General features: G+C 60.8%; 86 protein-coding genes, 1 tRNA gene and 1 other RNA gene (2 of these 88 running past the window's edge). 29 read left to right on the top strand and 59 right to left on the bottom strand.

Annotated elements, in window-relative coordinates; translation table 11 throughout:
- Positions 1 to 3,030, bottom strand: the 5' portion of a protein-coding gene (gene dnaE, locus ACNOHI_RS02920; RefSeq protein ID WP_420473126.1) for a DNA polymerase III subunit alpha. Its footprint begins 423 nt before the window's first position; only the first 3,030 of its 3,453 coding nucleotides appear in the window; it begins with the start codon at positions 3,028 to 3,030; its stop codon lies off the left edge, out of view.
- A 178-nt stretch (positions 3,031 to 3,208) separates the two neighbouring features.
- Between dnaE and ACNOHI_RS02915 the strand changes: the two genes are divergently transcribed.
- A complete protein-coding gene (locus tag ACNOHI_RS02915; RefSeq protein ID WP_420473125.1) occupies positions 3,209 to 4,096 on the top strand; it encodes a sulfurtransferase in 888 nt (295 codons plus the stop codon).
- 97 nt (positions 4,097 to 4,193) lie between these two features.
- Positions 4,194 to 5,546 (top strand): glycosyltransferase family 4 protein, encoded by a 1,353-nt coding sequence (locus ACNOHI_RS02910; protein ID WP_420473124.1) that lies wholly within the window; start codon positions 4,194 to 4,196, stop codon positions 5,544 to 5,546.
- A 77-nt stretch (positions 5,547 to 5,623) separates the two neighbouring features.
- Here ACNOHI_RS02910 and ACNOHI_RS02905 read toward each other — a convergent pair whose 3' ends face one another.
- From ACNOHI_RS02905 to ACNOHI_RS02890, 4 genes are all read right to left on the bottom strand, one after another.
- A complete protein-coding gene (locus ACNOHI_RS02905) occupies positions 5,624 to 7,054 on the bottom strand; it encodes a TolC family outer membrane protein (protein ID WP_420473123.1) in 1,431 nt (476 codons plus the stop codon).
- Positions 7,055 to 7,056: 2 nt separating this feature from the next.
- A complete protein-coding gene (locus tag ACNOHI_RS02900) occupies positions 7,057 to 8,424 on the bottom strand; it encodes an HlyD family type I secretion periplasmic adaptor subunit (protein ID WP_420473122.1) in 1,368 nt (455 codons plus the stop codon).
- 2 nt (positions 8,425 to 8,426) lie between these two features.
- Positions 8,427 to 10,250: a type I secretion system permease/ATPase gene (locus tag ACNOHI_RS02895; protein WP_420473121.1), complete on the bottom strand. Its 1,824-nt coding sequence runs from the start codon at positions 10,248 to 10,250 to the stop codon at positions 8,427 to 8,429.
- Between the two features lie 535 nt (positions 10,251 to 10,785).
- Positions 10,786 to 12,327: a DUF4214 domain-containing protein gene (locus ACNOHI_RS02890; protein WP_420473120.1), complete on the bottom strand. Its 1,542-nt coding sequence runs from the start codon at positions 12,325 to 12,327 to the stop codon at positions 10,786 to 10,788.
- Positions 12,328 to 12,782: 455 nt separating this feature from the next.
- On the opposite strand from ACNOHI_RS02890, the gene ACNOHI_RS02885 reads away from it, so the two are divergent.
- The 3 genes from ACNOHI_RS02885 (at position 12,783) to ACNOHI_RS02875 (ending at position 17,456) form a co-directional block, all read left to right on the top strand.
- Entirely contained in the window at positions 12,783 to 14,177 is a 1,395-nt protein-coding gene (locus ACNOHI_RS02885) for a DUF4214 domain-containing protein (protein ID WP_420473119.1), read from the top strand.
- A 503-nt stretch (positions 14,178 to 14,680) separates the two neighbouring features.
- Positions 14,681 to 15,649: a DUF4214 domain-containing protein gene (locus tag ACNOHI_RS02880; protein WP_420473118.1), complete on the top strand. Its 969-nt coding sequence runs from the start codon at positions 14,681 to 14,683 to the stop codon at positions 15,647 to 15,649.
- A 184-nt stretch (positions 15,650 to 15,833) separates the two neighbouring features.
- The gene (locus ACNOHI_RS02875; protein ID WP_420473117.1) at positions 15,834 to 17,456 is read left to right on the top strand and encodes a DUF4214 domain-containing protein; all 1,623 of its coding nucleotides are present in this window, start codon (positions 15,834 to 15,836) and stop codon (positions 17,454 to 17,456) included.
- A 6-nt stretch (positions 17,457 to 17,462) separates the two neighbouring features.
- Here ACNOHI_RS02875 and ACNOHI_RS02870 read toward each other — a convergent pair whose 3' ends face one another.
- The gene (locus tag ACNOHI_RS02870) at positions 17,463 to 19,049 is read right to left on the bottom strand and encodes a glycosyltransferase (RefSeq protein WP_420473116.1); all 1,587 of its coding nucleotides are present in this window, start codon (positions 19,047 to 19,049) and stop codon (positions 17,463 to 17,465) included.
- Positions 19,050 to 19,325: 276 nt separating this feature from the next.
- On the opposite strand from ACNOHI_RS02870, the gene ACNOHI_RS02865 reads away from it, so the two are divergent.
- The 4 genes from ACNOHI_RS02865 (at position 19,326) to ACNOHI_RS02850 (ending at position 24,854) form a co-directional block, all read left to right on the top strand.
- On the top strand, positions 19,326 to 20,054 hold the full coding sequence (locus ACNOHI_RS02865; RefSeq protein ID WP_420473115.1) for a DUF3304 domain-containing protein: 729 nt from the start codon (positions 19,326 to 19,328) through the stop codon (positions 20,052 to 20,054).
- Complete coding sequence (locus tag ACNOHI_RS02860) at positions 20,051 to 22,168, top strand: T6SS phospholipase effector Tle1-like catalytic domain-containing protein (protein WP_420473114.1); 2,118 nt, start codon at positions 20,051 to 20,053, stop codon at positions 22,166 to 22,168. Before ACNOHI_RS02865 ends, ACNOHI_RS02860 begins: the two co-directional genes overlap by 4 nt.
- 342 nt (positions 22,169 to 22,510) lie before the next feature.
- A complete protein-coding gene (locus ACNOHI_RS02855) occupies positions 22,511 to 23,428 on the top strand; it encodes a DUF4214 domain-containing protein (RefSeq protein WP_420473113.1) in 918 nt (305 codons plus the stop codon).
- 97 nt (positions 23,429 to 23,525) lie between these two features.
- On the top strand, positions 23,526 to 24,854 hold the full coding sequence (locus ACNOHI_RS02850) for a DUF4214 domain-containing protein (protein WP_420473112.1): 1,329 nt from the start codon (positions 23,526 to 23,528) through the stop codon (positions 24,852 to 24,854).
- A gap of 236 nt (positions 24,855 to 25,090) precedes the next feature.
- Here the strand turns inward: ACNOHI_RS02850 and ACNOHI_RS02845 are convergent, their stop codons facing one another.
- The 4 genes from ACNOHI_RS02845 to ACNOHI_RS02830 form a co-directional block, all read right to left on the bottom strand.
- Complete coding sequence (locus ACNOHI_RS02845) at positions 25,091 to 25,900, bottom strand: peptidylprolyl isomerase (RefSeq protein WP_420473111.1); 810 nt, start codon at positions 25,898 to 25,900, stop codon at positions 25,091 to 25,093.
- A 269-nt stretch (positions 25,901 to 26,169) separates the two neighbouring features.
- Entirely contained in the window at positions 26,170 to 27,939 is a 1,770-nt protein-coding gene (locus ACNOHI_RS02840) for a tetratricopeptide repeat protein (protein ID WP_420473110.1), read from the bottom strand.
- Between the two features lie 45 nt (positions 27,940 to 27,984).
- Positions 27,985 to 30,591 (bottom strand): DUF4214 domain-containing protein, encoded by a 2,607-nt coding sequence (locus tag ACNOHI_RS02835; RefSeq protein ID WP_420473109.1) that lies wholly within the window; start codon positions 30,589 to 30,591, stop codon positions 27,985 to 27,987.
- 385 nt (positions 30,592 to 30,976) lie between these two features.
- Entirely contained in the window at positions 30,977 to 32,257 is a 1,281-nt protein-coding gene (locus tag ACNOHI_RS02830) for a FecR family protein (RefSeq protein ID WP_420473108.1), read from the bottom strand.
- 572 nt (positions 32,258 to 32,829) lie between these two features.
- Here ACNOHI_RS02830 and ACNOHI_RS02825 point away from each other — a divergent pair.
- From ACNOHI_RS02825 to gluQRS, 8 genes are all read left to right on the top strand, one after another.
- Positions 32,830 to 34,686, top strand: a complete 1,857-nt coding sequence (locus ACNOHI_RS02825; protein ID WP_420473107.1) for a CHASE2 domain-containing protein — start codon at positions 32,830 to 32,832, stop codon at positions 34,684 to 34,686.
- The gene (locus ACNOHI_RS02820) at positions 34,686 to 35,924 is read left to right on the top strand and encodes a tetratricopeptide repeat protein (RefSeq protein WP_420473245.1); all 1,239 of its coding nucleotides are present in this window, start codon (positions 34,686 to 34,688) and stop codon (positions 35,922 to 35,924) included. Before ACNOHI_RS02825 ends, ACNOHI_RS02820 begins: the two co-directional genes overlap by 1 nt.
- Before the next feature lie 104 nt (positions 35,925 to 36,028).
- On the top strand, positions 36,029 to 36,355 hold the full coding sequence (locus ACNOHI_RS02815; RefSeq protein WP_420473106.1) for a VanZ family protein: 327 nt from the start codon (positions 36,029 to 36,031) through the stop codon (positions 36,353 to 36,355).
- A gap of 91 nt (positions 36,356 to 36,446) precedes the next feature.
- Positions 36,447 to 37,256, top strand: coding sequence for a Crp/Fnr family transcriptional regulator (locus ACNOHI_RS02810; protein WP_420473105.1), 810 nt, complete (start codon positions 36,447 to 36,449; stop codon positions 37,254 to 37,256).
- 227 nt (positions 37,257 to 37,483) lie between these two features.
- Complete coding sequence (locus ACNOHI_RS02805) at positions 37,484 to 38,704, top strand: ABC transporter ATP-binding protein (RefSeq protein ID WP_420473104.1); 1,221 nt, start codon at positions 37,484 to 37,486, stop codon at positions 38,702 to 38,704.
- Positions 38,701 to 39,990 (top strand): class I SAM-dependent methyltransferase, encoded by a 1,290-nt coding sequence (locus ACNOHI_RS02800; protein ID WP_420473103.1) that lies wholly within the window; start codon positions 38,701 to 38,703, stop codon positions 39,988 to 39,990. Before ACNOHI_RS02805 ends, ACNOHI_RS02800 begins: the two co-directional genes overlap by 4 nt.
- Positions 39,991 to 39,994: 4 nt before the next feature.
- A complete protein-coding gene (locus ACNOHI_RS02795) occupies positions 39,995 to 43,729 on the top strand; it encodes a glycosyltransferase (RefSeq protein ID WP_420473102.1) in 3,735 nt (1,244 codons plus the stop codon).
- Positions 43,730 to 43,740: 11 nt separating this feature from the next.
- Complete coding sequence (gluQRS, locus tag ACNOHI_RS02790) at positions 43,741 to 44,613, top strand: tRNA glutamyl-Q(34) synthetase GluQRS (RefSeq protein ID WP_420473101.1); 873 nt, start codon at positions 43,741 to 43,743, stop codon at positions 44,611 to 44,613.
- A 12-nt stretch (positions 44,614 to 44,625) separates the two neighbouring features.
- Here gluQRS and ACNOHI_RS02785 read toward each other — a convergent pair whose 3' ends face one another.
- Positions 44,626 to 46,056 carry a DEAD/DEAH box helicase gene (locus ACNOHI_RS02785; RefSeq protein ID WP_420473100.1) on the bottom strand — a complete coding sequence of 477 codons (1,431 nt, stop codon included), beginning with the start codon at positions 46,054 to 46,056 and terminating at the stop codon, positions 44,626 to 44,628.
- A gap of 326 nt (positions 46,057 to 46,382) precedes the next feature.
- Here ACNOHI_RS02785 and ACNOHI_RS02780 point away from each other — a divergent pair, with 326 nt between their 5' ends.
- From ACNOHI_RS02780 to ACNOHI_RS02755, 6 genes are all read left to right on the top strand, one after another.
- Positions 46,383 to 47,492, top strand: a complete 1,110-nt coding sequence (locus ACNOHI_RS02780; protein ID WP_420473099.1) for a DegT/DnrJ/EryC1/StrS family aminotransferase — start codon at positions 46,383 to 46,385, stop codon at positions 47,490 to 47,492.
- Between the two features lie 94 nt (positions 47,493 to 47,586).
- The gene (locus ACNOHI_RS02775; protein ID WP_420473098.1) at positions 47,587 to 48,369 is read left to right on the top strand and encodes an ABC transporter permease; all 783 of its coding nucleotides are present in this window, start codon (positions 47,587 to 47,589) and stop codon (positions 48,367 to 48,369) included.
- Positions 48,366 to 49,121, top strand: coding sequence for an ABC transporter ATP-binding protein (locus ACNOHI_RS02770; RefSeq protein ID WP_420473097.1), 756 nt, complete (start codon positions 48,366 to 48,368; stop codon positions 49,119 to 49,121). Before ACNOHI_RS02775 ends, ACNOHI_RS02770 begins: the two co-directional genes overlap by 4 nt.
- The gene (locus ACNOHI_RS02765; protein WP_420473096.1) at positions 49,118 to 51,409 is read left to right on the top strand and encodes a glycosyltransferase; all 2,292 of its coding nucleotides are present in this window, start codon (positions 49,118 to 49,120) and stop codon (positions 51,407 to 51,409) included. The genes ACNOHI_RS02770 and ACNOHI_RS02765 overlap by 4 nt, the downstream gene beginning before the upstream one ends.
- Positions 51,400 to 53,091, top strand: a complete 1,692-nt coding sequence (locus tag ACNOHI_RS02760; protein WP_420473095.1) for a glycosyltransferase — start codon at positions 51,400 to 51,402, stop codon at positions 53,089 to 53,091. The genes ACNOHI_RS02765 and ACNOHI_RS02760 overlap by 10 nt, the downstream gene beginning before the upstream one ends.
- Entirely contained in the window at positions 53,039 to 53,662 is a 624-nt protein-coding gene (locus ACNOHI_RS02755; protein ID WP_420473094.1) for a NeuD/PglB/VioB family sugar acetyltransferase, read from the top strand. Before ACNOHI_RS02760 ends, ACNOHI_RS02755 begins: the two co-directional genes overlap by 53 nt.
- Before the next feature lie 72 nt (positions 53,663 to 53,734).
- Here ACNOHI_RS02755 and ACNOHI_RS02750 read toward each other — a convergent pair whose 3' ends face one another.
- The 3 genes from ACNOHI_RS02750 to rpoD form a co-directional block, all read right to left on the bottom strand.
- Positions 53,735 to 55,123, bottom strand: a complete 1,389-nt coding sequence (locus tag ACNOHI_RS02750; protein ID WP_420473093.1) for a DUF4214 domain-containing protein — start codon at positions 55,121 to 55,123, stop codon at positions 53,735 to 53,737.
- Between the two features lie 241 nt (positions 55,124 to 55,364).
- Positions 55,365 to 55,443: transfer RNA gene (locus ACNOHI_RS02745), tRNA-Ile, on the bottom strand.
- Between the two features lie 92 nt (positions 55,444 to 55,535).
- Complete coding sequence (gene rpoD / locus ACNOHI_RS02740) at positions 55,536 to 57,758, bottom strand: RNA polymerase sigma factor RpoD (RefSeq protein ID WP_420473092.1); 2,223 nt, start codon at positions 57,756 to 57,758, stop codon at positions 55,536 to 55,538.
- Here rpoD and ACNOHI_RS02735 point away from each other — a divergent pair.
- The gene (locus ACNOHI_RS02735; protein ID WP_420473091.1) at positions 57,748 to 58,044 is read left to right on the top strand and encodes a hypothetical protein; all 297 of its coding nucleotides are present in this window, start codon (positions 57,748 to 57,750) and stop codon (positions 58,042 to 58,044) included. The two genes, rpoD and ACNOHI_RS02735, sit on opposite strands and share 11 nt — an antisense overlap.
- Before the next feature lie 346 nt (positions 58,045 to 58,390).
- Here the strand turns inward: ACNOHI_RS02735 and dnaG are convergent, their stop codons facing one another.
- From dnaG to ACNOHI_RS02685, 10 genes are all read right to left on the bottom strand, one after another.
- Positions 58,391 to 60,172, bottom strand: coding sequence for a DNA primase (gene dnaG, locus ACNOHI_RS02730; protein WP_420473090.1), 1,782 nt, complete (start codon positions 60,170 to 60,172; stop codon positions 58,391 to 58,393).
- Between the two features lie 125 nt (positions 60,173 to 60,297).
- Entirely contained in the window at positions 60,298 to 60,747 is a 450-nt protein-coding gene (locus tag ACNOHI_RS02725; protein WP_420473089.1) for a GatB/YqeY domain-containing protein, read from the bottom strand.
- A gap of 144 nt (positions 60,748 to 60,891) precedes the next feature.
- Entirely contained in the window at positions 60,892 to 61,104 is a 213-nt protein-coding gene (gene rpsU, locus ACNOHI_RS02720) for a 30S ribosomal protein S21 (RefSeq protein WP_088706764.1), read from the bottom strand.
- A gap of 107 nt (positions 61,105 to 61,211) precedes the next feature.
- Positions 61,212 to 62,408, bottom strand: coding sequence for an NAD(P)/FAD-dependent oxidoreductase (locus ACNOHI_RS02715; RefSeq protein ID WP_420473088.1), 1,197 nt, complete (start codon positions 62,406 to 62,408; stop codon positions 61,212 to 61,214).
- 49 nt (positions 62,409 to 62,457) lie between these two features.
- A complete protein-coding gene (locus ACNOHI_RS02710) occupies positions 62,458 to 63,612 on the bottom strand; it encodes a YbdK family carboxylate-amine ligase (protein WP_420473087.1) in 1,155 nt (384 codons plus the stop codon).
- A gap of 16 nt (positions 63,613 to 63,628) precedes the next feature.
- Positions 63,629 to 64,834, bottom strand: a complete 1,206-nt coding sequence (locus tag ACNOHI_RS02705; RefSeq protein ID WP_420473086.1) for a cation:proton antiporter — start codon at positions 64,832 to 64,834, stop codon at positions 63,629 to 63,631.
- Between the two features lie 347 nt (positions 64,835 to 65,181).
- A complete protein-coding gene (cobA, locus tag ACNOHI_RS02700; RefSeq protein WP_420473085.1) occupies positions 65,182 to 65,949 on the bottom strand; it encodes a uroporphyrinogen-III C-methyltransferase in 768 nt (255 codons plus the stop codon).
- Complete coding sequence (ybiB, locus tag ACNOHI_RS02695) at positions 65,933 to 66,925, bottom strand: DNA-binding protein YbiB (protein WP_420473084.1); 993 nt, start codon at positions 66,923 to 66,925, stop codon at positions 65,933 to 65,935. Before ybiB ends, cobA begins: the two co-directional genes overlap by 17 nt.
- Before the next feature lie 113 nt (positions 66,926 to 67,038).
- The gene (gene secA, locus ACNOHI_RS02690; RefSeq protein WP_420473083.1) at positions 67,039 to 69,804 is read right to left on the bottom strand and encodes a preprotein translocase subunit SecA; all 2,766 of its coding nucleotides are present in this window, start codon (positions 69,802 to 69,804) and stop codon (positions 67,039 to 67,041) included.
- Positions 69,805 to 70,056: 252 nt separating this feature from the next.
- The gene (locus ACNOHI_RS02685) at positions 70,057 to 71,007 is read right to left on the bottom strand and encodes a M23 family metallopeptidase (protein ID WP_420473082.1); all 951 of its coding nucleotides are present in this window, start codon (positions 71,005 to 71,007) and stop codon (positions 70,057 to 70,059) included.
- Positions 71,008 to 71,058: 51 nt separating this feature from the next.
- Here ACNOHI_RS02685 and ACNOHI_RS02680 point away from each other — a divergent pair, with 51 nt between their 5' ends.
- Entirely contained in the window at positions 71,059 to 71,574 is a 516-nt protein-coding gene (locus ACNOHI_RS02680) for a DciA family protein (protein ID WP_420473081.1), read from the top strand.
- Here ACNOHI_RS02680 and lpxC read toward each other — a convergent pair.
- The 9 genes from lpxC to glpD all read right to left on the bottom strand — a co-directional run bounded on the left by lpxC (position 71,571) and on the right by glpD (position 81,750).
- Positions 71,571 to 72,506, bottom strand: a complete 936-nt coding sequence (gene lpxC / locus ACNOHI_RS02675; protein WP_420473080.1) for a UDP-3-O-acyl-N-acetylglucosamine deacetylase — start codon at positions 72,504 to 72,506, stop codon at positions 71,571 to 71,573. The genes ACNOHI_RS02680 and lpxC overlap by 4 nt on opposite strands.
- 104 nt (positions 72,507 to 72,610) lie before the next feature.
- Entirely contained in the window at positions 72,611 to 74,101 is a 1,491-nt protein-coding gene (gene glpK, locus ACNOHI_RS02670; RefSeq protein ID WP_420473079.1) for a glycerol kinase GlpK, read from the bottom strand.
- Positions 74,102 to 74,200: 99 nt separating this feature from the next.
- The gene (locus ACNOHI_RS02665) at positions 74,201 to 75,928 is read right to left on the bottom strand and encodes an ABC transporter substrate-binding protein (RefSeq protein WP_420473078.1); all 1,728 of its coding nucleotides are present in this window, start codon (positions 75,926 to 75,928) and stop codon (positions 74,201 to 74,203) included.
- An 80-nt stretch (positions 75,929 to 76,008) separates the two neighbouring features.
- Positions 76,009 to 76,293 carry a DUF2160 domain-containing protein gene (locus ACNOHI_RS02660; protein ID WP_420473077.1) on the bottom strand — a complete coding sequence of 95 codons (285 nt, stop codon included), beginning with the start codon at positions 76,291 to 76,293 and terminating at the stop codon, positions 76,009 to 76,011.
- Between the two features lies 1 nt (position 76,294).
- Positions 76,295 to 77,098, bottom strand: coding sequence for a carbohydrate ABC transporter permease (locus tag ACNOHI_RS02655; RefSeq protein WP_420473244.1), 804 nt, complete (start codon positions 77,096 to 77,098; stop codon positions 76,295 to 76,297).
- Positions 77,098 to 77,967, bottom strand: coding sequence for a carbohydrate ABC transporter permease (locus tag ACNOHI_RS02650; RefSeq protein ID WP_420473076.1), 870 nt, complete (start codon positions 77,965 to 77,967; stop codon positions 77,098 to 77,100). Before ACNOHI_RS02650 ends, ACNOHI_RS02655 begins: the two co-directional genes overlap by 1 nt.
- Before the next feature lies 1 nt (position 77,968).
- Positions 77,969 to 79,054 carry an ABC transporter ATP-binding protein gene (locus ACNOHI_RS02645; RefSeq protein ID WP_420473075.1) on the bottom strand — a complete coding sequence of 362 codons (1,086 nt, stop codon included), beginning with the start codon at positions 79,052 to 79,054 and terminating at the stop codon, positions 77,969 to 77,971.
- A gap of 2 nt (positions 79,055 to 79,056) precedes the next feature.
- Positions 79,057 to 80,157 carry an ABC transporter ATP-binding protein gene (locus ACNOHI_RS02640; RefSeq protein ID WP_420473074.1) on the bottom strand — a complete coding sequence of 367 codons (1,101 nt, stop codon included), beginning with the start codon at positions 80,155 to 80,157 and terminating at the stop codon, positions 79,057 to 79,059.
- A 42-nt stretch (positions 80,158 to 80,199) separates the two neighbouring features.
- On the bottom strand, positions 80,200 to 81,750 hold the full coding sequence (gene glpD / locus ACNOHI_RS02635; RefSeq protein WP_420473073.1) for a glycerol-3-phosphate dehydrogenase: 1,551 nt from the start codon (positions 81,748 to 81,750) through the stop codon (positions 80,200 to 80,202).
- Positions 81,751 to 81,908: 158 nt separating this feature from the next.
- Here glpD and ACNOHI_RS02630 point away from each other — a divergent pair, with 158 nt between their 5' ends.
- Entirely contained in the window at positions 81,909 to 82,670 is a 762-nt protein-coding gene (locus ACNOHI_RS02630) for a DeoR/GlpR family DNA-binding transcription regulator (protein ID WP_420473072.1), read from the top strand.
- A 45-nt stretch (positions 82,671 to 82,715) separates the two neighbouring features.
- Here ACNOHI_RS02630 and ACNOHI_RS02625 read toward each other — a convergent pair whose 3' ends face one another.
- The 22 genes from ACNOHI_RS02625 to rnpB all read right to left on the bottom strand — a co-directional run bounded on the left by ACNOHI_RS02625 (position 82,716) and on the right by rnpB (position 106,314).
- Entirely contained in the window at positions 82,716 to 83,222 is a 507-nt protein-coding gene (locus tag ACNOHI_RS02625; protein ID WP_420473071.1) for a peroxiredoxin, read from the bottom strand.
- Between the two features lie 148 nt (positions 83,223 to 83,370).
- Positions 83,371 to 84,555 carry a cell division protein FtsZ gene (gene ftsZ, locus ACNOHI_RS02620; protein ID WP_420473070.1) on the bottom strand — a complete coding sequence of 395 codons (1,185 nt, stop codon included), beginning with the start codon at positions 84,553 to 84,555 and terminating at the stop codon, positions 83,371 to 83,373.
- A 114-nt stretch (positions 84,556 to 84,669) separates the two neighbouring features.
- Positions 84,670 to 85,902, bottom strand: a complete 1,233-nt coding sequence (gene ftsA, locus ACNOHI_RS02615) for a cell division protein FtsA (RefSeq protein WP_420473069.1) — start codon at positions 85,900 to 85,902, stop codon at positions 84,670 to 84,672.
- Positions 85,903 to 85,912: 10 nt separating this feature from the next.
- Positions 85,913 to 86,680 carry a cell division protein FtsQ/DivIB gene (locus tag ACNOHI_RS02610; RefSeq protein ID WP_420473068.1) on the bottom strand — a complete coding sequence of 256 codons (768 nt, stop codon included), beginning with the start codon at positions 86,678 to 86,680 and terminating at the stop codon, positions 85,913 to 85,915.
- A 17-nt stretch (positions 86,681 to 86,697) separates the two neighbouring features.
- Complete coding sequence (locus ACNOHI_RS02605) at positions 86,698 to 87,684, bottom strand: D-alanine--D-alanine ligase (RefSeq protein ID WP_420473067.1); 987 nt, start codon at positions 87,682 to 87,684, stop codon at positions 86,698 to 86,700.
- Between the two features lie 13 nt (positions 87,685 to 87,697).
- Positions 87,698 to 89,083: a UDP-N-acetylmuramate--L-alanine ligase gene (gene murC, locus ACNOHI_RS02600; protein ID WP_420473066.1), complete on the bottom strand. Its 1,386-nt coding sequence runs from the start codon at positions 89,081 to 89,083 to the stop codon at positions 87,698 to 87,700.
- A 1-nt stretch (position 89,084) separates the two neighbouring features.
- Positions 89,085 to 90,155, bottom strand: coding sequence for an undecaprenyldiphospho-muramoylpentapeptide beta-N-acetylglucosaminyltransferase (gene murG, locus ACNOHI_RS02595; RefSeq protein ID WP_420473065.1), 1,071 nt, complete (start codon positions 90,153 to 90,155; stop codon positions 89,085 to 89,087).
- Positions 90,152 to 91,360: a putative lipid II flippase FtsW gene (ftsW, locus tag ACNOHI_RS02590; protein ID WP_420473064.1), complete on the bottom strand. Its 1,209-nt coding sequence runs from the start codon at positions 91,358 to 91,360 to the stop codon at positions 90,152 to 90,154. Before ftsW ends, murG begins: the two co-directional genes overlap by 4 nt.
- Positions 91,357 to 92,859, bottom strand: a complete 1,503-nt coding sequence (gene murD / locus ACNOHI_RS02585; RefSeq protein ID WP_420473243.1) for a UDP-N-acetylmuramoyl-L-alanine--D-glutamate ligase — start codon at positions 92,857 to 92,859, stop codon at positions 91,357 to 91,359. The genes ftsW and murD overlap by 4 nt, the downstream gene beginning before the upstream one ends.
- Positions 92,860 to 93,079: 220 nt before the next feature.
- A complete protein-coding gene (gene mraY / locus ACNOHI_RS02580) occupies positions 93,080 to 94,249 on the bottom strand; it encodes a phospho-N-acetylmuramoyl-pentapeptide-transferase (protein ID WP_420473063.1) in 1,170 nt (389 codons plus the stop codon).
- A gap of 1 nt (position 94,250) precedes the next feature.
- Positions 94,251 to 95,624 carry a UDP-N-acetylmuramoyl-tripeptide--D-alanyl-D-alanine ligase gene (locus ACNOHI_RS02575; RefSeq protein WP_420473062.1) on the bottom strand — a complete coding sequence of 458 codons (1,374 nt, stop codon included), beginning with the start codon at positions 95,622 to 95,624 and terminating at the stop codon, positions 94,251 to 94,253.
- Positions 95,624 to 97,156 carry a UDP-N-acetylmuramoyl-L-alanyl-D-glutamate--2,6-diaminopimelate ligase gene (locus ACNOHI_RS02570; protein WP_420473061.1) on the bottom strand — a complete coding sequence of 511 codons (1,533 nt, stop codon included), beginning with the start codon at positions 97,154 to 97,156 and terminating at the stop codon, positions 95,624 to 95,626. The genes ACNOHI_RS02575 and ACNOHI_RS02570 overlap by 1 nt, the downstream gene beginning before the upstream one ends.
- On the bottom strand, positions 97,156 to 98,913 hold the full coding sequence (locus ACNOHI_RS02565; protein ID WP_420473060.1) for a peptidoglycan D,D-transpeptidase FtsI family protein: 1,758 nt from the start codon (positions 98,911 to 98,913) through the stop codon (positions 97,156 to 97,158). The genes ACNOHI_RS02570 and ACNOHI_RS02565 overlap by 1 nt, the downstream gene beginning before the upstream one ends.
- Positions 98,913 to 99,185, bottom strand: a complete 273-nt coding sequence (ftsL, locus tag ACNOHI_RS02560) for a cell division protein FtsL (protein WP_420473059.1) — start codon at positions 99,183 to 99,185, stop codon at positions 98,913 to 98,915. Before ftsL ends, ACNOHI_RS02565 begins: the two co-directional genes overlap by 1 nt.
- Positions 99,182 to 100,144, bottom strand: a complete 963-nt coding sequence (rsmH, locus tag ACNOHI_RS02555; protein ID WP_420473058.1) for a 16S rRNA (cytosine(1402)-N(4))-methyltransferase RsmH — start codon at positions 100,142 to 100,144, stop codon at positions 99,182 to 99,184. Before rsmH ends, ftsL begins: the two co-directional genes overlap by 4 nt.
- Before the next feature lie 9 nt (positions 100,145 to 100,153).
- Complete coding sequence (gene mraZ, locus ACNOHI_RS02550; RefSeq protein ID WP_420473057.1) at positions 100,154 to 100,582, bottom strand: division/cell wall cluster transcriptional repressor MraZ; 429 nt, start codon at positions 100,580 to 100,582, stop codon at positions 100,154 to 100,156.
- Between the two features lie 452 nt (positions 100,583 to 101,034).
- A complete protein-coding gene (frdD, locus tag ACNOHI_RS02545; protein ID WP_420473056.1) occupies positions 101,035 to 101,394 on the bottom strand; it encodes a fumarate reductase subunit FrdD in 360 nt (119 codons plus the stop codon).
- Entirely contained in the window at positions 101,391 to 101,804 is a 414-nt protein-coding gene (locus ACNOHI_RS02540; RefSeq protein WP_420473055.1) for a fumarate reductase subunit C, read from the bottom strand. The genes frdD and ACNOHI_RS02540 overlap by 4 nt, the downstream gene beginning before the upstream one ends.
- Positions 101,801 to 102,547, bottom strand: a complete 747-nt coding sequence (locus ACNOHI_RS02535; RefSeq protein ID WP_420473054.1) for a succinate dehydrogenase/fumarate reductase iron-sulfur subunit — start codon at positions 102,545 to 102,547, stop codon at positions 101,801 to 101,803. Before ACNOHI_RS02535 ends, ACNOHI_RS02540 begins: the two co-directional genes overlap by 4 nt.
- Positions 102,540 to 104,324 (bottom strand): fumarate reductase (quinol) flavoprotein subunit, encoded by a 1,785-nt coding sequence (gene frdA, locus ACNOHI_RS02530; RefSeq protein WP_420473053.1) that lies wholly within the window; start codon positions 104,322 to 104,324, stop codon positions 102,540 to 102,542. The genes ACNOHI_RS02535 and frdA overlap by 8 nt, the downstream gene beginning before the upstream one ends.
- A 120-nt stretch (positions 104,325 to 104,444) precedes the next feature.
- A complete protein-coding gene (locus ACNOHI_RS02525; RefSeq protein WP_420473052.1) occupies positions 104,445 to 105,686 on the bottom strand; it encodes a PHA-depolymerase-like protein in 1,242 nt (413 codons plus the stop codon).
- A 296-nt stretch (positions 105,687 to 105,982) separates the two neighbouring features.
- An RNA gene (gene rnpB, locus ACNOHI_RS02520) (RNase P RNA component class A) lies at positions 105,983 to 106,314 on the bottom strand.
- Positions 106,315 to 106,382: 68 nt separating this feature from the next.
- Between rnpB and ACNOHI_RS02515 the strand changes: the two genes are divergently transcribed.
- From ACNOHI_RS02515 to ACNOHI_RS02505, 3 genes are all read left to right on the top strand, one after another.
- Positions 106,383 to 108,086 (top strand): thiamine pyrophosphate-binding protein, encoded by a 1,704-nt coding sequence (locus tag ACNOHI_RS02515; RefSeq protein WP_420473051.1) that lies wholly within the window; start codon positions 106,383 to 106,385, stop codon positions 108,084 to 108,086.
- Positions 108,087 to 108,222: 136 nt separating this feature from the next.
- On the top strand, positions 108,223 to 108,756 hold the full coding sequence (locus ACNOHI_RS02510; protein WP_420473050.1) for a hypothetical protein: 534 nt from the start codon (positions 108,223 to 108,225) through the stop codon (positions 108,754 to 108,756).
- Positions 108,757 to 108,893: 137 nt separating this feature from the next.
- Complete coding sequence (locus tag ACNOHI_RS02505) at positions 108,894 to 109,337, top strand: CBS domain-containing protein (protein WP_420473049.1); 444 nt, start codon at positions 108,894 to 108,896, stop codon at positions 109,335 to 109,337.
- A gap of 53 nt (positions 109,338 to 109,390) precedes the next feature.
- Here the strand turns inward: ACNOHI_RS02505 and ACNOHI_RS02500 are convergent, their stop codons facing one another.
- The 4 genes from ACNOHI_RS02500 to ACNOHI_RS02485 all read right to left on the bottom strand — a co-directional run.
- Positions 109,391 to 110,158: an enoyl-CoA hydratase gene (locus ACNOHI_RS02500; RefSeq protein WP_420473048.1), complete on the bottom strand. Its 768-nt coding sequence runs from the start codon at positions 110,156 to 110,158 to the stop codon at positions 109,391 to 109,393.
- A 139-nt stretch (positions 110,159 to 110,297) separates the two neighbouring features.
- Positions 110,298 to 111,494: an acetyl-CoA C-acyltransferase gene (locus tag ACNOHI_RS02495; protein WP_420473047.1), complete on the bottom strand. Its 1,197-nt coding sequence runs from the start codon at positions 111,492 to 111,494 to the stop codon at positions 110,298 to 110,300.
- A 20-nt stretch (positions 111,495 to 111,514) separates the two neighbouring features.
- Positions 111,515 to 113,902, bottom strand: a complete 2,388-nt coding sequence (locus ACNOHI_RS02490; RefSeq protein ID WP_420473046.1) for a 3-hydroxyacyl-CoA dehydrogenase/enoyl-CoA hydratase family protein — start codon at positions 113,900 to 113,902, stop codon at positions 111,515 to 111,517.
- A gap of 83 nt (positions 113,903 to 113,985) precedes the next feature.
- A protein-coding gene (locus ACNOHI_RS02485) for an acyl-CoA dehydrogenase C-terminal domain-containing protein (protein ID WP_420473045.1) crosses the window boundary here: on the bottom strand, positions 113,986 to 115,343 show its 3' portion. 433 nt of this gene lie beyond the right edge of the window; the window shows 1,358 of its 1,791 coding nt (coding positions 434-1,791); its start codon lies off the right edge, out of view — the gene reads right to left on this strand; it ends in the stop codon at positions 113,986 to 113,988.

The following is a 115,343-nucleotide window of genomic DNA, read 5'->3' as shown; positions in this document are numbered from 1 at the left end:
GGCGATCACCATCTTGCCGCGCTGGGTCATCTGCACGCGCACTGCACTGATGATCCCCGCCAGCAGGCGCGGATCGCGCGAGGGCTCGAGGTTGAGCAGCTTGGTCTTGATGAACTTGCGCACTTCGCCTTCATACGAGTTGAACAGATGGCCCGACAGGTAGAAGCCGAGCGCGAGCTTCTCTTCGGTGAGGCGCTGCTTGTCGCTCCACGCCGGCGCCTTCACGTATTCCGGCGGCGGTTCCATGTCGCTGTCGTCGCCGCCGAACAGGCTGACCTGGTTGGCCGACGCATGCGCCTGCTCCGCGCACTCCATCGCAAAGTTGACGGACGCGATCAGGATGCCGCGGTCGGTTCCGAAGCAATCCATCGCACCTGCACGGATCAGCGCTTCGATCGTGCGGCGGTTGATCTGCTTCTTGTCCACGCGCTTGACGAAATCGAACAGGTCGGTGAACGGCCCGCCCGATTCGCGCGCGGCAATGATGGCCTCGATCGCGTTCTGCCCCGACCCCTTCACCGCGCCAAGCCCGTAGCGGATCTGCGTCGACTTCTTGCCCGCCTCGCCGACCGGCACGAAGCGGTACTGCGACAGGTTGATGTCCGGCGGCAGCATCTTCAGCTTGCAGATGTCGATCGCGTCCTCGACGAGGATCTTGATCTTGTCCGTATCGTCCATGGCCAGCGACATGTTGGCTGCCATGAACGCGGCGGGATGATGGGCCTTCAGGTAAGCGGTGTGATACGACAGCAGCGCATAGGCAGCCGCGTGCGACTTGTTGAAGCCGTAGCCCGCGAACTTTTCCATCAAGTCGAAGATCTCGTCGGCCTTCTCCTGGGACAGGCCGTTCTTCGCCGCGCCCTCGCGGAAGATCAAGCGGTGCTCCGCCATCTCTTCGGCCTTCTTCTTACCCATCGCGCGGCGCAGCAAGTCCGCGCCGCCGAGCGAGTAGCCGCCGATGACCTGCGCCATCTGCATCACCTGCTCCTGATACACCATGATGCCGTAGGTTTCGGAGAGGATGCCCTCGGTACGCGGGTCGGGGTAGTCGAATTTCTCGCCGTGCTTCCGTTTGCAGAAGTCGGGAATCAGGTCCATCGGTCCCGGACGGTAGAGCGCCACCAGCGCAATGATGTCCTCGAAACGGTCGGGACGCGCGTCCTTCAGCATGCCCTGCATACCGCGGCTTTCCAGCTGGAACACGGCGACCGTCTTGGCCTTGGTCAGCAGTTCGTACGACGGCTTGTCCGTGAGCGGCAGCTTGGCCAGGTCGAAGTCCTTCATCGCCGGGTCGAGCATCTTGATGTAATTCACCGCGCGATCAAGAATCGTCAGCGTAGTCAATCCAAGAAAGTCGAACTTCACCAGGCCGACGGCTTCCACGTCGTCCTTGTCGTACTGCGACACGACGCCGGCATCGCCGCCCTGCGTGTACAGCGGACAGAAATCGGTCAGCTTGCCGGGCGCAATCAGCACGCCGCCGGCGTGCATGCCGATGTTTCGGGTAATGCCTTCGACCTGCTGCGCGAGGTCGAGCAGCTGCTTGACCTCTTCTTCATTCTCGAGACGTTCCTTGAGCAGCGGCTCTTCCTCGATCGCCTCGGCAATCGACACCTGCTTGCCCGGCTTGAACGGGATCAGCTTGGAAACGCCATCGCAGAAGGTGTAGCTCATGTCGAGCACGCGGCCCACGTCGCGCACGGCGCCCTTCGCCGCCATCGTGCCGAAGGTCGCGATCTGCGACACCGCCTCGCGGCCGTAACGATCCTTGACGTACTGGATCACGCGGTCGCGGTTTTCCTGGCAGAAGTCAATATCGAAGTCAGGCATCGAGACGCGTTCCGGATTCAGGAAGCGCTCGAACAGCAGGTTGTATTCCAGCGGATCGAGATCGGTAATCTTCAGCGCGTACGCCACCAGCGAACCCGCACCGGAGCCGCGGCCCGGGCCGACCGGCACGCCGTTGTTCTTGCCCCACTGGATAAAGTCCGCCACGATCAGGAAGTAGCCCGGGAAGCCCATCTTGATAATGGTGTCGGTCTCGAACTTCAGGCGTTCCTCGTAGCGCTGCCGCACCTTCTCGCGTTTTTCCTCGTTGGGGAACAGTTGCAGCAGGCGCTCTTCCAGGCCGTTCTTCGCTTCCTGCACCAGGAAGTCGTCGAGCGACATGCCATCCGGTGTCGGGAACAGCGGCAGCTTCGGTTTGCCAAGTTCAAGTTGCAGGTTGCAACGCTTGGCGATCTCGACCGAGTTCTGCAGCGCGGCCGGCATGTCGGCGAACACCTCTGCCATCTCCGCCTGCGTGCGGAAGCGCTGGCTTTCGTTGAAGCGTTTCACGCGGCGCGGATTGGCAAGGATCTCGCCTTCCGCGATACAGGTGCGCGCCTCGTGCGCGATGAATTCCTCTTGCGTCTGGAACTGGATCGGGTGTGTCGCCACCACCGGCAGTTTCAGCTTTGCCGCCAGCGCCACCGCCTGCCGCACATGGTTTTCCATGTTGGGTTGCCCGTAACGCTGCACCTCGATATAGAAATGGTTCGGGAAGATCGCCGCCCACTTTTCCGCGCACTTCTGCGCCAGCGCGGGATTGCCGCTGTCGATCGCGATACCGACATCGCCCGAATGTGCGCCGGACAGCGCGATCAGTTCGCTCGCCGCGCCATTCTCCAGCCACTCGGTGCGCAACTCGGCGCGGCCGCGATGCACGTTCGTCAACCATGCCTTGGTCAGCAGTTCGCAGATCTGCAGGTAACCGTTGCGGTTCTTGCAGAGCAACAACAGGCGCGAAGGCTTGTCGCGGTCATCATCGTTGGTGATCCAGACATCGCAGCCGGCGATGGCCTTGATGCCCTTGCCGCGCGCGGCCTTGTAGAACTTGACCATGCCGAACAGGTTGGCGAGGTCGGTGATCGCCATCGCCGCCTGCCCGTCCTTGGCGGCGGCTTTGACAATGTCATCGACGCGCACGAGGCCGTCGACGATGGAGTATTCGGTATGGAGGCGGAGGTGGGTGAATTGCGGTGCAGTCATCGCGCTATTTTACCGTCCCGGGCCGCTTCCGGCCGGCAAGCAAAAAGCAATTTTCCAACGTCTCGCGAATGCGACGGCATGTCGGAATCCGTCTGACACGATCGCGTATATAATGGCGGCAAATCAATGACTTAGCGTCGGCGACACTTCCCACCGATTCCAGAACAGCACATTCCCTATGCAGTCCAGCAACACCTACGTCAACATCGCTGCCTACAAATTCATCAGCTTCAACGACACCGTCGAGAAGCGTCCGGAATTCCGCGCGCTGTGCGAAGAACTCGGCCTGAAAGGCACGATCCTTTTGAGTCCGGAAGGCATCAACCTTTTCCTCGCCGGCCTGCGCGAACCGATCGACCGCTTCCTGGCCTGGCTGCGCTCCGATGCGCGCTTTGCCGACATCGAAGTCAAGGAGAGCTACTACGACCGCCAGCCCTTTACCAAGATGCTGGTCAAGCTCAAGCGCGAGATCATCACGATGAAGAATCCCCTGATCAAGCCGGAGGAAGGCCGCGCGCCCGGCGTCGATCCGAAAACGCTCAAGCGCTGGCTCGACCAGGGGCACGATGACAACGGCAAGCCGGTCGTGATGATGGATACCCGCAACGCATTTGAAGTGGATGTCGGCACCTTCGACAACACCATCGACTACCGCATCGAGAAATTCAGCGAATTCCCGGAAGTCGTGGCAAGGCACAAGGACGAACTGGCCGGCAAGACGGTGGTGACGTTCTGCACCGGCGGCATCCGCTGCGAAAAGGCGGCCATCCACATGCAGAACGTGGGTTACGACAGCGTGTACCAACTCGACGGCGGGATCCTGAAGTATTTCGAGGAAGTGGGCGGCGCGCACTACACGGGCGACTGTTTCGTGTTCGACTACCGGACGGCGCTGAATCCGCAGCTGGAAGCGACGGATACGGTGCAATGTTTTGCGTGCCGGGCGGTGGTGACGCCGCGGGAGCAGTTGTCGCAATACTACGTTCCCGGAAAATCCTGCCCTCATTGCAAAAAGACAATAAGGGAAACGGAAAGTGCGGCACCCGCCGCGAATGCATCCGCCTGATCGCAGCCGGCTCTTGCGATTCATGCCATACCCGTTAATATAGGCGTCCCTTCAAACCTCGTCGCGCCACTTTGCCGCGACCTCCCCGATTGTTGCGATGAAGTACTACGTTGAATGCACGCATACCTACCACACGAAACTCAATTCCGGCATTCAGCGTGTCGTCAGGAACATCGTCCGCTCGTCCGCCAACACCGGTCTCGCTGAGAGCGTTGTTCCGGTCGTGTTCGAAGGCGGCGACTTCTTCGCCATCGACAAGGAAATCCCCTATCCCGAGGCAGTGCATGCGCCTTCCCCGACACTCGGCAATGCCGTGCGCTCGGGAAAGGAACTGGCCAAGCGCGTATTCCGCGGCACGCGGGCGGTGGTAGCGCGCCTGATTCCGTATCGTCCTTTTGTCGTATTCCTGTACGCGCCGCGCACGCAATGGGGTTTGACGCGTATCCTGACCATCCCGCTACGCATGGTGAAGCGCTCATCCGCGCCCCCGCCGCAACCCGATCCCATCAAGACCGAGAAGGGAGACGTGCTGGTGCTCCTGGATTCGTCCTGGCACCTGGACCTCTGGAAAGCGGTCGACAAGCATCGCAAGAACGGCGTGCGCGTTGCCGTCGTGATCTATGACCTGATTCCCCATTCGTATCCGCAGTTCTGCGTGGCCGCGCTCGTTGACTCGTTCAACAAGTGGGTGCAGCAGGCCGTGCAGCGCATCGACGCGGTCGTCGCGATTTCGGAAACGGTTGCCGACGAGTTCCGTCATGAGTTACCGAAGATCGCCGGACAAAAATACCCGGCCCCGGCGGTATCGTACTTCTGGCTTGGAAGTGAACTAGACGGTGAGCGGGCCGGCACCAAGCCGATCAAGCCCGAGATCCAGCGCATCGGCGCATCCGCCGTCCCGACGTATGTCTACGTCAGCACCATCGAGCCGCGCAAGAACCATCGCTACGCACTGAAAGCCTTCGACGAGCTCTGGAAGCGCGGCGTCAAGGCGAACTTTGTGATCGTCGGAAGGATCGGCTGGAAGGTGCAGGACTTCGTCGACGAGGTTCGCGGCCACGCGCAGTTCGGCAAGCAGCTCTTCATGTTCAACAATGTCGAGGACAACGAACTTGCCTACCTGTACGACAACGTGCGCGGGCTGATCTTCACGTCGGTGACGGAAGGCTTCGGCCTGCCCATTGTGGAAGGCTTGCAGCGCGGTCTTCCGGTATTCGCAAGCGACATTCCCGTGTTCCGCGAAATCGGACAGCAGGGCGTGACCTTCGTGGACCTCGACCATCCGGTCGCATTGGCCGACGCCCTCGATGCCCATTGTGCGCAAGGCGCGCCGCGCCTGCCGGCGCCAGTCGAATGGCTGACGTGGCAGGAGAGCACCGAGCAATTGTTCAGCCGCATTGATGCCTGCCTCGCCGAACGCGAGACGACAGGCGCAAGTGCCGCGGCGTAGCGACATAAAAAAGGGCCGCGAATGCGGCCCTTTTCATTTCAACCCAGCCGGATGACCCCGCACTGGTGCCACGCCTGCTACCGGGCAGCAGGCACTGCCGGCACATACGCGGACGACATCACCCGCGACGGCAGGATCGTTGGCGACATGGCCCTCGACGTCCCGCCTTTCACAAAGTAAGCCGCCACCTTCTGCACGTCGTCGCCGCTCAGCGTGCCGGCGGCGCTGCGCAGTCGCAGGAAGCTCAGCAGGTAGTTGTACCGTGCCTGCGCGAGGTCGCGCCGGGCCGTGTAGTACTGCTGTTTCGCATTCAACAGATCGAGGTTGATGCGCACGCCGCCCTTGATGCTCTGCTCGGTCGCGGTCACCAGCAAGGTCGCCGACTTGACCGACTTCTCGAGTGCCTCGATCTTCGCTGCACTGCTGAGGACAAGGCTGTACTGCTTGCGCAATTCAACCAGCGTCTGGTTCGTCTTCGCATCCAGGTCCGACTTCGCCTTTTCGTGATTGGAGATCGCCTGCGTCGTCGTCGCGTCCACATAACCGCCTGAATAGAGCGGAATGTTGACCTGGACGCCGACCGCGCGCACGGTGGACTCCTGGTTGAAGGTGTTCAGCGTTTCGCCCTTGTTCTTGCTCAGGCTGGCAACCATGTCGACACGCGGAGCGTGGCCCGCGCGATTGCGGCGCACCTCGTAGCGCGTGGCTTCGATGGCGTGGCGCTGTGCAGCGATCTCCGGATTGTTCTCAAGCGCGAGCGCCTTCCATTCCTCGATGGATTCCGGCTGCATCGGCTGCACGCGGAAATCGTCGCCCAGGGCATCGAGATCCTTGATCTCCATGCCTACGATCGCGGCGAGCGCATTGCGCGCGGTGTTCACGCTGTCACGCGCCTCGATCACTTGCGCTTCCGCCACATCGAACTTGGCCTGCGTTTCCAGCATGTCGGTGCGCGTGCCCTCGCCCTTCTGGAACATCCGCTCGTTGACGCGCATCTGCTCTGCGAACGCGTCACGCTGCGCGCTGACCAGCATCAACTGGTCTTCCGCATACTGCGCGTCAGCATAGGCAGAAACGAGACGGATGACGAGTTCCTGCCGCCGTCCGGCGAACAAGGCATCGCTATAGTCGGTCTGCGCAATGCCTTGCTGGTAGCGTGCCAGGCCTTCCAGGTTGAGCAGGGGCTGGCGCAACTGCACCGCGGCGCCTTCGCTGGTGTACTGCGGATGCGTCGTCGTTTGCTGGCCAAGCACCGGCTGCGTTATGTCCGCGCGGTTCTTCGTGTTCGAATAACTCGCCGTCAAGCTTGGCAGGAGTGTCGAACGTCCGATGATCCTGTTCTGCTGGCCGGCCTCGTTTTCATGCACGGCAGAGCGGAAGGTCGGATCGTTTTGCAAAGCCGCCTCATACGCTTCGAGCAGGCCGAGCGCAAATACATTGCTCGCTTGCAGGGACATGACGCCCGCGATCACGCCGGCGAGGAATCGCCTCTGGGGAAATCGCGCCACGGTCACTCCTCGCTCAGGGAAGTCTTTGCACGGTCGAACACCGGCTTGAACAGGTAGCTCATCATCGTGCGTTCACCGGTCTTCACGAACAGTTCCACCGGCATGCCGGGGCGGACGTTCAGGTCCTTGATGATCTTCATTCCTTCCGGTGCGACTTTTGCCTTCATCTTGTAGTAAGGCATGCCGCTGCGCTCGTCGACGATACGGTCTGCAGAAATCTGCGTGACCAGCCCCGGCACGTGCGGCGTCTTGTTCTGGTTGAACGCCGAGAAGATCAGCTCAACCTTCAGGTCCGGATGCACCTTGTCGATCAGGTTGACCGGCAACTGGCCTTCGACGATCAGCGGGTCATCACTCGGGACGATGTCCATCAGCTTATGGCCGGCGCCGATCACGGCGCCCTTGGTGAAGACGTTCAGGCCAACGACGATGCCGTCAACAGGTGCTTTCACCAGGATGTTGGAGAGTTCGAAGTCCTGCGCGGTCAGGCGGCTCGCGAGCGCTTCCGCTTCCCGCTGTGCGTCTGCAAGTTGGGTGCGCACTTCCTTCTGGTATTCCTGCTGCCGCTGCACGCGGCGCAGGCTCAGTTCCGCGATCTGGCGCTGGGCGCGGCCGATATTGCCGATATCTTCCGAAATCGCACCATTGACCTGGGCATAGGTGCGCTCCAGATCCAGGAGACGGTTGCGGGCGACATATCCTTCCTTGGCGAGATCGCGCATGCCTTCAAGCTGCTCCTTCAGGAACTGCAGCTGCACTTTCTTGCTTTCGCGGGACTCTTCCAGTCCACGCACCTGCGAGCGCAAGCCGGCAATGCTTTCTTCAAGGGCGCCGAGTTCGTTCTGAATCGCCAATTGGCGCGAAGTGAACAACTGCGACTGCAGTGCGATCACGTTCGCGACGCGCGGGTCGCTCTTTGCTTTTTCCAGTTCTTCCGGAAAGGTAATCGTCTTCACGCCATCACGCTCCGCGGTCAGGCGCGCTTCAGCAGCGCGCACCGTGAAGTACTGGGCGCGGGTCATTTCAGCCTGGGCGCGCGTCTGCACTTCATTCATGCGAACGAGCGGCTGGCCGGCCTTGACCGTTGCGCCTTCCTTGACCAGGATCTCGTCCACCGTGCCGCCAGTCTGGTGCTGGACAGCCTTGCGGTTGGAGTCGACCACAACGGTGCCGGAAACCGGCACGCCCTGATCGAGCGGCGCGAACGACGCCCACAACATGAAGCCGCCGAAGCCCAGCAGCACGATCAGCCAGCCGAGTCGAGAGTGTTTCGAATCGTCGGTCTCGACCTTCACTTCTTCAAGGTGCGCCGGCGCAGAACGCACGACCACGTCGGCAACGTCTGCCTTCTGATTGAAAAGCTTTTTCATGTTCATTCCTGTTCCGTAACCGCGCTGCTATCGGAGGATGCGGCGATCCGCGCCTGTTCTTCCGCTTCGGCGGCCTGCTTGGCCAGTTGGGCCTGCTGTGCCGCCTGTTGTGCTTGCTGTGCCTGCTGCTGCGCCTGCTGGTTGGCTTGCGCGATCGCGTTCAAGACTTCATTCGTCGGACCGAACATCTGCGCCATGCCGTCGCGCAGGAGGAGCAGCTTGTTCGTGATACCGATGACGCTCATGCGGTGGGTGATCAGCACGATGGTCTTGCCACGGCGGCGCAGGTCGGCGATGGCATTCACAAGTGCCTGTTCGCCAACATCATCGAGGTTGGAATTGGGCTCATCCAGCACGATCAGGGACGGATCCCCGTACATGGCGCGCGCCAGGCCGAGGCGCTGCTTCTGGCCGCCGGAGAGGCCGGCGCCACCGTCGCCGAGGCGCGTGTCGTAGCCTTGGGGCAGATGCAGGATCATTTCATGGACACCGGCACGCTTGGCAGCGGTGATGACCTGTTCCGGATCCACCTCGCCGAAGCGGGCGATGTTTTCGTTCACTGTACCGCCGAACAGCTCAACGTCCTGCGGCAGGTAGCCGATGTGCGGGCCGAGCTGGTCCTTGTTCCAGTGATAGATATCCGCGCCGTCGAGGCGGACCTTGCCGACAGCAGCGGGCCAGATACCGACGAGCAGGCGCGCCAGCGTCGACTTGCCGGAGCCACTGGGACCGATCAGGCCAAGGGCGTCGCCCGGTTGAATGCCAAAGCTCAATCCCTTGATCACGGCGACTTGCGAACCGGGCGGCGCAGCGGTGACGCCTTCCACGCTCACGACACCCTGGGGTTTCGGCAGTTCCATGCCGGCCTGGCGCGCAGGATTGGCGGCGAGCAGGTCGGTGAGGCGCTTGTAGGCGCTGCGCGTGCTGCTCCACTGCTTCCATACGCCGATCAGCATTTCCACCGGGCTCAGTGCACGGCCCATCAGGATGGAGGCGGCGATCATCATGCCGGGGGTCATCTTGCCTTCAATGACCAGCAGCGCGCCAAAACCGAGCACCAGGGACTGGATCGACATGCGGACGAACTTGGTGACGGCCTGGACGATGCCAGCCTTTTCGCTCGCTTCCGCCTGCAGGTTGAGGAACTTGCCCTGCAGTTGCAGCCAGCGATGCATCAGGTTGGGCAGCATGCCCATCGCTTCGATCACTTCGGCGTTGCGCAAATTGTTGGTGGCGAGATTGGACGAGGCGATGGCCATCGTGTTTGCTTCGCCAAGCGGCTTCTTGGAGACGACTTCGTTGATGTAGGCGAGCGCAACGAGGATGGCCGAGCCGATCAGCGCGAAAACGCCGAGGGCGGGATCAAACAGGAAAATGACGACAAGGTAGATAGGGAACCAAGGCGCGTCGAAGAAGGCGAACAGCGCATTCCCGGTCAGGAACTGACGGATATTGGTCAGGTCCTGCAGCGCCTGACCCGCATTCGTGCCGCCGCGCTTCAGGTTTTGCTCGAAGGCTGCCGTGTAGACGCGCGTATTCAGTTGCATGTCGAGGCGCGCGCCAATCCGGATCAGCACGAAGCTGCGCACAAACTCCAGGGCCCCCATCAGCGCATAGGCACCGAACATGATCAGCGTCAGCATCAGCAGCGTGATCTCGTTCCGGCTTGGCAGCACGCGGTCGTACACCTGCAGCATGTAGAGTGACGGTACGAGCATCAGCAGGTTGATGATCGCGCTGAAGATGGCGACCGTGCGGAACGCGCCCTTGAAGCCCGACAGCGCTTCAGTGATCTCGTTCTTGGGGACTTGGAAGTTGGGTTTCATTGTCTGTTCCGGCGTTAAACAAAACGCGGCAAACGCGATTCGGCATCGCGTTTGCCGGGAAATGCATTTCAAAGCGGCTGTGCAGGAGGCATATTTGCGCGGAAGAAGACTGAAAAGCCCACTCCGAGGGACGCCATTATCCGAGCCTTGCCACCAAAAAATGTGACCGTCGTCACAATTTTTGAGGAGCTTACCATATTGAAAGTCGCTTTGAGGAAATTTTTATACTGCGCATTTCTGCGTCTTGGTAGGGTTGTGGCGGGTACGGAAAACTCTGTTTAACGGGCTCGGGAAAGTACGCGCAACTTTAACAAGGGCCGCAGTTTTTTCCTGCCACCACCTTGCCTCTCCCGCCGAGTGCGAGTATTCACTCACATGTCGATCCAGCCATGTTTATTGAGAAACGCTGGCGGCCGGCGTTCGTCAGGTCAGCAAAATTCTAGCGAGGAAAGCCGAGCAGACCGGGGAAAGATGCCAAAGCGGCCAGCCAAATAACGTCTCGCTTGTCGCGAATGCGCCACGGCAAAAATGGCAACTACGCCACGGGAATGAACTCCATACCGTTCTGGATCACGCCGATCACCTGCGCCTGGTTCTCCGGGCTTGCACTGAAGTTGACGAGTGCCTGCGTCGCGGACATCCCCCGCGACAGTTCCGTCGTCCACCAATCGACTTCACTCTGTCCCGGCGCCCGGTGGAGAACGTTCTGATAAAACCGCGTCACCAAGTCAGCATTTGACGGCGAAGCACCGTACAGTCCCTTGAACTCGGCGGAATTGAAGAAGCCGGCCGCCGCATCGACAAGGCTGGCGCCCTCCTCCAAGTAGTCGATCCAGTATCCGAGACCGCCCGCGTCAGGCGTCCGGTCGAACGCAGCCTGATAAAGACGGTAAGCCTGTCCCGCCACCCCATCCGTATCGAATGCGATGACCGCGTCGGAAAACTTGATCCGCTCCACGCCGGTGATGACCTTGCTTCCGAATGCCCCCGAGTTGTCGGTCGCCGTCACGCTGGTGCCGTTCCGACTCATGACGAAGTTGCCGCGTTCGGCCCCGACGATGACCGTGTCATGCCCCAGGCCGCCGTCGATCGTATCGTTGCCGCGTCCCGGCGAAAAAACGTTACCCACGGCGTTGCCGATCATCCTGTCATTGGCTACCGTGCCGATCGCATTTTCGATCACGGATCCGATCATGATCGATACGTTTCCCACTGCCGCGCTGCCATCGAAGGCCACGCCGATCGAGCTGAAGCTGCCATCCCGCAGATCGACGGTGGCGCCGATACTCACCGAGGATGCGTCGATCGTGTCCGTCCCGCCGTTGTCATTGATAAGCACATGCAGGTCGCCAGTCGAGTTGCTGTAACTGTACTGGTTGTCTTTCGTGGCATACGCCCGGGCGCCGTACAAGTATTGCAGCGCAAGCAGATCGAACATGCCCAGGAAAACACGCTGCTGCTGTTGTGGCGTGCTGATGTAAGACATGATGCTGTTGGCTTCGCTGTCCTCGCTTGCCGCCAGATAATTGCCGGGCTCGAGGGATGCATTGTTGCTGGTGCCGTTGTAGTTTCCAGGATGCTTCAGGCCGAGGGCGTGGGCGATTTCATGCACCAGCGTGCCGTACGCATAGGTACCAGGCGTAACGGCATGGCGGTTGGACGCAATATTGTTGATATAGACATCGCCCTGGTCATCCCCATAGTCCGCGTCCGGAAGCATCGCATATCCGGCGGAATCGTCGCCCTGGTCATTGTTTCCAAGCCGGATCTGCCCGTAGCTCGACGTGAAATCCAGCACCTCGCGAAAACTGATATTCAGTTGCTGCCCCAGGAGGGAGAAGATTTCGCGTGCCGCTACCTTTTGCGACACCGTGAATTCGGCAAACCCATTCTTGTGCTCCGCCGCCGTATAGGTCGGGGCCGAAGTCATGAAGCTGTACGTCACCTCGACGGGAGAACCGACAGGAGCGCTGCGATTCCATCGTGTACTTGCGTCATCGAGCAGCACATCAATACGGTAATCGCCGCTGATCGGTTTCGCGATTACGGTGTTTTGCTGCGTCGAGACGATAGCCATGCATTCCTCGTGAATTCTGCGGAGCCGACACCATGGCCTTACGGAACATCATGCGCGCCGACGGGATTGCGAAATTGAAAAGAGTTTCCTGCTTTGAAATTATAGGTCGCTCTATTGCAATTGTGGCGGGCGGAAACGAATTCGAGACATGCGCAAAAAAAACGGCCGCTGAGCAAATGCCCAACGGCCGGAATGCCTAAAGGTACGCGCGCAGCGACGCAATCACCACGCTGCAGGTTGGAGTTGACCGAATGTAAAAAGTTGCACGGCCCCTATATCAAACACGCATTCGACTTGATATCCGTCGCATTCAACGCACGGCGACCGTAATCCCTGACGCAAGTTGCTGCACCGCCTGCCATCCTGCATGACATTTATGAAGCATCAACACCGGCCCGCGATAGAAACGACCGTCATGCGACTCCAATCGGGATCGATTCCACCATGGAGGAAGTATGACAAGGACGCCGCTACTGGCAGGCGCGACCGCACTGGCATTGGTACTTTCAGGCTGCGGCGGCGACCACGGTTCTCCGGGAAGCACAGCAAGCGGCGCTGCGACGCTGCGTCCCGAAGTGGCAGTATCGGATGTCATGACTTTCCCGGGGCGCTATGCCGACTACACGGTGACGCGCGGCAGCTCCGGCACGAGCGTGAAGGAGAATGCGGGAATCAGTCTCGCAGTGCCTGCCAACATGAAGCGCCTGCGCTTTGCCGATGCGACCGTCGCACTCGACCTCGACGCCGTTCCCGGCCAGGCCTACCGGCTTTACCAGGCGGCATTCGACCGGCGCCCCGATGCGGCGGGCCTCGGCTTCCAGATCGACCAGCTCGAACGCGTCGGCCACTCGCTGGAACAAGTCGCGCAAAATTTCATCAACAGCCCGGAATTCGCCAGCCGCTACGGCAGCCTCAGTGCCGAGCAGTTCATCACGCAACTGTATGCCAACGTTTTGCATCGCGCCCCCGATCCCGCGGGACTCACCTATCACGTCGGGCACCTGAATGCGGGCACGCGCAACCGTGCACAGACACTGCTCGGATTTTCGGAATCGCCCGAGAACAAGCAGCTCGTGGCGGATGCCATCCAGAACGGCATCGCGTATGTGCGTGTAGGCGACCCGCCGATCGACATCGCGCCATCGCCCGCGCCTGCGCCCGGTGCCCCTGCGCCCTCTCCGGCGCCCGCTCCCTCGCCCGCACCGGCGCCGACGCCTGCTCCGGCTCCGGCCCCCGCTCCCACGCCGAGCCCTGCGCCGGCACCGTTAGGCGCGGCCGTAGTCCGCGCACCGGTGGACGGCGAGACGATCAGCGGCACGACGAGAATCGAAATCCAGGGCCGCTCCATCGCGAACGCCGAACTCCTGCCCGCTGAAGGATATGTGCCGCAACTGGGCAGGTTTACCGTGTCCGACGACAGGACCTATGCCTATCTCGACCTTGACACGACAATTGTCCCCAACGGGCCGCTGCGCCTGCGCATCAGCGCCTTCGACGCGCCCGCCGGCAGCCCTTCCTCAGGCGAAGTGATTGCCATGCCCGTGCGCACCTGGACATTCCGCAACGATCCCCCGCCATTCGGGTCGGCGTCGGGCCGTGCGGCGCGTTGCCAAGTCATGGGCTTTTCGTACACGAGCATGAGCGACGCGCAACCGGTCGTCTGCATCCGGTGGAACGTGCCTTCGCCGCCGATACCGCGCAGCGAATGCAAGGGGGGATTCGATACGCCCTACGGTAATCCGGAAGACGCGCTTCCGGTGCTCCGGGATGGGCAACGGATTTCCAAGCTCTATTGCGAGCCCGGGGCCAATGGGGGCATCTTGAACCCGGGATGCGAATGCATCTCCTGAGGCGGACCTTCCGTGTAAAAGGCGGCTTTCATGCGTGACGCTGTTGTTTTCGCCTGCGCGGAAATGAGGGAGAAGCGGTTCATGGCACTACTCACATAGTCCATCGCCGCTCGCAACCTTTCGATTTGCTTGTTGGCGGCCGCTTTCATTTGAGTTTTCCGATACCCTTCCCCGTCATTCCCGCGCAGGCGGGAATGACGGGGAAAAGGAATGCGAAACGTCGTGCGCATCCGCCCGCCCTCGAACGCACGTTGCCAAAATGCGGACACACCCTAGCGCCTGCGGCAGGGCGACGGGGAAAGGCAGGCGAGTCACGAGCGGAAGTGCCTGCGTTCATCTTCCCCAAGCAGCAGCTTTGCAACCGCAACTGAGGGCATTACCGCTTCAATGCCGGCTTTTTTGAACACGCCGCATCGCCATGCGTCACATATCTGTGGTATTGCAAAAATATCCACATCTGCCGATACTCTCCGCTGCCTCAACCCGCGAAAAAATGGAGATTCATGGCTATCACTTACCAGCTCTTCGACGCCGCCCATACTTATGGCCTGGACAATATGGGAGCAACTTCGGCGGCTTCTTCTGCCAACAACGCAAAACTTGGTTCGATCAGTGGCGAATCGTTCAGCTGGGCTGGCATTCCGCCCATCGGCCAACCCGTCACTGCATCCGTTCTCATGTCCGGCGGCTATACCGTCGGCATCAACCTCACATTCACCAGCACGGAATCCGCACTGGTGAACACCCTGTCGCTGATTCGTACGCCAACCAACGAAGTCCTGTCGACCATCACGCTGAACATGTCGCTCACGGAGGCAAACCTCAACTCTGTCGCCTACAACGCAGCGATGCTGACCGGGAATGACCTCCTGATAGGGAACAGCTTCAATAATGCGCTGCGCGGCTACGCCGGCAACGATCAGATTGATGGCGGTGCCGGCACCGATACAGTCTATGTACCCGGCACTGCCGCAAATAATAAAGTTGTCCGGAGCGGCGCGACCATTACCGTCACAGGCTCGGACGGAACGGACACCTTGGTGAATGTGGAACGCCTGCGCTTCGACGACAAGGTCATTGCTTTCGACACGGCCGGCAACGCGGGCCAGGCCTATCGCCTCTACCAGGCGGCCTTCAACCGCACGCCGGACTCCTCCGGCCTCGCTTACCAGATCAACAGCCTGGACAATGGCTGGGGTCTTTCCGCAATCGCGCAAAACTTCATCAACAGCCCAGAGTTTGCGAAGACCTACGGCAGCCTCAATAACACCCAGTTCGTCACCCAGCTTTACGCCAACGTCCTGCATCGCGCCCCTGAGGCGGAAGGTCTCGCTTATCACGTCGGCACCCTGGATCGCGGCGAACTGAGCCGCGCCCAAGTCCTTGTCGGGTTCTCGGAGTCCCCGGAAAACCAGGCCGCACTCATCGGGGTCATCGGAAACGGCATGAGCTACAGCACGACCTATACCTGATGGTCCAACCCGGCCGCCCTTGACCGCGCTCAAGGCGGCCGCATTGCCAAACAACACTTCCCGTCCGATTCGCCCCCGCTTCCGGAAAATTCTCAGTTTTCCGGTATCTATCCGCTAAAATTCCTACAAGCAACATTCTGCGCAACAATTTTCGACCGGCGATGTACTGCACCGCCACCGCCCCATGGTTACCGAAGTCCAGAATCGCACGGCCTACCCGTATTCCGCCATCGTTCTCCTCGTCGTCACCTTCCCCGACGGGACAAAGGCAGCCGGAACCGGCACCGTCGTCGGCGTCAACGACGTCCTGACCGCAACGCACATGCTCTACAGCCCGGGAAACGGCGGATGGGCATCGAAGGTGGACGTCTATCCAGGCGCGGACTTCAACGGCACCACGAGCAAGATCGAGGACACGCCGTACACCCTCGGCTCCTACACGGTGGAAATGAAGGGTTGGCCGACGCAGGCTTTTGCCAACGGCGACCACAACACATTCAGCGCCAACGAATCGCAGTACGACGTCGCCATCCTCGGCCTGAGCACACCGCTCGGCACGCAAACCGGCTGGTACGGACTCGCATCCGGCTACGACAACGCGCAGTGGGCGAACGTGCTCGGCTACTCCTCTGACGCGACCGGCATGATGTCGGGCAAGGTCTATGTGATTCGCGACACGTCCGCCTCGCTCTATCTCACCACTGGCGGGGCAACGACCGACCTGCTCGGCCATGGCAGTTCCGGCGGCCCGCTCTATGTGATGGGACAGGATGGAAAACCGCTGGTAATCGGCGTCAAGAGCGCAGGTACGACGACGTCGAACGTGTGGGCCGATGTCGGCCTGTTGTACGACCAGCTGACCGCCGAGATCGGCCGCAATGACGTGCTGCTCACCGCGCCTTACGTCACCCGTCCCGTCGCGGACCAGGATGCCACCGTGGGACGCGCATTCGCATTGACGCTGGCGTCGGACACCTTTACGAAAGGCGGCGCATCGACGACGCTCAGTTACAGCGCATCGCTGACCTCAGGGAGTGCCCTGCCCGCATGGCTCCACTTCGACGCCGCGACAAGGACGTTTTCAGGCACGCCGTCCCAGTCCGATTTAAGCACGTTCGGCGTCCGCGTCGTCGCCACCAGCAGCAATGGGTCAAGCGCCTCGGACAATTTCGTCATTTCGGTGGGCGCCTTCGGATCTGCCGTGACAGGTAACGCACAGAACGATCTGCTGCGAAGCGGCACCGGAAACGATGTGATCGATGGCGGCCAGGGCATCGACACGCTGGCGCTCGATGGCGCCCGCTCCAGGTATCAGGTGACCGTCGCGAACAATGCTGCCATCGTCAAGGATTTGATCGGGCAGGACGGCGCCGACACACTGAACAATGTCGAGCGAATCCGCTTCTCCGACGTGTCCCTGGCCTTGGACATCACCGGCACCGGCGGACAGGCCTTCCGCCTCTACCAGGCAGCGTTCAGCCGCGCCCCCGACACCCCCGGCCTCGGGTTCCAGATGAACGCACTCGATGCGGGCTGGTCGATTGTGTCCGTCGCGCAGAACTTCATCGACAGCCCCGAGTTCGCCAGCACCTACGGCCATCTCGACAACAGCCAATTCGTCACGCAGCTGTATGCGAATGTGCTGCACCGCGCTCCCGACTCTGGCGGGCTTGCGTTCCACACGAAGAACCTGGCGGAAGGCATGTTCCGCGCGCAAACGCTGGTGGGATTTTCGGAGTCTCCGGAAAATCAGGCGGCGGTGATTGGCGTTATCCAGAACGGCATGGAGTATCTGCCGTTTGGGTGAGGCGCCTTAGGGTTCGACGTTTCCCGAACCGGACAACACCGTGTTCGCAAGACCGAGGAATGCATCCTCCAGCCGGCGAGTGAATGAAGCGACATCGCACAAGCTCGACTGCTGCATGCGCGCGCGCATTGAGCGGCGCAGCGCGGAGAGGTGCTGCCTGTCACTGGCAAGCGACACTGCAATCCGCACGTAATCGTCGGCTGTCACGGCAGCCAACGCATCCAGCCCGATCGCACTGAGAAACGCAAACGTCTGCCTGCTGACGACGCGCGCGAGCGGCCATGTGATGACCGGTACACCCATCCACAACGCCTCGCAGCTTGTCAGCCCGCCGGTAAAGGGAAACGGGTCGAGGCAGATATCGACATCGGCATACTCCTTCAACACATCCGCATGAAAGGACGCGCCGCGCAACTCGACACGCTCGCGCGCAATGCCATGCGATTCGAACGCATCATGTACCGATGCGCGCATGCCCGCGTCATGGAAGGTACGCCACTTGAGCACAAGACGTGCATCCGGCACCGCCGCAAGTACCCGAGCCCAGAGCGCGATGACCTCGCCGTTCAGCTTGGCTGTATTGTTGAAGGAGCCGAAGGTGACATGCCCGTTCTTTACGCAAGGTGCAGGCGCAACTTCCTCGGGTGCGAAAGGTACCGGGGTATAGCAGAAACGCCCGCCTTCCAGGCGAACGATCTTCTCGGTGAACTGAACCTCCATTCCCGCCGGCGCGTGCCATTCGTCTAGAAAAACCGCATCCATCACCGGCAATCCCGTGGTCGCAAAGTAGCCCAGCCAGCTCACCTGCACGGGCGCCGGCCGGTGAGCAAAGACAGTCAGCCGCGATCCCGCTGTGTGCCCGGACAAGTCGACGAGCACATCTATACCGTCGTTTCGAATCAGCTCGGCGATGGCAGCGTCATCGAGCTTGCGTATGTCGCGCCACGCCGACGTCTGCCGCACCGCTCCCGTCACCCAGTCATCGGTATGCCCGGCTCCGTAGGTGTAGACACTGATCCGCGAACGGTCATGCGCGGCCAGCACGTCTTTCACGAACAGGCCGACGGTGTGCTGGCAGAAATCGGCGGAGACATAACCCACTCGCAATGGACGGCCTTTTAGCGCCGGCATCGGCGGACGTTCGCGCATCCCCCCTGCTTTCTGGACGGCCCACTCTCCCCACGCCCTTGCCTGCGCAAAGCGTTCCTCGTCCGACACCGCCGGGTCGTACTCGAGACTGAGCAGCGCATTGCGACGAATGACAGGGTGATCGGGAAGCTGCGCGAGCAGCAAGGCGTACAAGCGGCGCGACTCGGCATGATTGCCCGCCTGCTGCGCGATGTTGGCGAGTTCCACAAGAGGCCGAAGGTCGGCCGGCGCGCGTCGAAGAACCTGCTCCATGCAGGTCTTTGCGCCGGTCAGGAAACCGTAGGCGTACAGGAGCGAGCCGACGTGCAGCAAGATGTCGATTGCGCCTGCGTTTGCATCCACGACGTCCTGGCACATGCGGAGGAATGCATCCATGTTGCCGCGCTGTGCTTCCACTTGCGCCAGGGTCAGTTTGCGTTGCCAGTCTTGCGGGTCTTGCACCATTGCTCCAATTGAAGATTGCCATTACAGCGCGACGCTTTACTGACTTCGTCAGTCGCCCGCGCTTATTTTACGGGGAAGGGGACGTTACGGACACGCAGTGGGAACCGCTCCGAGAATCGAACCGCGTCAGGTCAATCGTCGGGGCGATCGTACTGCTCGCAGCGCCGGCTAAAACGCTGGGGCAGAATATTGCAATATTTGCAATTTCTTACTATCTTTGAGTGTTTTCACCACTTACAAAAGCCAGTCACTCCGTGTCTGAAGATTTGAGGACAAATGCAAACACCCATACTCCGCTTCACCACCATGCTGGCTGCAGGAATACTGCTCGCGGCCTGCGCGATCTCCAGGAAGTCCGCATCGAAGACTGGCGTCGACATCTCCGGCGTCAATTACAGCGACATGCCCATCACCTACATCGTGTCCGATCCGAACGACACGGCCAGCGTCGGCGCAGAGCCACTTGATCCCTTTGCCGCCGGCGGAGCGATGTGCTGCTTTCGCTTGCCCGCGACATGGCAACCGGGAATCAAGGTGAAGGTAGAAATCCTCGACACGCATCGCGAACCGTTCAAGGAAGAAATCCTCGAGCTGCCACCGTACGTTGATGGTAAACCCGGCCGGCTATGGGCAGTGCTCTATCAGGATGGGAGTATCGAAGTGCTGTCGAGCGAGTATGGCCCGCCGCATGCGAAGTGGCCGGGCAAGGTCAAGGGGTGGCCGGTGCCGACGGTGGAGTATCGGAGGAAGTTGTGGGCCATGCACTTGGATCTAAAGATGGGCACCTTGCGAGCAGCGCAAAAATTGGTGCAGGAGCTGAGAGAATCTCCCGAAAAAAGACTGCAGGAGAGCTGGAAGCACAAGCAACAGTACAGCAGAAAGGACATCGCAACTTTTACTGGCCCTGCTGATCCTGCCTACAGGGAATTTCTATCAAAGGACTACGAGCAATTCTTAATCGATGCCCAACGCGATGTCGACGAATGGGTGAGGGCGAAGCCATGACTGCCATACTAGCGCTACCATTTGATGCGAGCGGCATCGACTACGCGGACCCATCGATTCGCGCGCGCTTTTTCTCGGGTGACGACGAAACGACGCTGCGAGCACTTCAATTACGCGAATCCCCACCCTTCGGCAACCCCTCTGCCTCCTGCGACACCAACCTCTTCTTCGGTTTCTTCCACGATGGCACCCGCAACAACTACGGCGCGTCGCTCAAGGCAAAGAACCATACGCAAAGCAATATAGCTCGGCTTTACAGCTGCTTCCCCGGTCGCAGTGTTCCCGGCGTCATTCCCGCCGAGCCAATGTGGGGCCATGCGCCGGACCAGTTCACGCACTTCTTCCGCGTCTACACGCCAGGCGTAGGTTCCGCGTTCGATCTCGTGGATGACAGCGGCGAGGGAAAGGATGAAACGCTGGGCGCCGCGATGGCCTACAAGGGCGAACCGCGCATCATCTGGACGTTGCTGCAGGCGATGAACAACCTGCACCGCTACTTCCACAAGGACGCGCCGTTGATCACCGCCGACGAGGCCCGACAGCTATATCGCAAAATCATCCTCACCCGAACCACGCTGCAACGCATGGCCGACCGCCCTCCTGCTCAGTTTGACGAATCCAATCCGCGCGAGGACTTCGTCGCGCGCCAGGAGTTGACGACCCTGCTGGAACGCCTGCACAAGGCGATCGCTTATCACATGCCCGACAAGGACGGCCGCAAGCCGCGCAACACGGATCCCGGCGTGGTGAAGCAAATCTACATCTCGGTCTTCGGCTTCTCTCGCGGCGCGGCCGCGGGGCGCGCTTTCGCGAACTGGCTCGTCGCCTTGTGCAAGCTCGACGCCGAGCTGCTCGGCAAATCCGGCACCACGCTCGGCGGCTTCCCGGTCAATTTCGATTTTCTCGGACTGTTCGACACGGTCTCCTCCGTCGGGCTGGCCAATACCCTCAATACCGCTGACGGTCACTGGGGCTGGGCGGATGCCGAGGTGAGCCTGCGCGTGCCGAAGGAATTCATCCAATGCCTGCACCTGGTGTCCGGGCACGAGATACGACGCAGCTTTCCACTCGACTCCATTTCATACAAAGGCTTGCTTGAAAGCGGGCGCACGGAGGTGGTCTATCCGGGCGTGCATTCCGACGTCGGAGGCGGCTATCTGCCGATGGAACAAGGCAAGGGAAAAGACGGCACCGGCAAGGACCACCTGTCGCGGCTGCCACTGGCGCACATGTACCGCGCCGCGCGCCTGGCGGGCGTCCCTTTGAAGCTCGAACTGGTGACACAGCAATCGGTAAAGGACGATTTCAAGATTAATCCGAGCACACTCGCTGCATTCAACCAATATGTGTCGCACGCTAAAGTGACGAGTGGCCCTCTGACGTACATCATGCGAGAGCAATGCAAGTTCCAGATGCTGTGGCGGCACCTGCGCCGGCAAGGAGGCGCTTCCCCGCTCGAGGATACCCAAAGCTACAAGGACGCGCTGCAAGTCGACAAGAACGACCTGCGCGGAGCGAACGCGGAGTTCACGGACGAGATCGCCGAGTTCGAACGCTGGCGCGACGGCTTCCTCAATCCCGCTCCCGACGAATGGGATCCGCATGGCAGGGCGCAGATGCAGCGCAAACCGGCAGAAATTGCGCGCCCGGCACCGGGCTTCAAGAACCGGCGCGAAGGGGAATGGGAGGAGATCGCGCGTTTCTGGGGAATCGAGACGTTGCCGGAAGAAGTAGCCGAGTTCTTTGATCGCTTCGTACACGACTCGCGCGCCTGGTTCAAGCTGACGGGGACCGAATCGGCCGACGTCGAGAAAGAGTTGCGGAAGCTGGTCCAGAAGATGAAGTCCTTCGACGAGAACGCGCGTTACGAACACCAGCCGGATCCATTGACGCCCGAAGAACGCGAATGGGCGATGGAATACGCCGCGACGGGACAGGTACCGGACATGAAAACCGGCGGACGCGAGCCGGCGTGGTTTGGGCAAGCGGGCTATCTGCGGTACCGGAAGGTATACGCAGGAGGCGACCGGATGCTGATTTCCGAGCATCGACGTCAGTTGCGGGAACACCGGTTGGCAGTGTTCAAGGGAGCGCGTCAGCAGAAAGCGGCATAGCGGCTTGTCGATTAAGCCGAAATTACGACGGCCAAGCAGTGACATCACACCCACACGTCTCTCGCGCGGGAGGGCTCGCCAGCCAGGCTTAATCGGCGCCCTCCGCAACCGGCGCTCCCTGGCGCAAGCCCCCTTCGGTCGTCTCCCCCATGAACATGGGATTGAGCATTTCCCCAAAGGAAACAACAATTCCTTTGGCTTGATCCACATCAAGCCTTTATTAATGCCGGTGCGGGCATCCGCCACAACTGGATGCTCGCGCCCCACACCTGACGACAACATAAGAAAGCAAAAAGAATGGCAACACTACGACTAGGTACAAATTTCAATACAACAAATCCTTTGTCCTACGATGTCGACGATTTCGGTGCCAATTTCACACGCACCTCCACCGGTTTCTCCGTCAGTGACACAAAGGGGCGCACCGTTTCCGTCGTTGGCCAAGGAATGGGCTATGCCGCCGATGGCGACTGGGTAACGGGCGTGGCCTCGAGCATTTCGATGACCGACAACGGCCAGCTGATCCTCGATGTCACCGGCCTCTCGGTCGATGCCACCAGCAATGCGTACGACACCGGCTATGGCGGCGAAGCGCCCGGCATGCAGGCGGAACTCGCGTACTGGATGCGCAGCAGCGACACGATCATTGGCGCAAGCGGGAATGAGTATCTGAAATCCTTTGCCGGTAACGACACGATCGAGGGCGGCGCGGGGAATGACACGATCGACGGCGGCACCGGAACCGACACCTCGATCTATTCAGGCAATGCGTCGTCGTACCAGGTCACCAAGACGTCCACCGGCTACACCGTGAGCGGCGGCACCGAAGGCACCGATACGCTGCTCAACGTCGAGCGCCTCAAGTTTGCGGACAAGACGATTGCCCTGGACATCAGCGGAAACGCCGGCCAGGCCTACCGCCTGTACCAGGCCGCCTTCGACCGCACGCCCGATGTCAGTGGACTGAGTTTCCAGGCGAAGGGCATGGATGCCGGCTGGGGCCTGGTCAGCATCGCGCAAAACTTCATCGACAGCCCCGAGTTCTCCAGCAAATACGGCGCGCTCAACAACACCCAGTTCGTCAGCCAGCTCTACGCGAACGTGCTGCACCGCGCCGCTGATTCCGGCGGCTTGTCCTACCATGTCACCAACCTTGAAAAGGGCATGTCGCGCGCACAGGTGCTGGTCGGCTTTTCGGAGTCGCCGGAGAACCAGGCTGCCATCATCGGCGTGATTCAAAACGGGATTGAGCTGGTCTGACGCCGGCATTATTCAATCTCTTGCTTGACCGAGGCCGGCACGGCCGGCCTCAAGCGCACGGTAATCAATTGCCGCTCTTATCGAGGAAACCCTGTCTATGCAAAACCGCCTCATGTCCACGGACACCTTACGAAGCACGCTCGTCCCCTGTCTTTCCCTTGCCCTGATAAGCAGCGTCGTCGCCGGCTGCGGCGGCGACACGTCAACGCATTCCACGATAGCGACCAGTTCGGCCGCGCCGGCTACAGCGCAGTTTGCCCCGCTCGCCGACACGCTCGCCAGCCCGCGCACCTGGCAAGAAGACCTTGCCGTTGAGCCTGCCACCGAATCCACGCCGGGACAGGTGTACCGGCTCTACCGCGCCGCGTTCGACCGCGAGCCGGATACCCAGGGGCTGGGCTTTCATATTGCCAGCATTGAAAACCAGGGCATCAGCCTGCAACAGGTCGCCGCAAACTTCATCGCGAGCCCGGAGTTTTCATCGCGTTATGGGAAGCTGGGCGCATCCGCCTTTGTGACCCAGCTGTACGCGAACGTGCTCAAGCGCGCACCGGACGACGCGGGACTGAAATTCCACGTCGACAACATCAATTCCGGCACCGTCAGTACCGCCGACGTCCTTCTCGGTTTTTCGGAGTCTCCGGAAAACAAGGCGGCCACCAGCACGGCGCTGCAGGCCGGCGTGCGCTTCCTGCCCAACGATGTTCTCGCATCCGATGCCACCGCGGCCTGCACAGGAAAGGACCAGGACGCACTCGGCGGCGTGGCGTTTCAGACCGTGCACCCGATCGGAGAGAAAGCCTGGGGCTGCCGTGTCGTCACCGGGCCCTCGTTCCCGGTACTGAGCGGCAGCCGTTCGGTACGCTTCGAGGTCAACCCGACCGACTGCAGCGGCAATGAAGGATTCAACGATTGCACCAACGACCGCAGCCGCCACGAGATCATCACGGCGAACGCCCTTGGCGACGGCCGCGTCGTCAACTACGAGTCGTCGCTGTACATCCCGACGCAAGCGAAGTTCCGGCCGAAAGGCGACAACAAGCTGTTCCTCAATCAGGTCAACTCTACCTCGGCGACGCAGTTCGGCACGCTCGCGTACCTGGAAGTCGGCAGCGATGGCGACCTGTACGTGCGCACGCAGCCCGCCGGCACGCAAAGCCCGTTAAATCTCTACCCGATCTACAAGAGTCCCCAAGGCAAATGGATCAAGGTCCGCTATGAAGTCAAAGTCACGCCGGATGCCACAAGCGGCTATTTGAAGGTGTATGTCGACGACAAACTCGTTATTACAGAGAATCGCGCTACGGTGCCCGATGCGGCCTCGTTCGCGAATTTCCGCATTGGTATTTACAACGGCATCAAATCGCTTGCGCAGGAACCGTATGCCAAGCAGATTGTGTATTTTGATGGGGTCAACGTGAAGTAGCGGATTGCTGGAGACGGATTTAATGGAGTCGTGATGCTGATTGAGTCTTCAAGCCGGAAAACAACCTTGTGCGCGAGGAATTTCAGCAATGTCGAGCGGCTCGTTCTGTACGTAGTGACTTGCAGATCAAGTCCGAACTGCTACAGCTGATGCAAGAGCGTCTGAGCTTGGGAGCCCGCCCTTCATCTTACCCAGCTTACGTGCAGGAGTGGCGAAAGCGTCAGACTACCTACTCGTCATTTGATGCGCGTAACCGATTTCACAAGCACTTCATCCACTGGCACATCGGGCTGCCCTAATTGGACGCTGGTCTGCACCGTGGCGATGGCGTCCATGACGTCCAGTCCTTCGACAATTTTCCCGAAAACCGCATAGCCTGGATTGTCCGGGCTCTCATAATCCAGCGAAGTGTTGTCCTTCAGGTTGAAGTAGAACTGCGAGGTCGCGGAATTCGGATCAGATGTTCGCGCCATGGCCAACGTGCCCCGCACGTTGCTCAATCCCTTGCCCGACTCAAGGACGATCGGCTCGCCTTCGCCCTTCTGGGGGATCAACCCCGTTGCGAATCCGCCGCCCTGTATGACGAAGTTGGGAATGACACGATGGAAAAGGGTGTTGGTATAAAAACCGCTCATTACATAACCAAGGAAGTTATTAACCGTCACTGGCGCCGCATTCGGATACAGCTCTGCCACAATCCTGCCCCTGGCGGTGTCAAAACTGACTTGCGGCGCCGGGACAATCAGCACTTTCGCAAAGACCACTTCGCCTGCTGCATTCATCACGCGCACAGGCATGTCGCCGCTGACGGCGACGTTACAGCGAATTGCGAAGTTCGTAGCAGTCGAACTTACGACAGACTGCGAGGTGCAGTCCGGGATATCAGCTTTCCAGCCTTGGGATCCGGCGAAATTGCCCTGTATAAGAAAGACGGCAGGGTTGCCATAGGACAGGTTGGCAGCGCTGATATCATAGATGGCGGGCTTGTCTCCTCCTCCGCAGCTGGCGAGAAGAGAGAGACAAAGTGCGGTGAACCAGTATTTCATTTATCTGTCGAGGTGCGATTACGAAGCACCCATTTTCGCAGAAATGGGCGTCATTCAATGGCGATTTCTCGCGAGAATCCGGCTAGAGTCACTCTGCTTGCGTACACCGCCCAACTCTACCAACCGCGGCGCCTACTTCCGCTGCATCTCCCTGATGCAATCATGCTGCGTTGGTGCAAGACCTGACCCTGAGGTTGCCGTTTAAAGAATCCGGGCGTTTATCTTCGCAATCATCGACCCATATGACGGCGAGGCCTCAACTCAACAATCTAACCGATAAGCCATTGGCTCGCTTCGTTGTAAAACTCTGGCTTTAGATGATAGTCATCCAAATGCCATCGGTCACCGTCAAAAATGTCATCCGAGTCTGTCGCTTTATGCACATCAAGAAAGAGCCAACCCCACCGAGCCGCATGCTCTCGAAGTCTAGCATTCACTGTTCTCACCATTCCCAAAAATTCAGCCCTTTCACTTTCGGCAAGACTGTTTAGTGAATATTGTGGTCGCGGTATTCCCTGAAGAATGACAGTCATCCCAACTTTTTTCGCTAGCTGATCTTCAAGGAAATCGACGTAACCTTGTACAGTTCGATCTATTAGCACATCAATAGCTTGATGACTCGCTTGATGCACTTTCCAAATCCCCTCCGTCGGCCTGCAGTCGATCTCACCTATAGTAAAGAGGATTGAAGAATTGCCTGGTATAGATTGAATTCTTTGCGAAAGTGCTACCTGCCGAAATGTTGAACTAGCAATATGCCACATCTTCACACCCATTAAGAAGATGGGGTGGGCTCTATAGTTGACTTCACGGAGCCTGATACACCTGTTGCACAAAGCAAGCGAGTGCGACTCGCCAACGACATAGAGGGCCTTCGCGTCTCTAAATACTGCTTCTTCGAGGTGGACGCGAACATCCTCAAACCGATTTATTAGTGCTGAAACAAAGGTGCAATATACCAAAGCGTTCGAGGACTTAGGAGTCCGGCTTATACCGCGCAACAAACCTCCGATCGTTTCAACGGATTGTTCGGAAAAAGTTCCTTCGAGCCATTGAATGATTAGAATATTCGCTAACAATTCAAGGCTACACCGAGCTTCCTCGGTGCTCCTGTGATGCAGCTGATGTGCTAGTGCTGCACGAAGGTACGGGAGAAAGTCATTGATCACTTGGCTCGCTTCCGCAATGCGTCCAAGATCACGCAGCAGGTTCACGACATTTACGCATACGACAATGTTTGCTGGGGCCACATATATAGCTTTAAGGTAGTACTTGAGTGCGAGCTCAAAATTCGCTCTTGAATGATACAAATTTCCGAGATTGTTGAGAGCCTCAACAGAATCTGGAAAGTGGCCAAGTGCCTCTTTGAAATGACGCTCGGCAAGATCAACCTGCTTTGTACGTCGGTAAACATCACCTAAGTTATTGTGGGCATCGGGGTTTCCCGGCTTGAGGACAAGTGATTTGGTGAGGCACTGCACTGCATCTTCGAAACGTCCTATCGAGGCGTAAAGGTTACCCAAGTTATAAAACGCATCGGCATACCCTTTATTTAGTGTCACCGCCTTTATGTACGCTGCCTCAGCCTCTTGTACTGTGCCTTTTCTCTTTAGTGCGTTACCGAGATTATTGAATGCTTCTGCATACTCCGGCTGGAGTTCAATGGCCCTTTGAAAGCAGGATGTCGACTCTTCAAAACACCCCAAGGAAAGATGTGCATTCCCTAAGTTATTGAAATATGAAGCAACATCAGGCCGCAGCCTAATTGCCTGTGAAATTAGCTCAATACTTTTTTCATATTGTGAAGTTTGATACGCGATCACACCCAGTAGGTGCCATGCATCCGAATGGTTAGGATCATTTAGAATTATTTTTCGATACCCCGCCTCGGCAGCCATAATGTTCCCGCCCCGGTGTTGCAATACCGCTTGATCAAACACTTGACTCATATCTACCGCAGGTACGAAGGTGGAGGCCATTGAATTCTGTAATAAAAAACCCTGCCCATCGTGAGAAGGGCAGGGTTTCAAGACTTGCATTTCAACCGCCCGTCCCGAAGGCAGGGCGATTGTCTCCAAGGGAGATTAGACGATCGTGATGTCCGAAGCGTCCAGAGTACCGGTAACACCGGTGATCTTGATTGCAACGTCGTTAGTAGCGGAGTAGGTTCCGCCAAGAGCAACACCGTTCACGAACAGGTAAGCATCCGAACCGTAGGTGAACTGCACAACTGCATTGACCGTGGTGTCTGCAGCAGCAGCAACATCGAACGCAGCAGCCAGCGAAGCAGCTGCAGCGATGTTTGCCTTTTGCGTGTCAGTCAGGACAACGATGGTAGCAGCACCAGCAGTAGCCAGATCCAGAGTGATACCGTCAACGCCCAGAGCTGCAGTTGCGCCGCCCAGGTTCAAGTCGGTGATGCTGCTCATGGTCGTCAGGGCGCTATTCGTACCCAGAATGAACATGTCACGGCCGTCGCCACCGGTCATGGTGTCGCCAGCGGTCAGTGCAGCAAAGCCGGCGGTAGCAGAACCGATAGCCGATGCAGTACCCAGGGTGATGGTCGAGCCGCCCAGAGCACCGCCAACGAAGACGTCGTTGCCAGCGCCGCCGACGAGAACGTCGCTCAGTGCGCTTGCGCCGTAGAGGGCGTCAAAGCTAGCGCCACCCTTCAGGTTAACACCAGTCGTAGCGTTGTTTGCGGTTGCATTGATGGTAACGCCACCGGTGCTAGCCGATGCGTCAACAACCATGTTGGTCGCTTGACCAGCAGCAATGGTGATGCTGTTGCCGTTAGCAGCGTTCGCGAACTTGATGCTGTCCAGCGAAGTTGCGTTGGTGGTGGTGAAGGTCACAGCGCCCGTCGTGGTCGAAGCCGTGCCGTTACCGGTCAGTTCCAGCTTTTCTACGCCGGTCAGGGTGAGGCCGGTCAGGTCGATGGCCTGAGCAGCACCTGCAGCGGTCGTCGTCGTCAGTGCGGCCTTGACGGTGTCGATTTGGCCAGCAGTGGTCGCACCCTTGACACCGATGGTGATGATGTCGGTGCCAGGAGTACCAGGAGCTGCATTAACGATCGTCACGTTTCCAGCTGCGGCTGTGGACAGGTTGCTAACGGTTGCGTTGAACGCACCGTTCTGGTTGATGCGAACTGCGTCGATCGTGTTGGTGGTCGCCAGATGGTCGAGGTCGACCGTCGTGGCAGCTGCCGTAGCATTCACCTGCAGTTGCTCGAAGCCCTTGTAGAGCTTACCAGCAGTTGCGTCGATGTGAGCAGACGTACCGACAACGAGGCGGTCAGCAGTACCTGCGCCAGCATCAACCAGGCCAGTCGTCAGCGTTGCGCCAGTCGTGACTTGATCGTTACCAGCACCACCGGTGAACTTGAATGCGGTGGAGGTGCCAGCAGCAACCTTCAGACCGCCAGCGGTCATCGCGGATGCGTCAACGGTAACGATGTTGTTTGCGAGAGCAGCGCCGCTGAAGTCGACAGTAGCCGTACCGGTAGCAGTCAGCTTGGTAGCTGCAGCAGCGGTCAGGGTACCGGTCAGGTTCGAGGCAGCGTTGACAGTGACCGAAGTACCGAGTGCAGTGATCGCGCCGGTAACGTTTGCTGCGGAGCCGGTCGTGTTGATAACGGTGGAGGTCACACCAGCGCCGGACAGGGTAATTGCCGGGCCGTTGGTGGACGTCGTGCCCTTGACACCGCCAGAGATGTTCAGGGTTGCAACGTCAGCAGCGTTGGCATAGCCGAGAGCGTAGGTCGCGGTGCTCTGTGCGGAGCCGTCGCCGATGACACCGAACGAACCACCCTTTGCCAGGTTCGTCACAGTAACAGCTGCGGTGGAGCGATCAACGTTCAGTGCGGTCAGGCCGGAGAAGACCGACAGGTCGCTGCTGTTCAGTGCAGCACCAGCAGCACGGACGTTGATGGTTTCAACGCCAGAGATGGCAGCACCAGGCAGAGCAGCTGCAGTGCCAGAGACGGTGATGTTCAGAACGTCGGTGCCTGCACCGCCGACGATGGAGTCAGCAGCAGTCAGAGTCTGAGGAGCGTTGGCAGTTGCATCGATGAAACCGTTGAAGGTGTCGTTGCCTGCAGTGCCGGTCAGCACGTCGGCTGCAGTGGTCAGCGTGAACGAAGTGCCGTTAGCAACGGTCGTGTTGGCGATCGCAGTGATGGTCGAAGCAACAGCAGCCTTAGCCGTGGTCAGGGAAGCGTCGGTTGAGCCAACGGTTGCCAGGAAGGTGCGTGCGGAAGCAGCAGCAGCATCACCAGCGTAAGCCAGGATTTCAGCAGTGGTGTCCAGAGCAGCGGTGAACTCGGTAGCAACCACAACCTTGTTGTCAACAACCTTCTTGTCGTCGTTCTGTGCGCCAACCAGGATCGAGGTAGCGATGTTACCGACGTTGAAGGTGCCGTTTTCCAGGCGAACTGCCCAGTAGGTCAGGCCGCTGGGTTCAGCGGAACGGCCGAACAGGTTGTTGTAAATGGTTTCAACGATCTGAGCGGAAGTCTTGCCTGCGAACAGGGACTTGTACTCAGCGGAAGCGGAGAAGGCGTTAGCAACAGCTGCGGTCGAGCCACCGTTCTTGGTGATTTGCTCTTCCCAGTAAGCCAGGCCAACCGGGTCAGCCGGACGGTTGAAGTAAGCGATGTAAAGCTTTTGTACGTCGTTTGCGTAGATACCCATTTAGGCACTCCAGATATAGTTAGAAAGTCACTCTGATCAGAGTAATTTTTTGCCCTTGCCATTTCGCAAGCCGCAGACGGATGATGGCAGAGCGGGTTGCCTCTCGATGTGACAGCCGTCACATATGTGAAAATGCAACACGTTCTACAAATTGATTTACAACAATCACCCGCGGGGGATTATAGGAGAAATGTGTCTTTCGACCAACAAATTTCCCGGAAGTAGTTGATCTGGAGGTGGAAATACCATGGATATGGGAACCGAAGGCTTTCACCGACTCCGGGCGTGCCCCGCTATTGAAGCGGGCACATATAGAGATGTCTTGAAAGAGGTAGTAATGAAAAAGGGCCCTGCTGGGCCCTTTCTCGTTTACGCAACACAGTTGCTATTTTGTCCAGTAGGTCGCACCTGTCGCCAGACGCGTTGCATCAATGCGAGACTGGAACAAGTAGGCAGCAGTACCGCCCTTGTCGGGAGCGACCACGCCATTGACGGCCATATTTGTCGGCGCGATCAACTGCGAGTCACCCAGCAACAAACCATCCTTCGTTACGCCGCCTTGGGCCTGAAGCTTGAATCGCTCGGTTTCGTTCACGAGGTCGAAACCGGTGCTGAACGTCTGCTTGCCGAAATCCACCTGCAGGCGGCCGTTCTCGACCTTGGCCACGTACAGGCCGCGTCCCTCCTCATTTATATAGGCAGCACTTTCGCGCAGGCCGAAATTGAGAATACCGGTGTTGGGAATTTGCCACTCGCCAGCCTGGGTGCGCAGCAGGGCCAGCTGATCGCCGAGCGCGATCAGGCGTGCGCCTTCACTGCGGAGCTTGGAGATATCTATATTAGAGGCCTGGTCCAGGACAGTTTGCCAGCGTCCCCATTGGATGGTACGCGCGGGCTCCGGAGCAACGGGCTGCGGCGTCTGCACTGCCGTCTGCAGCGACGCGGTTTTTTGCGGATCGAGGTCGAGGCTTGCTGCCATCGGTGTGCCGACTGTTGTGCTCGACGTCTTGGTTGCCGGCTCATCGCTGCGCGGAGGGGCAACCATGTCAGGCGCGTTGCTCGATGCGGGCAGGAACTGCGGCGATGCCTGGCCCTTGGTGACTTGAAGCACCTGGCCGGTTTGGCGGGCGAACAGTTCCTTGCTGGTCGAGCCTTCGCAGGGGCCGCTGCCTTCGGGGCCGCAACTGCCGGTGAAGCCGCTGACGACGACGCCACCGGAGATGACGGCGACACGGGAGGTTTCCTGGTCTGTGTATACAGTAAAGTCGGTTCCGCGCACGCCGATGGCGGCGACCGGGGTGTTGAAGCGGAAATTCTGCTTTGCCTGCTTGGCGCCTTCGCCGGAAATGGCGCGCGCCACGCCACGGTCGAGTTCGAGTTTGATGCGGGTGTTGGCCGGCTGCTTGGGATCGACATGGTAGGCGACGATCCGGGCGCGGCTGTTGGGGCGCAGGATCAGGAAGCCGTCGTCGATGGTCTTCAGATAGAGATAGCCGTCCGCGCCGGTGGCAATGTCGTCGCCTTCCTGCACTGCGCCGCCAAGCGCGAGTTGGGTGCCGGCGACTTCGACTTTGCCAGCGACGAAGACGATACGCGCGGCTTCGCCCGCTTGCGCGAGGCCGGCGGCGAGCAGCAGTGCTGTGGCGGTAAGTATTTGACGGAACATATACATTTCTCCTTGTTTGCCATTTTCGGCCTGGCAACCGGAGGCGCAGTGACGGCTGTCACAATTTCTTGCAATTCAGGTTGCAGGGTAGCATTTTTTGGGGTAAGTGGGCGGTTTGGCGGGAAATTCAAGGGAGATGCCGGGAATTGATGCTGTTTTGATATGGGGATGGCGATTTTTTGCGGTGGCGAGGAGTGATGGTGTGTTGTTTTTTTGGGCGGGATTGTTACGTGCCCGCACCACTCTTTCACGAGGTGGGTTCATGGGCTGGGAACTCGGAGAGCTCACTATGGGTGCCCGCCTTCGCGGGAACGACGGGGGTGGAGAGTCGAACGCGCGTGCGAAGGAGCCCGCAGACGCGCAATCCGGCATCCTGCAAATATAGCGGCGCAGCGTCGCCTCTGACAGGGAAAAGCGTTCTTCCCTTTCTTTTCTTTATCGGTCCGGCATTCCGCTCATTCAAATATGGGATGTCCGCTTCGCCACTGGCGGTTATACTTTCTGGCTGTAAATTATTCCTCACTCTCTCCGGATCGTGATGCGGTGCGTCCTCCAGGTCGCCCGCCCGTTTTATGAACCTGACGGCCACTCTACGCGCACTCGTCCCTCCTGTTGCCGCGATGCGCATGGCCATTGTGTCGGTGGCGGTCCTGCTTACCGTCCTTCTCGAGTGGTCCCCGGCTTCCTTCGGCTCTTACTTTGCAAGCGAGTGGCTGCGCGACCGCGTTGTGCGGATGCAGGCGTCGACGGAACCGGAATCTCGGATTGTGATGGTCGATATCGACGAGGCGAGCATCAAGGCGATCGGTCCGTGGCCGTGGTCGCGGCAGACGATCGCCGACCTGATCGAGAACCTGCTCGGGCCTTACGGTGCGCGCGGCGTGGCGCTGGACCTGGTGCTGCCGGAGCGCGCCGACGAGGCGGGCGACAAGCGGCTGTCGACGCTGACGCAGCATGGACCGGTCGTGCTGGCGCAGGTCTTTGACTACGTGCCCCGGCCGCAACCGCTCCGGATCGGTTACCTTGGCGGTGGCTTGCCCGCGCATGAAGGCGCGCAGGCGCAGGAAGCCACGGGCTTTATCGGGAACCATGCCGGTATGGCGGATGCGCGGTTTGTCGGCAACATCGGCTTTATCCCGGATGCGGACGGCACGATTCGCCATCTCCCGATACTGACGCATTTCAATGGCCGTCTCTACCCCACCCTGTCGCTCGCCTTGCTTGAATGCTGCGGGGGCGGGTCACGCGCCCGGCCGTCGGAGGCAAGCTGGCGTGTCCGGTTCCAGCGTGACTGGTCCGCCTATACGGCCCTGCCGGCAGCGAGCATCCTCAACAACACGGCAGCGGCTGAGCTTGTGGCCGGCAAGCTGGTCCTGGTTGGCTCGTCGTCGCTGGGCCTGACCGACCGTGTGGCGACACCGCTTTCCGCATCCACCAGCGGCGTACTCGTCCACGCGGCGGCACTGACAACGATGCTCGACATGCAGGCCGGCAAGGCACCGGGGGAATGGCCTGGGCGCTGGATTGCGCTACTGTTTGCGCTGATTGTCGCGGTGACGGTTGCGTACACCTTTCCGCGCCTGTCCGCCGCGTCGAATGTCGCCCTGCTGGGCGTTGCATCGGTTGGCTGGCTCGTCATCGCCTACGTGGTGATTCCGCATGATGCGCACTTCTCGGCGACCGGTCCGCTGGCGACCAACCTGTTCCTGCTGACGATCGCGGTGCCGTTCGACTGGCAGATTGCGCAGCGTCGGTCGCGCAACCTGCTGGGTACCTTGCGCCAGTATGTGGCGACGGCGGTGGTGGACGAAATCCTGCGTCGTGGCCTGAAGGATCCGCTCACGCCGCGGGAGCTGAATGTGACGACGCTGATCGCGGACATGGAGGGTTACACCACCTATGTCGAATCGCTGTCGATGGAAGAAGCCGCGCAGCTGACCCGTGATTTCCTGGCCTGCCTGACGCGGCCGGTGCTGGCGAAGCAGGGGACGATCGACAAGTACACCGGTGACGGCATCGTTGCCTTCTGGGGTGCGCCCCTGCCGGTCGAGGACCATGCCGACCTGGCGCTGGACGCCGCGCTGGAGATCGTGGAGGAAGTGCGCCGCTTCAGCGACCAGCGCCGGCAGTCGACCGGCATGCCGGCGCTCCGCGTGCGGATCGGCATTGAAAGCGGCCTGGCGATGGCAGGCGATTTCGGCAGCGCCTCGCGCAGTATCTATACCGCCGTGGGCGACAGCGTGAACGTTGCGGCGCGCCTGGAGCAGGCGGCGCGCAACCTGCCGCATGACATCATCGTGGGCAAGGGGGCGGTCGAACGCGCGAAGCGGCACACCTTCAGGCTGCTCGGGGAGTTCACCCTGCGCGGCAAGGAAAAGGCAAGCACGCTGTATACGATCGAGACGGCCGCCATGGAGGCCAGCGCGTGATGCGGGGGTGCATTTCCAGGATCGGCAAGGCGCTGCTGTTCGCCTGCTCGCTGACGTGCGCGGCACAGGCGCAGCAGATACCGCCGCTGGCGCAGCAGGACCTGTACCTCGACGCCTTGCAGTCGATTTCGGACGGGCGGCAGACCGATGCCAGCGAGGCGCTGATCCGGATGATCGAGAACGAGCCGCAGCATGCGGGCGCATGGCTGGACCTGGCCATCATTCAGTGTGAACTGGGGCGCGGCGCCGAGGCCGAACGGCTCTTCGCCGCCATCGAATCCCGCTTCTCTCCGCCGCCGGTGATCCTTGAGGTGATCGCGGCGCAGCGCGCCAAAGGCTGCAAGGGCTGGCAGCCGCAGACCCGCAGCACGGCGATGCTGGGGCGCGGCACCGACAGCAATGTGAACCAGGGGGCGAGCAATCCGAATTTCACGATCGGGACGGGCGCACTGCGCGTGGAACTGCAATTGCTCCCGGAAAGCCTGCCGCAACGCGACAACTATACGTTCGCGTCCTACGACGTCCTGCGCGAGTTGAGCCCGAACGGCACGCTCGGCTTTGCGCAGGTACGGGCGGTGCACAACGACAGCCTGACGGAGTTCGACACGTCGTCACTGGTCGGCGGCATCGAGCATCCGTGGCGCATTGGCGGGTGGAATGTGCGCGGCACGGGCCTCCTTGCCCTGCATGGCTTGGGCGGAAAACTTTACCAGGTGCAGAGCCAGGCGCAGTTCCGCGTGACACCGCCGGTCAAGTTGCCGAACACCCTGCAATTCAGCGTCGTCGGCGGGCTGTCGCATGTCGAATACCCGACGCTGAACAACTTCGATTCGAACACGTGGGAATTGCGCGGCCTGCTGACGTACCGGAACGGCCGCACGCAAGGGCATGCGACGCTCGGCTACCTGTTCGACAAGGCCAGCGCAGATCGGCCGGGCGGCGATCGTGCTGGCTGGTATACGAGCATTCAGGCGCGCCGACGCATCTCGGAGTACGTGATCGGCGAGCTGGGATGGACACGGCAGACCTGGTTGAGCGATACCGCCTATTCGCCCGGGCTGATCGATGAAATCCGGCACCAGAAGACGCAGGTGCTGCGCGGAGCGCTGATTTTCCCGGTCGACGAGCGCCAGGCTGTTCAGGTCGAGGTCCGGGAGGCGCGCAACCGGGATAACATTTCCGTCTTTCAATATAATAGCCGCCAAGTTCAGGTGAGCTGGCAGTGGCAAGGGTTCTGAGCGCCCGCACTGCCTTGCATTTCGTTCACTCTCCGCATTCTTGCCCCTGAAACGGGCGTCACGTGGCCCTACTGCGCGGGCCCTGGATTTTTTCGGATACCACTATGCATTGGGAATGGTTTGTCTTTCTCTTCGCCGCCCTGGCGATTTCCGCCGGCTGCCTCGTCCCGGCGCGCTGGCTGCCGCCGCTGCGCCATGACAAGTTGCTGCATTTCCTTGCCTTCGGCGGACTCGCCCTGCTCGCGGGACGCATCGCGCAGACCGTTGCTGAACAGGCAATGTGGCTGATTGGACTCGTTGTGGCCGGCTTGGCGATTGAAATTTTGCAGAACCTCGTGCCCGGCCGGAAGTTCTGCTGGCGGGACATGGCGGCGAATGTGGCAGGAATCGGGGCTGCCGCCGTTATTACCACCTTGATTACTTTCGTGTAAAAAACGCGACATGACTTTGTAGCAAGGAAATAGGTGATGCCCGGAAACGACGGCTATAATCGTTCGGGTTAAGACCGGAGCAACAACACGCATGGCGTCCACCAGCAACAAACTTCCTGCTTTGACCACTGGCGACCCCATCCCTTCGGAGGCGCCGGTTGCGCCTGCGCCCGCGCCTGCCGGCCGCAAGATCAACATCAATATCAACGTCACCCAGGTGAACCTCCAGGTTCACCTGCGCAAGATCCCACTCCTCGCCAACCTGAGCGAAGACGACATGGAGCGGGTGAAAAAGGAATTGCGGATCAAGCAGTACGCACGCCGGGAGGTTGCGCTCCAGAAGGGTGGCGTGGGCGATGCATTGCTGTTCGTGCTGTCGGGACAATTGCAGGTGGTGGATGTCACCGAAGACGGCCGCGCGATCGGCCTGCGCATGCTGGGTCCCGGCGACTTCTTCGGCGAGATTGCGGTGATCACCGGCTCGACCCGCTCGGCATCCGTCGTGGCACTGACGCCGTCGCTGGTCGCTTTCTTGCCACGCGCCACGGCGCTGCACCTGTTCTCGCATTCGCCTTCCGTCGCCAACATGATGCTTCGCCACCTGGCGGAGAAAGTGCAGCGTGATTCCGAATTCCGCGCGCTGCTGAGCATTCACAATACGTCCCGCCGCGTGTACAACTTCCTGGAACTGTTCAGGAAGAAGCAAGGCGACAACTCGGAAGTCGTGGAGAACCTCCCGACCCACCAGGACATTGCCATCATGATCAATACCAGCCGTGAAACCGTCACGCGGGCGATCCTGAACCTGGTCCAGCAAGGCATTGTCGAAAAGGATGCACAGCACCGGCTGATCGTGCGCAAGCCGGACCAGCTGCAGCGGCTGATCCAGGGGACGGCGTAAGCTTCCTGAGAGTGGGCGGCGGGCAGGAACATTGCGTTCCTGCTATATAATACGGCGGGCTTCGCTGGCACTCTGCCAATGAACGCTCACGGCAAGTCCCTCCCCTTTCATACAACACACATCCTGTCCGCCGTGCACCCGCCTCGTCTTCTCTCCGCTGCCGCTTTTTCCTGCATGGGTTCGGCGTGCGTCGTTGTCAGGCTGTGCCCAACCGGCGGCATATTCTGATGGGCAGCATTCGCGTCAACGGCCTGGGCAAGGCATACAAGAAATATCCGACTCACTGGTCCCGCCTCCTGGAATGGGTCCTGCCCTTTGCAGGAAAGCGGCATGAACTCAAGTGGGTCTTGCAGAACATCAACTTCCACGTGGAGCCTGGCGAGGCAGTCGGCCTCATCGGCATCAATGGCGCGGGCAAGAGCACGCTGCTGAAACTGATTACGGGCACGATTGTTCCGACCACGGGTAACGTGTCGATGACCGGACGCGTCGCGGCGATGCTGGAACTGGGCATGGGATTCCATCCCGAGTTTACCGGCCGGCAGAATGCGTACACCTCCGGCCAGCTGCTCGGCATTACGCCCGAGGAGATGACGGCGCTGATGCCGGGCATTGAGGAATTTGCCGAGATCGGCGACTACATCGACCAGCCGGTGCGCATGTATTCCAGCGGCATGCAGATGCGGCTGGCATTCAGCGTGGCGACGGCAAAGCGGCCCGATGTGCTGATCGTCGACGAGGCGCTGTCGGTCGGCGACGTGTATTTCCAGCACAAGAGCTTCGACCGCATCCGCTGGTTCCGCGAACAGGGAACGACGCTGCTGCTGGTGTCCCATGACAAGACGGCGATCCAGTCGATCTGCGACCGTGCCATCCTGCTCGACGGCGGGCGGCTGGCGAAGGAAGGCGGCCCGGAGGAAGTGATGGACTTCTACAACGCGCTGATTGCCGAGCGCGAGAACTCAACGATCAAGCAGCAGAAGACCGAGGACGGACGGGTGCAGACCACGTCCGGCACGGGTGAAGCGACGGTCTCGAACATTGCCTTGCTGGATGAAAGCGGCAAGGAAGTCGAAATGATCAATGTCGGTTCGAAGGTGACGTTGCGCGTTCGCGTGAAGACGACGGCCGATGTCCCGCGACTGGTGCTGGGCTACATGATCAAGGACAGGCTGGGCCAGCCGATGTACGGCACGAACACGCACCACACCGAACTGCCGCTGCATGATGTGAAGGCAGGCGAAGAGGCGGAATTCCGCTTTACTTTCCCTGCCAACCTCGGGCCGGGCAGCTATTCGATCACCACCGCCTTGACCGGCGACGACACGCACCTGGGCGAGAATTACGAATGGCGCGACCTGGCGCTGATCTTCATGGTGGCCAACGTCGACCGCAAGACCTTTGTCGGCTGCAACTGGCTGGAACCGCAAATCGAGGTGCTGCGATGAGCGACAATTTCTATCGTGCCTTCGAGGACCGCCACCGCGGATCGCGCGAGATGATCAAGGGACGCCTGCGCGCCTACCTGCCCTTCATTACACCGCTGGCCACGCAGTTCCAGCCGGCGAAGTCGCTGGATCTCGGTTGCGGTCGCGGCGAGTGGATCGAACTGCTCGGCGAGCATGGCATCCAGGCCTCCGGCGTGGACCTGGACGAGGGCATGCTGGAAGCCTGCCGTGAGCGCGGGCTTGATGCGCGCAAGGGCGATGCGTTGAGCGCGTTGCGCGCACTGCCGGACAACAGCGTCGCGCTGGTGTCGGCGTTCCACGTGGTCGAGCACATTCCGTTTGATGATGTGCGCGCCGCCGTCCGTGAAGCACTGCGCGTGCTGATGCCGGGCGGCTTGCTGATCTTCGAAACGCCCAATCCCGAGAACGTGGTCGTCGGCACCTCCGGCTTCTACATGGATCCCTCGCACGAGAAGCCGATTCCGCCCGACCTGCTGAGTTTCGCGGTCGAGTATGAAGGATTCCGCCGCACCAAGGTCATCCGCCTGCAGGATCCGGAGGCATTGCATACGATGCCGCGTATCGGCGTGCTGGAGGTGCTGAGCGCTGTCAGCCCGGACTATGCGGTGGTTGCGCAGAAGGCAGCCGACGCAACGCTCCTGGCCGCCTTCGACACACCCTTCCACACCGATTTCGGCGTCTCGCTTTCTGCCCTCGCATTCCGTTACGACGCGCAGATCCAGCGGCAGTTCTACGAAAGCGACGCGCTGCTGCACCGGACGGAAGGATTGCTGGGCGAGCGCGCGGAGCATATCGAACGCCGCTTCGCGCAGCTTGAAGACGCGGCGAACCGCAGCCTGCATCAAGCGCAACAGGCCGAGCGCCATGCGGCGCAACTGGTGGTCCAGTTGAACGACATACTGCAAAGCAGGACGTGGACATTTGCCTCTCCGTTCTATGCTGCGGGTCTTGTGGCGCGAAGGATTCGGACGGCAGCCAGGGAAGGACGCCTGATGGGCGCCATTTCCCGTCGCGTTCTCGGTCGCGGCGCGCTTCACACTTTTGCCCGGCGCGTCCTGTGGCGGCTCATCAGAGAAATCGATCGGCGCCCCGCCTGGCGTGACGCCATCCTGCGGCGTGAGGCCCGCTTTCCAGGCCTTGCGGCGCGCCTGAAGTCGCTCCACGTTCCGGCGGCAGCAGCGCCGGCGCCGGAAGCGGCACGACCGCTGTCCGCGTCGGCTCGCCATATTTTGGCCGACATTGACCGCAGCAATGGCGGACGCTAGCCCCATGCGTATCGTCTTCGATCTCCAGGCCTGCCAGGCCAGCAACCGTCATCGCGGCATCGGCCGCTACTCGCTCTCCCTCGCATTGGAAATGGTGCGGCAGGCCGCCGGCCACGATGTACGCGTCGTGCTGAACGGCCGCTTCCCGGAAAGCATCGCCCCCTTGCGCGCGGCCTTCGATGGCTTGCTTCCGCGCGAGCATATCGCCGTGTTCGACGTCCCTGCGCCCATCGCTGGCATCGATCCGGGGAACGCGTGGCGCACCCGTGCCGCCGAACGCGTGCGCGACGCATTCCTCGCCGGCTTTCGGCCGGACATGGTGCACACGTCGAGCCTGTTCGAAGGGCTGGTCGACGATGCCGTGACATCCATCGACACGCTTCAGGGCATGGCGACGAGCGCCGCCACCCTGTATGACCTGATCCCGCTGATGCGCAAGGAAGCCTACCTGCAGGATGCGCGGGTGCGCGACTGGTACTACCGCAAGCTGCAAAGCCTCAAGAATGCGGACCTGCTCCTGGCCATTTCGGCACACAGCCGGCAGGAAGCCATTGACGCGCTGTACCTGCCCGCCGAACGCGTCGTCAATATTTCCGGCGCGGTGGATGCGAGCTTCCGACCGCTGACCCTGTCCGCCGACGCGCGGCAGGCGCTGATGCACCGCTATGGATTGAATCGCCCCTTCCTGATGTATACCGGAGGCATCGACAACCGCAAGAATATTGAAGGCCTGATCGCGGCGTTTGCGCGGCTGCCGACGGAACTGCGCCGGGCCCGCCAGTTGGCGATCGTCTGCAAGGCGGACGATGCCGACAAGCGCAGGCTGCTGGATCTCGCCTCGAAGGCCGGCTTGAATGGCGACGAAGTCGTCTTCACCGGCTTCGTTCCTGATGCGGATCTTATCGCGATGTACAGCACGTGCGAACTCTTCGTCTTTCCTTCGCTGCATGAAGGATTCGGATTGCCGGCGCTGGAGGCGATGTCGTGCGGTGCCGCCGTGATCGGCTCCGATAGCAGCAGCATTCCGGAAGTGATCGGACGCGAGGATGCGCTGTTTGACGCGACCGATGCAACTGCGATTGCGCGCAAGATGCAGCAGGCGCTTGCCGACGACGCCTTCCTGGCGTCGCTCAAGGAGCACGGCGCAGCGCAGGCAATGAAGTTTTCGTGGGAGGCGAGTGCACGCACAGCGCTTGACGCACTGGAATCGGCGCACGACCAGGCACAGGCCCGCCGTGTGACGCGCGTGCCCGTTTCGGCGCGTCCGCGTCTCGCCTACCTGTCGCCTCTCCCGCCCGACAAATCCGGCATTGCCGACTACAGTGCGGAGCTTCTTCCGGAGCTTGCCCGCTACTACGACATCGAGGTCATCACCGACCAGGAAACGATCACCGACCCGATGGTCGCAGCAAACTTTCCGCGCCGTTCGGTCGCCTGGTTCGATGCACATGCCACGCGCTATGACCGTATCGTCTACCACTTCGGGAATTCCAGCTTCCACCAGCATATGTTCGAGCTGCTGGAGCGCCATCCCGGCGTCGTTGTCCTGCACGACTTCTTCCTCAGCGGCATCCTGGCCCACATGGACGGCAACCGCTTCCGTCCGTATGCTTTTCCTGTCGCGTTGTATCAGTCGCACGGTTACCCTGCCCTGCTGGAAGACAAGACCGGCAGGGGCGGCGCAATCTGGACGTATCCGTGCAACAAGACCGTCATCGACCTTGCCGACGGCGTCATCGTCCATTCGCAGTATTCGAAGGTCCTCGCGCGGCAGTGGTACAAGGCCGATACCGCGGACCAGTGGCGAACCATTCCCCTGCTGCGCGCATTCCCCGTGCAGATCGATCGCAGCGCGGCGCGCAAGCGACTCGGTATCTGGGAAGAAGAGTTCGTTGTTTGCGCCTTTGGCATCCTCGGTCCGACCAAGCTGAACGACCGGCTCCTGCACGCATGGCTGGTCTCCCCGCTCGCCGAAGGCAAGCGATGCCACCTGGTCTTCGTAGGCCAATGTGATTCCAGCCCGTATGGCAGGGAGTTGCAAGCAACCCTCGCAAGGGCGAAAGCAAAGCACGGTGATCGCGTACGCATCACCGGGTTTGTCTCGCAGGAGGATTACCGCAACTATCTCGCAGCGGCCGATATCGCCGTGCAGCTGCGCTCGATGTCGCGCGGCGAAACATCGGCTTCGATCCTCGACTGCCTCGCCTACGGTATCCCGACCATCATCAACGCCAACGGCTCGGGGGCGGAACTGCCCGACGACGTGCTGGTCAAGCTCGACGACGAATTCGATAACGACGCATTGACGCAGGCCCTGGCCAGCCTCTGGAAAGACACCGCGCGCCGCACCGAGCTGTCGCAGCGCGCCATCGACTTCGTGCGGAGCGAGCACCACCCGGTGCACGTGGGACAGATGTATTTTGAAGCGATCGAGGACTTCGCGGCGGATCCTGCCCGTGTGGCGTACCGGTCGCTGATGACCGCGCTCGCGCGCGAGGATTCTCAGGAAGAGGATTTCAGGGATATCGCCGAATGCGTTGCGGCCAATCGTCCTGCAACCAATGTGCGCCAGATGTTCGTCGACATTTCGGAACTGGTCCAGCGTGATGCGAGGTCAGGCATCCAGCGCGTGGTCCGCAATATCCTGACATCCCTGCTGAAAGACGCGCCGGCGGGCTACCGTGTCGAGCCGGTGTACGAGAAGGACGGCGTTTACCAGTACGCGCGGGAGTTCACGCTGCGCATGCTGGAACTGGCGCCGGCGCCAATTCCCGACGATCCGATCGAGCCGCAATGCGGCGACATATTCCTCGGGCTCGATCTCAATCCCGCAAAAATTCCCGACAACGAGGCGACCCTCGCGAAGCTGCGCGACCGCGGCGTGGACATCCACTTTGTCGTCTATGACCTTCTGCCGGTGCTGCGTCCGGACGTCTTTGTGCCTGGCGCAAAGGACGGTTTCAGCCGGTGGCTGCAGGCGGTTACGCGCCTGGCGGATGGCCTCGTGTGCATTTCACGGGCGGTTGCCGATGAACTGGCTGCATGGATACGCATCGAAGCGCCTTCACGCCTGTCTACGCTCAAGATCGGTTATTTCCATCTCGGCGCGGACATCGCTTCCGAGCTCCGCAAAGATGAGCGCGAGGACAAAGAAGACGCGCGCATTGCGCCGATCAAGGAACGGCCTAGCCTGCTCATGGTCGGCACGCTTGAACCGCGCAAAGGCCACGCGCAGGCACTGGCCGCGTTCGAGGCACTATGGAAGCAAGGCGTCGACGCCAACCTGGTGATCGTGGGCAAGCAGGGCTGGATGGTGGATGATCTGGTGGAACGCCTGCGCAACCACCCCGAAAGCGGCAAGCATTTATTCTGGTTTGAAGGTGCAAGCGACGCGACCCTGCTCGATCTCTATACGCATTCAGCGGCACTGCTGGCTGCATCGGAGGCGGAAGGATTCGGCCTGCCCCTGATCGAAGCGGCCCAGCACGGACTCCCGGTCATTGCACGCGACATCCCGGTCTTCCGCGAGGTAGCCGGGGAACATGCCTCCTATTTCTCGGCGCAGGATGCAGCCGAGCTTGCCGCGGCATTGCGCAGCTGGCTGCAGGTGCATGCCGGGGGCACGGCGGTGCAAAGCAAGAACATGCTGTGGCTCACCTGGGCACAGAGCGCCGGGCAGTTGATGGACAACGTGCTGCACGGCCGCTGGTACCTGGACCTTCCTCCTGCGAACGGTTAGCCGGCAGTCGCATGATCATCCCGGCCTACATCGGACGTTTCGCCCCGTCACCGACCGGCCCCCTGCACAAGGGCTCGCTGGTGGCGGCGATGGCGAGTTACCTGGATGCGAAGGCGCATAACGGCACTTGGCTGGTGCGCATCGAGGACATCGACGAAGCGCGCACCGTCTCCGGTGCAGCCGATGCCATCCTGAATGACCTTGCAGTCCTTGGCATGCAATGGGATGGCGAAGTCGTGCTGCAGAGCCAGCGCAAGGCGCTGTACCAGGATGCGTTCGACAAGCTGGGCACACACGCCTATCCCTGCGGCTGCTCGCGCAAGGAAATCGCCGATTCACGGGTCGGGATTGCCAGCGATGGTGCCGCGGTCTATCCCGGCACCTGCCGCAACGGCCTTGCGCCGGGCAAGACTCCACGCGCTTACCGCTTGCGTGTGCCGGACGGCGAAAGCGCATGCATCGGTTTTGAAGACCGATGGGTCGGGCGCGTGACACAGCGCCTGGATCGCGAGGTGGGGGATTTTGTACTGAAACGCGCGGACGGGTTCTGGGCCTACCAGCTTGCCGTCGTGGTGGATGATGCGGACCAGGGCGTCACGCATGTGGTGCGCGGCGCCGACCTGCTTGATTCGACGGCACGCCAGATCTATTTGCAGCACTTGCTTGGGCTGCCCACGCCGCAGTACATGCACGTGCCTGTGGTGACGAATGCCGCCGGGGAAAAGCTGTCGAAACAAACCGGGGCACTTGCGCTTGACCTGAGCCGCCCCGTCGATGAACTGATGGCTGCGGCGCAATTCCTGCAACTGCCGGTCAGCCGGCCAAACTCGATTGACGACTTCTGGACGCAGGCCACGGCGCTCTGGCGCCTGGCCCATCCATAGCCGTCACGGCAATCAACGCTTGGGCACGCCGCCCAGCAATGCCGCGACCTTGGTCTTCTGCGGCTTGGTTCCGCCATTCACGCTTTCTTCTTCCGCTTTCGGCGTCGGCGCAGCGGGCTCGTACGGCTTCAGGAACCACGGATCGACTTTTTCCTTGCGCGGCGCGTAGGCGCTGCGTCCATATTGCGCCGGCCGTCCCGCCGGCACGCCGCGCTGTTCACTTTCTTCGAAACGCGGGCGCCGGTCAGTCGTGCGGGAAGGAACGAACCCAGCCAGCTGCAAGCGCGAGATCGTGTGCTTGATCAACTTTTCGATATCCGCAAGCTGGCGCGCTTCCTTGTCGGTGAAGAGCGAGATTGCGTCGCCAGATGCGCCTGCGCGGCCGGTACGGCCGATCCGGTGCACATAGTCCTCGGCGTTGTACGGCAGGTCATAGTTGATCACGCAAGGCAGTTCGGCAATGTCGAGGCCGCGTGCGGCGACGTCGGTGGCGACCAGCACTTCGATCGTGCCGCGCTTGAAGGCTTCCAGCGCGGCCATGCGTTCGGCCTGCGTCTTGTCGCCGTGGATGGCGGATGCCTTGACGCCTTCCTTTTCAAGATGGCGCGACAGGCGCGAGGCGCCGATCTTGGTGTTGGAAAACACGATCACCTGCTTGAGGCCGCGCTCGCGGATGATGTGCGTCACGGCGTCGCGCTTGGCTTCTTCCTCGACCTTGTACAGCACCTGCGTGACGTTGTCGGCGGTGGCATTGCTACGTGCCACCTCGATCGTCACCGGATTCTTCAGGAAGCTGTTGGCCAGCTTCTTGATTTCGGGGGAGAAGGTCGCGGAGAACATCAGGTTCTGGCGCTCCTTCGGGAGCAGGTTGATGATGCGTTGGAGGTCGGGCAGGAAGCCCATGTCGAGCATGCGATCCGCTTCGTCCATCACGAAAATCTGGGTCTGCGACAGGTTCAGCGTCTTCTGCTGCACGTGGTCGAGCAGGCGGCCCGGCGTGGCGATCAGGATCTCGACGCCTGAGCGCAACGCGGACGTCTGCGGCGCCATGTCGACACCGCCGAAGACAACCGTCGAACGCAGCGGCGTATGGCGCGAGTAGGCCTTGACGTTGTCGGCGACCTGGTCGGCAAGTTCGCGCGTCGGCGTCAGGATCAGCGCACGCACCGGATGGCGCGCGGGCGAGGCGCTGGTGTTGGCGAACTCAAGCAGGCGCTGGATGATCGGCAGCGAGAAGCCGGCCGTCTTGCCGGTGCCTGTCTGCGCCGCGCCCATGACGTCGCGTCCCTGCAATACGACAGGAATGGCTTCGGCCTGGATCGGCGTGGGGTGGATGTAACCTTGGTCGGCGAGCGCGCGCAAGATGTCTGCATGAAGGCCGAAATCCTCAAACCGGACTGCGGGAGCGGAAGCTTGCGTCGATGCTAGCAGGGTATCTGACATAGTGATATTCGGGTCGACCCGGACAGGGTCATGGAGTTAAGCGTGAATTCTTCCGGAATCGGCCGGAAGGCCGATTTCAAGATAACTTTCCATTATACGCCTCCAAGCTGTACATCGTTGATTTCTCAGCATTATTGCCCGCAAATCAGCGTTCAAAGCGGCATTTTTCCCGCCTTTTACGGCAATTGCTTGCCCTGCCGCATGAATAGCGTCGGATATTGACACTTGGTCAATGGCCTTTTTGACATTTCGCATCGCTCGTCCATGGTGCAGATGGCACAGTGCCTTATCGCACGCACTTGCCGCGCAACCTTCTGCTCCCGCCCATGATCCCTGTATACCAACCGTACCTGACAGGAAAAGAAAAAGAATACGTAAACCAATGCCTGGACTCCAGCTGGATTTCGTCCAAGGGAGAGTTCATCTCGCGCTTTGAGAACAGTTTCGCCGACTACATCCAGGCGCGCCATGCGACCAGCGTGTGCAACGGCACGGTTGCGCTGCACCTTGCGCTTGCGTCGATAGGACTAGAGTCGGGCGACGAGGTAATCGTTCCCACCCTGACCTACGTTGCATCGGTCAACACCATCGTGCAGGCGGGCGCGACGCCGGTATTCGTCGACTCGCTCCCGTCCACTTGGCAACTCGATCCGGAAGACGTGCGTCGCAAGATTACGCGACGCACCAAGGCCGTCATGGCGGTGCATCTGTACGGACTGCCGTGCGACATGGACGCGCTCGTCGACATCTGCCGCGAATACGAACTGACGCTGGTGGAGGATTGCGCCGAGGCGTTCGGCACGTATTACAAGGGACGCCATGTCGGCACGTTCGGCGATATTGCGACCTTCAGCTTCTTCGGCAACAAGACGATCACCACCGGGGAAGGCGGGATGGTGGTGACGAAGACCAAGGCATTGCACGATAAGGCTTACCACCTGAAAACCCAGGGCGTGTCCCCTGTGCGGGAGTACTGGCATGACGTGGTTGCGTACAACTACCGCATGACCAACATCTGCGCAGCGATCGGCCTGGCGCAGCTGGAGCAGGCCGACGACATTATCCGGAAAAAGCGGCAGGTGGCGGAATGGTACCGACATGGACTGAAAGGATTGCCGCTGATCACGCATGACGAGATCGACGGCACGGTGCACTCCTACTGGATGTGCTCGATCGCACTCGATTCCGCCGACGAGCGCGAACCACTGCGCAGCTTCCTCAAGGAATGCGGCGTCGAAACACGTCCGGTATTCCACCCGGCGCACACACTGCCTCCGTACGCTGCAGACATGACGTTCCCGGTGGCGGAGTCCATCAGCGCGCGTGCGATGAATCTTCCCAGCTACCCCGGGTTGTCGCGTTCCGAGATCAACGATATCTGCGGACTCATCCGGCAGTTCTACCAGGACAAGGATCTCCCGGCACGCGCGGCGTGAACAGGCAAACGCGCATGCAAGCATAACGACAAAGAGAATTTTCCTTGCCATCGCGCTCGATCCAACCATTCAAGGAACAGAAAGTTCGGAAACAATGAGCAGTTACATCTCCGGGATCTGGAACGCACGCTATTTCTGGGTGCATCTCTCCCTGTCGGATCTCCGATCGCGCTGGCGGCGTTCCTTCTTCGGCGCGCTATGGTCAATCATGCAGCCGCTTGGCATGACGGTGCTGGTCTCGCTCGTTTTCAGCAGGCTGTTCAACACCGAACTCAAGGAATACGCGCCTTACATCCTGTCCGGGATCGTGATATGGGAATTCATTACCACGACCGTAATCGGCGGATCGCTGGCCTTCGTGCAGGCGGATGCCTATATCAAGCAATGTCAGCATCCTCTGGCTATCTATACGGCGCGCACCACGCTGGCCAATGCCGTCGTGCTGATCATGGCCAGCACCAGTCTGTACGCCTGGGTGCTGGCTGTCATGCCGCATACTTTCGGCTGGCATTGGCTTGCGGCATTGCTCATCTATCCGATCGTGGTCCTGGTCGCATGGCCGCTTGCGACGCTGCTGGCCTATCTTGCGGCCCGCTTCCGGGACATACCGCATGCACTTGGGCTGGTCTTCCAGGGATTGTGGTTCATCTCCCCGGTTTACTTCGAGGCCAAGCTTTTCCGCTCCGGCAACCTCGGGGCGCTTGTCGACTACAACCCCGTCTACCACTTGCTGCAGATCGTGCGCGCCCCGCTGCTGGAGGGAAAATGGCCGACGGCCGCCAACTTCGGCTTCTGCGGCGCGACGATCGTCATTTTGTTCCTCCTCGCATGGCTGGTCGGGCGCAAGGCCGAGAAAAAAGTCATCTTTTACCTATGAAGAAACACCGCATCCTGCTGAAGGACGTCGATCTCGTCTACTCGTCCGTCGCCTACAAAGAGAGGTCGATCAAGACCCTGCTCGGAAACCTCGTCAAGGCGAACGGCCAGAAACCAAAGGTCCAGGATGTGCATGCGCTCAAGGGCATCAGCCTGGAAATCCGCCAGGGTGAGCGCGTCGGCCTGCTCGGTCACAACGGCGCTGGCAAGAGTACTTTCCTCAGAATGGTCGCCGGCCTGTACCCGATCTCCGCCGGAACCCGTGTCGTCGAAGGTACCGTGCGTTCTCTGTTCGACCTGAGCCTGGGATTTGAACCCGACGCAACCGGCAGGGAAAACATCCTGTATCGCGGCCTGCTTCTCGGCCTGTCCCCCGCCTTCATGCGCAGCATCGAGGAGGAAGTCGTCGACTATGCCGATCTGGGGGAGTTCATCGATTATCCGATCAAGACGTACTCGGCGGGTATGCAGGTACGGCTGGCATTCGCGATTTCCACCGCCGTCGGCGGGGACGTGCTGCTGCTGGATGAAGTGATCGGCGCAGGCGACGCCAATTTCATGGCGAAGGCAAAGCGGCGCATCCTCGACCTGGTCGAGCAATCGGAAATCCTTGTACTTGCATCCCATGACCTTTCGGCACTGCAGTCCTTGTGCAACCGGGGGGTGGTGCTGCATCACGGCCATCTCGTCTTCGATGGTTCGATCCGCGAAGCGGTGGACACCTACCGGCGCGTCAACGGAGTCGCCGCATGATCGGGCACGCCGTTCCACGGGTGTTATGGCTGCTCAACCACGATGCAGCCCGGCGCTTCGACGTCGCCATGCTCAAGCGCATCGGCATCTCGGAAATATTCCTTCCCAAGCGTTATCCGAATGACCCGAACTTTCCTGGCGCATCCGTGGACTGGTCCTGCGATGCAGACCTGCGCATTCCGGCCGAGGCGCTCGACATTCTCAACGCGGCGGACTGGTACGGCGACCCGGGCGATGAGGCGTGGGAAGTGGCGAACCAGTACTTCGATGTCATGTTCTTTACGTTGCATCACCCGGAATTTATCCATCCCGTGTCGCGGCGTTTCCGCGGCATTGCTCTCTGGCGCGCCTATGGAATGCCGGACGGAACGAGCCACTCGCACGTTCTCCAAGCGCGCATGAATCGAAGCGGTGAGCCAAGCGTGCGCGCACTGGGCAATCGCTTCTTCTTCGCGCAAGCTTATGAGCATCTGCATGAAAACGAGGATGATCTGCTTGCAAGCCGACGCCTGCACCTTCCGCTCGCACTGCACGATGGCACCGCGAGCGACGACTGGCGTGGCAACGACGAACGCCTCTTCTTCGTTTGTCCTCGCATCGGAATCAATCCCTATTACAAGGCCGCCTACTTGAAGTTCAAGGAAGACTTCAAGGGATTGCCCCTTGCCATTGCCGGGGAGCAGCCGATCCGGGTGGACGACCCGCGCGTACTTGGATTCATCGATCGCGAGGCTTACGAACGCAGCATGCGCGAGATGCGGGTCATGTTCTACCATGGCAGCGACCCGTATCATGTTCACAACTCCCCGTTCGAGGCCGTTCGTGCCGGCGTGCCCCTCGTCTTCATGGCGGGCGGGATGCTCGACCGGCTCGGCGGGAAAGCGTTGCCCGGGCGCTGCGAACGAATCGACGACGCGCGGCGCAAAATTGAACGCATCCTCGGTGGCGACCGCAAGCTGATCGAGGAGCTACGCCAAAGCCAGGTTCGCCTGCTTGACCGCATGCGGCCCGATGCCTGTGAGGAAGCGTGGCGCAATGCGTTCGGTAGTGTGATGAAGAACCTGCGCTCGGCAAGGGCCACCGCGTCAAGGACACGCACGAGGAAGCCGCGCATTGCCGTCATCGTGCCGGTGAATTATCGCGGCGGCAGCCTCAGCGGAGCCAAGCTCCTGGCGAACGCGATCGACATTGGCGCGCGCCAGGAGTGCCGGCCTGTCGACGTCGTATTCGGCCATCTCGACGACCCGAACTGCTATACGAATGAAGAATTTGCGGACTTGTCGCCCACCGTCGTACGACGCCCGTACAAGTGGGAGGTCGTGAGCCGCAATGCAGCCCTCCGAGCGCTCGCATACGCCGGACGGGAACAGTTTCTGCCCGCGGCTACGTACCAGGTGCCGGAGGACGGCATGAAGCAATTCATGGATTGCGACCTGTGGGTGATCGTGTCCGACCGCCTGGAGCATCCGATCCTGCCCTTGCGGCCGCATGTCCTGATGGTCTTCGACTACCTCCAGCGATACCAGCCCCTGTTACGCCAGGACCTGAACAAGAGTTTCATTGCGGCCGCGCACCAAGCGGAACGCATCTTTGTTACTACCGAGTTCACACGGCAGGATGCGCTGCAGTACGCCGGCCTTGGCAAAGAACGCGTCGTGCGCCTACCCATGCTGGCGCGCCGCGTGAAACGGGTCGAAACAACCGGCCCCGAAGCAAGAGAGCCGAGCTTTTTCCTGTGGACGACCAATCTCGCGCCCCACAAGAACCATGCGAATGCGTTAAAGGCCCTGGATTTGTATTACAGCCAGCTGGGGGGGCAGCTTGTCTGCTGTGTCAGCGGCGTCGGCACCGACAAGATGTTCAAGAGCGATCTTTCGCACCTCAAACCGCTTCGGCGCTTTGCGAATAATCCTTACCTGAAACGCCAGCTGCGGCTTCTGGGTGAGCTTTCCGACCATGCCTACCAGGAACGTCTCGCCAATGCACGGTTTCTCTGGCATGCCGGATGGATCGACAACGGCACCTTCTCGGTCGTCGAAGCCGCGCAGCTGGGCGTGCCGTCCCTCTCAAGCGATTATCCGGCGATGCGCGAAATGGATGCGCAGTTTGATCTCAACCTTGCGTGGATGGACGCACATGATCCGGAAGACATGGCCGCTCGCCTCAAGGAAATGGAGCTGCGTACAGACCCGCTGCGCAACGCGGATACTTCCGGAAAGCAGATCTCGCTGCCGCCTGTCGAGCATCTTGCCGGCGCCTACTGGAAGGCGGTGAGCACATGCCTGTGAAGAAATTCGGTATCTATCTGGGCTACCCGCCTTCAGTCGACCTCCGCGCAGAAGGCCTCGGCCGCCATCTCGCCGAATTCCTCAAAGGTGCGCAGGGCCGAGACGACGTCCGCTTCGTCGTCGCCTGTCCGAGTTGGCTGCGCGCGAACATACTGCAGCTTTGCGAGGCATGCAACGTGCGGACGGAAGGACTGGAAATCATTTCCCCCAAGTCCAAGCCTCTTCTGCTGCAGGTCTATCAGGGTTACCTCGCGTTCAAATACCGCCCAAGAAAGGCCGGCCGCCGCGAGGGACGCCTCGCAAGGATGCGACGCCAGCTTGGCGAAATGCTGACGCGGCTCGAAGGCCGGCTCGTGAGCACGCGCAGCGTGCCACTTGCGCTGCTTCTCGGATCCCTGCTTGGAACGGTATTTCTTGTTTTCCGGCTGTGCAGGATACCCGGCACAGTGGCGCCGTTCTTCCAGCGAATCGGAAAAAGGATACAAACCCGGCTCGCCGCACCGCCGCCGGAGCCCCCGGCTCCCTCCCCGTTGACAGCGGTAGAGCCGGTAGACACAGACCGCGAGTCGCTCATCGCACGCATGTACCGCCTCATGGAGGAGTCCGAGGCGGCGCTGATGCGATCGATGATCGAAGCGCGCGACGATATCGCCGCCTGGTACAGCCCGACCGCGTTTTGGCCGCATTTCAACCGCATCCGCGCGCCGCGCCTGATGTGCGTGCCCGATGTCGTGCTCACCGACTTCCCGACTGGATTCGCCCTGGTTGCCGGCAGCCAGCTGCTCGACAATTTCCGCCACGTGGAGAAGGCAATCATTGGCGGCGAATACTTTGTGACGTACAGCGAGGAAACGAAGTGGCACACGCTGGTCGAACGTTACGGCGCCGACCCTGACACTGTCTTCGTCGTCCCCCACGGGGCCAATCGGCTTGACGACATCATTTCAGTCAGCGGGTTCGAGGACAATGAGGATGCCACGGACACGTACTGCCGCAGCCTGCTCAGGAATGCGCTGCGCAAGAGCGTCAACGACGCCTACAGCAGCGTCGTCATCAGCACCGAGATACGTTTTATTTTCTACGCCAGCCAGTTCCGGCCGAACAAGAACGTCCTCTCCTTGCTGAAGGCATACAATTACTTGGTCAAGCGCCGCTTTATCGGGCACAAACTCGTCCTGACGGGCCGGCCGCTCGAACAGTCGCACATCAAGCAGTACATTTTCAAGAACAACCTGCAGAACGACGTGCTCTGCCTTCATGGTTTGACCGAACAGGAGCTCGCCGCCTGCTACCGCCTCGCCGATCTTGCGGTCAATCCAAGCCTGAGCGAGGGCGGTTGCCCGTTCACGTTTACCGAAGCGCTGTCGGTTGGCACCCCGGTCGTCATGTCACGGATACCGGTGACCGAAGAAGTCATCACCGATCCGGGCTTGCAGGACCTTACCTTGTTCGATCCCTACGACTGGAAAGACATGGCGGGGAAAATCGAATGGGCGCTCGCAAGAAGGGAACTGCTGGTCGCCCGACAAATGCCTTTCTACAACAAGCTCGCCCAACGTACCTGGCGCAACGTCGTCGACGAATACGTTGCGGTCCTCGAGCACATTTCAGGAGGAGCACCAACAGACCATGAACACGTACAAGGGCTTGCTGATCCTGGGGTTCGGCGGACATGCGCGTAGCGTTGCTGATGTAGCGCTCGCTGCCGGTGTGGAGGAACTCCTGTTTGTCGACGCCAACGCGAGAGAGGGTGAAAACTTCCTCGGACACCGGGTTGTTCGCGAATTCACGGGCAAATTGCCGGAGCATTGGGCATGCCTTCCCGCGGCGGGTGACAACGAGCGACGGCAGAATCAGTTGGCAGAGGTAACCGAACGAGGATGGGTGCTGGCGACATTGATCGCTCCGGGCGCGAGTATCGGCGCCGGGGCGTCGATTGGAGAAGGCTCGTTTGTCGCACGGCACGCACATGTCGGCCCTATGGCGCGCGTCGGCAAGGGATCCATCATCAACACGGGAGCGGCGGTCGAGCATGAATGCATCGTCGGCGATTTCGTCCACGTGTCGGTCAACGCCACCCTCGCAGGACGCAGCCGCCTTGGCGACTTCGTGTTCCTCGGCGCAGGCGGCACCGTGATCGACAGCGTCGAGGTCGGCGCGCACATCACTATTGGCGCCGGCGGCGTGGTCGTCGCTTCGATCGCATCTCCAGGCACCTACGTCGGCGTACCCGCAAAGCGTCTTGAGAAATAAAAAAAGGGGCAAGTGTTTCCACTTTCCCCTTCATCAACTGATGGACATCCCACCCCTCCAGGTTGCGGTCACTTATGCAACCGCTATGTATTCCATGCCGTTCTGGATTACCCCAATGAGCGCTGTCTGATTCTCTGGAGACTCCGAAAACCCGACGAGCGTTTGCGCGCGGGACACACCGTGGGAAAGATTGTTGACGTGAAAGGAGAGTCCTGCAGAGTCCGGGGCGCGATGGAGGACATTTTGGTAGAGCTGAGTGACGAACTGGACATCGTCAAGATTGCCGTATGTTTTGACGAACTCGGGGCTATTGATGAAGTTGTGCGCGACTTGTTCTAATGAAGCTCCGCTATCGAGCGCGTTCATTTGGTAGCCCAGCCCCCCCTTGTCGGGCGTGCGATTGAATGCAGCTTGATACAGCCGATATGCCTGGCCCGCCGTTCCTGACGTATCCAAAGCTATGTTTACGTCACTGAACTTGATTCGTTCTACGTTTGAAAGCGTGTCCGATCCGTCCGCTCCCGACACTGTGTATGACACACCGCCATTCGAGCTTGATTTTGTCACCGTGTAATTCGCCCTGGCCCCTGATTGGACCAAGGCATCCAATCCGTCGCCTCCGTCAATCGTCGTGTTACCTGGGCCGTTCTGAATGATATCGTTGCCGCTACCTGTCCTGACGGGCATGGTTCCAGGGCCCGTCAGGATGACGGTATCGTTACCCTTCAGAACTGTTGCCAGCGGATTGGAGAGGCCCACTTCCGACATGTTGTATTCAATGTCCGAAAGCAAAAGCGCGTCGGCGGTAGTTTTCCCATCCCCTCCAGTGAATTGATAGGAGACAGTTGACAGCCTTCCATCAGTAATCTGCGGGACGCCATGTGCATTTGCCTCCAGGGAACTCGATGCCAGGTTGTATTGAATCAGAATCTGGTTTCCACTGTAATCAAACAGTGACTCTTTATACGTATTGACCTTCCCCGTAAAACCGTGCGTTCCAAGCGAAAGCTCGCCGTCCAATGTTAGAACGACAGTCTTATAGCCGGAGAAAGCCGAATTGACGACCGCTGCAATGGTCGTCAACGTACTCCCTTGCTTCATCTCCGTTGTAAAGGGCTGGCCGCTGAAGGAAATGCTGCCTTTCATCGTAATCAGGTCCTGGGTGTTCTTATTGTAGAAATAGATTTCGGTAGCAGTCGATCCGGATGGCGAGAACGTGCCGTAGACGTCGACAACATAATTGCTGGTCTGGATCCGCAAATTGTTTGCCGAAGGAGAGGTGCTGGACTGGTAGCGATACGCCACATCGTACGCCGCCGAATCCATGCCACGGCTATAAAGATTGACGATCTGATTTAGATAAGCAAGCGCGGTCTGGGAAGTGGGCGACGTACTTAAATTACTGACGATCGTAGCAATTCTTAAGTCATTCGTGTAGGACTGGACAGTCAATAGTGCCATCTGATTGAACCTCCTAAGTGACGCGCATCAATTGATACTTAATCAATAGTAGCTCATTTGCCATCATGGTGTCCTATTCCGATGTGTCCGGCGGTTAATTGTTTCGGCTAGCTTATCCTCTCTGTTGCTATTCGAATTTGATTTTTCTCGGTGGAATGGGCGACCAAATGGCTTGAGGGATGCAAAGAGAATGGTTCTATAAGAAAAAGGGGTTACAGTTTCCTGTAACCCCTTCTTTTTATGGTGGGCCTCCCGTGAGTCGAACACGGCACCAACGGATTATGAGTCCGCTGCTCTAACCAAGCATGAGCTAGAGGCCCAATCTCTTATCGGCGGGTTGCCCCGCCTTCTCCCTTTGCCCTCGGTTCGAGGACGTCGGTTGGGTTTCCTTCGCTACTGCCAGTTCAGCGGATCAGCTGCCTTCGAGGAAGCTCTTCAGCTTGTCGGAACGGGACGGGTGACGCAGCTTGCGCAGCGCTTTTGCCTCTATTTGGCGAATGCGCTCGCGGGTCACGTCGAACTGCTTGCCCACTTCTTCCAGTGTATGGTCGGTCGACATCTCGATGCCGAAGCGCATGCGCAGCACCTTGGCTTCACGCGGCGTCAGCGAATCGAGCACGTCCTTGACCACACCACGCATTGATGCATGCAACGCCGCGTCGGCCGGAGCCAGCGTGTTGTTATCTTCGATGAAGTCGCCAAGATGCGAATCGTCGTCGTCGCCGATCGGCGTTTCCATGGAGATCGGCTCCTTCGCGATCTTCATAATCTTGCGGATCTTGTCTTCCGGCATGTCCATCTTGATCGCCAGCGTTGCCGGATCCGGCTCGGCACCGGTTTCCTGCAGGATCTGGCGCGAGATGCGGTTCATCTTATTGATCGTTTCGATCATGTGCACCGGAATACGGATGGTACGCGCCTGGTCCGCGATCGAGCGGGTGATGGCCTGACGGATCCACCACGTCGCATAGGTCGAGAACTTGTAACCGCGACGGTATTCGAACTTGTCCACCGCCTTCATCAAGCCGATGTTGCCTTCCTGGATCAGGTCAAGGAACTGCAGGCCGCGGTTGGTGTACTTCTTCGCGATCGAGATCACGAGACGCAGGTTGGCCTCGGTCATTTCACGCTTGGCCTTGCGTGCCTTCATTTCGCCCGCGGCCATCTGCTTGTTGATGTTGCGCAGATCCGGCAGCGGCAGCACAACGCGCGCCTGCAGGTCGATCAGCTTCTGCTGCAGTTCCTTGATCGCCGGGACGTTACGGCCCAGGATCGCGCTGTACGAATGGTTGCCGGTCACTTCGGCATCGACCCACTCGAGGTTGGTTTCGTTGCCCGGGAAGACCTTGATGAAGTGGGTACGCGGCATGCCGCATTTGTTGACCGCGACTTCGAGGATCTGCTTCTCGATATGGCGCACTTCATCGACCTGGCCGCGCAGCGTGTCGCACAGCTTCTCGACGAACTTGGCGGTGAAGCGGATGCCGAGCAGTTCGTTGGAGATGGTTTCCTGCGCCTTGACGTAGGGCTTGGAGTTGTAGCCTTCCTTCTCGTAGGCCTTGCGCATCTTGTCGAACTGCGAGGCGATCTCGTTGAACTTGCCCAGCGCGTCGCGCTTGAGCTGTTCGAGCTGTTCGGCGGAATAGCCGGCGGCAGCACCGCCGCCGCTTTCCTCTTCCTCTTCTTCCTCTTCCTCCTCGTCTTCCGCATCCTCGTCGTCATCGGATGCGGCGGCGGCAGCAGGCGCTGCTACGTCTTCGGAAGCGTTCGGATCAACGAGACCGTCGACGATTTCGTCGACCTTCATCTCGTCCTTCTCGATGCGGTCCGCTGCGGCGAGGATCTCGGCGATCGTCGTCGGGCAGGCGGAGATGGCCTGGATCATGTCCTTCAGGCCTTCTTCGATGCGCTTGGCGATTTCGATTTCGCCTTCACGAGTCAGCAGTTCGACCGAGCCCATTTCACGCATGTACATGCGGACCGGGTCGGTCGTGCGGCCGAAGTCGGAATCCACGGTCGACAGCGCGGCTTCAGCAGCGGCTTCAGCATCGTCGTCGGTGGCGACAGTCGCGACGCTGTCGGACAGCAGCAGGGTTTCCGCATCGGGCGCCTGTTCGTAGACGGCGATGCCCATGTCGTTGAACGTGCCGATGATGCCGTCAATGGCTTCCGGATCGACAATGTTCTCGGGCAGGTGGTCGTTGATTTCGGAATAGGTCAGGAAGCCGCGGTCCTTGCCGAGCTTGATCAGCGTCTTGAGCTTCTGGCGGCGCTGCTCGAGTTCTTCCTCGGAAGCCTCCGTGTCGGAAGAGAACGCGTCCTTCAGCAGGGCCTTTTCCTTGGCCTTGCGGTCCTTTGCCTTTGCCTTGTCGGCGGCCTTCAGCTCCGCACGCTCGACGGCATTCAGCGCGGCGACCTCATCGTTCTCCGGCTGGAAGTCCTTCGGCTTGCGACCACGGCGACCGGGTACTTTAACCGCAGGCAACACGTAGCTGGACGTGTCGATCGCCGCCAATGCTTCCGCATCGGTCGTCTGGCTGACCGCCATCACTTTGCTATCGGACTTCGGCTCGGCTTTCGCCGCGACCTTGGTGGTCTTGCTTGCGGTCTTCGATTCGGATTTCTTGTTCGTCACGGGTGCTTTCAGTTTCTCGGGAGCCGGCGTTGCTTCGGCTCGGGATGAAGGTTTCGACTTCGACGGGGTTGCCTTGGTTGCCGTTTTAGGCGTAGTCTTGACACCCGTTTTCGATACAGCTTTTACCGGCGTCTTTGCCTTGCTTGCGGGCGCGGCGGCAGTGGTCTTCTTCACGGCAGGCTTTGCCATCGACTTGCTCGGGGCCGCTTTAGTTGCAGCCGATTTCGCCTTTTTTGCAGTTTCAGTCGTTTTCGCGGTTTTTTTCATTGCGTTTGCCATGGAATGAATACCAACTGGTTTGCTCTCGTGCGCCGAGTGGATTGCGCTTGGTGGAGCCGATAAGTGAGACTGGCTTCGGCATTCGCCCGCGCGACATGTTCTTGGCTTTTCGTTGTCCGGCTGAAATTTCAACCTGGTCAGCGAAATAACCTAAGGTCTTGAATCAAAAGCTTTAAATTATACCACAGAGAGCAACATTTCTCCATTTCAAAGGCATACAACAGCACACCGCTGTCTGCCTTCGACCTCGGCGCGCCCCGGACGTTGCATGATTCTGGTGCGATTGTCCGCAATGCGGAACGCGCGGGCATCGCAACCGCCCGCCAACTCGGCACATTCCGGCACTTGCCGCTTTATGCCGGATCCTGACCCCGCCTCAATTGCTCTTGTTTTTGCATCAGCTCGCGATAACGCGCGCGTGCTTCTTCGGTCGCCAGACCGGTGGTGGCAAGCCGTTCAAGCTCGCCCTTTAACAATTGCATTTTAGTCTGCCGCACCGCCCCGGCAAGTTCGAGACGGGCGGTATCCACTTCCGACTCCGAATCTGCAGCAATTTCGGCGATAAGCACGTCAAAATCACTGCTTTGCGCACGCAGCTGCTCTGCCAGCGCCGCGAAATTTGCGTGCGGCCCCAAGGCCCTGCAGGCGTCGATCAACTGCATCAACATGGCCGCGTTGTCGGGCGCGAGCTGCGCCACCGCATCAAGGGCGGCCTGGTCCAGGACATCCGCCAGCGAGGGGTGCGCCACCAGAAGGCGTATCATCTGGCGCTCCAGCCCCATGGGCGGCGTCCGCTTGGTGCGCGGCGGCGCCACCTTGGTGCGCGCAACGGGCTGCGCGAGTTCAAACAAGGCCTCGATTTCCGCCGGCGCCGTCTGCGTCTGCTGCGCGAGTGCGCGCACGATCTGCAGGCGAAGCGCCGATGGTGGCATGGCCTGCAACAACGGCTTGGCATCGAACTGCGCCTTGGCCCTGCCCTCTGAAGTCGCCAGGTCGTTATCCCGCGTGACTTCCTTTAGCAAGAATTGTGACAAGGGCATTGCGTCACGCACCTGCTGCTCGAACGCTTCCGCACCGTACTCGCGGACATAGCTGTCGGGATCATGCTCGGGCGGCAGGAACAGGAACTTGATCGTCTTGTCGTCGGTGGCATGTGGCAGGCAAGCATCGAGCGCTCTGCGCGCCGCGCGCCGTCCGGCCGCATCGCCGTCGAAACTGAAAATTACATCATCGGTTTGCCGCAGCAGCTTCTGCACATGCGTCGGAGTACATGCGGTGCCCAGCGTGGCCACGGCTTGGGGGAATCCCAGCTGCGCCAGTGCTACCACGTCCATGTAACCTTCGGTCACCAGCACGTACCCTGCCTCGCGAATCGCCTGCCTCGCCTCGAACAGACCGTACAGCTCATACCCCTTCTGAAATAGGGGTGTTTCCGGCGAGTTCAAGTACTTCGGCTCGCCGCTGTCGAGAACGCGTCCGCCGAAGCCGATGACTTGGCCCTTGACGTTGCGAATGGGGAACATGATGCGGTCACGGAAGCGGTCGTAACGTTTGCGTCCGCCGCCATCCTCCTCGCTGCGGTCGATCAGAAGGCCCGCCTCGACCAGCGCCGGCGCGTCGTAGTCGGCGAAGACATTGCGCAGGTTGTCCCAGCCACTTGGCGCGTAGCCGAGCCCGAATTTGGCGGCGATTTCGCCCGTCAGGCCGCGGTTCTTCAGATAGGCGATAGCCTGCGGAGCGCTGCGCAATTGGTGGCGGTAATAGTCGCCTGCCTGCGACATGACGTCCGAGAGCGCCACGCTTTTTGCCTGCGCTTCCGCCCTCTGGGCCGGCGGTATGCGGTCGTCGCTGGGGACGACCATGCCGACGCCCTGCGCAAGATCCTTTACCGCGTCCACAAAGCCGAGGCCGGAGTACTCGATCAGGAAACCGATGGCCGTGCCATGGGCGCCGCAGCCGAAGCAGTGGTAGAACTGCTTGGTCGGACTGACCGTGAAACTGGGGGATTTTTCGTTGTGGAAGGGGCACAGCCCCATGTAATTGGCGCCGCCCTTCTTGAGCTGCACGTAACGGCCGACCACATCAACGATGTCGACACGGTTGAGCAGATCCTGAATGAAAGACTGCGGTATCACGGCGGCGCCTTGGTATCGTGGGACAGTCCCGGGAAATCATGCCGGCGCCGCGGGAACACGTGCGCGTCGACATCCACTACATATGGAGGCGCGGCGACTGTTTTGCAATCGCCGGCCTGCGCCACTCACGCCTTGGACAAGGCTGCCTTGACGAGGGCGGAAACGACCGTCATGTCAGCGCGGCCGGCGAGCTTCGGCTTCAGCACGCCCATGACCTTGCCCATGTCCTGCGGGCCGGCCGCGCCGGTGGCGGCAACGGCAGCGGCGACTTCGGCTTGCATTTCAGCTTCGGGCATGGCGGCCGGCATGTAGGTCGACAGCACGGCCACTTCGGCCTTTTCGTTGTCAGCGAGGTCCTGGCGTCCACCGGCTTCGAACTGGGTGATGGAATCCTTGCGCTGTTTGATCATCTTTTCGATGATGGCAAGAACGTGGGCGTCCGTCAGTTCGATGCGCTCATCGACTTCCTTCTGCTTCATTGCGGCGGTCAGCAGGCGGATCGTCCCGAGCCTGGCGCTGTCCTTGGCACGCATGGCGGTCTTCATGTCTTCGGTGATTTGCTCTTTCAGGCCCATTTTCTCTCCAATCGCAGACGGTTCCCGCACCTCGCTCAACAAGGCGCGCGCAAAATACAGCAGGCTATAAACACCAAAACCCGCTGCGGGAAGAACACCGGAGCGGGTTTGCAGAGCACCGCACGCAAGCGTGCGGCAGCAAAATCAGTACATCTTCTTCGGCAGTTGCTGGCTGCGGATGCGCTTGTAGTGGCGCTTCACGGCAGCGGCGAGCTTGCGCTTGCGCTCAGCGGTCGGCTTCTCGTAGAACTCGCGCGCACGCAACTCGGTCAGCAGACCGGTCTTTTCGATGGTGCGCTTGAAGCGACGCATGGCGACTTCGAAAGGCTCGTTTTCTTTAATGCGAATAGTGGTCATGTAAACTCACAAACCGATGAAATTTGTAGGAAAGACGACGAGTATAGCAGGGTTAACCAACATTGGAAAGGGCGATGCCAGTTTCGTGTTGCATATGCCCTCAATTGCTACAAAGACAATCCGGCCGCCACGCCGGACGCCCATGCCCACTGGAAGTTGTAGCCGCCCAGCCAGCCGGTGACGTCCACCGATTCGCCAATGAAGTGCAAGCCAGGGACTTTCGCCGCCATCATGCTCTGCTGCGACAGTTCGCGCGTGTCGATGCCGCCGCAGGTCACCTCCGCCTTGCGATAGCCCTCCGAGCCGTTGGGGACAATCACCCAGCGATTCAGCGACTCGCCCAACTTGCGCAGCTGCTTGTCCGGCATGTCGGCAACGCGCGCGTCAGGCTTGAAGCCGTTTGCCTGCAACAGTCCATCGGCAAGCCGTGCGGGCAGCCATTGGTTGAGAATGTTGCCGAGGTTTTTCTTGATTGTGGCCTTGCCTTCGATGAGGGTTTGCGCCACATCGACCTCCGGCACGAGATCCAGCGTCAGCGGCGTACCTGGCCGCCAGAAACTGGAGATCTGCAGCACCGCAGGGCCGGAAAGCCCGCGATGCGTGAATAGCAGGTCTTCGCGAAAATGCATGCGCGATTTCTTTTCGCCGGTTTCGATGCCGACTTCCAGCGAAATGCCGGCGAGAGGGACGAAGGGCTCCCAGCCGGCGCTGTCGAAGGTCAGCGGCACAAGGCCGGGACGCGGATCGACCAGTTTCAGGCCAAACTGCTTCGCGACACGGAAAGCGAAATCGGTGGCGCCGATCTTGGGAATCGACAGGCCGCCCGTGGCGATGACAAGACGCTTCGCAAGTATCGATCCGCCATCGGTGCCGATGACGAAGCGCTCCCCTTCCCTGCCGATCGCCTCGACCTTGCACGGCATACGCCATGCCACATGCCCGAGATTGCATTCGGCCTTGAGCATGTCGATGATCTGCTCGGCGGAGTTGTCGCAGAACAGCTGCCCCTTGTGCTTTTCGTGAAAGGCAATGCGGTAGCGCTTCATCAGCGCGAGGAAATCCTGCGGCGTGTAGCGCGACAGCGCACTCTTGCAGAAGTGCGGGTTCTCTGACAGGTAGTTTTGCGGACCGGCGTGCAGGTTGGTGAAATTGCAGCGGCCGCCGCCGGAGATGCGGATCTTTTCGGCGAGTTTGGCGGCGTGGTCGATCAGCACGACCTTCCGGCCGTTCTGGCCGGCGACGGCGGCACACATCATGCCTGCGGCACCGGCGCCGATTACTGCAACATCGTATTGATTTGACATGGCTTGCTGGATGGGAGACAAGCCGTGATTGTAAGCGCAGCGGACAATCTCAATGGAAATATGGCGACGCCGAATCTTTCATCCATAGCTCAGAAGACAGCCGCATCACATCGTTGAGCGAGCCGCGCTTCTTGTAGGTTTCGCGCAGCCATGCGGCATCGTTCAGCCGCTCGTAGGCCATGTGGCGCAGCCGCTTCAACGCCTGCACCTCCGCCTCATTCTGCGCGTAGCGCTTCAAGTCCTGAAGGCGATCGAGGATGCTGACGAAAATCGATTGCTTGCCGGCCGGCGCCGTCTTGTCGTCACCGTGACGTGCGATCTCGCCGTCGAGGCCGTAGCGGCTGGCCTCGAAGCGGTTGTACTGGTAGAGCAGGTAGAAATCGTCGTCGACCTCGATCGGCCGCTCGGTCAGTATCCAGCGCGCGAGCAACTGCGCGTAGCAGCCGAGCAATGCGGCGTGCTCAAGCGTCAACGGTGTGTCGCAAACGCGAATCTCCACTGTGCCGTATTCGGGTTTGGGCCGGATGTCCCAATAGAAATCCTTCATGCTCGCAATGATGCCGAGGTCAATCAGCTCGTCGTAATACTTCTCGAACTCGGTCCACTTCGTAACCGCCGGCGCGGTGCCCGCGAGCGGAAACGCGCGCACGACATTGCTGCGCGATGAATCGAACGCGGTGTCAACGCCCTGGTAGAACGGCGAGGCGGCGGACAGCGCAATGAAGTGCGGCACATAGCGCGAGAAACCGTGCGTCAGGTACATGGCGTCGTCGCCATTGGCAACACCGATATGGATGTGCTGTCCGAACACGGTAAAGGTCTTGGCTAGATATCCATATTTCTCGTGCAAATGGTGGAAGCGCTCGCTTGGCGTAATCCGCTGCTCGCTCCAGTTCTGGAACGGGTGCGCTCCGCCGCCAGCGACATCGATATTGAGATGGTACGCGCCTCGTGCGAGGGCACCGCGCAGCTCCTTCAATTCTTCCAGCAGGTGGTCGACGCGGGTATGGATGCCGGAGTTCAGTTCGATCATGCCTTGCGTGATCTCCAGCTTGATCTGGTTCTGCAGCTCGCGCGGCTCGATCCATGCAAGCAGGTCGATGGCATCCGTCGCGAGGTTGTAGTTGCGACGATTCACGAGTTGAAGTTCGAGCTCGATCCCCATGGTAAAGGGTGTCGATGTAGTGAAGGGCAGCACATTCATGGAGGTCTCCGGTGATTCATTCACGTCCGCTTTCGCCGGACTTGATGAGTGCGAATTGGGTAGCGATTGGCCCAAGCAGTTCCAGGACGATCAATGTCCCGGCAAGCAAAGGCGCAACGGCCGCCGCGGTCTGCGGATAGACCGCGGAAATCTGGGCAAGACCGAGGCTCGCTTCGGCCATGGGAAGGGTGCCCAGCGTGAGGAGTCCTGCTTGCCGCCATTTCAACCGGGCCGGCCTGGCGAACGCAAAAATGCTGCATGCCATTGCTGCAAAGCGGGCACCGACCAGCACCGCAACCGAGAGTCCAATGGTTGAGATATCGGCGAGGCCGATGGAAGCCCCAATGGTCGCGAACAGCATGACGATGAACAGCTCGCTCGCGACGCCAAATTCCAGTTCCATCAGGTCGTACTGGAGGTCGAGATTCTTGGAGAGGATCGCGAAGATCAGCATGGTCAGCAGCACCGGCAGGCGCAATGCGTGAGCGGCGCCGATGGTGAGCGTGATGATGGCAATCACCAGGACGAATTGCCGGCTACGTTCGCGCCCGAGCAGCCGTGCAAGGGGCATCATCAGGCGATAGGTGAGGTAGGCCAGCAGCGCGGAGCCGAATACCGAGTAGACCGTGCTCGACAGCAAGGTCTGCAGCGGGATGTCGACGTCAGTCGCCACCACGGGCAGCATGATATACGCGGACACCAGTGCGACAAGATTGTTCAATGCCGTCATTGCGGCGAGCCTGCGCGTGACCTGGCCTTCCGCACCGAGGTCGCGCACGACCACCATGACGACGCCGGGGGCAGTGCCGATTGCGAACACGCCGGCGAGCATCGCAAGGGGACGTGCCACGCCGAGCAGCTCGAGCGCCATCCAGACAAACGCAAAGCAGAGCGCGGCACCGCTCACCACGGTGGCAAGCAGCCACCTTTCATGGCGCAGCCATCCGACGTCCACGTAGCGCCCAAGCTGGTAGACAACAAGTGCGAGCGCAATGTCGGCGAAGATATGCGCAACTTTCAGGATGTCGCCGGAGAGCCACTGCAGTCCGCTTTCCCCGACGACGATGCCGACCAGGAGATAGCCGGTGATGCGTGGAATCCAAGGGTTCTTCGAAACCAGGTGGCCGCCGATCAGTCCGAGCAGCAAAAGGCTGCCGAACAGCAGCAGCGCGTTCCATTGAAGCGGCTGCGACGGGTCGAACAGCGGGAAGGTCCACGGCATGGTGCCTCCTCATCGGAATGTGTCCATCAGCGCACAGGACGGCACTGAGAACCAGTTGACGGACTCCGGCGGCGGTGGCGAGTTCGTCAGGCGCAGGCGCGACGAGCCACTGTCATCGGATCGATGAGCATGGATAACAAGTTCCGAAACCTCCCTGGAGTCGGCGTCTGATACCTATACTTTTATGTTTCAGCCATGTGGGGACTGCACACCTTTGTCCACCGGCAATACAAAAAAGTTCCGAAAATTTATTTCCAAGGGGAAGGTACCGCTGGTGCAGATTGCTGTTTATTCAATCTGCATGAGCGGCCGAGTGAGGATTCAGGGATGCGGAAGATGTGGAAGCGCTATGCGAAATAACGGCGGTGCATTGCTTCGGTAAGGAATTCGGGACGCGCGCAACGGACGACGTCGCCGATAACGATGATGCTCGGACTGGCAAGCGCTGACGACGCCAGCGCCGAGGGAAGCTCACCGAGCGTGGTAATCAGATGCGCCTGCTTCGACGACGTCGCGGCGTGAATCACAGCCACCGGGGTCAGGGCGGACTTGCCGCCTGCGATCAATGCCTGCTGGATCTCGCCGCAACGGGCGACGCCCATATAGACCACCAGCGTCATGTCGAGCTTGGCGAGCGTGGCCCAGTCTGGATTGGCATCGGCCTGCTTGCCATGGCCGGTGACAAAGATCGCGCCCTGGCTCCAGTCGCGATGAGTAAGCGGGATGCCAAGTGCCGCCGGTGCGGCGAGTCCGCTGCTGATGCCGTTAACCACTTCGACAGAAACACCGGCCGCTTCCAGGTGCGCACGCTCCTCGCCGCCTCGCCCGAAGATGAACGGGTCGCCACCTTTCAGGCGCACGACGAAGTTGCCGACGCGTGCCTCGTTGATCATCAACTTTTCGATGAACTCCTGCGGCGTCGACTGGCATCCGCCGCGTTTGCCGACGGGGACGATACGCGCGTCGGAACGCGCGTGGTCGAGGATTTCGGGATTGACGAGGTCGTCGACGAGGATCACATCGGCCGCGGCGATTGCCTTGACCGCCTTGAGCGTGAGGAGGTCCGGATCTCCCGGGCCTGCGCCGACCAGAACAACCTTACCGAGCTTCTCCATGTGACACCTGTTTGGCATGTACGAGCCCTGCTACATGCAAACAGTGTTCCACCTGTTCGGCGATCGGCTCGGGGACCGGCTGACTGCCGTTGAGCGCCGATCTGATCCATTCGGCCGTGGTGGATGCATCACGTTGAAGCGGAAGCGGCGGCAATTCATCGACCGCCTCCTGTTTTTGCACCAGAACAGTGCATTGATGATCATGAAACCAGGAGATCTGCTGGGCGCGCTTGGCGTTGGCAACGGTTTCACCCTCGGTGCCGCGCATCAGGAAGGCGTCGCCGCGGTCGAGCGGGACTGCGGCGCTGAAATATGCCGTCAGCATGTCCAGGTATTCCGGATGGGTGTACGAGGTCAGGCGCAGCGCCGGCCCGGCAAAGGGTTGCATGATCTTGACCAGCGTGTGCGTCGAGTTGCGCACGCCGAGGATCCGGCGCAGCGCCAGGAGACGCGCCATGCGCGGGGCCAATGCTTCGATCGGCATGAACACCGGCTCGCGCCGCGCAAAACCCTGCATGGCCTGTTCGACCGAGTGCGCGAACGAGAAGCCGAGCGACTGCAGGATTTCCGCCGTGGTCACCCGTCCGGGATCGGATGTGACGCCATGAATCAGAACGGGCACGCCGCGTTGCGCGAGCAGCATCGCCAGCAAGGGCGTGAGGTTGGGCATTTGCCTCGACCCGTTATAGCTTGGAATGACGACCGGCGCGAATTCGCCGGGAGGGCAAGTCAGCTTCTCGAACGACTGCTCCGCCGCGTCGAGAAATCCGGCGATTTCGTCGACAGATTCTCCCTTGATGCGTAGCGCCAGCACGAGGGCACCCATCTCGAGGTCGGAGACTCGGCCGTCGAGCATCGCTTCATAAAGACGGCAGGCATCTTCACGGGAAATGCTGCGCGCACCTTTCTTGCCGCGGCCGATCTCCTTGATGAAGGGAGCGGCGGCGAAGGATTCGTTGGTATGAGCTTGTTCCATGGCGTTAGGGTACTACGAGGCGCGCGTCGCCTGAAAGTGTACGTCGCAATTTTCCCCGCTGAAAAAACAAAGGGCAGGTTACCCTGCCCTTTGTCTTGCTGAGTGCCGGACGGTTATGCCAGGCGGCCGTGGCACTGCTTGTACTTCTTGCCACTGCCGCACGGGCAAGGATCATTGCGGCCGACCTTAGGCATGCCGTTGACCATGGGCTGCTGGCCGGCGGCTTCCGCGTTGGCGGTCGGTGCGAGCAGCTCTTCCGGTGCGGCGTTCGGATTGAAGTCGGCATGCTCGTAGTGCACGTTTTCCACGTGCGACTGCGCGAGTTGCGCCTCTGCCGCGTCGATCTCTTCACGGGACTGGATACGCACGGTCATGACAATGCGGACCACTTCGTTCTTGATCAGGTCGAGCATGGTGCCGAACAACTCAAAGGCTTCGCGCTTGTACTCCTGCTTCGGGTTCTTCTGCGCATAGCCGCGCAGGTGGATGCCCTGGCGCAGGTGGTCGAGGGCGGCAAGGTGCTCGCGCCAGTGCGTGTCGATGCTCTGCAGCATCACGCTGCGTTCGAAGCCGGCGAATGCTTCCTTGCCGATGATCGCCACCTTGGCGTCGTACGACTCCTCGGCGGCTTTCTGCACGCGCTCGAGCAGTTCGTCGTCGGTCAGTTCAGGCTGGGCTTCGATGATCTTGGTGAGCGGCACCTCAAGCTGCCACTCATTGGCGAGTGCGGCTTCGAGACCCTTGAGGTCCCACTGCTCTTCCATCGACTCTTCCGGCACGAAGGTGCGGAAGACGTCGGTGAACAGGCCCTGGCGCAGGGACGCGATCATCTCGGACATGTCGTGCGCTTCGAGCAATTCGTTGCGCTGCTGGTAGATCACCTTGCGCTGGTCGTTGGCGACGTCGTCGTACTCCAGCAATTGCTTGCGGATGTCGAAGTTGCGCGCTTCGACCTTGCGCTGGGCGGATTCGATCGAGCGCGACACGATGCCGGCTTCGATCGGTTCGCCTTCGGGCATCTTCAGACGGTCCATGATGGCGCGCACGCGGTCGCCGGCGAAGATGCGCAGGAGCGGATCATCGAGCGACAGGTAGAAGCGCGAGGAGCCCGGATCACCCTGGCGGCCGGAACGGCCACGCAACTGGTTGTCGATGCGGCGGGATTCGTGGCGCTCGGTACCGATGATATGCAGGCCGCCAGCGTTGACCACGTGGTCGTGCAGCGACTGCCATTCGTCGCGCAGGGTCTTCGCCTTCTGCTGCTTGTCGGCATCGCTCAGGTTGGCATCGGCTTCGATGATCTGGATCTGCTTCTCGACATTGCCGCCGAGGACGATATCGGTACCGCGGCCCGCCATGTTGGTGGCGATGGTGATCATCTTCGGCCGGCCTGCCTGCGCGACGATTTCCGCTTCGCGCGCGTGCTGCTTGGCGTTGAGGACGTTGTGCGGGAGCTTGTGTTGGGCGAGGATCTTCGAGATCAGCTCTGAGTTCTCGATCGAGGTCGTGCCGACCAGCACCGGCTGGCCGCGCTCGTAGCAGTCCTTGATGTCGTTGACGACCGCGTTGTACCGCTCCTGTGCGGTCTTGTACACCTGGTCCTGGCGATCCTTGCGCTGGCTCGGACGGTTGGGCGGAATCACGACGGTTTCGAGGCCGTAGATTTCCTGGAATTCATAGGCTTCGGTGTCAGCGGTACCGGTCATGCCGGCGAGCTTGCCGTACATGCGGAAATAGTTCTGGAAGGTGATCGAGGCCAGGGTCTGGTTCTCGTTCTGGATCTTCGCGCCTTCCTTCGCCTCGACCGCCTGGTGCAGGCCGTCGGACCAGCGACGGCCCACCATCAGGCGGCCGGTGAATTCATCGACGATGATGACTTCGTTGTTTTGCACGACGTAATGCTGGTCCTTGTGGAACAGCACATGCGCGCGCAAGGCGGCGTACAGGTGGTGGATCAGCGTGATGTTGGCCGGATCGTAGAGCGACGCGCCTTCCGGCAGCAGGCCCATGCGGGTAAGGATCTGCTCGGCTTTTTCATGGCCGGCTTCGGTCAGCAGCACCTGGTGCGATTTCTCGTCCTTGGTGTAGTCGCCAGGGACTTCGACCTTGCCCTTGCCGTCCGGCGTTTCCTCGCCGATCTGCATCGTCAGCAGCGGCGGAACCGCGTTCATCTTGATGTACAGGTCGGTATGGTCTTCGGCCTGTCCGGAAATGATCAGCGGGGTACGCGCTTCATCGATCAGGATCGAGTCCACTTCGTCGACGACGGCGAAGTTCAGGCTGCGCTGCACGCGGTCGCCCGAATCGTAGACCATGTTGTCGCGCAGGTAGTCAAAGCCGAATTCGTTGTTGGTGCCGTAGGTGATGTCGGCGGCATACGCAGCCTGCTTCGTGTCATGCGCCATCTGCGACAGGTTCACGCCGGTCGTCAGGCCCAGCCAGCTGTACAGCTTGCCCATCCACTCGGCATCGCGCTGCGCGAGGTAGTCGTTGACCGTCACGACGTGCACGCCCTTGCCGCTAAGTGCATTGAGGTAGGCGGCCAGCGTCGCCATCAGCGTCTTGCCTTCGCCCGTGCCCATTTCGGCGATCTTGCCGTTGTGAAGGACCATGCCGCCGATGAGCTGCACGTCGAAGTGGCGCATCTTCAGCACGCGGCGGCTCGCTTCGCGGCAGACCGCAAACGCTTCCGGCAGGATCTCGTCCAGGGTCGTGCCCTTGGCGATGCGCTCCTTGAACTCGGGCGTCTTCGCCTGCAGCTCGGCGTCGGACAGCTTTTCCATCGCCGGTTCAAGCGCATTGATTTCGCGGACGGTCTTTTGGTATTGCTTGATCAGCCGCTGGTTGCGGCTGCCGAAAATCTGGGTCAGTAGGGACATGCTTTAATGTTGTTTAAGACGCCGTGAAACCAGCCCTTCCAGTGCTTCACGGAGACGCAATTGGGTAAATTGCTGATTTTATCATGCAGCCCATCCGGGTCTGCCCGCTTCGGAACCGGAAGCGCAAAATGATTGCGCAAGGACAAAATTCCGGGACGATGACCGGCCGGAATTGCGCCGATCAGGCGGAAGATGGGGACGGTCCAAGGGGAAACAATCCCCCTGGCACCACAAAGTCAACAGATCCTGAGATTACCTGGCGGCGAGCGCCGCGAGCTTGGCTTGGTCTGCGCCTGCGGAAAGGAACTTGTGCGGATCCTGCTGGATGCCTTTCACCAGAACCTCGAAGTGAAGATGCGAGCCGGTCGAACGACCGGTGGATCCGATATCCGCAACGTGCTGGCCGCGCCGGACGATGTCGCCGACCTTGACGCCCAGACGGGAGCAATGCGCATAGCGGGTGATCATGTCGTTGCCATGGTCGATTTCAACCATGTTGCCGAACTGGTGATGATATTCGGCAGTAATCACGACACCGCCGGCAGCCGCGACGATCGGCGTACCGGTCGCAGCGGCAAAGTCGATCCCTTCATGGAAGGCCTGACGCCCGGTAAAGGGATCGAAACGCCAGCCGAAGCCGGAAGCGTTATAGCTGACATTGACCGGCTGGATCGTGGGCAGGAGCTTGGACTTGATCTTGTGGCCCATCAGCGTGGTTTCGACCACGTTCATGTAGTCGGCACGGTGTTCCACGTCCCGCGCCATGGCGTCGAGCAGCTGTTGGAATTCATTCATGCTGAGCGGCTTGTCTTTCAGGCTGGACGGTTCAGCGCCGCCGCGGCCAGGCATCTCGCGGAAATTGAATTCCTGCGGCTTGACCCCGGCGAGGCCCTGTACGCGCTCGCCCAAGGCATCGAGACGCATCAGTTGCGCCTGCATCTCGCCCAGCTTCATCGCCATAGCGGCGAGGTTTTCCTTGACGTACTTGTCTTTCTTGCTGGTGTCGTCCTGGGTGGCGGATGCGAGGACGTCGCGTACGACCGGTATGTTGAGGTCGGTGGCGTGGCGGAAGGTGAGGTAATACAGGAAGAATGAAACCAGGATGACCGATGACAAAAACACAACCCCAAGGAGCATCAGGTGCCATCGCGTCAGGGTGAGCGTCTTCGCGCTGAAGCGCGGGTGCAGCAGAATAATTTGCATTCCAACTCCTCCGACTCGTCTATCGCAGGTGTGATGTGATAAGGTTCAAGCATGAGTCGCCCGCCCTTATTTCTTTCTTCTCAGCAACGATTTCAGTCTACCCGCGGCGGTGCAAAGGCCGCGAGCAGAGTTACAGCTGTTACAGATTTCCTGCGCACGCACGACAGAATGGCCACGCTATTGCCGGCTGTCATGCGCCTGGCGAAGTTGCAAGAAGAGTGTTCGGCTGTCCTCCCCGCGCTTTTTGACGCTTGTTCCGTCATGCGGTTCGACGGAGATCAATTGACGATCGGGGTACCGAATGCTGCGCTTGCCGCGAAGCTCAAGCAGCAGTTGCCAAAACTGCAAGAGAGCCTGCTGCAACGCGGTTGGCAGGTTAACGCAATACGTATCAAAGTGCAAGTAAGAAAGATTGGCGAAAAGACAATACGCCAGAAGGAAATCGAGATGCCGAACAAGGCATTGTCGGCATTCGAGAACTTGCGGAATTCACTGGAAAAATCGCCCGGGAACCAGGCATTGACGCAGGCGCTGAGCACGATGCTCAAGCGCCACGGGAAGACTTAGCTGAAAGCCCACTCCTGCCGAGTCTGGCGCGCGTAAGCCTCAGGCGCGGTCGTGAGCGAATCGAAGCTCACGATGTCGTAGGCATCCGGTTGCTCGAGCAGCGCGCGCAGCAGCAGGTTGTTCATCATGTGCCCCGACTTGTGCGCCACATAGCTGGCGAGCAGCGGGTGGCCGACCAGGTAGAGGTCACCGATGGCGTCGAGGATCTTGTGGCGCACGAATTCATTGTCGTAGCGCAGGCCGTCCGGATTCAGGATCCGGTATTCATCCATCACGATCGCGTTTTCGAGCGAGCCGCCGCGGGCAAGGCCCATGCCGCGCAGGGTTTCCACGTCCTGCATGAAACCAAAGGTGCGGGCGCGGGCGATTTCCTTCACGTAGGAATCAATCCCGAAATCGACCTCGGCGACCTGCCCGGTCGCGTCGACTGCGGGGTGATTGAATTCGATGAAAAAGTTGAGTTTGAAGCCGTCGTACGGTTCCAGTCGCGCCCACTTTTCCTGCGCGCCCTTGCCTTCGCGGACTTCGACAGGCTTTTTGACGCGGATGAATTTCTTCGGCGCGCTCTGCTCCTGAAGGCCGGCCTGCTGCAGCAGGAAGACGAAGGAAGCTGCCGAACCGTCCATGATCGGAATCTCTTCCGCAGTCACATCGACGTACAAGTTGTCGATCCCGAGGCCCGCGCAGGCGGACATCAGATGCTCGACGGTCGATACGCGAATGCCGTCCTTTTCCAGGACCGATGCCATGCGCGTGTCGCCCACGCCGGTGGCGCTGGCGGGCAGGTCAACTGGGGGATTGACATCAACACGACGGAAAACAATGCCGGTATCAGGCGCGGCCGGTCGCAGGGTGAGCTCGACCTTGGTGCCGGAATGCAGTCCGACGCCAATGGTCTTGACGAGCTGTTTGACGGTGCGTTGTTTGAGCATTGGTGAATTATAGCAACTAACCCGTGGGTCAGTTGTAAAGCATTGTGACCGCTGTTGGGCTTACACCACGCTATCCGCACCGATCTGCTGCCATTCCCCGTTAATTAGTGCTTTTCCACCCAATGTTGCGCCCGCTGCACTGCCCGCCGCCATGTGGAGAGGCGTTGCTCGCGCTCGTCGGCTGACATCGACGGCTCGAAGCGCTTCTGGACCTTCCATTGCGCCGCGATTTCATCCTTCGATTGCCAAAACTTCACGGCCAGGCCCGCAAGATACGCCGCACCGAGCGCCGTTGTTTCCGTCACCAGCGGCCGCACCACGGGGACGCCCAGTACGTCGGCCTGGAACTGCATCAGCAAGTCGTTGCGCGAGGCGCCGCCGTCTACCCGCAATTCCGTCAGGCCAATGGACGCATCCTTCTGCATCGCCTCGAGCACGTCCGCTGTTTGATAGGCAATGCTTGCCAGGGTCGCCCGGGCAATGTGCGCCTTCGTGGTTCCTCGGCTGATGCCGACCATGGTTCCTCGGGCGTAGGCATCCCAGTAAGGCGTGCCCAGGCCGGCGAATGCCGGCACGAAGAATACGCCGCCCGTATCCGGGACGCTCGACGCGAGTGCTTCGACTTCTTCCGAGCTCTTGATGATGCCAAGTCCATCACGCAGCCATTGCACGGCAGCGCCTGCATTGAACACGCTGCCTTCAAGCATGTAATCCGTCTGTCCACCGATGGTCCAGCCGACGGTGGACAGCAGGCTGTTTTTCGATGCAATGGCCTGCTTGCCGGTGTTCATCAGCATGAAACAACCGGTGCCGTAGGTATTCTTTGCCATGCCCGGGCGGTGGCATGCCTGGCCAAAGGTCGCCGCCTGCTGGTCCCCAGCGATGCCGGCAATCGAAATCGGCCCGCCAAACAGTTCGGTTTTTGTCGAGCCAATCACTCCGCTGCCGGAGACGACTTCGGGTAGCAGGTTACGCGGAACGTCGAGGACCGAAAGCAGTTCATCGTCCCACTGAAGGGTGTGGATATTGAACAGCAAGGTGCGCGATGCATTACTGGTGTCGACCACGTGCGCCCCGCACAGTTTGTAAATGAGCCAGGAATCAATGGTGCCGAAGGCGAGCTCGCCGCGCTCCGCCCTGCCCCGCGCGCCGGGGACGTTATCAAGCAGCCACTTGAGCTTCGTGCCAGAAAAATAAGCGTCGATCACCAGCCCGGTCTTTTCCTGGAACAATGCGGTCCTGCCCTGTTCGCGCAAGGAATCGCACAGCCCGGCCGTACGGTGGTCTTGCCACACGATGGCGTTGGCAATCGGCTCCCCAGTCTTGCGGTCCCACACCACGGTCGTTTCACGCTGGTTCGTGATGCCGATGGCGGCGATGTCGGACGCCGAAATACTTTGCTGCTTGAGCACCAGCTGCGCGACGCTCAGCTGGCTGCTCCAGATCTCGTTGGCGTCGTGCTCCACCCAACCCGACTGCGGAAAAATCTGCCGGAATTCCTGCTGCGCGATGCCCTGCATGCGGCCTTCGCGATCGAACAGGATGGCGCGCGAACTGGTCGTGCCCTGGTCGAGGGCGAGAATGTATTTGGTCACGGGACTGTCTCCTTGGATGACGCGCTCTCCGGCCGCCATGAAAAATGGCGCGGCAACACTGCCGCGCCAACCTAGTTTATCTGATCGATGATAATGCGATCAGTTGGCACGGCCCTCCTTCCAGGCCTGCAGCAGCTTGTCGTAGGCGATGGTTTCACCCTTCGGCTTCTCGTTGTCCAGCTTCTTCCACGGCGCGCCCTTGTCGCTCAGCCACTTGGCAGGGTCGCCCTTAGGATTCAGCTTCGGTGCGCAAGCCTTCATGCCGGCGCGCTCGAGGCGCGACAGCACCTGGTCCATTTCCTCGGCCAGGTTGTCCATTGCTGCCTGGGGCGTCTTCTCGCCGGTGACCGCGGTCGCGACGTTCTTCCACCACAGCTGCGCCAGCTTTGGATAGTCCGGCACGTTGGTGCCGGTCGGCGTCCATGCCACGCGGGCCGGGCTGCGGTAGAACTCAACCAGGCCGCCGAGCTGGTCGGCGTGCTGGGTGAAGTAGTCATGCTTGATATCGGATTCGCGGATGAACGTCAGGCCGGTGATCGACTTCTTCAGCGACACGGTCTTCGCGGTCACGAATTGCGCGTACAGCCATGCGGCGGCGCGGCGCTCCGGCGGCGTGGACTTGAAGAAGGTCCATGCACCGACGTCCTGATAGCCGTTCTGCATGCCGTTCTTCCAGTACGGGCCGTGCGGCGACGGCGCCATGCGCCACTTCGGCTTGCCATCCGGGTTCACGACCGGCAAGCCGCCCTTGATCATGGAGGCGGTGAAGGCGGTGTACCAGAAAATCTGCTGGGCGATTTCGCCTTGCGCCGGCACCGGGCCCGCTTCGGAGAAGGTCATGCCGGTGGCCTGCGGCGGCGCGTATTTTTTCATCCAGTCGACATACTTGGTGAGCGCATACACGGCAGGCGGCGAGTTGGTCGCGCCGCCCCGCGAGACCGCGGCGCCGACGGGATTGCACTTGTCCTGCGAAACGCGGATGCCCCATTCATCGACCGGCACGCCGTTCGGGATGCCCTTGTCGGCGGTGCCGGCCATCGAGAGCCAGGCATCGGTAAAGCGCCAGCCGAGCGACGGGTCCTTCTTGCCGTAATCCATGTGGCCGTAGACGCGCTTGCCGTCGAGGTTCTTCACGTCGTTGGTGAAGAAGTCGGCGATGTCTTCATACGCGGACCAGTTGACCGGCACGCCGAGTTCATAGCCGTACTTGGCCTTGAACTTCTCTTTCAGGTCCTTGCGCTCGAACCAGTCGGCGCGGAACCAGTACAGGTTGGCGAACTGCTGGTCGGGCAGCTGGTACACCTTGCCATCCGGTGCGGTGGTGAAGCTGATGCCGATGAAATCCTTCAGGTCGAGGCCGGGGTTGGTGAACTCCTTGCCCTCGCCGGCCATGTAGTCGGACAGCGGGATGATCGCGCCGTAGCGATAGTGCGTGCCGATCAGGTCGGAGTCGGAAATCCAGCCGTCGTAGATGCTCTTGCCGGACTGCATCGAGGTCTGCAGTTTTTCGACGACGTCGCCTTCCTGGATGATGTCGTGCTTGACCTTGATGCCGGTGATTTCCTCAAAGGCCTTGGCGAGCGTTTTCGATTCGTACACGTGCGTGTCGATGGTTTCGGACACGACGTTGATCTCATTCACGCCTTTCGCCTTGAGCTTGGCGGCGGCTTCAATGAACCACTTCATTTCGTCCAGCTGCTGCTGCTTGCTCAGGCTGGAAGGCTGGAACTCCTGGGTAACCCACTTTTCCGCCGCTTTCATGTCGGCCCAGGACGCACCCGAAGCCAGCATCGCCGCAGCAGCCAACGCCGTCAGTTTAAGTCTCATATCTCCACCTGTTTTAATGTCTTCCCCCAGCAGAAATGACCGGCGCAGGGAAGGAATGCGCCGGACATGGAAACGCAGGGTCAACCCCAACGCATCACGATAAGCAACACCAGGAATCCGACCGCCGCGCCGATGGCCTGGTCCATTTCGGTCAGGCCGGCCCAGGCCAGGTTCAGGTAGGCCGCCGTTAGCAGGCCGATGAACAGCCGGTCGCCGCGCGTCGTGCTGATGGGCAGGAAGCCCCGGCGCTCGGTCGTCGGCGATTTGATTTCCCAGATCGTCATGCCGATCAGCATGAGCACGATCGCCGTAAAGAAGACGGCCACGGGAGGCGTCCATGCCATCCATCCGAATACTTCTTCCATGTCACACCCTCCCCATTGCAAAGCCCTTGGCGATGTAATGCCGCACGAACCAGATCACCAGTGCGCCGGGCACGATGGTCAGCACGCCGGCTGCGGACAGCACACCCCAGTCCATGCCGGCGGCAGAGACGGTGCGTGTCATCGTCGCGGCGATCGGCTTGGCGTTTACCGAGGTCAGCGTGCGCGCCAGCAGCAGCTCCACCCAGCTGAACATGAAGCAGAAGAACATCGTCACGCCGACGCCGGACTTGATCATCGGCAGGAAGATCTTCACGAAGAATTTCGGGAAGCTGTAGCCGTCGATATAGGCGGTCTCGTCAATTTCCTTCGGAATACCCGACATGAACCCCTCCAGGATCCACACTGCGAGCGGCACGTTGAACACCATGTGCGCCAGCGCCACGGCAAGATGCGTATCCATCAGGCCGACCGTCGAATACAGCTGGAAGAACGGCAGCAGGAACACGGCGGGCGGCGTCATGCGGTTGGTCAGCAGCCAGAAGAACAGGTGCTTGTCGCCGAGGAAGGAGTAGCGCGAGAACGCATATGCCGCTGGCAGAGCCACTGCAGTCGACAGCAGCATGTTGATGGCGACATAGATGATCGAGTTGATGTAACCGTCATACCAGGACGGATCGGTGAAGATCGTCTTGAAGTTGTCGAAGGTCAGGTTGCTCGGCCACATTGTCAGCGCGCCAACGATTTCCTCGTTGGTCTTCAACGACATGTTCAACATCCAGTAGATCGGCAGCAGCGACAGCAGCAGGTACAGCGCGAGAATGGGCGCCGTCAGGCGTTTGCTCATCATTTCTTGTCTCCCGTTCCGACACGTTGCATCCAGTTGTAGAGCACGAAGCAGAACAGCAGGATGATCAGGAAGTAGATCAGCGAGAATGCCGCCGCAGGCCCGAGGTCGAACTGGCCAACCGCCTTCTGCGTCAGGTACTGCGACAGGAAGGTCGTCGCATTGCCGGGTCCGCCGCCGGTCAGCACGAAGGGCTCCGTGTAGATCATGAAACTGTCCATGAAGCGCAGCAGCACGGCGATCATCAGCACATTGCGCAGCTTGGGCAGCTGGATGAAGCGGAACACGGCCCAGCGCGATGCGCCGTCGATCTTCGCCGCTTGATAGTAGGCGTCCGGGATCGCGCGCAGGCCGGCATAGCAGAGCAGCACCACGAGCGGCGTCCAGTGCCAGATGTCCATCACCAGCACCGTCACCCAGGCATCGATCGAGTCACCGGTGTAGTTGTAGCTGATGCCGGAATGGTTGATCGCATAACCGAGCAGGCCGATGTCGCCGCGCCCGAAGATCTGCCAGATCGTGCCGACCACGTTCCAGGGGATCAGCAGCGGCAAGGCGATGAGCACCAGGGACATCGATGCCTTCCAGCCCTGTGCAGGCATGGACAGCGCGATCAGGATGCCGAGCGGGATTTGGATCGCGAGCACGGACAACGAAAAGATCAGCTGCCGGTACAGTGCGCCGTGCAGTTCGCTGTCGCGCATCACCATGCGGAACCATTCCGTGCCGACAAAGACGTGCTGCGTCGGGCTGAGGATATCCTGCACCGAGTAGTTCACGATGGTCATCAGCGGCAGGATGGCCGAGAAGGCAACGCAGAGGATCACCGGGAGAATCAGGAACCACGCGCGGTTATTGTAGGTTTTCATGTCATGCCACCCGCTTGTCGTTGACGTAGTAAAGGGTCCGGTCCGCCGGCAGGCGCAACCAGACTTTTTCACCAGCAGACGCGGAGAGTTGTCTTAGCTTGGCGGCGATCGTGTGTTCGCCCAATTTGAATTCAGCGAGGTAATGCGTGCCGAGGTTGCGAACCGACGTGATGGTCGCCGGCGCCGTGTCGGGCTGCTGCTCGAATTCGCATTCGACGAATTCGGGGCGGATGCCGAGCGTCGTATTTCCGTTGGCACCGTTCAGCGCGGCACTCGCACGCGGCGACAGCGGAATGCTGCTGCCCTCGAGATGGGCGGCGCCGCCATTGATCCTGCATGGCAGGAGATTCATGCCGGGGTTGCCGATGAAGTAACCGACGAAGGTGTGCGCAGGTTCCTCGAACAATTCCTGGGCCGTCCCCGCCTGCACCACTTCACCCTGGGTCATCACGACCACCTTGTCGGCGAAGGTCAGCGCTTCCACCTGGTCGTGCGTGACGTAGATCAGCGACAGCTTCAGCTCGTGATGGATTTCCTTGAGCTTGCGGCGCAGCAGCCATTTCAGGTGCGGGTCGATTACGGTCAGCGGTTCGTCGAACAGCACGGCGGCGACGTCGGGACGGACCAGTCCGCGGCCGAGGGAAATCTTCTGCTTCGCGTCGACGGACAGGCCGCTGGCGCGATGCTTCAGGTCGCCGGTCAGCTCCAGCATTTCTGCGACCTGCTGTACGCGCTTGTTGATGTCCGCCGTTTTCCAGCCGCGATTGCGCAGCGGGAAAGCGAGGTTGTCGAACACGGTCATCGTGTCGTAGATGACCGGGAACTGGAATACCTGGGCGATATTGCGTGCTTCCGGCGGCAGGCTGGTGACGTCCTTGCCGTCGAAAAGCACACGGCCATGCGAAGGGCGCAGCAATCCGGAAATGATGTTCAGCAGCGTGGTCTTGCCGCAGCCGGATGGTCCCAGCAATGCATAGGCGCCACCGTCGTCCCACTGCATGTTCATCGGACGCAGCGCGTAGTCGGTGGGCGCGCCCGGGTTCGGCTTGTAGGCATGAGCCAGATCAACGAGTTCGATACGGGCCATGCTTACACTCCAGCCTGAGTCAGTGTCGGCGCAAACAATAGCGCGCCATCGGGTGCGTACAGGAACAGGTCGCCCGGCCTGCAATACATGCTGCAGGGCGAGCCGATTTCGAGGTCGTGCACGCCAGGCAGTTGCGCGACGAGCGCGATGCGGCCGCGGTGCACGTGCACATAGGTTTCCGAGCCGCTGATTTCGGCCAGCTCGACTTCCGCTTCGATCGGCACATCATCCGGATAGCGTGCAGCAAGGCGCAGGCTGTGCGCGCGCAGGCCGAGCATCACTTCCCTGTGCCCTGCCGCCTTCTGCATTTGTGCATCGCTCAGTTGCAGGACAAGGCCGCTTCCCAATTGCGCTGTGCCATTGGCGTCGAGCGAAGCATGCATCAGGTTGATCGGTGGATCGCTGAAGGTGCGTGCTGCCTGGATGGAATTGGGGGCATTGAAGACGTCGAGCGTCGGGCCGCTTTGCAGCAAGCGGCCCTCGTGCAGCACCGCCACGTTGCCGCCGAGCTGCAGGGCTTCCAGCGGTTCAGTGGTGGCGTACACCACCGTGGTTTTCCCTTCGGAGAACAACTCGGTCAGTTCATTGCGCAATTCCTCGCGCAGCTTGTAGTCGAGGTTGACCAGCGGCTCGTCGAGGAGCAAAAGGCCGGCTTCCTTGATGAGCGCGCGAGCCATCGCGGTACGCTGCTGCTGGCCGCCGGACAGTTCGGCCGGAAAGCGTTGAAGGTAAGGCGTGATGTGCAGGCGTTCCGCCATGTCGATCACGCGCTTTTTGATTTCGCTTTCCGCCACGCCCTTGATGCGCAGCGGCGACGCGATGTTGTCGAACACCGTGAACGACGGGTAATTGATGAACTGCTGGTACACCATGGCGAGATCGCGCTCGCGCACGGACACGCCGGTTACATCCTCGCCGCCTGCAATAACGCATCCCTCCGTCGGACGGTCGAGTCCGGCCATGAGACGCATGAGGGACGTCTTGCCGGCCTTTGTCGTTCCCAGCAATACGTTGATGGTCCCTGGTACCAGCGAAAGCGAGAGCGGATAGATGTGATCTTCCGCGCCAACTTTCTTGCTGACGTTTTCCAATGCTAGAAGCACGCTGTCTTCCTCCTAAAAATTCTTCTTGTTGCGCCGTCTTTTCTAGGCGCTGCGGCTTTTCTCGGTGCCGCTCCTTTCCTGTATCCACGCTTCGAGCTTTTCCTCCGATCCCTTCGGCAGATGCAGGCCGAGCTTGGATCGGCGCCACAGGATGTCTCCTGCGTTCGCGGCCCATTCGCGCTGCATCAGGTAATCGACCTCGGCTTCGTAGAGGCCGGGGGCGATTTCCTCGCCCATGTCAGCCACGCTCTTGCGCCCCGCCAGCAGCATGTCGATTCGCGTGCCGTAGGCACGGGCATAGCGCGCTACCAATGCCGGAGACAGGAAGGCATGGCGCTTCTGCATCTCGTGCACGAACTTGTCGAACTCAAGCACGGAGCGGTTCGAGGGTTTCGCACCGAACAGGTCGCCGCCCGGCAAGCAGACGTGCTCCGTCCAAGAGCCGCGGTGCATGGGAATCAGGGGCGCGAGCATGTCGACGGCCTCTTCCGCAAGCTTGCGGAAGGTCGTGATCTTTCCGCCGAAGATGGAGAGCAGTGGCGCGCCCGTCGTGTCAAGCTCAAGACGGTAGTCGCGCGTGACGGCGGAGGCGCTCGACGATTCGTCCTCGACGAGCGGACGGACGCCGGAGTAGCTCCATGCAACATCGGCTGGGGTAATGCGCTTGCGGAAGTAACGGCTTGCGAGGTCGCACAGGTAGATGACCTCATCCTTGTCGATCGCCACCTTGTTGGCATCGCCGTGGTATTCGATATCGGTGGTGCCGATCAGGGTGAAGTCCTGCTCGTACGGGATGGCAAATACGATGCGGCCATCGGGGTGCTGGAAGATGTACGCGTAGGGATGGTCGAACAGCTTCGGCACGACAATATGGCTGCCCTTGATCAGGCGCAGCGCCTTCTCCGTCGGACGCTGTACAGCGCTCTGCAGGAATTGCGCGGTCCACGGGCCGGCCGCATTGACCAGAGCCCGCGCGCGAACGAGAGATTGCCGTCCCTGCGCATCGACCAGTTCGACAATCCATCCACTGCCGTCGCGCCGCGCGGACGTACACCGCGTGCGCGTGAGAATGCGCGCGCCCTTCTCGGCGGCATCGACTGCGTTGAGCACGACCAGGCGCGCATCGTCCACCCAGCCATCGGAATAGACGAAGCCGCGCGTGAACTCCGGCTTGAGCGGCTCGCCTGCCGGGTGGCGGCGGAGGTCGGCGCCGCTGGATCCGGGCAAGAGTTCGCGCTTTGCCAGCGCGTCATACATGAACAAGCCGGTACGGATCATCCACGCGGGACGCTGCCCCTTGTCATGCGGGAGAACGAAGCGCATCGGCCACATGATGTGCGGCGCCGCGCGCAACAGCACTTCGCGTTCGATGAGCGCCTTGCGGACGAGGTTGAACTCGTAGTACTCGAGATAGCGCAGCCCGCCGTGGATAAGCTTGGAAGAAGACGAGGAGGTATGCGAGGCGAGGTCATCCTTTTCGCAGAGAACGACAGTCAGACCACGCCCCGCCGCGTCGCGCGCAATGCCGGCGCCGTTGATGCCGCCGCCGACGACGAGCAGATCGCATTCGAGGTTGGTCTTGCCGTTTTCCATCCGGTTCTCGCCCAATAAACAAAGAGTTGGTACGGTGACAGGCGCTTAAGATACGACAATTCTCGAAAGTAATGCAACAGCTTTTTTGATTTTTTATGTTCGTTTATTTTCGTTTTCAATTATATTGAGGGCTTTGCCACGATTGAAGGGGAACGGCTTTGACTCTTAATCCACGTCAAAGACGGCTGCTGGATGCCGTGCGGCAACGCGTGACGATGTCAGTGGAAGAGCTGGCGCTGGAGCTCGGCGTAACGCCCCAGACGGTGCGGCGCGACGTCAAGATGATGGAAGAAGCGAACCTGCTGGCCCGCTATCATGGCGGCGTCGGCCTGCCCTCTTCCGTCGAGAATATCGACTACAGCTTGCGCCAGGGAATGAACAGCGACGCCAAGCGCCGCATCGCGTGTGAGGTAGCGCGCCAGGTGCCGTCCGGGTGTTCATTGCTGATCAACATTGGAACGACGACCGAGGAAGTGGCGCGTGCGCTTGTCCACCATCAGGCATTGCATGTCGTCACCAACAACCTCAACGTGGCGTCCATCCTCTCCGACAATCCCCATTGCGACGTGATACTGGCGGGTGGCGTGGTGCGCGGGCGCGATCGCGGTATCGTGGGCGAGGCGACGATCGATTTCATCCGGCAATTCAAGGTCGACATCGGCATCATCGGGATTTCCAGCATCGAACTGGACGGCACGCTGCGCGACTACGATCCGCGCGAGGTCAAGGTGGCGCAGGCCATCATCGAGCAGTCGCGCGAGGTCTGGCTGGTCGCCGACCACGACAAATTCGCGCGCCAGGCCCTGGTGCGCATGGCGCACGTATCGCAGATCGACATGCTGTTCACCGATGCGCCACCACCGGAGGCATTGAGCCGCGTGCTCAAGGAGGCCAAGGTGGAAGTGGTTGTCGTCGAGTAAAAAAAACGGCGCCGAGGCGCCGTTTTCGTTTGATACGGGAAAAAATCAGCCGAGCTGGCCCAACAGGGTTTCTGCGTTCGACACCTCGAACTTGCCCGGCTGCTCGATGTTGAGCGTCTTCACGACGCCGTCTTCCACCAGCATCGAGAAACGTTGCATGCGCACACCCATGCCCTTCGCGGTGAGGTCGAACTCCAGGCCGAGCGCCTTGGTGAACTCCGCGCTGCCATCCGCCATCATGCGCACGATACCGGTCGCCTTCTGGTCACGGCCCCATGCGCCCATCACAAACGCATCGTTGACCGAGATGCACCAGATTTCATCCACGCCCTTGGCCTTGAGCTTGTCGGCCAGTGCGATATAACCCGGCACATGCTTGGCCGAGCAGGTCGGGGTGTACGCGCCCGGCAGGCCGAACACGGCAATTTTCTTGCCCTTGGTCAGGTCGCTGACCTTGAAGGTATTCGGGCCGAGGGAACAACCCTCCGACTCGACTTCGATGAATTCCGACAGTGTGCCTTCCGGCAGGCGGTCGCCGATCTTGATGGTCATGATATGAGTCCTCTCTGGTGGCAAAGCGGTGTAAAAACGCCGCGCGCCGCTGTCACGCGGGGCGCGGCGTACAAACCGCAGTATGCCTTTTTCTTGCTTTTCTTGCAGTATCAGGCCTTCATCACCCTACTTTACGCAGGGTAAAGGATCAGTCGGCCTGCTTGCGCAGGAAGGCCGGGATGTCGTAGGTTTCCATGCCGTTCTTTTCCAGCGCGCGCACGGTGTCCGATGCGGACTCGCGACGCCATACCGCCGGCGCCTTGAGGCCATCGAATGCGGCTGCCGGCTGTGCGGAACCCTGCATCATGCCGGTGTGCTGCATGATCGGCTCGTTGTGCGTGCCGGTGCGCAGGACCGGGGTCTGCACCAGTTGCACGTTCTTGCGGCCACGGCCGAGGCCGGTTGCCACGACGGTGACGCGGATCTCGTCGCCCATGTTTTCGTCATAGGCGATGCCTTGGGCGATGGATGCGTCCGGTGCGGCAAACGCGCGGACGGTTGCCATGACTTCCTTGATTTCCTTGCCCTTGAGGCTGCGGCTGGCGGTGACATTGACCAGCACGCCGCGCGCGCCGGACAGGTCGATGCCGTCCAGCAGCGGCGATGCCACGGCCTGCTCGGCAGCGATGCGCGCACGGTCGACGCCGGAAGCGGTTGCCGTACCCATCATGGCCTTGCCCTGCTCGCCCATGATGGTCTTGACGTCGTTGAAGTCGACGTTGATGTGGCCCGGCACGTTGATGATTTCGGCGATACCGGCGACGGCGTTGTTCAGGACATCGTCAGCGTGCTGCAGCCATTCCATCATGCTGTCGTCTTCGTAGATCTCTTCCAGTTTCTCGTTCAGGATCACGATCAGGGAGTCGACGTGGCGGGACAATTCTTCCAGGCCCTGCTCGGCGAGTTCCATGCACTTCGCGCCTTCGTAGGAGAACGGCTTGGAGACCACGGCGACGGTCAACGCGCCGAGTTGCTTGGCGACTTCCGCCACGACCGGCGCTGCGCCGGTGCCGGTGCCGCCGCCCATGCCTGCGGCGATGAACACCATGTGCGCGCCGCGCAGTGCGTCTTCGATGCGCTGGCGGGAATCTTCAGCCAGCTGACGGCCGACGTCCGGCTTCATGCCGGCGCCCAGGCCGGACTCGCCGATCTGGATGATGTTGTTGGCCTTCGACTGCTGCAGTGCCTGCGCGTCGGTATTGGCGGCGATGAATTCCACGCCGGCCACGCCCTTGTTGATCATGTGCTGCACTGCATTGCCACCTGCACCACCCACGCCCACCACCTTGATCACGGTGCCGAGATTCGCGTTATCGATCATATCGATTTCCATGATTGTTTAACTCCCTTAGATGAAGCAGTTTTCAGTCGTTAGTCACCACGCTCTGGGGCGACTAGCAACTGCAAACTGCGGTTAGTACACAAAGATTATTAAAATTTTTGCTGCTTAAAAATTACCGAGGAACCACTCTTTCATTCGCTGCCAGACCGCCTTCACCGAACCATCCTGGCGAGTGACGATGTGACCGCGCAGGTACTGCTTCTTCGCTTCCAGCAACAACCCCAACACTGTCGAATAACGCGGACTGCGCACCACGTCCGCCAACTGCCCGCTGTACTCCGGCACGCCAAGGCGTGTCGGCTTCAGGAAGATGTCTTCGGCCAGTTCGACCATGCCCGGCATCATTGCCGTGCCGCCGGTGATGACGATGCCGGAAGACAGCACCTCTTCGTAGCCCGATTCGCGCACCACCTGGTGCACGAGGGCAAACAGTTCTTCGACGCGCGGCTCGATGACTGCTGCGAGCGCCTGGCGCGACAGGGTGCGCGGACCGCGGTCGCCAAGGCCGGGCACTTCCAGCGTCTCACCCGGGTCGGCCAGCACCTGCTTGCCGACGCCGTAACGCAGCTTGATCTCTTCCGCTTCCGCGGTCGGCGTACGCAACGCCATCGCGATGTCGTTGGTAATCTGGTCGCCCGCGATCGGGATAACGGCGGTATGGCGGATCGCGCCTTCGGTGAAGATCGCGACGTCGGTCGTGCCGCCGCCGATGTCGACCAGCACTACGCCCAGTTCCTTTTCATCGGCCGTTAGCACGGCGTCAGCGGACGCCATCGGCTGCAGAATCAGGTCGGACACTTCCAGGCCGCAGCGGCGCACGCACTTGACGATGTTCTGCACTGCCGACACCGCGCCGGTGACGATATGCACCTTCACTTCCAGGCGGATACCGCTCATGCCGATCGGCTCGCGCACGTCTTCCTGGCTGTCGACGATGAATTCCTGCGGGACCGTATGCAGCAACTGCTGGTCGGTCGGGATGTTGACCGCCTTGGCGGTTTCGATCACGCGCGCGACGTCGGTCGCCGTGACTTCCTTGTCCTTGATGGCCACCATGCCGCTGGAGTTGAAGCTGCGGATGTGGCTGCCTGCGATCCCGGTATAGACGTTCTTGATCTTGCAGTCGGCCATAAGCTCGGCTTCCTCGAGCGCGCGCTGGATCGACTCCACCGTCGCCTCGATGTTGACCACCACGCCCTTCTTCAATCCCTTGGATTCGTGCTGGCCCAGCCCGATGACCTCATGCCTCCCGTTCGGCATCACTTCAGCCACTACCGCGACCACCTTGGAGGTGCCGATGTCGAGGCCGACGATCAGGTTCTTTGCGTCTTTTGTCATGTTGATTCGCTTACTTTTTTTTGCCTTCGATACCGAACTTCAAACCGGTTGCCTTCAACGCCAATCCATTCGGGTAACGCATGTCCACACTTTCAATCCTGTCCTGCAACCGCGTGACCAGTTGCGGATAAATTTTCACCAGCCGGTCGACGCGATCCTTCAGCGTCGCGCTGCTGGCCTCGCGGCCCAGCTCGACCGTCATGCCGTTGTTCAGCTTCACGCTCCAGGCGTAGCGACCCGAAAGCCACACTCCTTCAGGCGCCAGGCTGGCCGGCTTGAACCAGGCCTGCAATTCGCGGTACCGGGCAACGACTTCCTTCTCGCTCCCTTCCGGTCCGCCGAACTCGGCCAGTTCGTGGTCTTCTTCCGCCTCGGCGAGGTTGGCGGTGAATACATCGCCTTTCACCGAGAGCAGCTTGCCTTCTTCGCCCCAGGTGCCGAGCGGTTCATGCTCTTCCACGGTCACGATCAGCTTGTTCGGCCACTCGCGCCGCACCGACGCCTTGCGCACCCAGGGAACCGCTTCGAATGCCGTGCGCACCGTGTCGAGGTTCGCCGTGAAGAAGTTGCCCTTGATGCGCGGCACAGCCGTCGTACGCACCGTCGACGCATTAACGTGCCGCAGTATCGTTTCGCCGACACCCTCGATACGAATCGTCTTGAGGGTGAACATCGGCCGCTGCGCCACCCACCAGATGCCTGACGCGAGAAGGCTCAGCACCAGCACGCCGAGCAGCGCGTTGGTGGTGGTGTTGAGCGTCCTTACGTCATGCCACATGGTTGGTCGTCAGGTCCTTACGTCGGTTGCCAGTCCTTGTTCGGCTTCAGATCGAGGTCGGCCGAACGCAGGATTTCCACACACAAATCTTCATAGCTGACACCGGAGGCCTTGGCCGACATCGGTACCAGCGAGTGTCCCGTCATGCCCGGAGACGTATTGATCTCCAGCAGGAAGGGCTCGTTGTCCGCAGCGCGCAGCATGAAGTCGACGCGCGCCCATCCCGCACTGCCGACGGCGTTGAACGCGCGCACGGCGAGCGACTGGATGCGCTTGGTCAGTTCCTCGTCCAGCGGCGCCGGACAGAGATACTGCGTGTCGTCGCTGAAGTACTTGTGCTGGTAGTCGTAGTTGCCCTGCGGCGCGCAGATTTCCACGATCGGCAGCGCGCGTGCAGTGCGGCCCTTGCCCAGCACCGGCACCGTCAGTTCGCGACCGGTGATGAATTCTTCGGCGAGCACGACGTCGTCGTACTTCGCGCAGTGTTCGAAGCCCGCTTGCACTTCGGCGGCATCGATCACCTTGCTGATGCCGATGGTCGAGCCTTCGTGCGGCGCCTTCAGCATGACCGGCAGCCCGAGTTCGGCGGGCACGTTGGCCAGCTCTTCCGGCGTCGCGGAGTGCGAATCGAGCACGATGAAGCGCGGCGTCGGCAGGCCGTGGTTCAGCCAGATACGCTTGGTCATTACCTTGTCCATGCCGATGGACGAGGCCATCACGCCGGAGCCGGTGTACGGGATGCCCAGCTGTTCCAGGACGCCCTGGAGCGTGCCGTCTTCGCCGTAGCGGCCATGCAGCGCGATGAACACGCGGTCGAACTTCTCGGCCGCCAGTTCAGCCAGACTGCGCTGCGCCGGATCGAAACCGTGCGCGTCAACGCCCTTGCTCTGCAACGCCTTGAGGACGCCGGAACCGGACATCAGCGATACCTCGCGCTCGGCCGAACGGCCGCCGTACAGGACGCCGACTTTTCCAAACTCTTTTTTCAGGTCTGCATTGCTCATGATGAATCCTGCTTCAGCTCGGCTGAGCCAGTTTTCCCGGCACGCCGCTGATCGAACCAGCGCCCATGGTGATGACCACATCCCCATCCTTCGCCATGTTCATGATCGTCGACGGCATGTCGGTCATGTCTTCCACAAAAATCGGTTCCACCTTGCCGAGCACGCGCAGCGCATGGGCCAGCGCTCGGCCGTCGGCGGCCACGATCGGTTGTTCGCCGGCCGCGTAAACTTCGGCCAGCACCAGCGCGTCCACCGAGGACATGACTTTCACGAAGTCCTCGAACAGGTCGCGGGTACGGGTATAACGATGCGGCTGGAAAGCCAGCACAATGCGGCGGCCCGGATAGGCGCCGCGTGCGGCCGATAGCGTCGCCGCCATTTCGACAGGGTGGTGGCCGTAGTCGTCCACCAGCGTGAACGAGCCGCCTGCCGGCAGTTTGATCTCGCCATAGCGGGTGAAGCGGCGGCCGACGCCGTTGAATTCGCGCAGTGCCTTCTGCGTCGCGGCATCGTCGACACCGAGTTCGCGCGCAATCGCAATGGCGGCACAGGCGTTCTGCACGTTGTGCATCCCGGGCTGGTTCAGGTGCACGGTCAATGGCGGATAGCCGTCCTGGATTACCGTGAATTCCATGTGACTGTCGACCGCCTTCGCGCCGATGGCGCGCACCTGCGCATCCTCGCGGAAACCGTATGTCAGGATCGGCTTCGAGATGAACGGCATGATCTCGCGCACGTTCGGATCGTCAATGCAGACCATGACGACGCCGTAAAACGGCAGGCGCTGGGTGAACTCGACGAAGGCCTGCTTCAGCTTCGCGAAGCTGTGGTCGTAGGTCTCCATGTGGTCGGCATCGATGTTGGTAATGACTTCGATGCACGGCGACAGGTTGAGGAAGGAAGCATCCGACTCGTCGGCTTCGGCGACGATGAAGTCGCCAGCACCCAGCTTGGCATTTGCGCCTGCACTGTTGAGGCGGCCGCCAATGACGAAGGTCGGGTCGAGGCCGCCCTCGGCAAGCACGCTGGCGACGAGGCTGGTGGTCGTGGTCTTGCCGTGCGTGCCGGCAATGGCGATGCCCTGCTTCAGCCGCATCAGTTCGGCCAGCATGATGGCGCGCGGGACGATGGGAATATGTTTCGCGCGGGCGGCGATGACTTCCGGGTTGTCGCCCTTGACCGCGGTCGAGGTCACGATCGCGTCCGCGTTCTGGATGTTTTCCGCGGCGTGCCCGAAGGTCACCTTTGCGCCGCGCTCGATCAGGCGTTGCGTCGCTGCATTGCTGGCCAGGTCGGAGCCGGAAATCGTGTAGCCGAGGTTGAGCAGCACCTCTGCGATGCCGCTCATGCCCGAGCCGCCGATACCGACGAAGTGAATGTTTTTTACTTTGTGCTTCATGTTATTTGGCCAATTCTTCCAGTACGTTCGCAATCGCTTCGTTCGCCTGGCGTCTTCCGATGCCGTGCGCCGCCTCTGCCATCGTCCTGCATTCCTCACGGGTAAGCGACTGCAACAGTTGCGCCATCCGTTCCGGATTCAATTCTCCCTGCGGCAAATGAACTGCCGCCTTCTGGCTCGCCATCCACTGCGCATTGTCGCGCTGGTGCGAGGTTGTCGATGCCACCAGCGGCACGAGCACGCTGGCCACGCCGGCCGCCGTGAGCTCGGACACCGTGATCGCGCCTGCGCGGCAGATCACGAGGTCGGCTTCCGCGTAACGGCGCGGCATGTCATCGATGAAATCCACGACTTCTGCCTGCACCTGCGCGTCGGCATAGGCCTTGCGAAGGACGTCGATGTGCTGCTTGCCGGACTGGTGCGTCACGATCGGACGCATGTCGGCCGGAATACGAGCCAGCGCAGCGGGCAGGCATTCGTTCAATACTTTGGCACCGAGACTGCCGCCCACCACCAGCAGGCGCAGCGGACCGGTGCGCGCCGCGTAGCGTTGCGCAGGCGGTGCAACCTCGATGATTTCCTTGCGTACCGGGTTGCCGGTCACCAGTGCCTTGGAAGCGGCACTGCCGAAATCGGCCGGGAAACCGAACAGAACACGCTGTGCCACCGGCGCGAGCGTCTTGTTCGACAGCAGCAGGGCTGCGTCCGCGTTTACCAGAACCAATGGAACACCGCGCGCCTTCGCCATCATCCCGCCCGGTACCGTGACGTAACCGCCCATGCCCAACACCACGCTCGGCTTGCGCCGGCCGATGATGCTGAAGCAGGAGGCGAACGCCGCTGCCATCTTGAACATGCCGCGCACGGTGTGCGCCAAACCCTTGCCGCGCACGCCGGCGAAGTCGATCGAATCCATTTCGATCCTGTGCTTCGGCACGATGTCGCGCTCCATGCCATGCATAGTGCCCAGCCAGGACACTTGCCAGCCGCGTGCCTGCATCGTCTGCGCAATCGCCAGGCCCGGGAAGATGTGGCCGCCCGTGCCAGCTGCCATGATCAGGAGACGCTTCATACGCGGCCTCCTCTCATCAGCACTCTATTCTCGTAATCAATGCGCAATAGAATTGCCAGTCCTACACAGTTAATCAGTACGCCCGAACCGCCGTAACTCATCAGCGGCAAGGTCAATCCTTTGGTCGGCAGCAAACCCAGGTTCACGCCCATGTTGATGAAGGCCTGCACGCCGATCCAGATACCGATACCCTTCGCCGCAAGACCGGCGAACGTCATATCCATGGCGATCGCCTGACGGCCGATTTCGAAAGACCGTTTGACGATCCAGTAGAACAGCGCGACAACCACCAGCACGCCGGCAAATCCCAGCTCTTCGCCGATGACGGCCAGCAGGAAGTCGGTATGTGCTTCCGGCAGGTAGTGCAGTTTCTCGACACTGCCGCCCAAACCGACACCAAACAGTTCTCCGCGCCCGAAAGCGATCAGCGAGTGCGACAGCTGGTACGCCTTGCCGAGCGCGTTCTCTTCCGTCCAGGGATTCAGGTAGGCGAAGATGCGCTCGCGACGCCAGGGCGAAAGCAGGATGACCATGGTGAAGATGCCGACCAGCGTCGCGCCTATACCGCCGAACCAGATGCCATTGATCCCGCCGAGGAACAGGATGCCCATGGCGATGCAGACAATTACACCGAAGGCGCCGAGGTCGGGTTCGAGGAGCAGCAGCAGACCGACGAAGCCGATTGCGGCTGTCATCGGCATGAAGCCCTTGGTCAGCTTGTGCATCACTTGCTGCTTGCGCACCGTGTAGTCCGCGGCATACAGCACGACGAACAGCTTCATCAGCTCGGACGGCTGCAGATTGAAGACCTTGAACGACAGCCAGCGACGCGCGCCATTGACGCCTTTGCCGACGCCGGGAACCAGCACCAGAGCGAGCAGGATCAATGTGCCCACGAAGAGGTAGGGCGCGAGCTTCTGCCATGTCTCGATACGCACGCGGAAGGCGAGCAAGCCGGCGAACAACGCGGCGCCAATATAAAGGCCCTGCCTGACGAGGAAGTGCGTATTCTTGTAATTCGCATACTTGGGCGAGTCCGGCAGCGCGATCGAGGCCGAATACACCATCACCATCCCGAACAGCATCAGGAGCAGGACCACCCATACCAGGGGCTGGTCGTACTCCATCATCTTCGAGCGCTGCACGACGCCGGGCAGCGGCGCCGAGGCGGAAGAAGACGAGAAGGATGGCATCGCAAACTTCATGCGATCACCTCGCCACGAGACAATGCGACCTCACGCACGGCATCCACAAAAACCTGTGCACGATGGGCGTAATTCTTGAACATGTCGAGGCTGGCGCAGGCAGGCGAAAGCAACACGGCGTCACCGCTCTGAGCCAGTTCGGAAGCCTTCTGCACCGCCTCTTCCAGCGTTGCGCAATCAATGAGGTCGACGCCGGATTGACCGATGGCGGCACGGATCGCAGGCGCATCCTTGCCGATCAGGAAGACCGCCTTGACGAATTTGGCCGCCGGGTCAGCAAGCGGCGAGAAATCCTGCCCCTTGCCGTCGCCACCGGCGATCAGCACCAGGCGGGACGCGTCAAGTTCTGCGCCGAGGCCATTCAAGGCAGCGACAGTCGCGCCGACGTTCGTGCCCTTGCTGTCGTCGTAGTAATCGACGCCGCCGATGTTCCCGACGAGCTCGACGCGGTGCGGTTCGCCACGATACTCGCGCAGGCCATGCAGTAGCGGCGCGAGCGGCAGGCCGATGGAACGGCACAGCGCCAGCGCGGCCAAAGCGTTGACGGCATTGTGCTGCCCGCGAATTTTCAGTGCGTCGGCCGGCATCAGGCGCTTGACCATCACGGGCACTTCAACGATGTCCTTTTTACGGCGCGGTTTTTCACCTTCGTCAAGCGCAATCGCTGTGGTCAGCCAGTGCATGCCGTTGTCATTGAGCAGGCCGAAGCAGTCCGGCTTCGTGGGCTCGTCCGTGCCGAAGCTGATGCAGCTCGCAAGCGGGGATCCCATCTGCATGACGCGTACATCGTTGCGGTTCAGCAGGCGGATCGTCCGCGCGCCGAAAATGCGAGCCTTGTCGGTTGCATAGGCGTCCATGCTGCCGTGCCAGTCGAGATGGTCCTGGGTGACGTTCAGCACCGTGGCGACGTCGGCCTGCAGGCTGAAAGTCGTATGAAGCTGGAAGCTCGACAATTCGAGCACCCATGCCTGCGGCAGGTCGTCGCTGTCGAGCGCGTCGCGCAGCACATCGAGCGCCGCGGGACTGATATTGCCGGCGACAACCGTCTTCAGTCCGGCCCGGCGGCACAGCAGGCCGGTCAGGCTGGTGACGGTGGTCTTGCCGTTGGTGCCGGTGATGGCAATGACTTTGGGCGCGTAGAGGCGTGACGCGCGCAAGGCGGCAAGCGCCTGTGCGAACAGCTCGATTTCGCCCCAAAGAGGGATATTCTTTTCCGTTGCTGCGGGAATGATGTCGGCCAGTTCGCGGTCGGGCGCAAGGCCGGGACTGACGGCGACAAAGTCGACGCCTTCAAGGAGGCCTGCGCTGAACGGGCCGGCAATGAATTCCGCATCCGGAATCGCTTCCCGCAGTGCGGGCAGGCGGTCCGGTGCGGGACGGGTGTCTGCCACGCGGACAGCGACACCGAAGCGGGCCAGCCAGCGCGCCATCGCCAAACCGGATTCGCCGAGGCCGAGTACGAGGATCCGCTTGCCCTGATAGGCAAGGCTTTCTTCCATCGTGACGGTCGGCGCAGGCGGCACTTCCTCCGCCACGACCTCTACGGGGACTTCCGCGGCCGGCTCTGCAATGCCCTCGCCTGCCGGCTCCTGCGGCTCAACGTCGGCAGCAACGGCGGCAACGATCTCGTTGACGTCGCCACCGGCGCTGTCAACCGCGTTGTCTCCCTGCTCTTCGTGCACGTTGTTTTCCACGCCGCTTTTCCCCAAAAATCCCTGTTTAACGCAACTTCAATGTCGACAGACCGAACAGCACCAGCATCATCGTGATGATCCAGAAGCGGACCACCACCTTTGTCTCTTTCCACCCCTTCTGCTCGAAGTGGTGGTGCAACGGTGCCATCAGCAGGATCCGCCGACCTACGCCATGGCGCTTCTTCGTGTACTTGAAGTAGCCGACCTGGAGCATCACCGACAGCGTCTCGACTACGAAGATGCCGCCCATGATGAACAGGACGATCTCCTGCCGGACGATGACAGCGATGGTTCCGAGAGCGCCACCGAGTGCCAGTGCACCGACGTCGCCCATGAAAACTTGGGCCGGATGTGCGTTAAACCAGAGGAACGCAAGCCCGGCACCTGCCATGGCCCCACAAAAGATTAGCAGTTCCGCGGACCCGGGTATGTGAGGAATAAAGAGGTATTTCGCGTACACCACGCTGCCTGTGAGGTAGGCGATGAGCCCAAGAGCCGATCCAACCATCACTGTCGGCATAATCGCGAGGCCATCCAGGCCGTCCGTCAGGTTCACCGCGTTGCTGGTGCCGACGATGACGAAATAGGTCAGCGCGATGAAGCCCCAGACGCCCAGCGGGTAGCTGATGGTCTTGAAGAAGGGGACGATCAGGTCGGCCTTGGGCGGCAGGTCCATGTTGAAGCCGGACTTCACCCATGCCATGAACAGTTCCAGCACCTTGGTATTGGTCGGCGCCGAGACGGAGAAAGCAAGGTAGAGCGCGGCGGCGATGCCGATCAGCGACTGCCAGAAGTACTTCTCGCGGGAGGACATGCCTTCCGGGTTCTTGTAGACCACCTTGCGGTAGTCGTCCACCCAGCCGATGGCGCCGTAGCCGAGGGTCACGACCAGCACGACCCAGACAAAGCGGTTGCTCCAGTCAGACCACAACAGGGTCGAAATACCGATACCGAGCAGGATCAGCGCGCCGCCCATGGTCGGCGTGCCGGTCTTGACCAGGTGGGTTTGCGGACCATCGGTGCGCACTGCCTGGCCGACCTTGAGACGGGTCAGCATGCGGATCATGGCTGGACCGGCGATCAGGCCGATCGCCAGCGCCGTCAGCGTGGCGAAGACGGCGCGGAACGTGATGAAGTTGAAAACCCGCAGCGGGCCGAGTTCTTGTTGGAAGTATTGTGCCAGCCAAAGCAGCATATTAATGTGATCCCTGTCCTTGATCCTGTTGATTGACGAGGTGCTGGACGATGCGCTCCATCTTCATGAAGCGCGACCCCTTCACCAACGCCGTCGTGTCGGCGGTGACCAGTGCTTCGGCAGCCTGGTTGATCGCGGCGATATCCTCGAAATGCGTTGCGCCCGCACCGAACGCCTCGCTCGCGTGACGGGCCAGCTGGCCCAACGTGAGCAGGTGCTCGATCCCCTGGTCGCGTGCATAGTTGCCGATCTCGACATGGAACTGCGGGCCTTCGTCGCCCACTTCCCCCATGTCGCCCAGCACCAGCACGCGAGGAGCGGCAGCGTGCGACAGAACATCGATCGCAGCGCGCACCGAATCCGGGTTGGCGTTGTAGGTATCGTCGATCACCAGGGCGCCACTCTTTGCCGTTTTGCGCTGCAGGCGGCCGTTGACCGGGGCGAATGCTTCCAGTCCGCGAATGATCGCTTCCTGGGAGATACCGATCGCGAGCGCGCATGCCGTCGCGGCGAGTGCGTTGCGGACGTTGTGCACGCCCGCGGCAGAGAGTGCTACCTGGAACTGTTTCCCACCGGCAGTTATGGACAGGTCGCTGCCGAAATCGTTCACCTTGAATGCGCAGGTCACGTCGGCATCCGGCGATAAACCGAAGGTCACGACCTTGCGCGGGCCTGCGTAGGTGCGCCACAGGCTTGTGTATGTGTCATCGGCGGGGAAGACGGCCACGCCGTCGGCCGGGAGGCCGAGGATCACGTTGCCGTTTTCCTTCGCCACCGCCTCCACGCTTTCCATGAATTCCTGGTGTTCGCGTTGTGCGTTATTCACCAGGGCGACGGTCGGTTGTGCAGTCGCGGTGATGGTGGCGATTTCGCCCGGATGGTTCATGCCCAGCTCGACCACGGCAGCCTGGCAGGCGCCGTGGAACCGGAACACCGTGAGCGGAACGCCAATGTCGTTGTTCAGGTTGCCACGGGTGGCAAGGATGTTATCGCTGCCGAAAGCGGCGGACAGGATGGATGCAACCATCTCCTTCACGGTCGTCTTGCCATTGCTACCAGTAACGCCGATGACGGGGATGTTGAACTGCTTGCGCCAGAACGCGCCAATCTCGTTGAGGGCCGCGCGTGTATCGGGCACCACCAGGGCCGGCACGGTCAGTCCGTCCGGTACGCGTTCCACCACCACTGCAGCCACGCCTCGGGCTGCCACATCATTCAGAAAGTCGTGCGCATCGAAACGTTCGCCGCGCAGGGCGACGAACAAATTGCCAGGTGCTACCTGACGGCTGTCGGTCGAGACGCCGTCGAATGCTGCATCTGCCGTTACCACGGCTTGCGAAATCCATGGCTGCAGTTGAGCCAATGACGATTTCATCAGTTTGTTCCCTTCATTGTTGCCCGTGCAGCCAGCGCCAGCGCGGCGTGGTCTGCATCCAAAAATGGCAGTTTCTTGCCTTTGATTTCCTGGTACGACTCGTGGCCCTTCCCTGCCAGGAGGACGACGTCGCTTTTGCCGGCATGGCGCACCGCCCACAGGATGGCGGAGGCGCGGTCCTCGATCACATGCAGCGCATCTTTCTGGAGGGCTGCGGTATCGATGCCGGCAACAATTTGTTCGAGGATCTTCGCGGGGTCTTCGCTACGCGGGTTGTCGCTGGTGGCGATGATGTGGTCCGCGGCCTGTGCGACCTTGCCCATCTGCGGGCGCTTGCCGGGGTCGCGGTCGCCACCGCATCCGAAAACGCACCACAGCTTGCCGTGGCGCTGTTGCGCGACCTCGCGCAGGGTGGCCAGTGTTTTTTCCAGTGCGTCTGGAGTATGCGCATAGTCGATGACGATCAGCGGGGCGTCCTGCCCGCCGAGCTGCTCCATCCGGCCGGGCACGGATGTCAGCGATTCCACCGCGTCGAGCGCGGCGCGGAAATCGATCCCACGCGCAAGCAAGACGCCCACGACGCCAAGGACGTTGCTGACATTGAACTGGCCGACAAGCTGGGTCTTTACCTGCGCGGAGCCGCCGGGTGCATCGAGGCGGAAGACCGTTCCGCCGTGGCTGGTACGGATATCGCTCGCGCTCAGGACTGGAATGGCGCCCGCATGCCTGCCGCTCGTCGTATAGCCCGTCACGGGCAGCGACGGACGGGTCGCCGCGAGATGCGCAGCCAGTCGCAGGCCCATATCATCATCAAGATTGACGACGGCATGATCCAGTCCGGGCCAGTCGAACAGCCTGCGCTTGGCGGCCTCGTAGGCTTCCATGTTGCCGTGGTAATCGAGGTGGTCGCGGGTGAAATTGGTGAATAGGGCGACATTGAAGTGCGACCCGTTCAGACGCCCCTGGTCGAGGCCGATCGAGGAAGCCTCGATCGCGAGTGCCTGCGCGCCGGCCGTCCTCAGTTGCGCCAGCCGGCGCTGCAACTGGACCGCATCCGGCGTCGTATAGCCGGTGGTATTAAAGCCGCCATGCTTCCCGCTGCGGTAGAGGGCGACGCCGAGCGTGCCTACGACGGCAGTCGGCACGCCAAGTCCCGACAGTGCCTTGCCCAGCCACTGCGTGCACGAAGTCTTGCCGTTCGTGCCGGTCACCGCGACGGTGAACATCCCTGCGTCGGGCTGGTCGTAGTAGGCGCTGGCGATTTCGCCGGCGAGATCCTTCAAGTTTTCCACTGCGAGACGGGGAAGCACCAGCTTCTCGTCCCAGGTGAAACCCTTCGTTTCATATACCACGGCGCGCGCGCCTGCTTCGACCGCGCGTTCGATGTAATCGCGCCCGTCGGCGGCGTCACCGGGATAAGCGAAAAATACATCGCCCGGAGCAATGGTCCGGGAATCGGAGGACAACTGTGCCTTGGGTGCGTTGCCATGCAGCCAGGCGAGAATGTCGGTCGCGGTCGTCGTCGCACTCATCACATGCTCTCCTCGACGGGGTTGGCCGGCACGATAATGTCGGTCACGGTGGAGTCAGGCGGCACATTCAGTGCGCGCAGCGCGCTGGCGGTCACGGACGAGAACACCGGCGCGGCGACCTGGCCGCCGTAGTGGAAGCCGTTGGACGGTTCGTCGACCATGACAGCCACGATGATGCGGGGATCCGACACCGGGGCGAACCCGACGAAGGAAGAGACATATTTGTTTGCGTACTGGCCGCCGACGAGCTTGTGGGCCGTACCGGTCTTGCCGGCCACGCGGTAGCCCGGCACCTGCGCCTTCGGCGCGGTGCCGTCGGGACCAGCCGCCATTTCGAGCATGACGCGCAGGTCGCGCGCGGTCTTTTCCGAAATCACGCGCTGGCCGATCGGCCGGTCTCCGGCCTTTTGCAAGGTCAGCGGAATCATGTCGCCGTCACGCGCAAAAATCATGTAGGAGTGCGCAACCTGGATCAGCGAGGTCGAAATGCCGTGACCGTAGCTCATGGTCGCCTGTTCGATGGGCTTCCAGGACTTGAACGGCCGGACGCGCCCCGCGACCGCGCCGGGGAATCCGAGCTTGGGCTGCTGGCCGAAACCGACGGTGGTGAACAGGTCCCACATCTGTTGCGGTTGCAGTTGGAGCGCGATCTTGGCGGTGCCGACGTTGGATGATTTCTGCAGCACGCCCTGCACCGTCAGCACGCCGTGCGGATGGGCGTCGCCGATGGTCGCCTTGCCGATGGTGATGCGGCCAGGGGCGGTCTGGATGTTGGACATCGGCGTGACCAGCTTGTTTTCCAGTGCCAGCGCGATCGAGAACGGCTTCATCGTGGAGCCAGGCTCGAAGGTATCCGTCATGACGCGATTGCGCAGCTGCGCGCCGGTCAGCTTGGAGCGGTCGTTCGGGTTGTACGTCGGCAGGTTCACCAGCGCCAGCACCTCGCCGGTCTTCACGTCGAGGATGACCATCGCCGCTGCCTTCGCCTTGTGCTTCTCGACGGCTTCCTTCAGGTGCGAATAGGCGATGTACTGGAGCTTGCGGTCGATCGACAGCGAGAGATCCTTGCCGTCGTGCGGCACGCGCACTGATTCGAGATCCTCGACGATGCGTCCGAGTCGGTCCTTGATCACGCGGCGGCTGCCGTTGACGCCGGCGAGGTTCTTCTGGAACGCCAGCTCCATGCCTTCCTGGCCGATGTCTTCCACATTGGTGAAGCCGACCACGTGCGCCATCACGTCGCCGTCCGGGTAGTAGCGCTTGTACTCGCGGCGCATACCGATGCCGGGCACGTTCAGGGCGCTCACCTTGTCGGTGACGTCCTGCTCGACCTGGCGCTTGAGGTAGACGAAGGTGCGATCGGAATCGAGCTTCTTGCGCAGGTCCTTCTCGCTCATGTCGAGCAGCTTGGCGAGTTCGCGAATCTTCTCGTCCGGCGCTTCCAGGACGTCTTCGGGAATGGCCCAGATTGCCTTCACCGGCATGGAGGAGGCGAGCACCTGGCCGTTGCGGTCGGTAATCTTGCCGCGGGTAGCCGGCAGTTCAAGCGTGCGTGCGTAGCGCGACGCGCCCTGCTTCTGCAGGAATTCGGTAGAGAGTCCCTGCAGCCAGAGCGCGCGACCCGCGAGGGCGGCAAATCCGGCGAACAGTGCGAACAGCACGACGCGCGAACGCCATGTCGGGAGCTTGAGCGCCAGGACCGGGCTGGCGCTGAACTGCACGCCCTTGCCTGCTGCGGCGCGTGACGGGGCGCGCATTACTGGCCTCCCATCGTCAGGTACTGCGTGCGGTCAGGCGTGACGGGGACCATGTTGAGGTCGCGTCGTGCGTTGGCTTCGATGCGTGCATGCTTGGCCAGCGTGGACTGGTCGAGCTGCAGCTGCGCCCATTCGAGCTCGAGCTGCTTGGCGGCGGATTGCGCGCGCTCGAGCTCGATGAAAAGGCGCCGGGACTGGTATTGCGAATTCACGACGAAAAGGGCGCAGGTGACGAGCGCCGCGGTGAGGATTGCGTTGATCTTGCCGCTCATTGCGCGCCTCCCGCGGGAATCCGCTCGGCGACACGCATGATGGCCGAACGCGCGCGTGGGTTCGCGGCGATTTCGGCGTCGGAGGGTTTCATTTTCGCCAGCAGCTTCAGTTCGGGCTGCGGCAGGTCGGCGGCACGGATGGGCAGGCGGCGGTCGGGCTGCTGCACCTTGGCCTTGGAGGCCAGGTAGCGCTTGACGATGCGATCTTCCAATGAATGAAAGCTGATCACAGCCAGTCTCCCGTGCGGGGCCAGTTTGTCGAATGCGGCGTTCAGTCCTACTTCGAGTTCTTCAAGCTCTTGATTGATGTAAATCCGGATAGCCTGAAATGTGCGAGTGGCCGGATCTTTGCCCTTCTCGCGGGTTTTGACGGCGTGTGCCACGATCTCGGCAAGCTGTCGTGTGCCTGAAATTGGCTGGATTGCCCGGCGAGCAACAATCGCCTTTGCAATCTGAAAAGCAAACCGTTCTTCCCCATATTCTTTGATCACCTTTCCTATCGTCTGTTCTGACTCGGTTGCGAGCCACTCTGCCGCCGACATCCCGCGCGTCGTATCCATGCGCATGTCGAGCGGACCGTCCAGTCGAAAACTGAAACCCCGCGCCGCTTCGTCCACCTGCGGCGACGAGATTCCGAGGTCCAGCAAAATTCCGTCTACCTGCATGACACCGCGCGAAGTGAGCGCCTGCCCCATCGTCGCAAAGCTGTCATGCACGATTTCGAACCGCTTGTCCGAAATCGCCTGCGCGACCGCAATCGCCTGCGGATCCTTGTCGAACGCGATCAGGCGCCCGTTCGGGCCGAGCCGATCAAGAATCCGGCGGCTATGGCCGCCGCGGCCGAATGTGCCATCAACGAACACGCCATTGGCGCGATCGCCGTCGATCTGCAGCGAATCGACCGCTTCTTCCAGCAACACCGTGCGGTGCTGCAATCCGGGCACCGTTTGTTCAGTCATCACGGGCCGTCAGAACGAAAAATTACTCAGTACATCTGGCATGCCGTTCGCCACGGCCTGCGCCTCGTCCTGGGCGAGCTTTTCAGCGTCCCAGATCTCGAAATGGCTGCCCATGCCGAGCAACATGACGTCGCGCGTCATGCCGACGGCTGAACGCAGCTCCGGCGCAATCAGGATGCGGCCGGCGGAGTCCATTTCGACATCAGAGGCATTACCAAGGAAGACGCGCTGCCAGGCGCGGGCAGACATCGGCCATGCGGCGATCTGTTCGCGGTGGTTTTCCCACACCGGGCGCGGAAAGAGCAGCAAACAACCATGCGGGTGACGGGTGAGCGTAATGCGTCCCTCGCACTGAAGCGACAAGGCGTCACGATGCTTGGACGGGATGGTCATCCGCCCTTTTGCATCGAGATTCAACGCTGACGCGCCTTGAAACACCCTGATTGCCCTCGTGGTTGTCGTTGTTTGAAGTTGCTTGTGATCTGTATCTTGAAGGAATTCTTGAAAAATCCCCCACAAAAATACACTTTTTCACACTGTCGCCCACTTTAGAGGATGCTTTATTTGCGGTCAAGTAATATTCGGGTTCAAAAATGCGATTTTTATCAATGAAGTCAATGACTTAGCGCGTTTCGCTGAAGCAATGCCTCCAGCGAATTCTTAAGAAAAATAAGCACTTACCGCAGACACTGAAGGTGACGTCTCAGCTTTACACATGTGTTTGACTGAGGTATGGAAATTTGGCGAAGGGAAAAATTTGTTGCGCTGGAGAAGCCGGAGGCGGCTTCAGGACTGGGATTCCGGCCGGAACGGGGAAGTAGAAAAGTTGCTGAAAGGAGTAAAAAAATGGTCATCAACCTGCCCGGCCGGGGCGTTCCCGGCGGGACAGATCAGAAACCGACGGCGAGGGTCGCGTAGAGGGCGAGCAGGGAACCGGCGAACGCCGTGCCGTAGCATGCCAGCTTGGCCGTCGGCCCGGGATGGATGCCGACGTCGTGCAGGCTCTTGAAGATGCGGTGTGCCGCGTGCCAGAGGTAGAGCACGATGACGGCAATGATGCCCAGCTTGCCCAGCACGGTCTGTGCGAAACCCAGCATGTTCTGGTAACTCATCACCTCGGGTGACAGGATGAACCCGACCGGGATCGCGATGCCGGTGACAAAAACGAGAACCGGACCGGTCAATGCCGACAACATCCCGCCGGCGCCGAACAGCGCCCAGAAAATCGGTGCATTGGATCGTGTTTTCATGGCTTGGCGCTCCATACTGCGAGGAACAGGACCAGCGTAACGACGACCGCCGCAACGACGCCCGTCGTCGTAATCATACGCCCTGAAACGCGCTTGCCGCCGACAATAATGGGGGGCAAGGTCTTGGGCATGATGTCGAACCAGCTCCAGGTGTGGTACACCATGGCCGCCAGCGCCATCGCATGGAGCGCGACGGAGACGGGATGGCGCAGGACGCCCAGCCAGGCGCCGAACGCCGCCTCCCCGCGCGCGAGGCAAAGCACTCCGGCAAGGAGCATAAAGGCATATGCCGCGACGACCAGTGCGGTCAGTTCGCGCGCCATGTAACGTACAAAGAATGGATTCTTGCGCCACCAGCCTGCCATCGGCCGGACATAGGGCTTGCGGGCATCGGGTTGCATGTCGCTCATTTTCCGCCTCCCTTGCGCCCCAACAGGTTGAAGAAAAAGTCCTTCGCGCTGTTGATCTTGTTGACGTTGACCGCATTGGCCGGATCGACGCCCTTCGGACAAACCTCCGAGCAATAGCCGACCGCGGTGCAGTTCCAGACGCCCTCCTCCGCGTTCACCAATTCCATCCGCTCCGCCTGTCCGCCATCGCGGCTGTCACTGTTGTAACGGTGGAGCAGTGCCAAAACGCCCGGGCCCATGAACTCCTTGTTGAGGCCGTATTGCGGACAGGCGGCGTAGCACAGCATGCAGTTGATGCAGGAGCTGAACTGCTCGTAGCGGTCCCGTTCGGCGGGCGTCTGCAGGTATTCGCCCTGGTCGAGGCGCCGCACTTCCTTCGCGATGATGTAGGGCTTGATGCTTTCCAGCTTGCTGATGAAGTCGTCCGGCCGCACCACGAGGTCGCGCTCGATCGGGAAATGGTTCAGCGGTTCGACGCGCACTCCGCCTGGATAAAAATCGCGCAGGAAGGTATGGCAGGACAGTTCCGGCTTGCCATTGATCATCATTCCGCAGCTGCCGCAGATCGCCATACGGCAGGACCAGCGGTAGCTGAGCGTGCTGTCGAGTTCGTCCTTGATGTATTGCAGACCCTGCAGCACCGACATGTCATCGGTGAAGGGCACGGAGAAGCACTGGAAGAACGGCTCCGCATCCTGTTCCGGGCGGTAGCGCAGTACCTCCATATCGATCGTCCTAGCCATGAGCGGCCTCCTTCTCATGCAGTGCCTCTCCCGCTGCGCCATAGGCGCGAACGGCCGGCGGCGAACGGGTGATCCTGACGTCGCCGTAGCTGATGCGCGGTGCGTCATCGCCTGCATACTGCGCCAGCGTGTGCTTGAGGAAGTTGACGTCGTCGCGCGCCTCGAAACCGTCGAGACGCTGATGGGCACCGCGCGATTCCTTGCGGTTGACGGCAGAGTACGCCATGGCCTGCGCGACATCGAGCTGGAAACCCAACTCGATCGCCTGCAGCCAGTCGGTATTCCAGACGCTCGACTTGTCGTCTACCTTGACGCGCCGGAAGCGCAGCTTGAGTTCATCGATCTTGTCGCAGGTTTCCTGCATTTCGCTGCCGATGCGGTAGATTCCGCAACCACGCTCCATGCTGAGCGCCATTTCCTTGCGGAGTACGGAGATGCGCTCGCTGCCGTCCTCGCGCCTGACCAGGTCGACCGCGCGCTGCCTTGCCGCTTCGGCCTGCTTTTCAAGGAGCGCGCCGTCGCTCAGGCTGACACTGCGCGCATATTGCGCTGCCTGGTCGCCTGCTACCTTGCCGAACACGCACAACTCTGCAAGCGAGTTGGAACCAAGCCGGTTCGCACCGTGGATCCCCACGCTGGAGCATTCGCCCACGGCATACAAGCCACGCAGCGGCGCCTCCGTCTTGCCGTTTACAAGGATGCCGCCCATCGTGTAGTGGATCGCCGGGCGCACGGGAATCGGCTGATGCACCGGATCGATGCCCATGAAGCGCTCGGCGAGTTCGCAGATCAGGGGCAGGCGCTCACGGATATGTTTTTCACCGAGGTGGCGCAGGTCAAGCAGTACTGCACTTCCCTGCGGTGTGCTGACGGTATTGCCCTTGCGGTCTTCATGCCAGAACGCCTGGGAAAGCCGGTCGCGCGGACCGAGTTCCATGGCCTTCTTGCGCGGCCAGGGATCCGGCGGCCCGAGTCCGTAGTCCTGCAGATAGCGATAGCCGTCCTTGTTGACCAGGATGCCGCCCTCTCCGCGGCAGGCTTCGGTGAACAGCAGCCCGGTGCCCGGCATCGCGGTCGGATGGTACTGGACGAATTCCATGTCGCGCAGCGGCACGCCGTGGCGATAGGCGAGCGCCATGCCGTCGCCGGTGACGATGCCGCCATTGGTGCTCTGGCGGAAAACACGTCCGGCGCCGCCAGTGGCGATGATCACGGATTTCGCCTTGATCAGCACGAACCTGCCGGTGCTGATCTGGATGGCAAGCACACCTTGGCAGCGGCCATCCTCGACAATCAGGTCGCAGCAGAAGTATTCATCAAACCGCTTGATCGAGGGGTACTTGATCGAGGTCTGGAACAGCGTGTGCAGCATATGGAAGCCGGTCTTGTCGGCGGCGAACCAGGTCCGCTCGATCTTCATGCCGCCGAAGGCGCGCACGTTGATGTGGCCGTCATCCTTGCGGCTCCACGGACAGCCCCAGTGCTCCATCTGCACCATCTCTTCGGTGCAATGGGCGACGAAGTAATCGACGACGTCCTGCTCGCACAGCCAGTCGCCGCCAGTCACGGTATCGTTGAAATGGTGGTCGAGGCTGTCATGCGATTGCACGACACCCGCGGAGCCCCCTTCTGCCGCCACGGTATGGCTGCGCATCGGATAGACCTTCGACACCAGCGCCACCTTCAGCGCCGGGTCTCGCTCTGCGACGGCTATGGCGGCGCGAAGACCCCCGCCCCCGGCACCGACGATGGCTACATCGGATTCGAAAATGTCCACTTTCGCCCCTTTGTCCGAACGCTTGCTTTCCAGTAAGCAAACCTTTCGATTCAATATAGGCGCGTTGACAGGCGATTCAAATGACGCAGGTCAAAGCTTTACGGGTGATGGAGGAAGGATTCAGATGCACTTGCCCACGACGTAATGGTTCGGCCCGACCTGCTTCAGAGTCGTGACGGAAAGGAAGTTATTCAGGCCCATGAGCTTGTTCGACCCGTTGGCCATCGCCATGAAGAACCAGCCGTGCGCGCGGCCGGCAATCACATGTTCGGCGTTGGCAGCGGTAAAACAGCGCGGCGCCGGGTCGGGAGGCAAGGTGACGCCCGCAACGCGGTCCAGCATCGCACGGATGGCCAGCATCTGGCGGCCGTTCTTGTTGGCATAGTCGGGATCGTCACGTTCGAAGTCGAACCAGTTCCAGCAGGCTTTCGGATTGCGCATGAACGTCGATGTTGTCTGCGGATACAGCACGATGATGCTGTTGACGTCGGCCCACTGGTTGTACCCCGCGTGGCGGATGAACTTGTCGTCCACCTCCTCCGCATTCTGGCGGCAGCCGTGGAAAGCGACGTGCACGCGGCAAGCTCCATTGATGCTCTTGTCGCAACTGGCGGGGATATAGGCATAACCGCGGTCGGCCATGCCGTGCCGCTCGGGATTGCGGTCATCGAAAAACTCCGACTGGTCGAATTCGACCAGCCGTCCGCTCAGGCCGTTGGTGTTTTTCGGGCGCAGCTGGTCGCCATAGATCCATTTCAGGATTTCTCCGGCACCGTCGATACCGCAATTGCCGAGGAAAGGTTTTCCCAGCTCCGCGCACGGGTTGCCGAATCCCTCGGTCGGCATCGCATGCTCGGCCTGCACATCGTTGCGGTACCGGATGTTCGCCTCGCCGATGTAGTGCCGATAGTAGGTGAACAAGTCATTCATGACGGGCTGCGGCACCACGCTGTCGAGCGTTCCGGAAAACATCCAGATGCGCTGCCGCGCCAGATTCCGGGTTGGATCCACCGCGCCGTCGCGCGCACGCTGGTTGGTGATATCCACCAGCTGTTCGATGCTGGTGGAGCCTGGCGCAACCTCGCAGCTCGAAATGACCGGCAATCCGGTGCAGCTGCATTTTCGTGTCGCGATATCGACATCGCCCTGGGCGCAGAAATAAGGCCCACCCGCCACGATACCGACGCCCTTCACCAGCGCGGAATAAGCAACGGCAAACTGTACCGCCATGAATCCGCCCGAGGACAAACCCGACATCGAGGTTTCAGACAGGTCGGCATTGTAATTTTGCAGGGCGACGGGCGCCGCGTGCGAAAGAAAGGGGAACACGACAACACAGAGTGCGGCCAGCCAGGTACGCATATTGTTATGAAGTTATGTGGCCTGCGGAAGAAAGCCGGCTGGTCGTGGGAGGGAGATTCGGAAGCGGGTTGGCGATGGCTGCGCCCTTGTCGAACTGCTTGGCGGCCGCCATGGTGGAGCGCATCCTGCATCGCGAACCTCCACTATTCCCAGTTATCCGTCCCACGGCCAGCAGGCTCTGTTGATGAACGGACTTTATCGCATACGACGTGTCGCGCGTTGAGTTGCCTCAAGTTGCACGGATTGCCGGAAGAGGATGCAGCACGGGGGAAGAATTTGCAGATGCAGATCAAGAAAAGTGAAGCAAGCCGATAGGCCGGATTCTGTTACGGCGATCGGGCGCGAACCCTTTCGCTATGACAGCCATTCCTCTAGGCCGTGAATTACTCCACGGCTCAAGCTTTCTACCCGCACGCTCCGCGAGCAGCATCAATGCGTGCCTATTTGAAATTGCTCCGGGTGGAGGTTACCGCGTTTCACCCTTTGTGACGCGAACGTCGCAAAGACTCGTCTCTGTGGCCCTGTTCCGCGCCTCACGGCGGACGGTCGTTAGCCGTCACCCTGCTCTATGGAGTCCGGACCTTCCTCCCGCCACCTTGCGATGGCCAGCGGCTGTCTGGCTTGCTTCAGGCGACATTGTAGCCCACGAAGCATCCCGCGATATGCTACGTTATTCTTTTTTCACGCAAATCCATCATGGCAAACAGAACCGGCGGACAGATCCTGGTCGACGCGCTCAAGACCCAGGGCGTCGATATCACCTTCGGCGTTCCCGGCGAAAGCTATCTCGCCGTCCTCGATGCGCTGCATGATTCATCGATCCGTTTCATCACCAACCGGCAGGAAGGCGGCGCGGCCTTCATGGCGGAAGCCTATGGCAAGCTGACCGGCCGGCCGGGCGTCTGCTTTGTGACGCGCGGTCCCGGCGCAACCAATGCCTCCATCGGCGTGCACACGGCACACCAGGATTCGACGCCGATGATCCTGTTCATCGGGCAGGTCGGCAATGGCTTCGTCGAACGCGAGGCGTTCCAGGAAATCGATTACCGCCGCATGTTCGGCACGATGACCAAGTGGGTGGCGCAGATCGATCGCGCCGACCGCATTCCCGAGTATGTGGCACGTGCATTCCAGGTTGCCACCAGCGGTCGCCCCGGCCCTGTCGTTCTGGCGCTCCCCGAAGACATGCTGGCGTCGACGGCCGACGTCCTCGACGCGCGGCCTTGCCAGCCCGTCCAGGCATCGCCCTCTCGCCAACAGATCGACACGCTTCGCGAGATGCTTGCCGCAGCCGAGCGTCCTCTCGTCCTGCTGGGCGGCGCCGGATGGAACACGGATGCCTGCAGCGATATCCGCCGTTTCGCTGAAGCGAATGCCTTGCCGGTCGCGTGCGCCTTCCGCTTCCAGGACCTGCTGGACAACCGCCATCCGAATTATGTCGGCGACGTCGGCATCGGCATCAATCCGAAGCTGGCGGCGCGCGTGAGGAATGCCGACCTTCTCATTGCGATCGGCCCGCGGCTGGGAGAAATGACGACCGGTGGCTACACCTTGCTCGAAGCGCCCTGCCCGAAGCAAAAGCTCGTCCACATACATAGCGCGGCGGAAGAGCTGGGACGCGTGTACCAGGCCGACCTGATGATCAACAGCGGCATGCCGCAGATCGCCGCCATGCTGGCCGCGATGCCGCCGGTCGAATCTCCGCAGTGGACAGGCACGGTCGCAGAGGCGCGCGCCGAGCTCCAGGCATGGCAGGAAGAACCGCCCGTTTTCCGCAGTGGCGACGCACCGCTCAACCTTTGGCAGGTCGTGCAGGCATTGAAGCAAACGCTGCCGCCAGACACCATCGTCACCAATGGCGCCGGCAACTTTGCCACCTGGGCGCACCGTTTCTGGCCCTATGGCGGCTTCCGCACGCAGCTTGCGCCAACGTCCGGCGCGATGGGATACGGTGTGCCCGCTGCCGTCGGGGCAAGCATCATCGAGCAGCATCATGGAAGGCGAAGAAGCGTGCTCAATTTCGCCGGCGACGGCGACTTCCTCATGAATGGACAAGAGCTCGCCACGGCGGTCCAGTACCGCGCGGGCGTGCTGTTCATCGTCTTCAACAACGGTACCTACGGCACAATCCGCATGCACCAGGAGCGCGAATTTCCTGCACGTATTTCAGGTACCGCGCTCCAGAATCCGGATTTCGCCGCACTCGCGCGTGCCTATGGTGCTTTCGGCGAAAGCGTCGACACAACCAGCGGTTTCACCGAGGCATTAAAAAGGGCGGATGCGCACATCAGCGAGACCGGGTTGCCTGCATTGATCGAATTGCGCTACGACGCCGACCTGATCACTCCCAATGCCACCTTGCAATCCATTCGCGAGGCCGCGCAAAAATCACGCGCGTAACTTTAAGGCAGGAAAATTCTTTGCGCGGATTCCATATTCGGATGCACGCACAGAATTTTTTCGTGTAGAGAATGTCAAGTACAGACATCGGGAGCCACGAGGGCGTCCGAGGCCTTGCATCGACATTTCCACACCTATGGCACTTGTCTCCATCACCGAGGCTGCAAAACTTGTCCGGCGGAATCGCTCGACGATTTATCGCGACATCGAGAAGGGTCGCCTGAGCAAGACCGTCACCCCAGACGGCGAGACGCAGATCGACACGTCGGAACTGCTGCGCGCCTACGGTACCCTGCACACCGAGGAGGAGGTTGCCGGGGAGGACCCGACGCGCGACAAGGTCAAGATCGCCTTGCTCGAGGAGCGCAACCGCTCGCTCGAACGCGCCCTCGCGCTGGAGGCGGAATTGCGCAAGGTCAAGGACCAGGTGACCAACGAATTGCGGGCACGGATTGCGGACAAGGAAAACGTCATCAAGGTACTGGAAAGCAAGGTGCTTTTCCTCGAATACGACAAGCAGATGGATATTCCACCCGAAGACACCATGCTGCCTCCCGAGAGCGCCCTGAACGAACCGCTGCAATCTCCTCCTGAAACCATCGCAAGACCAAAGCAACGCTGGTGGAAGGCCATCATCGAGAAGCGGAAAAAAACACCGCCGAGGAAGTAACCACTTCGCGCTTTGCCCTGCATATTCCGTGCCTTCACGCGCCTGCAGGATGCAGGAACTTCAACAGGCAGGCCTTCTCCAAACGCTGTCCCATCCAGCATGGGAATACCGTTCAATACATTGAAAGGAGGCACATCATGCGAGTAGCCGATGCGATGACACGCGATGTCCGATTGGCCAGCCCGGACCAGAGCATCATAGAGGCGGCACAGATGATGGCTGACGGCGATTGTGGCGCGCTGCCGGTAGGAGAAAACGACCGCCTGGTGGGCATGGTGACAGACCGCGATATCGTGGTGAGAGGACTTGCCCAGGGCAAGGCCGACTGCAAGATCCGCGATGTCATGAGCCAGGACATCAAGTATTGCTATGAAGACGACGACATCGACGATGTCGCGCAGAACATGGGTGACCTGCAGATCCGCCGGCTGCCTGTCCTGAGCAAGGACAAGCGGCTGATCGGCATTGTTTCGCTGGGGGACATTACCCAGACGACCGATACCGAGATTGCGGGAGATGCGCTCTCCTCGATCTCGGAGAAGTCGACCCAGCACACCAGTACCGGCGCGCGGCCGCACTAAGCGCGCTTGTCGGGATGAAGCGGAAGGACAGGCGTCCTTCCGCTTTTTTTCAATCAGGCAAACTTGGTGAAGTCGGGACGGCGTTTCTCGAAGAAGGCAGTAAACGCCTCCTTCGCTTCCTTCGCCATCAGCATTTCACCGAAGTGCTTGTTTTCTTCCGCCATGCGCGCGTTGATCGCCTCCGCTTGCGCGCCCTTCATCAAACGCTTCGTCACGCGCAACGAGGATGCGGGCAGCGCCGCCAGCTTGGCGGCCTGGGCGTGTGCGAGTTCAGCGAGCTCGGCCACCGGGACCACCTTGCTGATCAGGCCCATGTCGTACGCCTCCTCCGCGCCGAATGCCTCGCCCAGCAGCAGCTTTTCCGCCGCGCGCGGATAGCCGACCATTGCCGGGAACAACATGCTCGACGCGAATTCCGGGCACAGGCCGAGCTGCGTGAAGGGCATCGCGAACTTCGCGTTTTCCGCCGCATAGACGAGGTCGCAATGCATCAACATCGTCGTGCCGATGCCAACCGCATTGCCCGCCACCGCCGCAATCACAGGCTTCGTTGCGCCGCTCAGCGCGCGCATGAATTGCGCAACCGGACGGTCGCCCACTTCGGTCGACGAATTCTTCAGGAAGTCCTCAAGGTCGTTGCCGGCCGTGAACACCTCGGGCTTGCCCTGGATGACGATGGCGCGCACTGCCACGTCACCCTCTGCGTCTTTCAGTGCATCCGCCATCGCCTGGTACATCGCGGATGTGATCGCGTTCTTCTTTTCCGGGCGATTGAACTCGATGGTCAATATGCCGTTTGCCTTGCTGGTCAGAATATCCATGAAGTCTCCTAAGTCTTTTCCTGATGGTAAACGAGGATCGCGCTTTGCGCTGTCATGATCCCGACAGTCCCATTCGAATAGAAAAAAAGCCGCACAGCTATCGCTGCGCGGCCTGTCAATCACTGCTCGATTCTTTACCTTATACGCGTTCGAAGATACCCGCCGCGCCCATGCCGGCGCCGACGCACATGGTGACCATGCCGTACTTCAGGTTCTTGCGGCGCAGTGCGTGGATCACGGTCGCGGAACGGATCGCACCGGTTGCACCCAGTGGGTGGCCAAGGGCAATCGCGCCGCCCATCGGGTTGACTTTGGACGGATCCAGGCCGAGGTCCTTCACGACGGCCAGCGACTGCGCGGCGAATGCTTCGTTCAACTCGAACCAGTCGATCTGGTCCTGGGTGATGCCGGCAGCGCGGCACGCTGCGGGAATCGCTTCCTTCGGACCGATGCCCATGATTTCCGGCGGAACACCGCGTACCGAGAAGGACACGAAGCGGGCCAGCGGGGTCAGGTTGAACTGCTTCAGGATCTTCTCGCTGACGACGATCAGCGCGCCGGCGCCGTCGGAGGTCTGCGAGCTGTTGCCGGCGGTGACCGAACCCTTGGCTGCAAACACCGGCTTGAGCTTGGCCAGGCCTTCGATGCTGGAGTCGCCACGCGGACCTTCGTCCAGGCTGACGGTGCGGGTCTTGACGTCGATTTCGCCGGTCGCCAGGTTCGGGAAGCGCTCGATGATCTCGACCGAAGTCATTTCATCGGCGAATTCGCCAGCCTGTTGCGCAGCGATCGCGCGGCGGTGCGATTCGAGCGAGAAAGCGTCCTGCTCTTCGCGGGAAACCTTCCACTGGTTGGCCACCTTCTCGGCGGTCAGGCCCATGCCATAGGCGAGGCCGACGTTTTCGTCCTTGAAAACTGCGCCGTTGATCGACGGGTGGTGACCCATCATCGGCACCATGGACATGGACTCGGCGCCGCCGGCGATCATCACGTCGGCTTCACCCACGCGGATACGGTCGGCAGCCATTGCCACGGCGGTGATGCCGGATGCGCAGTAACGGTTGATGGTCACGCCGCCAATGGTATTCGGCAGGCCGGCCAGCACGACAGCGTTACGCGCCATGTTCATCCCCTGCTCGGCTTCCGGGAAGGAGCAGCCGATGATCGCGTCTTCGATCAGCTTCGGATCGAGGTTGGGCACTTGCGCAACCGCGTTCTGGAGCACGCGCACCAGCAGGTCGTCCGGACGGACGTTCTTGAACATGCCGCGCGGCGCCTTGCCGATCGGTGTGCGGGTGGCGGCGACAATGTATGCGTCTTGAACTTGTTTCGTCATTTTTTGTACTCCAGATCCGGTTAGTTGCGGACGGGTTTGCCGGTCTGCATCATTCCCATGATGCGTTCCTGCGTCTTCGGATTGTTCAGCAGTTCCACGAAGGCCTTGCGCTCGAGGTCGAGCAGCCATTGTTCGCTGACCAGGCTGCCTTGCTCGACGTCGCCGCCGGACACGATTTCGGCAATCATGGAACCGATCTTGAAGTCGTGCGCGGAGATGAAGCCGCCGTCACGCATGTTGACCAGCTGCGCCTTGATCGTGTTCATGCCGTAGCGGCCGGTCACCGGAATCAGCTTCTTCGCCGGTGCCCGGTAGCCTGCGTCGAACATCGCGCGGGCTTCCGCCTTTGCAACATACAGCAGCTCATACGGGTTGAAGACGATGGTGTCGGTCGGCTTCAGGTAACCCATCTGCTGCGCTTCCAGCGCGGACTTCGATACGTTCGCGGTGGCTGCATTCGTGAAGTAAGTCTTCAGGAATTGCAGGATGTCGTTGCCCTTCGCGTCGTTCGCAGCGCGTACCGCGGCTTCCTTCAGGCCGCCGCCTGCCGGCACCAGGCCGACACCCACTTCCACCAGGCCGATGTAGGACTCGATGGAGGCGACACGCTTGGCTGCGTGCAGCATCAGTTCGCAACCGCCGCCCAGTGCGAGGCCAGCCACCGCGGCGACGACCGGAACGTTTGCGTACTTCAGGTTCATCAACGCGTTCTGCAGCTTCGACACCTCCGGTCCGATCGCATTCGCACCGCCCGCCATGAAGGCCGGCAGCATCGCCTGCAGGTCGGCGCCGGCGGAGAAGGCACCGCCTTCGGTCGCGTCGGCATTCCAGAGCACCAGGCCCTTGAAGTTCTTCTCGGCTTCTTCGATCGCCTTTGCCAGACCGGCAACAACGCCGGGGCCGATGACGTGCATCTTGGTCTTCGTCGACAGGATCAGCACATCATCGTTCTGATGCCAGATGCGGACGGAATCGTCTTCGAATACGGTGGTGCCGCCGTTCGTGCCGTCGGCCACGCCTTCACCGGCGAGCGGTGCGCGGAATGCCTGGCGCTGATACACAGGCAGGTCGAGGCGCGGCGCGTAGGCCTTCTTCGCCGGCGACCAGGAACCTTCCGGCGTGTGCACGCCGTTGCGGCCGTCGAAGACCCACTGCGGCAGCGGCGCATTGCACAGTGCCTTGCCTGCGTCGATGTCTTCCTTGACCCACTGGGCGACCTGCTGCCAGCCAGCGGCTTGCCAGCCTTCGAACGGGCCGTTCTTCTGGCCGAAGCCCCAGCGCAGCGCGAAGTCGACGTCACGCGCGGAGTCGGCGATCGATTCGAGGTGGACGGCAATGTAATGGAAGCCGTCGCGGAAGATGGACCACAGGAATTGTGCCTGCGGATGGGTGGACTCGCGCAGCGCCTTCATGCGCTTGGCCGGATCCTTTTCCTTCAGGATGCGCACGACCAGCTCGTCGGCCTTGCCGCCGGACGGGACATAGTCGTTCTTCTCGCCGTCGAAACGCAGGATTTCCTTGCCCACCTTCTTGAAGAAGCCGGCGCCGGTCTTCTGGCCCAATGCGCCTGCGGAGATCAGCTTCTCGAGCAGCTCGGGCGTCTTGTAGACCGGATAGAACGGATCGTCCTTCAAGTTGTCCTGCATGGTCTTCATTACGTGACCCATGGTGTCCAGGCCGACCACGTCCGCCGTGCGGAAGGTCGCGGACTTGGCGCGGCCAAGCTTGGTGCCGGTCAGGTCATCGACCACGTCCACCGGCAGGCCGAACTTCTGCGCTTCGTACATGGTTGCCATCATGTTGAAGATGCCGACGCGGTTGGCGATGAAGTTCGGGGTGTCTTTGGCGCGTACCACGCCCTTGCCGAGGGTGGTGGTCAGGAAGCCTTCGAGCTGGTCGAGGATTTCCGGACGGGTTGCGGCGGTCGGGATCAGTTCGACCAGGTGCATGTAACGCGGCGGGTTGAAGAAGTGCACGCCGCAGAAACGTGCGCGCAGGTCGGCGCTGAAACCGTCGGACAGCGCGGTGATCGACAGGCCGGAGGTATTGGAGGCGAAGATCGCGTTCGGGGCGATGTGCGGAGCGACCTTCTTGTACAGGTCATGCTTCCAGTCCATGCGTTCCGCGATCGCTTCGATGATCAGGTCGCAGCCCGCGAGCACGTCGAGGTTGTCTTCGTAGTTGGCGACCTGGATCAGTGCGGCGTCTTCCTTGTTGCCGAGGGGAGCCGGGCTCAGCTTCTTCAGGTTTTCGATGGCGCGCAGCACGATGCCGTTCTTCGGGCCTTCCTTGGCCGGCAGGTCGAACAGCACGACGGGCACTTTTGCATTCACGCAGTGGGCAGCGATCTGCGCGCCCATCACGCCTGCGCCGAGGACGGCGACTTTTTTCACGATGAAATTGGACATGTCTTATCCTTCGTAGGGTGACAGAGTCCCCGAGGAATCAGTTTTCTGAATCCCCTGGGATCTCCATGGCTGTTTTTTTCTGCTTAGAACAGGTCTGCTTCGAGGGCCATCAGGCTGGACGCGCCGGCGCGTGCCTGACGGATGAGCATGGCGGTTTCCGGCAGCAGGCGGGCAAAGTAGAAGCGCGCCGTCGCCAGCTTGGTCTTGTAGAAGGTGTCGCCGGAAGCTTCCTTTTCCAGCGCGATCTTCGCCATTTGCGCGAAGAAGTAGGCGAAGACCATGTGGCCGACCACGCGCAGGTACGGGACGGCAGCGGCGCCGACTTCATCCTGGTTCTGGAAGGCCTTCATGCCGATTTCCATCGTCAGCTTGCCGACCTTGTCGCCGATGTCGCCCAGCGGCGTGATGAATTCGGACATCTTTTCATCGGTGCCGTTGGCTTCGACGAAGGCCTTGACCTTGTCGCCGAACTTGCGCAGCTTGGCGCCGTTGTCCATCAGGATCTTGCGGCCCAGCAAGTCGAGCGACTGGATGGTGTTGGTGCCTTCGTAGATCATGTTGATACGGGCGTCGCGCACATACTGCTCCATGCCCCACTCGGAGATGAAGCCGTGGCCGCCGTACACCTGCATGGCCTCGGAAGTGGCGATCCAGCCGTTGTCGGTCAGGAAGGCCTTGATGATCGGGGTCAGCAGCGCGACTTCGTCGGCGGCGTCCTTGCGTACCTGCTCGTCCGGGTGGTTCAGTTCCTTGTCGATCTGCAGTGCGACGTAGGAGCAGAATGCGCGGCCGGCTTCAGCGTAAGCCTTGCCCGTCAACAGCATGCGGCGCACGTCCGGGTGCACGATGATCGGGTCAGCCGGCTTCTCCGGCGCCTTCGGGCCGGACAGGCTGCGCATCTGCAGGCGGTCCTTGGCGTAGACGAGTGCGTTCTGGTAGGCGACTTCGGTCAGGCCGAGGGATTGCATGCCGACGCCAAGGCGGGCGGCGTTCATCATCACGAACATCGCGTTCAGGCCCTTGTTCGGCTCGCCGATCAGCCAGCCGATCGCGCCGTCCAGGTTCATCTGGCAGGTGGAGTTGCCGTGGATGCCCATCTTTTCTTCGATGGCGCCGCAGAAGATCGGGTTGCGCTTTCCCAGCGAACCGTCGGCGTTCGGCAGGAACTTCGGCACGATGAACAGCGAGATGCCCTTGGTGCCCGACGGTGCGTCCGGCAGGCGCGCCAGCACCAGGTGGACGATGTTCTGGGACATTTCGTGTTCGCCGGCGGAGATGAAGATCTTGCCGCCGCTGATCTTGTAGGTACCGTCGGTTTGCGGTTCCGCCTTGGAACGCAGCAGGCCGAGGTCGGTGCCGCAGTGCGGTTCGGTCAGGCACATGGTGCCGGTCCATTCGCCGGACACCAGCTTGGGCAGGTACAGGGCCTTCTGTTCCGGGG

The sequence above is a fragment of the Noviherbaspirillum sp. ST9 genome, assembly GCF_048799745.1.
Lineage (GTDB): Bacteria > Pseudomonadota > Gammaproteobacteria > Burkholderiales > Burkholderiaceae_D > Noviherbaspirillum.
The sequence above is the reverse complement of the archived record's forward strand: the minus strand, read 5'-3'. Positions and strand labels throughout refer to the sequence as shown.

Excerpts from the sequence above, each read along its gene's own strand:
- ACNOHI_RS02915 (WP_420473125.1), top strand. The coding sequence starts at position 3,209 with ATGCAGTCCAGCAACACCTACGTCAACATCGCTGCCTACAAATTCATC.
- ACNOHI_RS02910 (WP_420473124.1), top strand. The coding sequence starts at position 4,194 with ATGAAGTACTACGTTGAATGCACGCATACCTACCACACGAAACTCAAT.
- ACNOHI_RS02900 (WP_420473122.1), bottom strand. The coding sequence starts at position 8,424 with ATGAAAAAGCTTTTCAATCAGAAGGCAGACGTTGCCGACGTGGTCGTG.
- ACNOHI_RS02895 (WP_420473121.1), bottom strand. The coding sequence starts at position 10,250 with ATGAAACCCAACTTCCAAGTCCCCAAGAACGAGATCACTGAAGCGCTG.
- ACNOHI_RS02890 (WP_420473120.1), bottom strand. The coding sequence starts at position 12,327 with ATGGCTATCGTCTCGACGCAGCAAAACACCGTAATCGCGAAACCGATC.
- ACNOHI_RS02885 (WP_420473119.1), top strand. The coding sequence starts at position 12,783 with ATGACAAGGACGCCGCTACTGGCAGGCGCGACCGCACTGGCATTGGTA.
- ACNOHI_RS02880 (WP_420473118.1), top strand. The coding sequence starts at position 14,681 with ATGGCTATCACTTACCAGCTCTTCGACGCCGCCCATACTTATGGCCTG.
- ACNOHI_RS02875 (WP_420473117.1), top strand. The coding sequence starts at position 15,834 with ATGGTTACCGAAGTCCAGAATCGCACGGCCTACCCGTATTCCGCCATC.
- ACNOHI_RS02870 (WP_420473116.1), bottom strand. The coding sequence starts at position 19,049 with ATGGTGCAAGACCCGCAAGACTGGCAACGCAAACTGACCCTGGCGCAA.
- ACNOHI_RS02865 (WP_420473115.1), top strand. The coding sequence starts at position 19,326 with ATGCAAACACCCATACTCCGCTTCACCACCATGCTGGCTGCAGGAATA.
- ACNOHI_RS02860 (WP_420473114.1), top strand. The coding sequence starts at position 20,051 with ATGACTGCCATACTAGCGCTACCATTTGATGCGAGCGGCATCGACTAC.
- ACNOHI_RS02850 (WP_420473112.1), top strand. The coding sequence starts at position 23,526 with ATGCAAAACCGCCTCATGTCCACGGACACCTTACGAAGCACGCTCGTC.
- ACNOHI_RS02845 (WP_420473111.1), bottom strand. The coding sequence starts at position 25,900 with ATGAAATACTGGTTCACCGCACTTTGTCTCTCTCTTCTCGCCAGCTGC.
- ACNOHI_RS02840 (WP_420473110.1), bottom strand. The coding sequence starts at position 27,939 with ATGCAAGTCTTGAAACCCTGCCCTTCTCACGATGGGCAGGGTTTTTTA.
- ACNOHI_RS02835 (WP_420473109.1), bottom strand. The coding sequence starts at position 30,591 with ATGGGTATCTACGCAAACGACGTACAAAAGCTTTACATCGCTTACTTC.
- ACNOHI_RS02830 (WP_420473108.1), bottom strand. The coding sequence starts at position 32,257 with ATGTTCCGTCAAATACTTACCGCCACAGCACTGCTGCTCGCCGCCGGC.
- ACNOHI_RS02825 (WP_420473107.1), top strand. The coding sequence starts at position 32,830 with ATGAACCTGACGGCCACTCTACGCGCACTCGTCCCTCCTGTTGCCGCG.
- ACNOHI_RS02820 (WP_420473245.1), top strand. The coding sequence starts at position 34,686 with ATGCGGGGGTGCATTTCCAGGATCGGCAAGGCGCTGCTGTTCGCCTGC.
- ACNOHI_RS02815 (WP_420473106.1), top strand. The coding sequence starts at position 36,029 with ATGCATTGGGAATGGTTTGTCTTTCTCTTCGCCGCCCTGGCGATTTCC.
- ACNOHI_RS02810 (WP_420473105.1), top strand. The coding sequence starts at position 36,447 with ATGGCGTCCACCAGCAACAAACTTCCTGCTTTGACCACTGGCGACCCC.
- ACNOHI_RS02805 (WP_420473104.1), top strand. The coding sequence starts at position 37,484 with ATGGGCAGCATTCGCGTCAACGGCCTGGGCAAGGCATACAAGAAATAT.
- ACNOHI_RS02800 (WP_420473103.1), top strand. The coding sequence starts at position 38,701 with ATGAGCGACAATTTCTATCGTGCCTTCGAGGACCGCCACCGCGGATCG.
- ACNOHI_RS02795 (WP_420473102.1), top strand. The coding sequence starts at position 39,995 with ATGCGTATCGTCTTCGATCTCCAGGCCTGCCAGGCCAGCAACCGTCAT.
- gluQRS (WP_420473101.1), top strand. The coding sequence starts at position 43,741 with ATGATCATCCCGGCCTACATCGGACGTTTCGCCCCGTCACCGACCGGC.
- ACNOHI_RS02785 (WP_420473100.1), bottom strand. The coding sequence starts at position 46,056 with ATGTCAGATACCCTGCTAGCATCGACGCAAGCTTCCGCTCCCGCAGTC.
- ACNOHI_RS02780 (WP_420473099.1), top strand. The coding sequence starts at position 46,383 with ATGATCCCTGTATACCAACCGTACCTGACAGGAAAAGAAAAAGAATAC.
- ACNOHI_RS02775 (WP_420473098.1), top strand. The coding sequence starts at position 47,587 with ATGAGCAGTTACATCTCCGGGATCTGGAACGCACGCTATTTCTGGGTG.
- ACNOHI_RS02770 (WP_420473097.1), top strand. The coding sequence starts at position 48,366 with ATGAAGAAACACCGCATCCTGCTGAAGGACGTCGATCTCGTCTACTCG.
- ACNOHI_RS02765 (WP_420473096.1), top strand. The coding sequence starts at position 49,118 with ATGATCGGGCACGCCGTTCCACGGGTGTTATGGCTGCTCAACCACGAT.
- ACNOHI_RS02760 (WP_420473095.1), top strand. The coding sequence starts at position 51,400 with ATGCCTGTGAAGAAATTCGGTATCTATCTGGGCTACCCGCCTTCAGTC.
- ACNOHI_RS02755 (WP_420473094.1), top strand. The coding sequence starts at position 53,039 with ATGAACACGTACAAGGGCTTGCTGATCCTGGGGTTCGGCGGACATGCG.
- ACNOHI_RS02750 (WP_420473093.1), bottom strand. The coding sequence starts at position 55,123 with ATGGCACTATTGACTGTCCAGTCCTACACGAATGACTTAAGAATTGCT.
- ACNOHI_RS02725 (WP_420473089.1), bottom strand. The coding sequence starts at position 60,747 with ATGGGCCTGAAAGAGCAAATCACCGAAGACATGAAGACCGCCATGCGT.
- rpsU (WP_088706764.1), bottom strand. The coding sequence starts at position 61,104 with ATGACCACTATTCGCATTAAAGAAAACGAGCCTTTCGAAGTCGCCATG.
- ACNOHI_RS02715 (WP_420473088.1), bottom strand. The coding sequence starts at position 62,408 with ATGTCAAATCAATACGATGTTGCAGTAATCGGCGCCGGTGCCGCAGGC.
- ACNOHI_RS02710 (WP_420473087.1), bottom strand. The coding sequence starts at position 63,612 with ATGAATGTGCTGCCCTTCACTACATCGACACCCTTTACCATGGGGATC.
- ACNOHI_RS02705 (WP_420473086.1), bottom strand. The coding sequence starts at position 64,834 with ATGCCGTGGACCTTCCCGCTGTTCGACCCGTCGCAGCCGCTTCAATGG.
- cobA (WP_420473085.1), bottom strand. The coding sequence starts at position 65,949 with ATGGAGAAGCTCGGTAAGGTTGTTCTGGTCGGCGCAGGCCCGGGAGAT.
- ybiB (WP_420473084.1), bottom strand. The coding sequence starts at position 66,925 with ATGGAACAAGCTCATACCAACGAATCCTTCGCCGCCGCTCCCTTCATC.
- secA (WP_420473083.1), bottom strand. The coding sequence starts at position 69,804 with ATGTCCCTACTGACCCAGATTTTCGGCAGCCGCAACCAGCGGCTGATC.
- ACNOHI_RS02685 (WP_420473082.1), bottom strand. The coding sequence starts at position 71,007 with ATGCAAATTATTCTGCTGCACCCGCGCTTCAGCGCGAAGACGCTCACC.
- ACNOHI_RS02680 (WP_420473081.1), top strand. The coding sequence starts at position 71,059 with ATGAGTCGCCCGCCCTTATTTCTTTCTTCTCAGCAACGATTTCAGTCT.
- lpxC (WP_420473080.1), bottom strand. The coding sequence starts at position 72,506 with ATGCTCAAACAACGCACCGTCAAACAGCTCGTCAAGACCATTGGCGTC.
- ACNOHI_RS02665 (WP_420473078.1), bottom strand. The coding sequence starts at position 75,928 with ATGAGACTTAAACTGACGGCGTTGGCTGCTGCGGCGATGCTGGCTTCG.
- ACNOHI_RS02660 (WP_420473077.1), bottom strand. The coding sequence starts at position 76,293 with ATGGAAGAAGTATTCGGATGGATGGCATGGACGCCTCCCGTGGCCGTC.
- ACNOHI_RS02655 (WP_420473244.1), bottom strand. The coding sequence starts at position 77,098 with ATGAGCAAACGCCTGACGGCGCCCATTCTCGCGCTGTACCTGCTGCTG.
- ACNOHI_RS02650 (WP_420473076.1), bottom strand. The coding sequence starts at position 77,967 with ATGAAAACCTACAATAACCGCGCGTGGTTCCTGATTCTCCCGGTGATC.
- ACNOHI_RS02645 (WP_420473075.1), bottom strand. The coding sequence starts at position 79,054 with ATGGCCCGTATCGAACTCGTTGATCTGGCTCATGCCTACAAGCCGAAC.
- glpD (WP_420473073.1), bottom strand. The coding sequence starts at position 81,750 with ATGGAAAACGGCAAGACCAACCTCGAATGCGATCTGCTCGTCGTCGGC.
- ACNOHI_RS02625 (WP_420473071.1), bottom strand. The coding sequence starts at position 83,222 with ATGACCATCAAGATCGGCGACCGCCTGCCGGAAGGCACACTGTCGGAA.
- ftsZ (WP_420473070.1), bottom strand. The coding sequence starts at position 84,555 with ATGGAAATCGATATGATCGATAACGCGAATCTCGGCACCGTGATCAAG.
- ftsA (WP_420473069.1), bottom strand. The coding sequence starts at position 85,902 with ATGACAAAAGACGCAAAGAACCTGATCGTCGGCCTCGACATCGGCACC.
- ACNOHI_RS02610 (WP_420473068.1), bottom strand. The coding sequence starts at position 86,680 with ATGTGGCATGACGTAAGGACGCTCAACACCACCACCAACGCGCTGCTC.
- ACNOHI_RS02605 (WP_420473067.1), bottom strand. The coding sequence starts at position 87,684 with ATGAGCAATGCAGACCTGAAAAAAGAGTTTGGAAAAGTCGGCGTCCTG.
- murC (WP_420473066.1), bottom strand. The coding sequence starts at position 89,083 with ATGAAGCACAAAGTAAAAAACATTCACTTCGTCGGTATCGGCGGCTCG.
- murG (WP_420473065.1), bottom strand. The coding sequence starts at position 90,155 with ATGAAGCGTCTCCTGATCATGGCAGCTGGCACGGGCGGCCACATCTTC.
- ftsW (WP_420473064.1), bottom strand. The coding sequence starts at position 91,360 with ATGAAGTTTGCGATGCCATCCTTCTCGTCTTCTTCCGCCTCGGCGCCG.
- murD (WP_420473243.1), bottom strand. The coding sequence starts at position 92,859 with ATGGAAGAAAGCCTTGCCTATCAGGGCAAGCGGATCCTCGTACTCGGC.
- mraY (WP_420473063.1), bottom strand. The coding sequence starts at position 94,249 with ATGCTGCTTTGGCTGGCACAATACTTCCAACAAGAACTCGGCCCGCTG.
- ACNOHI_RS02575 (WP_420473062.1), bottom strand. The coding sequence starts at position 95,624 with ATGAAATCGTCATTGGCTCAACTGCAGCCATGGATTTCGCAAGCCGTG.
- ACNOHI_RS02570 (WP_420473061.1), bottom strand. The coding sequence starts at position 97,156 with ATGAGTGCGACGACGACCGCGACCGACATTCTCGCCTGGCTGCATGGC.
- ACNOHI_RS02565 (WP_420473060.1), bottom strand. The coding sequence starts at position 98,913 with ATGCGCGCCCCGTCACGCGCCGCAGCAGGCAAGGGCGTGCAGTTCAGC.
- ftsL (WP_420473059.1), bottom strand. The coding sequence starts at position 99,185 with ATGAGCGGCAAGATCAACGCAATCCTCACCGCGGCGCTCGTCACCTGC.
- rsmH (WP_420473058.1), bottom strand. The coding sequence starts at position 100,144 with ATGACTGAACAAACGGTGCCCGGATTGCAGCACCGCACGGTGTTGCTG.
- frdD (WP_420473056.1), bottom strand. The coding sequence starts at position 101,394 with ATGAAAACACGATCCAATGCACCGATTTTCTGGGCGCTGTTCGGCGCC.
- ACNOHI_RS02540 (WP_420473055.1), bottom strand. The coding sequence starts at position 101,804 with ATGAGCGACATGCAACCCGATGCCCGCAAGCCCTATGTCCGGCCGATG.
- ACNOHI_RS02535 (WP_420473054.1), bottom strand. The coding sequence starts at position 102,547 with ATGGCTAGGACGATCGATATGGAGGTACTGCGCTACCGCCCGGAACAG.
- ACNOHI_RS02525 (WP_420473052.1), bottom strand. The coding sequence starts at position 105,686 with ATGCGTACCTGGCTGGCCGCACTCTGTGTTGTCGTGTTCCCCTTTCTT.
- ACNOHI_RS02515 (WP_420473051.1), top strand. The coding sequence starts at position 106,383 with ATGGCAAACAGAACCGGCGGACAGATCCTGGTCGACGCGCTCAAGACC.
- ACNOHI_RS02510 (WP_420473050.1), top strand. The coding sequence starts at position 108,223 with ATGGCACTTGTCTCCATCACCGAGGCTGCAAAACTTGTCCGGCGGAAT.
- ACNOHI_RS02505 (WP_420473049.1), top strand. The coding sequence starts at position 108,894 with ATGCGAGTAGCCGATGCGATGACACGCGATGTCCGATTGGCCAGCCCG.
- ACNOHI_RS02500 (WP_420473048.1), bottom strand. The coding sequence starts at position 110,158 with ATGGATATTCTGACCAGCAAGGCAAACGGCATATTGACCATCGAGTTC.
- ACNOHI_RS02495 (WP_420473047.1), bottom strand. The coding sequence starts at position 111,494 with ATGACGAAACAAGTTCAAGACGCATACATTGTCGCCGCCACCCGCACA.
- ACNOHI_RS02490 (WP_420473046.1), bottom strand. The coding sequence starts at position 113,902 with ATGTCCAATTTCATCGTGAAAAAAGTCGCCGTCCTCGGCGCAGGCGTG.